Source organism: Streptacidiphilus sp. PAMC 29251 (assembly GCF_054208735.2).
Map to the genome: position 1 here is coordinate 7,417,377 of NZ_CM135725.2, position 115,343 is coordinate 7,532,719.

Genomic DNA, 115,343 nt, shown 5'->3' on the forward strand with positions numbered 1-115,343 from the left:
ACAACCCTGCTCGACCCCGTCACCGCGCCCGCACAGGAGCTGGCCGAGCTCTACACGTCCCGCTGGACCAGCGAGACGATCTTCAAGCACATCAAGATCGAACAGCGCGGCGGGCGCACCGCCACCCTGCGCTCGAACAGCCCCGCCATGGTCGAGCAGGAACTGTGGGCGATGCTCTGCGTCTACCAGGCAGTCCACGAGCTGGCCCTCGACTCCGCCGAGCAGGCCCACGTTCCCGCCGCGGAGATCAGCTTCAAGAACACCCTCGCCGCCGTCCGACGCACCGTCGGGACGGCTTTTCCCCCCTCGCCAGCTGGCCGCCAAGGCCCGTGACGTCCGCGCCGACCTCATCCGCCAGGCCGTCACACCCCGACCCGGACGCGCCGCACCCCGTGCCGCCAAGCGCAGCGGCACCGGATACCGCACCCTGAAACCCGACGAGCCCGCCACCACCCGCGTCACACACACCGTCAAGCTGCAGCTCTTCCCCCAGGCACACCGACCCGGCAACCCGGCAACCGTCGTCACCCTCTCCACCCACAACAACCTTGACGAACAATCACGAACACTCGAACACTTCACCGCCGCGGCCTAGCCAAGCGACGTTGGGGTGGTGCGTGTGTCCCCGTGTGAGGAGTTCCGGGCTTTGCGTCGCAGTGTGCCTGTCTCGAACCCCCAGCACGTAGAAGTGCTTGACTCTCGTCCGTATGTCTGACCGATGACGGCGAGTCCGCTGGTCCCAGTGCAGATGACTGAGCAGCGTAGGGCCCGCGCGAGCGCAATGGCTTGGCCGCCGGGGTAGCGGCTCCGGCCGGGACCGTAGGCGGTGAAGCTGAACCAATTAGGCGCGATGGGGTAGATCCCGTGAATCACTTCCACCTCAAGCTCCGCCACTGTCGCGGTGCATGACGTGCTCCATGGCGACCCGCCTGAGCCGGTGGTCGGCAGGTGCTGGGCCTGGAGTACGACCGCTCCCGAGTGGACCGCTCGGAGACTCGCGAGTCTTGTGCTGAAGCTGGCACAACGACCAGCATCAGCACCGCACCATGTACTGGCCACGGCGACCACTCGATCGGGTCGCCAATCGCTGATGAAGCGAAGGATGTTAGCCACGGCATGCGGGTGGCAGCTGGGATCGTGCAGATCGGCAACTATTACGACCCGCTCGCCAACGGATGGGGTTTGGTAGCTGGACCGGGCACTCAGGGCCCTGCTGAGGGCTGACACCGGCGGAGCCTCGCTGCCGATCAAAGTGGCATCGCCGCCAGCAAGCCAGTGATCTCAATCGTGCCGGCTGTCCGGGCAGAGGGGCGCGAGGAACGGCGCAGACGCCCCGCATCGTTCGCCGTGCGCGCCTGCGGCTCCGAGATGATGGTCGGTTCTCGGATGGCGTCCAGATCGCGGTGTGTGATGTGAGCTCCCGGAGCACAGCCAGTTGAGGTCACGGGGGTTGGTTTGGCGGTCGTGATTCCCTGACTTGGGCTCCGCTTCAACCGGACCCGGCGGGGAGCCTTGCACGCTGTCCGCCAGCCAGTTCCGGAGGCAATCCCACTCGCCAGTTCGCCGGGCCGCAACTGATCCAGCTCTTGGTGTGAAGCCGTTTTTTGTAGCGTCCGATTGGAAGGGGATTCAGTGAAGTTTGCTCGTTCGTCCATGTCGGCACCATAACCGCAGATCCCCAGGTCAGGAAACCCCCGGATCTCGCTGCGGATAAACGATGAGAAGCAATGAGAAACAATGGAAGATGAACCGTAGAAAAATCTCACCATCCGAGCACAGTGACGCTCTGAGCAGCACGTACGCAGCATCAGTGAAGCCAGCCAGACACCTCTTGCAGATATTCTGAGCATGGCCCGCTACGCGGATATAAGCTGCTCCCATGACACGATCGGGAGCGGTAGAAAAGGCGGCGCGAATAGCGTCGTCTTCGCGTCGTATCCCGGTTGATTCGGTCGGGCGGTGGTCGCGTTGATGACTATCCACAAGCTCACGTCGGGCACCGGTTACACCTACCTGACGCGGCAGGTCGCGGGCGGCGACGTGCAGCGTCAGCGGGGCCAGTCGGCCGCCGACTACTACACCGCCAAGGGCAACCCTCCGGGCATCTGGGTCGGCTCCGGCGCCCCGCTGCTGGACCTGGCCGGGCAGACCGTGACCGAGGAGCAGATGAAGCACCTCTACGGCTTGGGACAGCACCCGGACGCGTCGCGGATCATCGCCGCGTACCTGGAGGCGAACGTCACCGCCCACATGGACAAGGAGCAGCGGGAGAAGGTCGTTGTCGCCGCGGTGAAGTCCGCGACCCTGGGCCGGGCCTTCCCCGAGTACAAGGCCCTGGCCTCGTTCGAGTCCCGCGTCGCCGAGCGGCTGGAGGTGCTGGAGAAGCAGGCCAGGCGCACGCCGACCACCGCGGAGGTGGGCAAGGTCAAGCGGGAGGAGTCCGCGCGCCAGCGCGCGGCGGTGGCCGGCTTCGATGTGGTGTTCGCGCCGGTGAAGTCCGCCGCCCTGGTGTGGGCGCTGGACGAGCGGGATGAGGTCCGCGGGGCCGTGCGCCAGGCGCACGAAGCCGCCCGGGGCGCCGCGATGGAGCTGCTGGAGGAGCACGCCGCGTTCACCCGCACCGGTTCCACCGGGCAGGCCCAGATCGAGACGAAGGGCTTGATCGCCGCACAGTTCGACCACTTCGACAGCCGCGCCGGTGATCCGAATCTGCACACCCACGTCGCCGTCTCCAGCAAGGTGATGGGCGTGGACGGGAAGTGGCGGGCGCTGGACGCCCGCGCCCTGTACGCGACCACCGTGGCCGCCTCCGAGTTCTACAACACCCGCTTCGAGACCGAGCTGACCGCCCGCCTCGGCATCACCTTCGAGGCCCGCGAGACCACCGGCAAGAAGCAGCCGGTGCGCGAGATCACCGGCGTCCCCACCGAGTACATCACCCACTTCTCCTCGCGCCGCACCGAGATCGAAGCGCGCTACGAGCAACTGCTGCGCACCTACCGCGCCGACCACGGCCGCGACCCGTCCAAGGGCGTCGCACACAAGCTGGCGCGGCAGGCCAACCTGGATACCCGCGAGGGCAAGAAGGCCGCCCGTTCCCTGGCCGAGATGCGCGCCGACTGGACCCGCAGCCTGACCGAGGCCCATGGCGCTGGCTCCGTTCACCAGCTCATGGCCGCCGTTCCCAATCCCGCTCAGCCCGCCGAGGCCGCCACCGCCGAGGAGCACGACTTCGCCGCCCTCGCGGACCAGGTGATCGCCACGGTGGGGGAGGAGCGGGCGGTGTGGACGGTGTGGAACGTGCGCGCCCAGGCCGAACGCCTGGTGCGCGAACTCGCCCCCGCCGACCGCCAGCAGCACGACGCCTGGACGGCAGCGGTCATCGCCGCAGCGCTGGCTCCGCAACGCAGCGTGGTCGTCACCGCACCCGCCCTGATAACCGAGCCCGCCGAGCTCCAGCGCTCCGACGGCAGCAGTGTCTTCGAGCAGCACGCCGGACTTCGCTACACCTCCCAGACCGTGCTGGACGCCGAACGGCGCGTCGTCACCGCAGCCCTGACCCCCACCGCTGTCGGTCTGTCCGGACCCTTCGTCTCGGCCGCCATCGACGGCTTCGAGAGCCGCGGCAAGAACCTGGACGAGGGACAGCGCGCCCTGGTCGCCGGCTTCGCCACCGACCCCCGCATGGTCGTCCTGGGCCTTGGCCCCGGCGGCTCCGGCAAGACCACGGCCATGCAGGCGTACGTCCACGTCACCGCCCAGGCCGGGCAGCGCGTCATCCCGCTGGCTACATCCGCGGCAGCCGCCGCCGTGCTGGCCAAGGACCTCGGCCGCCCGGCGGAGAACCTGCACAAGTTCCTGTGGGAGTACACCCACGGCCCCGCCGCCAACGCCCTGCAGAACGGCGGCGCCGTTCCCCGCAGCCGCGCCTCGTTCGCCCTTCGCCCCGGTGACGTGGTGCTGGTGGACGAGGCCGGCATGGCGGGCACCTTCAACGTCGATGCCCTGGTGAAGTACGCCGCCGCCCGCGGCGCGGTGGTGCGGCTGCTGGGCGACTACCGCCAGCTGTCCTCGGTGGAGGCGGGCGGCATCCTGCGCCAGATCCACCATGAGGCCGGCGCCTACGAACTCACCACCCTGCACCGCTTCAACAACAAGGACGAGGCCGCCGCCACCCTCAAGCTGCGCGTCGGCGACGGGGCCGGTCTCGACTTCTACGAGCGAGGCGAGCGCATCGTCGGCGGGTCGCGGCAGGCGATGGTCGATGCTGCCTACCAGGGCTGGCGCACCGACATGCTGGCCGGGAAGACCACCCTGATCAGCACCGCCACCAACAGCGACGTCACCGCCCTGTCCGCCCGCGCCCGCGAGGACCGCGTGGCCGCCGACCAGGTCGAGACCGACGGCGTGCTCCTGGCCGACGGCAACCGGGCCGGACGAGGCGACTGGATCGTCACCCGCGACAACAACCGCAAGATCACCACGAACCGGGGCCGCGACTTCGTGAAGAACGGCGACGCCTGGGAGGTCGTCAAGCGCCACCAGGACGGCTCGCTCAAGGTCCGCCACCTCGAACACCGCGGTCGGCTGACGCTGCCCGCCGACTACGTCGCAGCGAACGTCCAGCTGCTCTACGCCTCCACCGTGATGCGCTCCCAGGGCGGCACTGTGGACACCGCCCACCCGCTGGTCACCGAGGACATGACCCGCGAGCAGCTGTACGTCCAGCTCTCCCGCGCCCGCGAGAAGACCACCGTCTACACCGTCACCCACGAACTGCTGCCGTTCGACACCGACGAGCAGATGGACGCCACCCGCCACGACCCCGACACCTTCGCCGCCCGCGAAGTCCTCGAACGCGTCCTGGCCCGCGAAGGCGCCCAGCACTCGGCCACCGACACCATCAAGGAGGCCCAGGAGGAAGCCGGTTCGCTGTCCACCCTGGTCCCGCGCTACGACTACGCCACCGACACCCTCACCCGCCAGCACTACGCCCAGCTCACCACCACCGTCCTGGGCCCCGACCTCGGCCAGGCCATCACCGCGGACCCCGCCTTCAGTGCGGTCGCCCGCGCACTTCGCACAGCCCAGGGTGACGGCTGGCAGGCCGAGCAACTGCTCGCCGCAGCCGCCCGCCAGGGCGACCTGACCACCGCCGACTCACCCGCCCAACTCCTCGCCTGGCGCATCAACCACCACACCGACGAGCACCACCAGGCCCCCGCCCACCTCCACCAACCCACCGCAGCCGACACCGCCCGCTACGCCGCACTCCTGGGCCTGAACAGCACCACCTTCAACCCCCAGACCGCGGCGACCACGCCGTTCGCGCTGCGCACCGTCGCGGCCTCCGGCACCACGCCCGCCGGCCACCCCTACATCTCCGCCACCGACCTGGACCGGTACGCCGCTGCCGCCGCAGACCGGGCCGGAACCACCGCAGCGACCGTCACCGGGCACCGCGACTGGCCGCAGCTCGCCGCCGTCCTGGTCGCCGCCCACCAGGCTGGCCACGACACCGACCTGCTGCTCGACACCGCCCACGCCCGCACCACCCGCAGCGACAACCCGCTACACGACCTCACCACCCAGACCAGCGAACTCGCCGTCCAACGCGGCATCCCCGCCAGCGAGCACCGCGTCCCGGCCGCCCTGCGCCACCAGGCCGCCGCCCACCACGCCCTGGCCGACGACCCCGCCGAACAAGTCCGCTCCGAAGCCGCCTGGCCCGCCCTCACCGCAGCGCTCCGCCGCGCCGAAACCGCTGGCCACCGCCCCGACCAACTGCTGCACCAGGCCGTCGAAGCCCGCCCCATCGACGGCGCGGACAGCGTCAGCCTGCTCCTGGCCTGGCGCATCAACCGCTACCTCGCCACCGCCCCCACCCCCGGCACCGATCAGCGCACGACCGACCGCCAGGCCGAGCAGTGGCGCACCCTGGCCTGGACCCTCAAGGCCGCCGAGATCATCGGCAGCGACCTCACCGACGCCTTCACCACCACCAGCGGCACGGGCCAGCTGGACCAGGTGCTCCTGCACGCCCGTGCCCTCCAGGAGGCCAGCGCTGCTGTGCGCCGGGACCTGCCCGGCTGGGTGGCCGCGCCGCAGCACAACGCTGCCATGGACCCGGCCCACCGCACCTACCTGGACGACCGCGCCCAGCTGATCGCCGACCGGATGACCGCCCTGGCCGAGCGCGTCACCACCACCCGCCCCGACTGGAGCCAGAACCTGGGCGACGCCCCCGCCGACCCGACCGCCCACGCCACCTGGACCCAGCACCTGGCCACCATCGCCGCCTACCGCGACCAGTACCAGGTCACCGACAACAACCCCGCCCAACCCGCCGGCCCCTACATCGAACAAGGCCGCTCCGGACACACCGCCTACTGGGCAGCCGCCGCCTCCGCCCTCGCCGCAGGCAACCTCGCCCGCACCGGCACCGTACCCAGCAGCACGACGCCGACGCCCGACGACACCGCCCGCGGCCAGCTCGCGGCGGACGTCTTCCAGACCCTCACACCCGAGCAGCAGCAGACCGTCATCAACGACATCGCCAACCGCACCGGCGCCACCTGGCTCCAGCACACCCCGGTCACCGACAACGCCGCCCTGCGCCACGTCACCGTCGTGGACCCCCTGACCACCGTGATGACCGAACACGGCCACCTCACCCCCGAAAGCCGCACTCCGACCACTGCGGCACCAGCCACCGCCACTGCACCCGACGTCGTCCCCGCGAAGGAACCCACCCTCGCCGAGCGTCGACGAGCCGGCCGCGCCGCCGAACGTCAGGCCCACCGCGAGCAGGTCCAGCAACGGGGCAAGACGGCTCGGACGCCAGCCACGAACCGCGGAACCATCCACCCGCCGACGACGGACCAACGACACGACGCACGCCCCACACCCGCGCAGCAACCTGCTGTCCAGCAGCCTCCGCAGCAACGCCCTGACCAGCAAGGTCCGCGCATCCGATAGCTCGAAGTACCGTTGGTAGGCAGAAGGTCTGTGCTAGAACTTCGCCCACAGCCATCCCAAGGGATGACTGGACGTACTCCGGAGTTCCGGCGGATTCCGGACGGTGGCCACCGTCGCTGGGCGGCCAACCACAAGGGGCATGGTCGGTTCAGCCAGCGGCTTGAGCGGCCTCCTGGTACCGGCCGTGCCCCTGATGTCACTGATGCCCAGAGGTTCGCCAGCCAAGGGACTTATCCACGGCCCCCTGCACTCTGTCTGCGACCGGAACTCCACCTGTAACTATGGACAGTGCGGCTGCTACCAGGAGGCTGATCCTGATGCTGGAGCCGACTTGCCCCACATTGAACGCGTCTATCAGGGGCAACGTGAAGGCAAAGAAGGCCAAGACGGCGGCAGGCCACAGGCGCTGCCAGAGCCGGAACCACCGGCGCGGAACCACGACATCCGGGGCGTGCTCGGTGAGCGCTGCCCAGTCTCCGCGTGACCAGGCGACAAGGGCTCCGCAGAGTGACGCTTCCACCGTCTGGAGCTGAGCCGCTGTCGCTCCCGAAGCGGTCTGCACGGGTTTCTTGTGTATCCGGATCACGGCAGCCAGTTGGGCCCCATTCCGGCTGGCCATTTCCCGTGCCCCTGCATCCGCGAGGGGCGACCGCACTGCGAGAGGCGGGTAGTACTCAGCCGTCCACGCCAGAGCTTCGAAGCGGCTGATGATTTCGCGAGCGCTTGCGTTGGTCCATTCTCCGCTCCGTCGTGCCCGCCCGAGACGGGCGGCGACAGAATGGAGTTCCAATATCAGCGTGTCCAACGCCTGCCGGGGCCGAGCTCGACGCAGGTGCCTGTAGCGCAGCCACTCCGCAGCATTCGCCAGTACGGCCGCAGCGAAGGCTACGTCGAGCGCATAGGCGATAACCAGATCGCCTTCGGTGGTTGGCGAGTGAGTCTGAGATGCATGGTTGGCGACAAAAATCAGCCCCATGACTGCGATGGGGACAAGGAACGCGTAGGCGCGTCCGATGAAGTGGGCAAACAGCTGCGGCCATCGAATGATCTTCAGTGCCGCCAACCTGCCGAAGTTGCGCGAAATGAGCAGCCCGGCCACTGCTGAGCCGATGCCGAGTGTCGACCAGATCAGCACGCTGCTGGCGGAGCCAGGACGCGGCGAAGTGACCAACAGAGGGGTGGCAGCGAGAGCGAAGAGGAGCCCGGCTACGGACATCTCTCCGGTATAGATGAAGGCTCGTTGGTGCACCGCTGCGCGCGTCCCGGCGCTCAGCATCGCCCGTGTGACGACGGCCCTCTCTGGGTCAGAGAGCTCTTGAAGCTGCTGGCTATCCATTCTGATCTTGCGGTGAATCGTCGCTATGTCATGCCTGATCTTGATCCGCATTCTCATCGTGCCTCCTGGAACTCTGGTCTGCGCAGCGATGTTCCCAGGTAGACCGCCGACGGATGCGGGGTTGTCCAGGCAGCCCGCTCCTGGCCATCGACAGCAGCAGAGAGGCCGGGACTGTGGTGGTGTCGAAGGTCTCGGTCCAGCCTCCGGCGGGCATCTGCGCGGGCGTCAGGAATCCTTCCTTCTTCCGTCGGCCTTCCGGACGAAGCGCATTGATCACGGCCTGTTCGACCTCGCGGGCCTCCCTGCCGGTGGCGAATGGCAGCTCACCGACGACCTTCCAGCTGTCGTTCTCGAAGCGAACCAAGCGGTCTTCCTGGGTGTGCTGGCCGGTGATGCCGATCTTCGACGCCCCGTAGAGCGTCTGGTCGAGGACGTACAGCCAGGCGGGGGCCTTCGGGTCGAGGCCGTAATTCGCACAGAACTCGCAGCATTCGCCCCGGGTGCGGACGTTGTTTAGAGTGGGGTTGACGAGCTGGCCGCATTCGCTGTGAAGGGAGGCCCAGGGCGAGGCGACATCCTTGAACGGCTCTACGGGCCTGAACGCGGCCGACGCCATGTCGGCCAATGCCTGCGCCGCACGCAGCTCGACTCCGGTCCCAGCCACGGTTTGGGCGACGCCGCCGCATCGCTTGCAGAACTGGCAGCCGTCATGACGGAGCCTGATGTTTCCGTACCGGGGTGCCACCAGGTGGCCAGCCGCGATGCACTCGGAAAGCCAGGCGTTGTTGGCGCCGGGGAAGTCGACGAGCGTCCGGAACCCGTGGTCACGCATCAGGACCACTGCCTTAACCGGATCGATGGGGGCGTTCGGTGCGCAGTGCTTGCAGGCCCCCTGGCCGCTAATGATGTTGTTCCGGTTCGGGTAGATGATCTCCTTGCACACGTTGCACTCGCATTCCCACGGCGCGCGGTCATTGCCGGGGTAGGAAACTCGGGGTGTGCAGTTGCCGTAGCGGATCATGTCGACTCGGGCCCGGTCGGGGGATATCGACGTTATGGGGAGCCACCCTTCAGGGGGATTAGGTCTCCGACATGCTCCCAACCACCACTGACAGGGCACGATCGACCGATGCCCCTACGGCACGTTTGCCAGGCTATGCGTCACCGCTGGACGGCGCGGTAGTCCGATCCGGCTGAGGGTCGAGTTCTTCCACCGCGGGCATCGGGAGGTTCGGTTGCCTGCGATGGACGAGTGGAAGTCGGCTGAGCCGGTGGTGCAGCTGCCGTTGGGCCTGGAACAGCCACCACCAGCGGGCCCAGCGTGGTCCATTGCGCAGTTCGGCGTACCGGACAACGGCGTCATCGGTGGTGGTGCGGACCCAGAGCGGGCGACCCACAATGATGCGCTGGGCGCCCTTCAGGTCGCCGGTGAGGCTCCAACGTGCCTCGGTGAGCACTACATCCGAGTAGACCTCGGCCATCAGCTCGCACGCTTCCGCACGCAGGATGGTACGACCTCGGGTCTCCGGTCGCCCTGGCCGCGAGTTGGGCAACCAGCCGTCTTCGAGGGCGATCCTCAGCACTTCGACGGACAGGGACTCGGGGTCATCCCACTGGGACGTGTTGACGAGGCCCTGCGTCTCCAGGAGTTCCTGTACAGCGTGGTACGCCGAGGAGTACCAACCTCCGGTGAAACTGTCGAGCGGCCCACTGCCGTGCAGGTTGTCCATGCTGCCGAAGAGGCACACGTCGATCCGCTGGCCGGCACGATTTGTGGTTTGGAGGTGGAAGAGCAACCCATCGTTCTTCGCGTAATGGATCATCTTCGAGAGGGTCACCCGGCCCATGGTCCAGACCCACTGAGCCTTTGGCGGCCGGGCCAGGGCTTCGGTCGCCTTCGAGCCCATAGCCTCTGTGATCCGCTTGGCTTCCTCCAGCCGGTTGCGGGTCTTCTGCTCGCCACTCGAAAATGCGCCTTGGACCTGGGCTGAAATCGGGAAGTGCATCACCGTCGCGCCGACAGTAGCTTGCCGCCGTGGGTATCCTCCCAGCTCTACGCCGTTGTCCTCTGCGAGCGACTGGACGGCGCGGTCGGACCAGTAGTAGAACCGGCCCGAGACTCTGGCGTTGCTCAAGGTGTTCCTGCCTTCCCAGGCCAAGGCTTGCCTGTTGTGCCCATCGTGGCAGCTGTGTGCTGGGCAAGCATGACGGATGATCGGCTCATGGCCGGCAGGCCGTATAGATTTCAAGCGCGGGTCGATCGGGCCGCCTGGGAAACTCTCCGTACCAAAAATGGGCGAGCCTGCTCGATCTACAACGGAGCGCTGTCCCGCAGCCGAACCGTTGGAGGTTGGTGATCGGCACCACACCGGATCATGCCGTGGACAAGTCTACCTGCGGCGGCGTGGACCAGGCGCTGCCCCTGCGGCCAGGGGCTTGAAGTGATGGGCGACGATGTTGATGGTGCCCCCTGCGCGTTCGACGTGGCCGTGCAGCAGGACAGCCGGGGCGTCGAGGAGGACTTGGTGGAAGCGGTCCCAGATCGCCGGTTGGATGATCATGTTGATGACACCGGTCTCGTCTTCGAGGACGCCGAATGCCACCCCCTTGGCGGTCGGGGGCCGCTGTATGTATTTGGCGAGGCCGCCGATGCGCCGATGTTCCACTACTTGTGGAAGCGCTAAATTCTCTAACTCTCGAAAACCAGCAACTCAGGTCAACATTGAATGGCCTGCCGGAAAATTTCCTCCCACTCCGTCCCAGAACCATCGCAAACTAAATCAGACATCACGAAATAGCGCGCGAAGCGTTGCCAGGGCCCGATTTAGCGTCAGATTTTGGTGCTCATGCCCCCGCACATGCCCACCGGATGCTCGCAACACCTCAATGGCCATCCGCCCTTTCCCCTGAGGAATTACGCAGACCGTGACAGCTTTAGCCGTAGGCGTTTCCCCGCCCTCGAAACAGCAGTCGTGTCCGCCGTGAGCCGGGATCTGTCGCCACGACCGGCGATGATGACGGCTAGAGGCAAGCTGGTTTGCAAATTCCTGGGCACTCTGCGGGCGCAGTGCTGGATTTGGCGAAAGCGCCCGATCCACAATTTGCCCAAGACTCTGAGAAATATGCGGGGCGATATCTCGGAGCTTATCAAACTGCCCGGCAATAATCCGATCTCGCCGCGATCTCTTATCTAGAGAAAGCGAACCAGTAGGATACCTTCCGGAAAGCAGATAAAAGAGCGTAGCTGAGAGGGAGTAGATATCCGATGCGATTGTGCATGTTCCCGATTGCAAGACTTCCGGAGCCACGGTAGCAAGCGTTCCGTCAGCCCCCGCGCAACCCTTCTCATCCATCTGAACAGCCATACCTAGATCGCCGAGCAGAACATCGTCGTGCGCATCCAGGTAAGCGTTTCCCGGCTTCACATCCCGGTGCAGCAAACCTTCCTCATGCATCCGCTGCAGTCCGTATGCCAGCTGCTGCCCCCAGCGCGCCGCTTGCGCGGCGTCGACTCCATGAGGCCGGCAAGCCTTCTCAAGATCATCGGCCATCACCGGGGTCGTGATGTATCGAATATCTGTTCCAGCTATGACGTCCGCGTTGTGAACGGGCAGGAGGTACTGGCTTTGCAGGCGCGCTAGCACGCGCGCCTCATCCCAGGTGGCCGACACGCCAGACTTAGGGAAGAACAACTTAATCGCAACCTCGCCGTTGAGGTGCTCATCCAGAACCCTGTGCACTTCACCAGCGTCGCCCTCCCCCAAGAGGCCGATGACCACGTATCGGTCGCTGATGCGGCTGCCAACTCTGCCGTCCACCAATCCTGACATGGCGCACACCCTATAGTGCTACGCATGGATGTACTTGGCGTCAGCGTGGGGTTCTCCGGTGCGGGCCGCCGCCCCGTGATCACCTGCGTCGTACTTAGTGGATCTTATGAAGATCCAATTTACGACGAAGGATGCGAGCTTAAGACGGCCGAAACGGACATGGTTGATCAGATCGACGACCTCGGCCGGAAGCTGAGTAGCAAACTCTCCGCCAGGACACTCAGCGATGTGGTCATCCGGATCGCCGACATGGCCCCAACGGGGAGCCGAGCCCTCGGGCCGCGCCACCGCCTGATGATCGAAGGCGCATTGGCGTATGTGTGTAAAACACACAAGATCCCGAAGATCATCTACCGCAGCGGCAAAGAGGTCGGCGAAGCACTCGGAATCAGCAAAGCCGATGCTCTGCAGCGCGGGAAAGATCTCGACTCCAAGCGCGCGGAGGCCACCTCCGCAGCCTTGTCGGCGCTTCCTAAGTCAAACCAGAACTCGTCGTAGAGCCCTGACGCTCTGGAGGGACGGGGCCGAGTACGTCCAACGCGTCCACCCCGCAATCAGAGGCGCGCGCCGCCACTGCAGTCAGTTGATGGAGCACGACTGCGTGAACATGCTGTGCTCCGGCCGTGCGAGCCACGCGGGCCGCCTGGGCAACTGACATCCCGCTCGCCAGGTTGATGTCCACAATCAGAACCTCAGCTTGTGCCCCTGCCGCCTGGGCGGTCAGGGCCACCAGCTGGTGGTACTCCGACAGCAACGCCCCAACCAGTCGCTCTGCCGCTGGACTGGCTGCCAGGATAGATCTGGCACCGTATTTCCGGGCGTAAGTCATGATCTGCTCAGCGGCAGCCCGCAACTCGCCTGGGTCGGCCAGGCGCTCGATGTTGTCTTGAGCGGTTTCCACCGCCTCTAGCAGGTTGCTCATGTCCCCCACTCTCGCCGAGCCTGGCGCGCCTATCAACCGCAGTCTTCATGGCTAACGAGCAATTGCCAACAGCGATGCGGATACCGTTACCTAAGTAGGCCCCATAGTGGTAAACGTCTCGCATGAGCCCGGGTCGAAGCCCTGGACAGTTGGCTCCTACGCAAGCACCGATCTGAGCAGCCACAGTCCACACTGCGTGCCAACTGTGGTCCTCACGGCCTCTCCTTGAGCATCAGCACCCCGGCGATCTAGTCGCAGCCAGAGTCGACAGCTGGCCCTGCCTTCCCTTGAGCCCGAATCCACCGATGAATGACCTGTCCGAGGCCTGGACATAACGACGCGGATGCCCTCTGACCTGGGACGATGGGACTTCCTACAGAACCAAGTCGCCAGAACGAGAGAACATCCGCGAGATGCAATCCTGCCATGCCGCCACAGCGGTTTCCGCCGTCTTCGACGAGCCGAACCTGATCGCCGATGCCGGGCTGCTGTCGCTGGTCCGGCTGGCCGAGCGGGCCGGCCTGCGGCAACTGGCCGCGTCCGCGCTCCGCATCGAGGGCGCCGACAACAGCGGCGGAGCCAACCCGGCCGCCAAAGTGATGTCGCTGATCAGCGCGATGTGCGCGGGCGCGGACAGCATCGACGACGCGGCGCGGCTGCGGCACGGCGCGATGGACCGCGCCTTCACCTCGGTCCGCGCGCCCTCCACCCTGGGCACCTTCCTGCGCTCCTTCACCCACGGCCACAACCGCCAGCTCCACCGCGTTCACCGCGACTTCCTGGCCCGACTGGCCCGCAGCACCCCACTGCTGCCCGGCGCCGACACACTGATGTTCATCGACATCGACCCCACCCACCGCCGCGTGTACGGCCACGCCAAGCAGGGCGCGCAGGTCGGCCGCCTCAAGGGCCAGCGCACCCTGCACCCGATCCTGGCCACCCTGTCCACCCCGATCGCCCGGCCCGTGATCGGCGCGGTCCGCCTGCGCCGCGGCAAGGCCGCCGACGTCCGCGGAGCCGAGAGCTTCGTGAGCGAGGCCCTGGCCATAGCGAAGGAGACCGGCGGCACCGGGATCCGCCTGGTCCGCGCGGACAGCAAGTTCTACACCGCCGACGTGGTCGCCGCCTGCCGCCGGGCCGGCGCCCGATTCTCCCTGACCACCGGCATGAACCCCTCCATCGCGGGCGCGATCTCCCGCATCCCGCAGGAGTCCTGGACGGCGATCCGCTACCCGGACGCCTTCGTCGACCCCGACACCGGCGAGATGGTCTCCGACGCCGAGGTCGCCGAGATCCCCTACACCGCCTTCACCGGCCGAAGGAAGTCCGAGCACGTCACCGCCCGGCTGATCGTGCGCCGGGTCCGCCGATTGAACGCCGAAGTGGCCCAGGGTCAGGGCGAGTTGTTCACCGCCTGGCGTTACCACCCCGTCTTCACCGACAGCTCCTTCGCGGTGCTGCAGGCGGAACTGCACCACCGGCAGCACGCCGTGGTGGAGCAGGTGATCGCGGACGGGAAGTCCGGGCCTCTGGCCCACCTGCCGTCCGGGAACTTCCAGGCCAACGCCGCGTGGCTGACCCTGTGGGCGATGTCGCACAACCTGCTGCGGGCCGCCGGTGCGCTGACCTCGGTCTTCCACGCCAAGGCCACCACAGCGACCCTGCGCGCCCACCTGGTCCACGTCCCGGCCCGGCTCGCGCGCACCGCGCGCACCAAATTGACGGTGCATCTGCCCGAGCACTGGCCCTGGCGCGACGCCTTCACCGCCCTGTTCGAGGCCGTCCACTCCCCACCGCCGCGCCCGGCGGCCTGACCGCCACAAGATCCCGCACCGCGACGGCCCGACGGCCACCGGCGACAGCGCCACCAACCGCTCCCGACCCCGCACAACCCCTCGGACAGGCCGCGACCCGCGCACGGCGGCTACCGCACACCCTCAACCTGTTGCCCCCAGCGGCCGACCGTCCACGGGCAGGAGAGCAACCCCGAAATGATCAGCCGGTGGATTCGGGTTGAGTGGTAAGCCGCACGCCAAACCACAACATGCACACTTGACAGGGAACACGCGGCCCTGCCTTCTCCAACGACAGGAACCGCTCGAAGAGCAACCCGCATGCCAAGGGCTCCACGGCGGTGATGCCCAGGACGTAGCAGACCACCGAACTCGCGGCGCTGCCCCGGCCCTGGCACCAGATGTTCTGCCGGGCCGCGAACCGGGTGATGTCGTGGACGATCAAGAAGTAGCCGCACATGTCCATGCGTTCGATCACGTTCAGCTCATGGCCGAGCTGAATCCAGGCCGGCCGAGCCTTCGGGTCACTGCGGTCCCCGTAGCGCTGGGTGCAGCCCTGTTCGGCGAGGTGATGAAGCCATGACGCCTCGCTGTGGTCCTCGGGTACGGGGAATCCCGGCAGTTCGGGGCGCAGGTCGTCCAGGTCGAGCACGCAGGAGCGCCCCGGGGCGGTGGTCGCCTCCAGGGTGCCGGGGTAGCGGGTGAGCAGGGCTGCCATCTCGGCACCGGAGCGCAGATGCGCGGTGGGGGCGGGCATCAATTGCTCTCATCCGCGCCGAGGTCGATGCGCATTGCCAGGTGGACCAGGTTCATTGCTTTGAGATAGTTCTGCATCCGCGGCGGCTCCCCGGCCGCAGAGTGCATGTTTCTACCGTCCATCACCAGGTCGCGAAGCTCCCGCGCCCATCTATCGAACTCGTTCGCCGGCGTCAGCACCGATTGAGGGGCCAACACCGCCAGCTCGTAACGCGCCGCGTAGCAGGCCGCGTAGGCGCCGAATGCCCGGTTCTTCCTGTCCTCATCGGTCAACCCCACGGCGAAGGACAGCATCCTCAGCTGCGTGCGCGTCTCAGCGTGGGCAGCGAGGTACCTCCCGTACACCTCGCGCTTGCTCTTCCGGCGCTCCACGCGATCCTCGCGATGTTCGCGTCGCCGTTCGACCAGGACGGCTGAGCTGAGGGCGATAGCAGCACCAAGGAGGGTCGCGAGGAGTGGTGTCCACGTCATGTGACGACGGTAGGGGGCACAGGGTGGAGTGACCAGATCGCGTCAACCTTTCGACGGCCAGCCACGCCATCCGCTCGGTGACCTTCGAGACGGAAGTTGAGTGCCGCATGTTTCCGTGGGGCCGGCTCACCCCGGATGTGGTGAGTCTGGGCTTGGACGGGTGCGCTGGGTCCGGCTCGCTCCCTGGTGCGATACTTGCCTGGCTGGGACCTGATTAGAGCCCCGGAGGGTCGAGGATGGGCCCCAGTCCGTAGCTCAGAAGTGCGACAGCATCTCGATGCTTCTCGGTGTCGCGCGTATGTTCTCGTCGCCATATGTACTGGGACGGCGCGAGTAGCGAACGGCGTTGCTGAAGCCGTCCCAGGCGTACGGATTCAGTACACATGAGGACGAGAAATGACGAGGACCAGCGAGAGCTACTGAGAGGCATTTTTGCAGGTCAGACGGCATGTCAGCTACGTTTGCGCAGGTCAGGACCCTGCCTGCTAAGTCCTCGTAAAGCGTAGGTCGTCGGTTCGAATCCAATGGGGCCCTCAGCATCATCCCGGGTGACCTCCAACTTCGGCCTTCCGGACACGCCGTTGATGATCGGCGACAGCGGGCGGGATTCTGAGCCGGTCACGGTGAGACCTGTGCTGGTGAGGTATCCCCGACGAGGGGTCACCTCCCGGAGGGCTTGGCAGCTCGGCCATCAGCAGAAAACCTGGTGGGCCGCGCCGCCCCGTCCGGCGATACTCGACCGTGTGTTCCTGACGATCAGTACTACCGGCACCCCTGACCGCCCCGCGACAGACCTGGGCTTCCTGATGCACAAGCATCCGGACAGGTCTCAGAGTTTCAACTTGTCGAACTACGGCCTCGCCCAGATCGCAGGAAATAGGGTCCTTGGTCAGGGTGCCGACAGCGTGGGTGAACTATTTATCCAGGCTAGGTCGAACTGCTGCAGGGCGATCGAGTACAGGAGCCCTGGAGCCCGGACGTACATACACGGAGAATTCCTGCCGTGAGCAGAGCTGCTGTAGAAGGTGAGATAGGCAACCCGATCCGTTGCAATCACGCGGCAGATGTTGGGTAGATTGAATTCACGAAGCTCGAAATTGCTTCGAGTGCGGGTAGCATGGGTGAGATAGTCCAGGTTCGCCTGGACCTGGTCCCTGAGCAGCTCCGGACTGTAGCCGGGGTCGAATCGATGGAGATCGTTCGAGCGCCGGTCGAGCCAGGAGTCACCCTGAGGGTGCGGGGCGGGCAGCAGCACTTGGACGGAATCCACGGACAACGCCCCCGACCACAGAGGGGAAAAGACCTCGCGGGTGAGCACGTTTCCGCGTCCCGCCAGGACCTTGATCCAGCGGGCCCGGCTGAGGTCGCGTGCGATCTCCTGTTCGGCGGACGATTGGCGACTGTACACGCGCTTGAGGCCCGTTCCTGTGCACCAGGAGCACACGGTTACTAGCCACCACAGTGGGCGCGAGCCACGCAGGAGGCCTAGGGTCAGTGCGATCACACTGGCTGCCAGAGAACTGAGTACCCCAAACAGAAAAGCTGTCATGCAAACCATCTCCCTGTACTGGGCCTATCTCGGTTGTTTGGCTCACGGTCAGCAGAGATAGGGGAGGAGCCGTCGCAGGATGTTTGCAGCATTTTGGGCAGCGCGTTCGTGGTGCCCGTGGCCCTTCTCCTCGTCGGCGTTGTCGGAGACGCCCCGGATGACGATCCAGCCCGGGTTTGCTTCGCCGTGGACGGAGTTCTCCTGCCAATACTGACTAAGCCCTCCGGCTTCCATATCCGGGTCATCAAAGTTGATGGGTCGTCAGCTTTCCGCGTGCCCTTCGGGTGGTTGCGCAGTGTGATCGCAGGCGTTGGCTCCGGCGGTTTCGGAAGCCGTAGGCCTTGCGGGCTTCGAGCTTGATCACGCGGTTGTTGCCTTCGGATGCGGCGTTCGTTATGCCGGTTTTGATGTAGTTCTCGATGCCGTGCCACCACTGGTCGACGGTTTGGAGGCCGACCGATTTCGAAGACAGTCTTTTATGCTGCTAGTGCTGCGCTTAGTGTGGACCCACTCTCGTATTCATAGGGAGATAGGTAGCCGAGCTCACGTTGAATCCTGTGTCGATTGTAGTAAGACTCGGTGTATTCAAATATTGCACTCCCGACCTGCTTTATTGTTGTCCACACGTGCAGGTGGATCAATTCCTTTTTCAGGGTTGCGTTGAACGACTCTGCTGCGGCGTTGTCGAAGCAGATCCCCGTCTTTCCTACCGAAGGCAGGATTCCGCTGTCAAGACATTGGTCGCGAAATTTACTACCGGTGTACTGACTGCCACGGTCTGTATGCATGACGACTTCACCCTGTGCCGGCTGGCGATTTCGGATCGCCATGTCTAGCGCCTGGATCACCATGTCTTCGCGCATGTGGTCAGCGACCGACCAGCCGATGAGCTTCCGCGAATACCCGTCGATGACTGTCGCCATATAGGCCCAGCCTTCTGCGGTGTGAATGTAAGTGATGTCACCGTACCATATCTGGTCTTTCTTTTCCGGGACGAAATTCCGCTCGACGAGGTCCACCAGGCCGCGCCTGTTCGCCGGATCCTGGACGGTGGTGGCCTTGTAGGGCCGTGGATGGATGCACGCCAGCCCAGCGGCCCTGGCCAGGCGTCGGACGCGCTTGGGTGACACGCGCTCGCCCTGGCGGGCCAGCTGCGCGTGTATCCGGTCGATCCCGTAGCGACCCCTGTTGACTTTGTCGATAGCGATGATGAGTCGGGTAAGTTCGACATCGCGTCGTGCGTGTGCGGACTCCTCACGGCGGATCCACGAGTAGAATCCGGTACGCGATACGTCCAGCATCTTGCACATGAAGTTGATGGGATATATGAAGCGGCGTGGCTTGCCGACCTGCTCGTCGTGGACTTGCAGGATGAAGGCGAACTTTATTGGTTCTGGCTCGCAAACCACGCCGCTGCTTTTTTTAGGAAGTCCCGCTCCATGCGGAGCTTCCGTACTTCGTCTTCGAGTTCCTTCATATGGACGCGCTCGTCGATGGTCAGCGGCTTGTCTTTGATGCTTCCGCTCCTCTTCGCGGCATTTACCCAGTTTCCTAGGGTTCCCTCGTTCAGACCGAGGTCCCGGGCAATCTCAGCCACGGGCCGGCCGGAGCTCACCACTAGCTCTACGGCCTCTGCCTTGTACTCCTGGGTGTACTTCTTCCGCTTTGAAACCATCGTGCACTTCCCACTTGACACTTGAGTGAACTACTTCCAGTGTCCACGAAAGTGGTCGGGGTTCAGTTTCGGCGAGGGTGACCAGTTCGACCAGGTAGGGGCGGTCGGCACAGAAGGCCTGGAAGCGGTAGCGGGCGGCGGAGACCGCGGAGCGGTCGGGAAGGACGTGGGCGTGCTTGGCGGTGAGCCGCAGCAGGTCGCGCAGGAGCTCCTTGGCACGCCAGCCGTCGAGGATCTGCTTGCCGTAGGTACCCATATCGGTCAACTCGTCGGCAAGCGTGGCCAGTTCTGTGGTGGTGAGGTCTTCCTTGTTGCGGCGCAGGAGCTTGCGGACGCTCCAGACGGGGTCGCCCTTGCGGGCGCGGCGGCCGTGGTGCCTCCAGGTGAGGCGGCGGCGCAGGTCGGCCAGGTGGCGCTGGGCGAGCTGGACGACGTGGAAGCAGTCCACGACGATTCGGGCGTGGGGCAGGGCGGTGCGCACGGCGGCGCGGAAGGTGGCGCACAGGTCGATGGCCACGTACCTGACCCGCTGTTTCCAGGTCTCGGGCTGGAGGGTGAGCCAGGCGGCGACGGAGGCGGCGTTGCGGCCCTCGACCTGCCCGAGCAGGCCCTGGCCGCCGACCGCGTCGACGAAGCCGATATGCCAGGCGTCGGCGACCAGTTCCCATGTGCCCGTTTCGGGGTTCTCCCGCCAGACCGGCTTGCCCCTGCGGGTCTCGTCGATGCCGACGGCCTCGGTCACGGGCGGCTGATCAGGCAGGACGAGCTCGGCGTACTGTTCGAAGGCAGCTTGGGCAGTGGGCCAGGAGATGCCCAGGTCACGGCCGGCCTGTACGACCGTGCGGCCGTCGTCGGCCACCACGCGTCCGGCCTCGCGCCGCAGCGCGCGGGTCAGCCGGGCCCCCGCTGGCACCTCGCGGACCTGCTCGGTGAACGAGCCGCGCGGGCACAGCGGTTCCGCGCAGAACCAACGGGACTTGTGCCAGTGCAGATCCACACGTCGTCCACCGTAAGGAAGTTGGCGGGGGCGGGTGAGACGTGGGCCCTTCCTCGTCGTGGAGAGCACTCCGCACTCCGGGCATGCCCGCGCACCCTCGTCCACCGTCGCCACGTGCACGACGAGAGCCGGCCCGACCTCCTCCACCTTGATCACCCCCAGCCCCTCCAGGCCCAGCAGCAGTGTCGCGTCCGTATCGGCACAGGTATCGTTGATGTTCGAGCCCGCAGGTGTTCGTGATCGGTTTCTCTAGACAAGAACCATGATCACCAATCCCTGCGGGCTCCTTGCATCCGGGGCACACCACACCCGGCATCGTCACCCAACGTGACAGTCAATTGGCTCAAGCCGCTGACGGCCCATCAAGTTTGAAGACCCCCATATCCACCGCCAAGACCTTTTCGTGGTAGTTAGTGAGGTAGCTTCGTATTTCGCTATCGCGATCGGCGATGACGGCTTCGCCCGAACCAATCACCCCCGGGTAGACCTCGAACCTCGTCGACGCATGGTCGGATGGCTGGCCGTTTATGCGTGCTGGAGTTCCGTGATCCGCGAAGAATGCATTCACCGCATGGACGATCGGTGCTGGAGCCTGACGATGTTCTCCGCGGCGACGAACATCCCCGAGAGGATTGATTTTTCGATTCTCGTAGTAAACGATGTCCGTGGAGACGATGACGTTGCCGATGCGGGCGTGTTCGTCGTGGATTCCGCCGCCTACGCCGACCAGGGCCCACAGCTGCGGTGCGTAGTGGCGCCTTAGGTTTTCCAGGGCAGCCATCGTGGACCGTTGCCCCTGGGACTGGCTCTGGGTGGCCACTATTCGGATGGTGGATTCCGGCGTGGTGTAGCTGCCCTGGTAGAAGTACAGCCCGCCAGGTTCCTTGTGGCGTTCCAGGTTCAACTCGCGGATGACGGCACGCAGTTCCTCGCTGAGGATGGTGACCACCCCGACGTCCCACGTAGTCCCCCGTTGGTTGCCGGCCTCGCTGTCGGCAAGGGTGCCGGAGGCCCGGGAGGGGGTATTCATGGAGACTTGGGCATGGTCTCCGACGGCGTTGCCGCTGAAGTTGTTGTTGTCACCACGGTTGCTGATGCCTCGGTTGGTGGTCACTTGTTTCCTCCGCTACTGGAATTGCCGGAGCTTGCGGGCTGGGTTGCAGGGGCGGAAACCTGAGCTGCGTCGCCCACCGCGTTGTGGCTGAAGTTGTTGTTGTCGCCGAAGTTGAAGATGCCACTGTTGATAATATTGAGCGCACGGTTAGTGAACTCGGATATATCCACATCCTTGGAGTAAAGGAAGTCGCTGGCGGCTCGAAGCAGCCTCTGCTCGATCGACTTCATTTGGCCCAAGATGTCGCTCTTCTGCAGTTGAATCTTTGACCAGTCTTGGCTCGATTCCTCCCGTATGCTGACTCGACTGCCGATCAGGATGTTGCGGATCGGCGCGGCGGTAAGGTCCCGGGGGAAGGCAGCGGCCTTGCCCAGGGCATAGAGGTAGCGGGCAGTCCGCCATGATTTCTGAACCTCCAGGGGTAATGCAGCAAGTTCGCGAATGGCCGCCCAAGCGACTGCCGTGGCCCCGTGGTGACCAAATTCCTCGGTACGCTGGAAGGACCGCGGCGTGTGGGCGAGGGCGCATGCCGCTGTGGAGAGGCTCAGCGTCCGCCCCTGCAAGCTGACATGTAAAAGCACCGTCGCCATATACTCCGACCCCTCTGTCGGCGTAGTGAATTCGAGGAAGTGGTGCTGCTTGGAGCCTGGCGTGTTGATGAGGGCACGCAGCTCGGCTTCGTCGAATGCTTGGGGGATCAGGGAATGGTCCGCCGCTACATCTGTTTCGGCCACGTAGACGCGGTCGCGGACCTGCACCGGGAGCCGGACATCCTGGCTGTCGGTATCAAGCAGTTGAACTGCCTCGCGCAGATAGTCGACTAGTTCGTGTGCCTGAAAAGGTGGTACGAGGTGCTCGCGCTCATGTAATAGCGCATCGTCGTCGCCGCCAGGCCTCAGCAATTGGATACTCATCGGCGGATTCCATTGGTAGACGAGTTCGCCTGCCCCGATGAAGGGTGACTCTTCCCCGAAGAGCGTGAAAACGGTGAGATCGTCCTGGTCCTCCTCCTCGTCGTCTCTGTGACGAGGGCGACGGTATACGGCGCAGGTATGTCGCTGCTGTATGTCCGCCACCCGTTGGCGGCCGGACAGGTGTGCGGGGCGAAGCGTCGGCGCACGGAGGATTCGGTTGAGTATCAACTGACGTGCGGCTCCGATGACAAGGCACATCAGCGTCATTCCAGCTGCTACGTCGGCGGCCGTCACGGCGTCACCCGGCTCCGCTAACGCGACGGTCAGGCCAGTCAGTACCAGGGACAGCGCGACGACCCGGACACGTTTGAAGGCGGGAGCCATCGCGGAGTTCCTGCGGGGGAGGAGCAGCCTGAAGAGGTAGCCCTGGCTCCGTATCGGCCCTAAACCGTGTCGTTTGGATTCCCGTTTCGATCTCGACCCCCGGTCGACGTCCCGTAACAGAATGGCGAAGCGGAGCAGCCTGAAGAGAGCTATCGCGCAGGTGATGAGGACGGTGGTGGGCAGGGCGCCGGCGAAGGCCGGCGTGACCATTGCCCCGACCAGCGTCACGCGGAGGAGTGCCGTCAGCGCCGCAGCCCGCCACGCATGGTGCATGACGGGGACGATGTCGAACCCGTAGGACGGGGCGACCCTTCGGTGCGGGGCGGTGCACACCTTGTCGATCACAAGGTCGCGGAAACGCTCATCCACGTACACGCCAGCGCATAAGTGGCGGGTGGCGTCAGTAGGTTCGTCGGTTGATTCCATGGCTGGTGGCGCCTGGGGAGTGATCATGCCCCGCCCCTGCCTCGTCGAGTTAAGGTCTATGAGACCATAAGCGTGTCACGCGTTTAAGTCAATATGACCTTTAGGGGATTCGGTGGATGACTGGCTGAAAGACTCCGATGAGGTAAAGCCATCGTGGATCACTGTGGACCTGGCGATCTTCACCGTCAGGGCAGATCAGTTGATGGTGCTCCTCGTCGAGCGCGGGCTGGAGCCCTTCCTTGGCCGGTCCGCCCTGCCTGGCGGGTATGTCCAAAAGGACGAAACCTTGCGGGAAGGGGCGTTGCGTGAGCTCTGGGAGGAGGCCGGGATCAACGGCCGGCAACTGCACCTGGAGCAGCTCGGCGCCTACGGAGATCCGGGCCGTGACCCGAGGGGAAGGGTGGTCACCATTGCCTATCTCGCGCTTGGGCCGGATATCCCAGTTCCTGTCGGTGGTACCGACGCTGCGCGTGCCTTCCTGACCCCTGTAGCGGAACTGACGGAGGTGGCAGAGGGGCTGGCTTTTGACCACGCGGTCATCCTTGCGGATGCCCTGGAGGAGATCCGCAGAAAGCTTGAGTACACCGCTGTCGCCACTGCCTTCTGCGGGGAGTCGTTCACCTTGAGCGAGCTGCGAAGGGTCTACGAAGTGATCTGGGGGCAACGGCTGGATCCGAGCAACTTTCGCCGAAAGGTGCTCGGTACCTCGGGGTTCGTGCAGTCCACGGGGGAACAGCGGCTGCCTCCTACCGGTCGTCCGGCTGTCCTCTATCGGCGGGGAAGCGCATGGTTGCTCAGTCCGCCCTTGTTGCGCGGTGTTGGGTAGGCCGCGCGGTCCGCGATCGAGTCACCTGACCCCGAATCCACCGGCTGATCATTTCGGGGTTGCTCTCCTGCCCGTGGACGGTCGGCCGCTGGGGGCAACAGGTTGAGGGTGTGCGGTAGCCGCCGTGCGCGGGTCGCGGCCTGTCCGAGGGGTTGTGCGGGGTCGGGAGCGGTTGGTGGCGCTGTCGCCGGTGGCCGTCGGGCCGTCGCGGTGCGGGATCTTGTGGCGGTCAGGCCGCCGGGCGCGGCGGTGGGGAGTGGACGGCCTCGAACAGGGCGGTGAAGGCGTCGCGCCAGGGCCAGTGCTCGGGCAGATGCACCGTCAATTTGGTGCGCGCGGTGCGCGCGAGCCGGGCCGGGACGTGGACCAGGTGGGCGCGCAGGGTCGCTGTGGTGGCCTTGGCGTGGAAGACCGAGGTCAGCGCACCGGCGGCCCGCAGCAGGTTGTGCGACATCGCCCACAGGGTCAGCCACGCGGCGTTGGCCTGGAAGTTCCCGGACGGCAGGTGGGCCAGAGGCCCGGACTTCCCGTCCGCGATCACCTGCTCCACCACGGCGTGCTGCCGGTGGTGCAGTTCCGCCTGCAGCACCGCGAAGGAGCTGTCGGTGAAGACGGGGTGGTAACGCCAGGCGGTGAACAACTCGCCCTGACCCTGGGCCACTTCGGCGTTCAATCGGCGGACCCGGCGCACGATCAGCCGGGCGGTGACGTGCTCGGACTTCCTTCGGCCGGTGAAGGCGGTGTAGGGGATCTCGGCGACCTCGGCGTCGGAGACCATCTCGCCGGTGTCGGGGTCGACGAAGGCGTCCGGGTAGCGGATCGCCGTCCAGGACTCCTGCGGGATGCGGGAGATCGCGCCCGCGATGGAGGGGTTCATGCCGGTGGTCAGGGAGAATCGGGCGCCGGCCCGGCGGCAGGCGGCGACCACGTCGGCGGTGTAGAACTTGCTGTCCGCGCGGACCAGGCGGATCCCGGTGCCGCCGGTCTCCTTCGCTATGGCCAGGGCCTCGCTCACGAAGCTCTCGGCTCCGCGGACGTCGGCGGCCTTGCCGCGGCGCAGGCGGACCGCGCCGATCACGGGCCGGGCGATCGGGGTGGACAGGGTGGCCAGGATCGGGTGCAGGGTGCGCTGGCCCTTGAGGCGGCCGACCTGCGCGCCCTGCTTGGCGTGGCCGTACACGCGGCGGTGGGTGGGGTCGATGTCGATGAACATCAGTGTGTCGGCGCCGGGCAGCAGTGGGGTGCTGCGGGCCAGTCGGGCCAGGAAGTCGCGGTGAACGCGGTGGAGCTGGCGGTTGTGGCCGTGGGTGAAGGAGCGCAGGAAGGTGCCCAGGGTGGAGGGCGCGCGGACCGAGGTGAAGGCGCGGTCCATCGCGCCGTGCCGCAGCCGCGCCGCGTCGTCGATGCTGTCCGCGCCCGCGCACATCGCGCTGATCAGCGACATCACTTTGGCGGCCGGGTTGGCTCCGCCGCTGTTGTCGGCGCCCTCGATGCGGAGCGCGGACGCGGCCAGTTGCCGCAGGCCGGCCCGCTCGGCCAGCCGGACCAGCGACAGCAGCCCGGCATCGGCGATCAGGTTCGGCTCGTCGAAGACGGCGGAAACCGCTGTGGCGGCATGGCAGGATTGCATCTCGCGGATGTTCTCTCGTTCTGGCGACTTGGTTCTGTAGGAAGTCCCATCGTCCCAGGTCAGAGGGCATCCGCGTCGTTATGTCCAGGCCTCGGACAGGTCATTCATCGGTGGATTCGGGCTGACAGCTCGGCCATCAGCAGAAAACCTGGTGGGCCGCGCCGCCCCGTCCGGCGATACTCGTCCGTGTGTTCCTGACGATCAGTACCACCGGCACCCCCGACCGCCCCGCGACAGATCTGGGCTTCCTGCTGCACAAGCATCCAGGCAGGTCCCAGAGTTTCAACTTGTCGAACTATGGGCTCGCCCACGTGTTCTACCCCGTGGCGACCGAGGAGCAGTGCACCGCTGCCCTGCTGCTGGAGATCGACCCCGTCGCGCTGGTCCGGCGCGGCCGCGGCAAGGGCCGGGGAGGGTCGCCCGACTTCGCCCTGGCGCAGTACGTCAACGACCGGCCCTACGCGGCGTCCTCGCTGCTCGCGGTCGCGTTGAGCACCGTCTTCAAGAGCGCCATGAGGGGTCGCTGCGACCAGCGCCCGGAGTTGGCGGCGACGGCGCTGCCGCTGGTGATCACCGTCCCGGCGCTGCCCGCGAAGGCCGGCCAGGACGGCGGTCCGGACCTGGTCCGGCGGCTGTTCGAGCCGCTGGGCTGGCAGGTCGAGGCCAAGCCGGTCCCGCTGGACCCGCAGTTCCCGGAGTGGGGCGACTCCCGCTACGTCAGCCTCACCCTGACCGGGACGCTGCGGCTGGCCGACGCGCTCAGCCAGCTCTACATCCTGCTGCCGGTGCTGGACGACGCCAAGCACTACTGGGTCTCACCCGACGAGGTCGACAAACTCCTGCGGGCCGGAGAAGGCTGGCTCGGCGCGCACCCGGAACTGGCGCTGATCACCCGGCGCTACCTGGCCCGGCGCTGGTCGCTGGCCCGCAGCGCGCTGGAGCAGTTGGAGCTGGCCCGGCTCGCCGAGGCCGACGACCGCGAGGTGGAGGAGATCGACAACGCCGTCCCCGAGGTGGAGACGGAGGAGGAGGCCGCGGAGGAGAAGCCGACCCCGCTCGCGGTCCAGCGCCGCACCGCGATCGTCGAGGCGCTGCGCGCCGCCGGGGCGACCCGGGTGGTGGACCTGGGCTGCGGCGAGGGCAGCCTGGTCGGCGCGCTGCTCAAGGAGTCGCGGATCACCGAGGTCCTCGGCGTGGACGTGTCCTCGCGGGCGCTGGGCATCGCCGCCCGGCGGCTGCACCTGGACCGGATGTCCGAGCGCCAGGCCCAGCGGGTGCGGCTGGTCCAGGGCGCGCTCACCTACACCGACGCCCGGCTCACCGGCTATGACGCGGCGGTGCTCTCCGAGGTGATCGAGCACGTCGACCTGCCCCGGCTGCCCGCCCTGGAGTACGCCGTGTTCGGCTCGGCCCGCCCCGGCACGGTCGTGGTGACCACGCCCAACGTGGAGTACAACGTCCGCTGGGAGTCCCTCCCGGCCGGGCACGTCCGGCACGCGGACCACCGCTTCGAATGGGACCGGACCCAGTTCCGGGCCTGGGCCGAGCAGGTCGCCGACAGCTACGGCTACACCGTCCGCTTCGCGCCGGTCGGCCCGGACGACCCCGAGGTGGGCCCGCCCACCCAGCTCGCCGGCTTCACCCGGCAGACCGCCGCCTCGGGCGACGCCGGCACCCGTACCCACGCACCGGAATCCGTGCAGGAATCCGCGCAGGAAGCAGCCTCCCGATGAGCGACGACACCGAGACCCCGAGCCGTAAGCTCCCCGTCCCCGACCTCTCCCTGGTCGTCCTGGTCGGGACCACCGGCTCCGGCAAGTCCAGCTTCGCCGCGCGGCACTTCCTGCCGACCCAGGTGGTCTCCTCCGACGCCTGCCGCGGCCTGGTCTCCGACGACACCAACGACCAGGCGGCCACCCCCGACGCCTTCGACGTGCTGCACTACATCGCCGGCAAGCGGCTCGCGGCCGGCCGGATCACCGTGGTGGACGCCACCAACGTCCAGCCCGAGGCCCGGCGGCACCTGGTCAACCTGGCCCGTGAGTACGACGTGCTGCCGGTCGCCATCGTGCTGGACGTCCCGCCGCAGGTCTGCGCGGAGCGCAACGCGCTGCGTCCGGACCGCGCCGGGTTCAGCCCGCATGTGATCCAGCGGCAGCAGCGCGAGCTGCGACGCTCGATGAAGTTCCTGGAGCGCGAGGGCTTCCGCAAGGTGCATGTGCTGCGCGGAGCGGCCGAGGTCGAGGCCGCCGAGATCGTCTATGAGAAGCGCTACAACGACCTGCGGCACCTCACCGGCCCCTTCGACGTCATCGGCGACATCCACGGCTGCCGCTCCGAGCTGGTGACCCTGCTCGGCCGGCTCGGCTACACGGTCACCCGCGACGCGGACGGCCGCGCCGTCGACGCCGCGCACCCGGACGGGCGGACCGCCGTCTTCGTCGGCGACCTGGTCGACCGCGGCCCGGACACCCCGGGCGTGCTGCGGCTGGTGATGGGCATGGTCGCGGCCGGGAACGCGCTGTGCGTCCCCGGCAACCACGAGAACAAGCTCGGCCGGGCGCTGGCCGGACGCAAGGTGACGGTCAGTCACGGCCTGCAGGAGTCGCTGGACCAGCTCGCCGCCGAGCCGCCTGCTTTCACCACCGAGGTCCGCGCCTTCATCGACGGCCTGGTCAGCCACTACCTGCTGGACGAGGGCCGGCTGGTGGTCTGCCACGCCGGGCTGCCCGAGAAGTACCACGGCCGCACCTCCGGCCGGGTCCGCTCGCACGCCCTCTACGGCGACACCACCGGCGAGACCGACGAGTACGGCCTGCCCGTCCGCTACCCCTGGGCCGAGGAGTACCGGGGCCGCGCCCTGGTGGTCTACGGGCACACCCCTACCCCGACCGCGAGCTTCGTCAACAACACCATCTGCCTGGACACCGGCTGCGTCTTCGGCGGGACCATGACCGCGCTGCGCTACCCGGAGCGCGAGCTGGTCCAGGCCGAGGCCGAGCAGGTCTGGTACGAGCCGGTCCGCCCGCTGATCACCGACGCCCCGGGCGCCCGCGAGGGCCGCCCGCTGGCGCTCTCCGACGTCCAGGGCCGCCGGATCGTGGAGACCGTCAACCACGGCCGGGTCGCCGTCAAGGAGGAGAACGCCGCCGCCGCGCTGGAGGTGATGAGCCGCTTCGCGCTGGACCCGCGGCTGCTGGCCTATCTGCCGCCGACCATGGCCCCGGTGTCGACCTCGCGCCGGGACGGCTGCCTTGAGCACCCGGCGGAGGCCTTCGCCGGCTTCCTCGCGGACGGGGTGCGCCAGGTGGTCTGCGAGGAGAAGCACATGGGCTCGCGCGCCGTGGTGCTGCTCGGCCGCGACCCGGACGGCAACGCCCTGGAGAAGCGCTTCGGCGTCTCCACCGGCGGTGCGATCTGGACCCGTACCGGCCGTTCCTTCCTCGACGACGAGGCACGGACCGACGGAATCCTGGACCGGCTGCGCTCCGCCGCGGTCACCGCCGGGCTCTTCGACGAGCTGGAGAGCGACTGGCTGCTGCTGGACGCCGAACTGCTGCCCTGGTCGCTGAAGGCGCTCGGGTTGCTCAAGCGCCAGTACGCCGCGGTCGGCGCGGCGGCCGGGGCGGCGCTGCCCGCCGCCCTCGCCGCGCTGGAGGCCGCCCGGAACCGCGAGGTCGACGTCGCCGACCTGGCCGCCCGGCAGACCGCCCGGCACGCCGACGCCGCCGCCTTCACCGACGCCTACCGGCGCTACTGCTGGCCGGTGGACGGCCTGGACGGGATCCGGCTGGCCCCGTTCCAGATCCTCGCCGCCGAGGGCGCCAACCTCGCGGTCCGTCCGCACGACCAGCACCTGGCCTGGATCGACGCGCTGGTCGCCGCCGACGGCTCCGGCCTGCTCAGGGCGACCGGCCGACGGCTGGTGGACACCGCCGACGAGGAGTCCGTGGCCGTCGCCATCGCCTGGTGGGAGGAGCTGACCGCGGCCGGCGGCGAGGGCATGGTGGTCAAGCCGCTGGCCTCGCTGGTGCGCCCGGAGGGCGGGCGGCTGGTCCAGCCGGGGGTGAAGGTCCGCGGCCGGGAGTACCTGCGGATCATCTACGGCCCGGACTACACCCTGCCGGCCAACCTGGACCGGCTGCGCTCGCGCACCCTGGGCCACAAGCGCTCGCTCGCCCTGCGCGAGTACGCCCTCGGCCTGGAGGCCCTGGACCGGCTCGCCGCGGGGGAGCCGCTGTGGCGGGTGCACGAGGCGGTGTTCGCCGTCCTCGCCCTGGAGTCCGAGCCGGTCGATCCCCGACTCTAGGACGGCAGTGCATAATCATGCCCCCTTTCGTATATAGTTGCCGCATCCACGCCCGCCACTGTCAATCCAGGAGCCCGACATGGCCTTCAATCTGCGGCACCGGCACTTCCTCAAGGAGGTCGACTTCACTCCGCAGGAGTTCCGTTTCCTGCTCGGCCTGTCGGCGCAGCTGAAGGCAGCCAAGTACGCGGGCACGGAGCAGCAGCGGCTCCGGGGCAAGCACATCGCCCTGGTGTTCGAGAAGGGCTCCACCCGGACCCGCTGCGCCTTCGAGGTGGCCGCCGCCGACCAGGGCGCGCACACCACCTACCTCGACCCCAGCGGCTCGCACCTGGGGACCAAGGAGTCGGTCAAGGACACCGCGCGGGTGCTCGGGCGGATGTTCGACGGCATCCAGTACCGGGGCTACGGCCAGGCGATCGTGGAGGAGTTGGCCGCCCACGCGGGCGTCCCGGTCTGGAACGGGCTGACCGACGAGTGGCATCCGACCCAGATGCTCGCGGACATCCTCACCGTCCAGGAGCACAGCACCAAGCAGCTGCCCGAGGTCGCCCTCGCGTACCTCGGCGACGCCCGCAGCAACACAGGCAACTCGCTGCTGGTGACCGGTGCGCTGCTGGGTCTGGACATCCGCATCGTCGCCCCGAAGCAGCTCTGGCCGACCGCCGGGGTCCAGGCCCAGGCGCAGGCGCTGGCGGCCCGGACCGGGGCCAGGATCACCCTCACCGAGGACGTCGCCGAGGGCGTCGCCGGCGCGGACTTCCTCTACACCGACGTCTGGGTGTCCTTGGGCGAGCCCAAGGAGGCGTGGGCCGAGCGGATCGAGCTGCTCGCCCCCTACCAGGTCTCCATGGACACGGTCCGGGCCACCGGCAACCCGGCCGTGAAGTTCCTGCACTGCCTGCCGGCCTTCCACGACCTCGACACCGAGGTCGCCAGGCAGGTGCACGCCAGTACTGGGCTGAGCGAGCTGGAGGTCACCGACGAGCTGTTCGAGTCCGAGCACTCCGTGGTCTTCGACCAGGCCGAGAACCGGCTGCACACCATCAAGGCGATCCTGGTGGCCACCCTGGGCGATTGATGGGTACAGTCTCCGCCGAGAGTTGGTCTAGACCTACTGCGCGGGGGCGGCAATGGCACGACGGGCGATCCGGGAACTGGCGCTGGGGGCACTGCTGCTGGCGGCAGTGACCGCATGCGGGGGCGGCGGCGGGAACGGCGGCGGCAGCACAGCGGCAGAGCCGTCGGCGTCCCCGGTGCCGATCACGGTCACCAGCACCGCCTTCCAGCAGGGCGGCAGCATCCCGGACGAGTACACCTGCGCGGGCGACGGCACCGCCCCGGCCCTGGCCTGGTCCGGGGTGCCCGCCGACGCGGGCTGGCTGGCGCTGGTGGTCAACGACCCCTCGGCGCCCGGCGGCACCTACCACCACTGGTACGTGGTGCAGATCCCGGTCGCGACCACGGGCGTCGCCGAGGGCGGCACCCCGCAGGGGCGGACCGTCGTCGGCTGGAAGCCCCCGTGCCCGCCCTCGGGCAGCACCGACACCTATGAGTTCACCGTCTACGCGCTGCCCAAGGGCTACCAGCCGACCAAGGTGGGGACGGTCCCGTCCTACGACCTGGACGGCCTGGAGGCGCACGCGGTGGGCAAGGGGATGCTCAGCGCGACCGCCACCGGCAAGGTCTGACCCCGAGGTCTGACCCCGAGGTCTGACCGGCCGTGACGACCGTCCGCAGCCGGTCAACCGCGGGGTCAGAGCTCCGGGAAGTCGCCGGCCGCGCCGTCGGTCAGCTCACGCAGGATGTCGAGGTGCCCGGCGTGCCGGGCGACCTCCTCGACCATGTGGATCAGCACCCAGCGCATCGACACGGTCCGGCCGCCCGACACCCCGGTGGTCTCCAGGTCGGTGGCCTCGATGACCAGGTCGGCGGCGGCCCGGGCGCGGGCGTAGAAGGCGAGGATGTCCGCGGTGCTCTCGTCCGGCTCCACCCGCCATTCGACCTCGGGGTCGGCGTCGAACCTCTCCTCCAGGTCGACCACCTTGGGCTCGGTCTCCCGGCCGAAGGGCTGGCAGAACCAGCCGTACTCGACCGCGGCCATGTGCTTCAGGAGCCCCAGCATGGTCGTTCCCGAGGGCACCAGGGGCTTGCGCAGCTGCGCGTCGTCCAGGCCCTCCAGCTTCCACACCAGGATGTCCCGGTGCCGGTCGAGCGCGGTGTACAGGCTTTCCTTTTCTCCACCCGTGAGTGGCACGCTACGAATCATGATCGGAACCTAGCAGGGGCCCCGCCGCGGAGCCATGGCCGTGGTCACGGCCGTGGTCATGGCCGTGGTCATGGCCGTGGGAGCCCTGCCGGGCCTGGATCCGGTCGGTGGCCTTGACCCGCAGCCGACGGGTGAGCGCCGAGGCCCCGGCGGCGAGGAAGACGAAGTTGTAGAGGACCTGCACCAGCACCACCAGCCGCGCCTCCTGCCCGGACGGGGAGATGTCGCCGTAGCCGATGGTCGCCATGGTGACCACGGTGAAGTAAAGGGCGTCGGTACGCGTGCGCAGCCCGCTGAACTGCCCCTGCTGCCGGGACAGCGCCAGGTACGCGGCAGCGAAGATCACCAGCGAGAGGCAGATCAGCAGCACGATGCTCACGGCCGGACGCCCCCGGTCGGACTCCGCCAGCACAAGCTGGATCTGCCGTAGCAGCAGCCCGCCGAGCAGCGCCAGCGCGCAGATGAAGACCATCCAGCTCAGAATCGGATGTGCGGGCCCGAACGCGTCCATCGGCAGGGTGAAGTAGCCGGCCACCAGCGCGACGAACCCGGCGGCCGCCAGTACCCAGCCCCACCATGCACGGCCGGAAAACCCGGGTAGGGGAATCCTGGGCAGGGGAGTTCTCATGGCCCCAGCCTGGTCCCGGCCCGCGCCCGCGCCCCGAACCGACTCGCCCGGCTCCGCCGTTCGGGTCGGCGTCGCCCCGGGGAGAGGGATGCACTATGGTTATCTCGACATCAAGATATCCTCGCTCCGATCAAGATATCCTCACTCAGGGAGACAGTCGTGTCCGCCAACAGCTTCGACGCCCGCAGCTCGCTGCAGGTGGGCGACGAGTCGTACGAGATCTTCAAGCTGGACAAGGTCGAGGGCGCCGAGCGCCTTCCCTACAGCCTGAAGGTGCTCCTGGAGAACCTGCTCCGCACGGAGGACGGCGCGAACATCACCGCCGACCACATCCGCGCGCTGGGGAACTGGGATGCCACCGCGCAGCCCAACCAGGAGATCCAGTTCACGCCCGCCCGCGTGATCATGCAGGACTTCACCGGCGTCCCCTGCGTCGTCGACCTGGCGACCATGCGTGAGGCCGTCAAGGAGCTCGGCGGCGACCCGGCGAAGATCAACCCGCTGGCCCCGGCCGAGCTGGTCATCGACCACTCGGTCATCGCCGACAAGTTCGGCACCAAGGACTCGTTCACCCAGAACGTCGAGATCGAGTACGGCCGCAACAAGGAGCGCTACCAGTTCCTGCGCTGGGGCCAGACCGCCTTCGACGAGTTCAAGGTCGTCCCGCCGGGCACCGGCATCGTGCACCAGGTCAACATCGAGCACCTGGCCCGTACGGTGATGGTCCGCAACGGCCAGGCCTACCCCGACACCTGCGTCGGCACCGACTCGCACACCACCATGGTCAACGGCCTGGGCGTGCTGGGCTGGGGCGTCGGCGGCATCGAGGCCGAGGCCGCGATGCTGGGCCAGCCGGTCTCCATGCTGATCCCGCGCGTGGTCGGCTTCAAGCTCAACGGCGCGCTCCCGGCCGGCGCCACCGCCACCGACCTGGTGCTCACCATCACCGAGATGCTGCGCAAGCACGGCGTGGTCGGCAAGTTCGTCGAGTTCTACGGCCAGGGCGTCACCTCGATCCCGCTGGCCAACCGCGCCACCATCGGCAACATGTCGCCGGAGTTCGGCTCCACCTGCGCCATCTTCCCGATCGACGCCGAGACCATCGCGTACCTCAAGCTCACCGGCCGCAGCGAGCAGCAGCTCGCCCTGGTCGAGGCCTACGCCAAGGCCCAGGGCCTGTGGCACGACCCGTCGGTCGAGCCGGTCTTCTCCGAGTACATCGAGCTGGACCTGTCCACGGTCGTCCCGTCCATCGCCGGGCCGAAGCGTCCGCAGGACCGGGTGATCCTGGCCGAGGCGGCCGAGCGCTTCAAGGTCGCCGTGCGCGACTACATCAGCGACGACGACGAGGCCGGCAAGGAGTCCTTCCCGGCCTCCGACGTCCCGGCCGGCGGCAACGGCATCCACAAGCCGACGCTGGTCAACGCGCCCGACGGGTCGACCTACGAGATCGACAACGGCGCGGTCGTGATCGCCTCGATCACCTCCTGCACCAACACCTCCAACCCCTCGGTGATGCTGGGCGCCGCCCTGCTCGCCAAGAAGGCGGTGGAGAAGGGCCTCACCGTCAAGCCGTGGGTCAAGACCACGCTGGCCCCCGGGTCCAAGGTCGTCATGGACTACTACGAGAAGGCCGGCCTCACTCCGTACATGGAGAAGCTGGGCTTCAACCTGGTCGGCTACGGCTGCGTCACCTGCATCGGCAACTCGGGCCCGCTGCCCGAGGAGGTCTCCAAGGCCGTCAACGACGCCGACCTCGCGGTCGTCTCGGTGCTCTCCGGCAACCGCAACTTCGAGGGCCGGATCAACCCCGACGTCAAGATGAACTACCTGGCCTCGCCGCCGCTGGTGGTGGCCTACGCCATCGCCGGCAACATGAACGTCGACATCACCCGCGAGGCGCTGGGCACCGACGCCGAGGGCAAGCCGGTCTACCTGGCCGACATCTGGCCGACCGAGAAGGAGATCGCCGACGTCGTGGCCTCCTCGATCGACCAGCACATGTTCACCAAGGACTACGCGGACGTCTTCGCCGGCGACGAGCGCTGGCAGTCGCTGTCCATCCCCACCGGCAACACCTTCGAGTGGGACAGCGAGTCCACCTACGTCCGGAAGCCCCCGTACTTCGAGGGCATGGCGCACGAGCCGAGCCCGGTCGTGGACATCGCCGACGCGCGGGTGCTGGCCAAGCTGGGCGACTCGGTCACCACCGACCACATCTCCCCGGCCGGCAACATCAAGCCGGGCACCCCGGCCGCGCAGTACCTCACCGAGCACGGCGTGGACAAGCGCGACTTCAACTCCTACGGCTCGCGCCGCGGCAACCACGAGGTGATGATCCGCGGCACCTTCGCCAACATCCGGCTGCGCAACCAGATCGCGCCGGGCACCGAGGGCGGCTACACCCGCGACTTCAGCCAGGCCGACGCGCCGGTGTCGTTCATCTACGACGCCGCGCAGAACTACCAGGCCGCCGGCACCGCGCTGGTGATCCTGGCGGGCAAGGAGTACGGCTCGGGCTCGTCCCGCGACTGGGCCGCCAAGGGCACCGCGCTGCTGGGCGTCAAGGCCGTCGTCGCCGAGTCGTACGAGCGGATCCACCGCTCCAACCTGATCGGCATGGGCGTGCTCCCGCTGCAGTACCCGGAGGGCGCCACCGCCGACTCGCTGGGCCTGACCGGCGAGGAGACCTTCTCGGTCACCGGCGTCACCGCGCTGAACGACGGCGGCATCCCGGAGACCGTGAAGGTCAAGGCGGGCGACATCGAGTTCGACGCCAAGGTGCGGATCGACACCCCCGGTGAGGCGGACTACTACCGCAACGGCGGGATCCTGCAGTACGTGCTGCGCTCGCTGATCGCCAAGTAGCAGACAGCGAGCAGACGCAAACAGCTGTGCCCCCGCAGTGCGGGGGCACAGCTGTTTCTCATTCACCTCTTGTGCTGAGTGGCGCAATTGGCCTATACCTATTCTTCACTTGGTCCAGACCAATTCTTTGCGCTGCTTTCCCCTGAGAGGGTTGCTCATGCGTCTGTCCGTTTCCGGCCGTAAGGCCACCGGGCTGCTTTCCGTCCTCGCGCTCGCCACCGGCACGGTCCTCGCCGCCGGTCCCAGTGCCTCCGCCCACGGCATCACCGCCCCTGCCACCAAGCCCCTGGTCGGCCAGCGGGTCGGCTTCTTCACCCAGTGGTCGATCTACAGCGGCTTCTCCGCCAAGAAGGTCGACACCAGCGGCCAGGCCGCCAAGCTCACCACCCTCAACTACGCCTTCGGCAATGTCGGCGCGGACGGCACCTGCTTCGAGGCCAACGCGGCCGGCCAGGGTGACGCCTGGGCCGACTACCAGCGCCCGGTCGGCGCCGACGAGGCCGTCAACGGCGTCGCCGACACCTGGGACCAGCCGCTGAAGGGCAACTTCAACCAGCTCCGCGAGCTGAAGGCCAAATACCCGCAGCTGCACCCGATCATCACCCTGGGCGGCTGGAGCTGGTCGACCTACTTCTCCAGTGCCGCGGCCACCCCTGCCTCCCGGCAGAAGCTGGTCTCCTCCTGCATCGACCAGTTCATCAAGGGCGACCTGCCGGTGCTGGACGGCCAGAACGGCGGCCAGGGCGCCGCGGCCGGGATCTTCGACGGCATCGACATCGACTGGGAGTACCCGGGCGGCGGCGGTGCCGACGGCAACCAGGTCAGCCCCCAGGACGGCCACAACTACACGCTGCTGCTGCAGGAGTTCCGCAAGCAGCTGGACGCCCTCGGCGCACAGACCGGCAAGCACTACCTGCTCACCGCCGACACCTCGGCCGGCCGGCCGAAGGTCGCCCAACTCGAACTGGCCAAGGCCGCCAAGTCGGTGGACTGGTTCAACCTGATGGCCTACGACTTCCACGGCAGCTGGGAGGCCACCGGGCCGACCAATGACGCGGCCAACCTGCACGGCGACCCCAGGGACCCGTCCAAGGCGGCCGACCTGAACTACAACATCGACGGCGTCCTCGCCAACTACCTGCTGCACGGGGTCCCGGCGAAGAAGATCGTCCTCGGCACGCCGTTCTACGGCTACGGCTGGAGCGGGGTCGGCGCCAAGAACTACGGCCTCTACCAGCCCGCCACCGGCACCCTCGGCACCATCCCGTACAACACCCTGGTGAACGCGCCCGGCACGCTGCACTTCGACTGGGTCACCGGCGCCAGCACCAAGTACGACGCCGCCAGCCAGTCCTTCTACACCTACGACACCCCGCAGGTGCTGCAGGAGAAGGCGGCCTACACCCGGCTGCTCGGCCTGGGCGGCGTGATGGCCTGGTCGCTGGACAACGACACCGCCACCGGCGACGAGCTGGCCGCCCTCGACAAGGGCCTCAACTCCGGCTTCTGAACCGGCCCGTAGCACCCGTAGCACCCGTAGCACCCTTAGCACCCGTAGCACCTGTAGCAACGGACCGACGCACCGAACCGACGCCCGCCGCGCCCCTCGCGGCGGGCGTCGGCCATGATGGCCGTATGATCACCGGTCTCGGCGGGGCACTCGAAGAAAACACCTACCCCGGACGCGGGGTGCTGTGGTGCAGGACCGGGGACGGCGTCCTCCGCGGCGGCTACTTCCTGACCGGCCGCAGCCCGGCCTCGCAGGCCCGGGAGCTGCGCCGCGGGCCCGGCGGGGAACTGGTGGTCGCGCCGACCGGGCACGGCGAGCACGACAGCCTGCGGCACTACACCGCGGTACGGGAGGCCGCCGGCCGCCTGGTGTTCGGCAACGGCGAGCAGGTCGACACCGTGGCAGGCAGACTGACGCAGGGTCAGCCGCCGCAGCAGGCGCTGGACGGCCTCGACTACGAGCCGGACCCTCCTATTTTCACCCCGCGGCTCACCGTGGTCGTGGACGGCGCCCAGGCCTGGTTCGGCGCCGCCAGACGCAGCCCCTCCGGACGGACCGCAACCGACCGGATGACGCTGCGGGTAGGCGAGTTGGGGCCGGGGGAGGGGGTGCTGGCGACCACCTACCGTTCGGACGGTTCGGCGGTCGCGACCGGGGCGCCCTGGGTCGAGTTCCGGACCTCGGCCGGCGCCGACGAGGATCTGCTGGAGCAGCTGTGGGCCGCGGTGACGCCGCGGTTCCGGGTCGCCGCCGCCGTGTTCACGCAGGGTCGGCTGCCCGGCGCCGCGGTCCGCCAGGCGGGCGCCGTGCTCCGTCAGGCGGGTGCGGCGAGGTAGCCGCGGATCAGCCGCTTGCACTCGGTGATGAGGACCGGGTCGCCGTCCGGGTCGTTGCGGAAGGCGAGCCGGAGGATGGCGTCCGCGCACTCCAGGGCGATCCGCAGGGCCAGCCGGGGCTGCGGCCCGGGGGAGTCGCCGAGCAGGTCGGCGGCGAAGATCCAGAGCCGTTCGGCGACGGCGGTGTTGTTGTCGAGCACGGCGTCCAGCATGTGGTTGCTGTCCGCCTCCTCCCAGCCGACCGCGCCGAAGTCGACCACGCCGAAGCCGGGGGTGGCCCGGTGCATCAGTACGTACTCGTCGACCGCGAGGTCGACCATGGCGCCGACGTCGGGCGGTCGCTCCGCCTCGACCCGGCGGGCGAGCCGCTCGGTGAAGTTCTCGAGGTTGCGTTGGGCGAGTGCGCCGAGCAGCCCCTCCATGCCCGGGAAGAACTGGTAGAGCGTGCCGATCGGGACCTGGGCGCGGCGGGCGACCTCCTTGGTGGTGAGGCCGGTGTAGCCGACCTCGTCCAGGAGCTCCCCGCAGGAGTCGAGGATCCGCTCGAAACGTTCCAGACTGCGGCGCTGGACCGGGCGACGGCGTACTGCGGTGTGCATGGGCCTACTCTGCCGGATCGCGCGTTGCCTTGGCGAGCAGCCAACGCGAGCGCAGCTCGCGTTGTCAGAGGGTGACCGCCGACCGGAGCGGCCCGTCTCCGGTCAAGCCGAGCTGTCCGATTCGTCCTTGTCTGAGGCATAGGTTTCGCAACAATCAGCCTTCAGTCTTGACGGGACTAGGGCCTATTGGTTGAGCTTAGGCTTCACAAGTTGTACTGAGCTTGGCCGCAACGACGCGGCGGAGCCCTGGTGGACGGTCGGGTTGCCAGGGCTCGGGAGGGTGGAACATGTCCGCGGACACGCCAGGATCACAGTCCTCGTTGCATCGAGCCAATCTGGAGCGGGTGCTTCGTGCGGTCCGAATGGCGGGGTCGCTCACCCAGGCGGAGATCGCCAGGACCACCGGCCTCTCGGCCGCGACGGTGTCGAACATCGTGCGCGAGCTGAAGGAGGTCGGCACGGTCGTGGTCACGCCGACCTCCTCCGGGGGCCGCCGGGCCCGCAGCGTCTCGCTCAGCGCCGACGCCGGCATCGTGGTGGGCGTGGACTTCGGGCACTCCCACCTCCGGGTGGCGGTGGGCAACCTGGCCCACCGGGTGCTGGCCGAGGAGAGCGAGCCGATAGACACCGACGCCTCGGCGGACCAGGGCTTCGGCCGGGCCGAGACGCTGGTCGCCCGACTGCTGGAGCAGACCGGTTTCCGCACCGACAAGGTGATCGGCGTCGGCCTCGGCGTGCCGGGTCCGATCGACGGGGAGACCGGCGCGCTCGGCTCCACCGCGATCCTGCCCGGCTGGACCGGCATCGCCCCCGGTAGGGAGCTCTCCAGCAGGCTGGGGATGCCCGTCTACGTGGACAACGACGCCAACCTCGGCGCCCTCGGCGAACTGGTCTGGGGGGCCGGCCGCGGGCTGTCCGACCTGGCCTACATCAAGGTCGCCAGCGGCGTCGGCGCCGGCCTGGTGATCTCCGGGCAGATCTACCGCGGCCCCGGCGGCACGGCCGGCGAGATCGGCCACATCACCCTGGACGAGTCGGGCCCGGTCTGCCGCTGCGGCAACCGCGGCTGCCTGGAGACCTTCGTCGGCTCGCGCCATGTGCTGAACCTGCTGGCGAGCAGCCACGGCACCGATCTGACCCTGTCCAGGGTGGTCCAGCTGGCCCAGCGCGGCGACCTCGGCTGCCGGCGCGTGCTGGCCGACGTGGGGCGGCAGATCGGCACCGGCGTGGCGAACCTCTGCAACCTGCTCAACCCGCGCCGAGTGATCCTCGGCGGCGATCTGGCCGAGGCCGGGGACCTGGTTCTGGACCCGATCCGGGAGTCCGTGGCCCGCTACGCCATCCCCAGTGCCGCGCGGCAGTTGTCGGTGGTTCCGGGCACCCTGGGCGGCCGCGCGGAGGTGCTTGGAGCCTTGGCGCTGGTGATGTCTGAAATGGGTGACTCTGGGGCATTGTCGAGCACTGAGGGTAGGGATTCCGGACGTTCGGTTGCAGTCGTGCCTTCAGGAAGATAACGAAAAGGTTCGGATTCGGGGTGTTGAGGATTTACTTATTGACGTCAGCCTCACCTGCGATGTTGACTCCGTGACACCTCGGTCGCAAAGTGGCGACCGCGTCAGGGAGGCACCCCCAAGATGAACACTTCTCTTCGCCGTACCGTGGTCGCGACCGCTGCGATCTCGATGGCTCTCGGTATGGCTGCTTGCGGCAAGGCCGGCAGCAGCAGCTCTTCTTCCTCGGCCTCGGCCTCGGCCTCGGGCGGCTCGCAGGTCATCGGTCTGCTGCTGCCGGAGACCACCACCACCCGGTACGAGCAGTTCGACAAGCCGCTGATCGAGAAGAAGATCCAGGCGCTGGCGCCCAACGCGGTTGTGAAGTACTACAACGCCAACGGCCAGGCCGCGACCCAGACCCAGCAGGTCGACACCGCGATCAACCAGGGCGCCAAGGTCCTGATCATCGACGCGGTCGACTCCGCCCAGATCAAGGCCGCGGTCCAGAAGGCCAAGGACAAGGGCATCAAGGTCGTCGCCTACGACCGTCTCGCCAGCGGCCCGGTCTCGGCCTACGTGTCCTTCGACAACGAGGCTGTCGGCAAGCTCCAGGGCCAGGGCCTGCTCGACGCCCTCGGCTCCAAGGCCACCCCGACCTCGAAGATCGTCGAGATCGACGGCGACTCGGCCGACCCGAACGCCGCGGACTTCAAGAAGGGCTTCACCGAGGCCATCGCCGGCAAGCTCACCGTCGGCTACGACGCCTCGGGCCTGTGGAAGCCCGACGTCGCGGCGCAGAAGGCGACCGCCGGTATCGCCGCGGTCGGCGCCAAGAACATCGTCGGCTTCTACTCGGCGAACGACGGCATGGCCGTCGGTATCATCTCCTCGATGAAGACCGCGGGCCTGGAGAAGCTGCCGATCGGCGGCCAGGACGCTCAGCTGGACGCCGTGCAGCGGATCATCCAGGGCACCCAGGCCTACACCATCTACAAGGCGTACGCCCCCGAGGCCGACGCGGCCGGCACCCTTGCGGTGGACCTGCTGAACGGGACCGACATCTCCTCCGTCGCGACCGCCACCAAGACCAACGCCTCGGGTGACAGCGTTCCGTCGCAGCTGCTGACGCCGGTCCTGATCACCAAGGCCAACGTCGAGTCCACGATCGTCGCGGACAAGTTCTACACCGTCTCGCAGATCTGCACCACGGACTTCGCCGCCGCCTGCACCGCGGCCGGCATCAAGTAGTCCTCGCAGCGGTCCGGCCCACCAGCCGGGCCGCTTCGGTCTGCCCCGCGCGGGGTATCTGTTCCGGAACACAGCCGGAGGGATTCCCGCGCGGGGCGCGGCGCGGGACCATGACTGCTGATCGGCCGTCGGTCCCCGCCCTGGTAGGGAAGTCACCTGTGCCGTCCCACACGGCTGCAGCAGCATCTTTGTCTTTACCCGCACGAGTCTGCGCCCGGGACGGCGCGGCAACCCACCCGAGGCACCGGGTGGTTAAGGAGTTGGTTTACGTGACAAGCGCACCCGTACTGGCGTTGCGCGGGGTCTCCAAGCGGTTCGGCGCCGTCCAGGCGCTGACCGATGTCGAGCTCGAGGTCCACGCCGGCGAGGTGGTCGCCCTGGTCGGCGACAACGGCGCGGGAAAGTCGACCCTGGTCAAGACGATCGCAGGGGTCCACCCCATCGATGACGGCGTCATCGAGTGGGAGGGCCGACCGGTCAGCATCGACCGCCCGCAGGACGCCCAGCAGCTCGGAATCGCGACCGTCTACCAGGACCTGGCGCTCTGCGACAACCTGGACGTCGTCGCCAACCTCTTCCTCGGAAACGAGCTGAAGCACCGCGGGACCCTGGACGAGGTCAGCATGGAGCAGAAGGCGCGGGAGCTGCTCAGCACCCTCTCCATCCGCATCCCCAGCGTCCGCATCCCGGTCGCCAGCCTCTCCGGCGGGCAGCGCCAGGTGGTGGCCATCGCCCGCTCCCTGATCGGCGACCCCAAGGTCGTCATCCTCGACGAGCCCACCGCGGCCCTCGGCGTCGAGCAGACCGCCCAGGTCCTGGACCTGGTCGAGCGGCTCCGCGAGCGCGGCCTCGCCGTCATCCTGATCAGCCACAACATGGCCGACGTGCGCGCCGTCGCGGACACCGTCGCGGTGCTGCGCCTCGGCAGCAACAACGGGACGTTCACGGTCCAGCAGAGCACCCAGGAAACCATCATCGCCGCGATCACCGGTGCCACCGAGAACGCGGTGACCCGACGCCAGGCACGTACGGCGGAGGCCACCCAGTGAGCAAGCACAGCATCGACACTCCCGCGCCCGCAGTGACCCCCGCCATCGACCCGCGCCTGCTGGTCCGCGAAGAGGGCTTCAAGGGCTACATCAGCGAGTTCAAGCGCAAGGTGCGCGGTGGTGAGCTCGGCTCGCTGCCGGTCGTCATCGGCCTGATCATCATCTGGGTCGCCTTCAGCATCAACGACGGCACCTACCTCAAGGCGACCACCGCTACCTACATCGCGTACTACGCGGTCGGCATCGGCCTGCTGTCCATCGGTCTGGTCTTCGTGCTGCTGCTCGGCGAGATCGACCTGTCGGTCGGCTCACTCAGCGGACTGTCCGCCGCGGTCTTCGCGGTGCTGGCGGTCAATCATGGGATCAACCCATGGGTCGCTGTCCTGGTCACCCTGCTGACTGGCGCCGTGATCGGCGCGCTGCAGGGCACTGTCTTCGCCAAGCTAGGCGTCCCGGCCTTCGTGGTCACCCTGGCCGGCTTCCTGGCCTGGCAGGGCGTGATGCTGTGGCTGCTCGGCACCACCGGCACCATCAACCTGCCCGACACCGGCCTGAACCACTACCTCCAGGGCGACGCGTTCTTCCTCGACGGGGACCTCGTGGGCGCGTACATCCTGGCGGCGCTGGGCGTGGCCTCCATGCTGGTCGGCAACCTGATCGAGCAGGGCCGCCGCCGCAAGGCCGGCGTCCCGTTCCGCCCCACCAGTGAGATCGGCCTGCGGGTCGGCCTGCTGGCGATCGGCGCCTTCGGCGTCGCGTACATCCTGAACCAGGACCGCGGCCTGCCGGACGCGACGGTGCTGTTCCTGGCGCTGCTGATCATCACCGACTTCGTGCTCCGCCGTACCTCCTACGGTCGGAAGATCTTCGCGGTCGGCGGCAACATCGAGGCCAGCCGTCGTGCCGGTATCAACGTCGCCGCGATCCGGATCTCGGTCTTCGCGATCTCCGGCGCCTTCGCCGCGCTCGCCGGTATGGCGATCGCCGGTACCACCAACGCGGCCGGTCAGGGCGGCGCCGACCCCAACAACCTGATGATGGCCATCGCGGCCGCGGTCATCGGTGGCACCAGCCTCTTCGGTGGCCGGGGCCGGGTCTGGTCCGCCCTGCTCGGTGTGATGGTGATCGAGTCCATCAACTACGGGCTCAACCTGCTGGGCATGACCCAGGACGCGAACTACATGATCACCGGTGCGGTGCTGCTGGCCGCCGTGATCGTCGACTCGCTGTCGCGCCGTACCCAGAAGTCCGCCGGCCGCGCCTGACCAGGTGCCCGGCACACCCCGCACGCTGCCCGGCACCGGACCTCAGGTGCCGGGCAGCGGCATGTTCGCCGCCGCCCCGCCGCGGCCTGCTGACCCGTTCGGCGGAGCGGCCACTAGACTCAGCTCTCCTGGCTCGAAGACGGAGTCAACTACGAAGGAGGAACGGGTGGCCCTGCTGACCCGCATCCGGGGACCCCGCGACCTGGACCCGCTCACCCCCGGCCAGCTCACCGTGCTGGCCGAGGAGATCAGGGAATTCCTGGTCGGGGAGGTGTCCAAGACGGGCGGCCACCTCGGTCCCAACCTCGGCGTGGTCGAGCTGACCCTCGCCCTGCACCGGGTGTTCGACTCCCCGAAGGACCGGATCCTCTTCGACACCGGCCACCAGAGCTACGTCCACAAGCTGCTCACCGGCCGTCAGGACTTCTCGCAGCTGCGGGTCAGGGGCGGCCTGTCCGGCTACCCGTCCCGGGCCGAGTCCGACCACGACGTGATCGAGAACTCGCACGCCTCCACCGTCCTCGGCTACGCCGACGGCCTGGCCAAGGCCAATGAGCTGCAGGGCCGCGACGGCCGCCATGTGGTCGCGGTGATCGGCGACGGCGCGCTCACCGGCGGCATGGCCTGGGAGGCGCTGAACAACATCGCCGAGGCCCAGGACCGCCCGCTGATCATCGTGGTCAACGACAACGAGCGCTCCTACTCGCCCACCATCGGCGGCATGGCGAACCACCTGGCCACCCTGCGCACCACCCAGGGCTACGAGCGCTTCCTGTCCTGGGGCAAGGCCTCGCTGCAGCGCACCCCCGTGGTCGGCCAGCAGATCTTCGAGACCCTGCACGGCGCCAAGAAGGGCCTCAAGGACTTCATCGCCCCGCAGGGCATGTTCGAGGACCTCGGCCTCAAGTACATCGGCCCGATCGACGGCCACGACGAGCAGGCCCTGGAGTCCGCGCTGAAGCGGGCCAAGGGCTTCGGCGGACCGGTCATCGTGCACTGCCTGACCCAGAAGGGGCGCGGCTACCGCGCCGCCGAGCAGAACGAGGAGGACCGCTTCCACGCCGTGGGAGTGATCCACCCCGACACCGGCCTCCCCGTGCTGCCTGCTGGTGGTTTGGCCGCCGGCCAGGACTGGACCTCGGTCTTCGGCCAGGAGATGGTCGCCCTCGGCCGCGAGCGCCGCGACCTGGTGGCGATCACCGCCGCGATGCTGCACCCGGTCGGCCTGGCGCCCTTCGCCAAGGAGTTCCCCGAGCGCACCTTCGACGTCGGCATCGCCGAGCAGCACGCCGCGGTCAGCGCGGCCGGGCTGGCCACCGGCGGGCTGCACCCGGTGGTCGCGGTCTACGCGACCTTCCTGAACCGGGCCTTCGACCAGGTGCTGATGGACGTGGCCCTGCACAAGTGCGGGGTCACCTTCGTGCTGGACCGGGCCGGGGTCACCGGCACCGACGGGGCCAGCCACAACGGCATGTGGGACATGTCGATCCTGCAGGTCGTGCCCGGGCTGCGGCTGGCCGCCCCGCGCGACGCGGACCAGCTCCGGGCCCAGCTGCGCGAGGCCGTCGCGGTCGAGGACGCCCCCACCGTGGTCCGCTACTCCAAGGGCACGGTCGGCCCCGCCATCCCCGCCGTCGGGCGGATCGGCGGCATGGACGTGCTCCGCGACAGCGGCGAGGCGGTCGGCCCGTACCGCGCGGACGTGCTGCTGGTGGCCGTCGGCGCGATGGCCGCGACCTGCCTGGAGGCGGCCGAGCTGCTCGCCGCCCAGGGCGTCAGCAGCACCGTGGTGGACCCGCGCTGGGTCAAGCCGGTCGACTCCGCGCTGCCCGGACTGGCCGCCGAGCACCGGGTGGTGGTCACGGTCGAGGACAACGGCCGGGTCGGCGGCGTCGGCGCCACCATCGCCCAGGCGCTGCGCGACGCCGGGGTGGACGTTCCGCTCCGGGACTTCGGCATTCCGCAGGAATTCCTGGACCACGCCAGCCGCAATCAGATCCTCGAGCAGATCGGCCTGACCTCGCCCGCGATCGCCGAACGGGTCGCCGCACTGGTCGCCAAGCTGGGCGCCGCCGGGTAACCCGCCTGCGTGGGATCGGAGTCACCGGGTAGCGTGACCCCTGTGTCCACCGAGCCGTCAGACCGTCGCAGGGAGCCGCTGATCCGTATGGGCAGCGGCTCCGCCGCCCTGCCTCTGGCCCAGCCGACCCTGGGCGAACTGGCGGCGCGGGCCCGTGAGCGGCTGCGTACCGGCTACTGGGCCCGGCTGGTCCCGCTGCTCGGCACCCTGGCGGTGCTCACCCATCTGCCCTCGTTCGCCCGTACCGTCTGGAGCCCCGACGAGGGCTACCTGGCGACCCAGGCCCGGATGCTGGCCGGCGGCGGCGTGCTCTACGACACCGTCGTGGACCGCAAGCCGCCGCTGCTGCCCTGGCTCTACGAGGGCGCGTTCTGGCTGTTCGGCTCGGCCTCGCTGTGGCCGCTGCGGGTGCTCGCCATCGGCGCGCACCTGGGCACCGCGGTGCTGCTCGCCGCCATCGCCCGACAGCGCTGGGGCAACCGGGCCGGCGGCGCGGCCGGGGTGCTCTACCTGCTGGTCTCGGTCGGCCTCTCGCCCGAGGACACCCAGGCCGCCACCTTCGAGGTGTTCATGCTGCCGGCCACGGCGGCCGCCTTCTGGTTCGCCCAGAACCGGCGCTGGGCCCAGGCCGGCGCGGCCACCGCCGTCGCCGCCCTGACCAAGCAGACCGGCGGCGCGGTGCTGCTCGCCGTGCTCTGGATGCTCCGTCGGGACGCCCGCAGGGACGGCAGCGGGGCCCGCGGCTCGCTGCCCGCGCTGGCCTTCGGCTTCGGACTGCCGGTCCTGGTGATCGCGCTGTCCACCGGGGTGAAGAACTTCCTGTTCTGGGTGGTCACCGGCAGCAGCGACTACGCCTCGCTGGACGGCTCCTGGCTGACCATGCTGGAACGGGCCTTCGGCAACGCCGCGATCCTGGCCGCCGCCGCGCTCGGCCTGCTGGTCCCGCTGGCCCGCCGCTGGCGCCGGGTCCGCGAGGACGCCGACCTCTGGATCTGGCTCGGGGCCTCCGGCCTCGGCGTGATCACCGGATTCCACTTCTTCGGCCACTACTACCTGCAGCTGATCCCGCCGCTGGTGCTGCTCGGCGTCGGCGCGGTGGCCAGGGGGAGCGCCAACTGGCGGCCGGTGCTGCTCTACACCGCGCTGGCCGGCACGGTCTTCGTAGGGCTCGGCTTCGCCTGGCCGCACCAGCCGCTGCAGCACTCCGTCTCGGTGGCCACCGACGTCTCCGAGGAGACCGCGCCGCAGGACACGGTGCTGGTCTGGGGCATGAACCCGGAGGTCTACTGGCTCTCCGGCCGCACCCCGGCCACCCGCTATCTGACCGCCGGGCTGCTGACCAACTTCGCCGGCGGCCGGGAGGGGGCCGCCGTGGGCGTCAAGCAGGGCGTCCCCGACTCCTGGAAGGTCTTCTCGGCGGAGATGGCCAAGCGGCTGCCCACGGTCATCGTGGACGAGTCGGGCAACGCCCCCTACGCGCCCCGGTTCATCCAGCCGATGCGGGCCCTGCTGGCGGCCCACTACATCAGGATCGGCAGCGACGGCACCGCCGTCTTCTACCGCCTGCGGCAGCACACTTAGGCCCTGCTGGACCCCGGTAAGAGCCCCGGGTCCGCAGCTCTTGCTGGAACGTGGCATTCTGTCGCGGGCACAGCTGCAGGATTCCTGAGGAGAACACGAGTGAAGCGCTCCGTCGGCAAGAAGACCAAGAACGCCGCCCCAGGGGCGGACGACGCCGCCGTGAAGGCACCCGCTCGGGCCTCCTCCTCCCGGCGCTGGATCGGCGCCGCGGCGATGGTGGCCGTGGTCTTCGCCGCGGCCGGCGCGGTCGGCGCGGTGGTCAGGGACCACGCCCACAGCAAGCTGACCCCGCCGACCTCGGGCGCCGGACCGAGCCAGCTCGCGGTGCCGGTCACCGGCCACACCCCGGTCACCCTGACCGTGTACGAGGACATGCGCGACCCGGCCACGGCCGCCTTCGAGCAGACCTACCAGGGCGTGCTGTCCCAGCTGCTCGCCTCCGGCACCGTCAAGGTGCTGTACCGCGAGGTGGCCGACGTGGACGCCGCCAAGGGCGGCACCGGCTCGCTCAACGCCGCCAACGCGCTGGGCTGCGCCCAGGACGCCGGGCACTTCAGCGCCTACCGCACCGTGCTGCTGGCGAACCAGCCCACCGGGGACACCGACGCCTTCGCCGACAAGTCGCAGCTGATCGCCCTGGCCAAGCAGGTCAAGAAGCTGGACACGGACGTGTTCCGCAACTGCGTCGACAGCGGCTCGCACAATGTCTGGGTCAGGGACTCGACCAGCGACTTCGACGCGGCCGGCCTGGGCCGCGTCCCGGTGCTGACGATGCAGGTCAGCGGCAGTGACAACGGCAGCGGCGAGGACGCGGCGCAGACCCTGGTCGGCGGCTCGGTGCAGACCGCCCCGGACAAGCTGCTCTCGCTGGTGATCGCCGCGGCCAGGACCGCCCCCCTCCCGTCCGCGTCCGCCACCCCGTCCCCGTCCGCGAGCTGACCGGGCGGCCGGGATGACTGAGCCGCAGGGACGGCCGCAACCGTCCGGGGTGTGGGCCACAGCGGTCGGCGTGGCCCGGGTCCGGGCGCTGGAGACCGCGCGGGAGCACCCGCTGTTCCGGGATCCGCTGGCGCTGGCCTTCGCCACCGCGGGCGGGCTCGGGCCCGAGTCGCCCCTGCCGCAGCGCGGGGACGAGGCCGCCCGGCGGCGCTGGCTCGGGGTGGCCTTCTCGATCACCATCAGGACGAAGTTCCTGGACGACCTGCTGGACGCGGCCGCCGGGGCCGGCGTCCGGCAGGTCGTCCTGCTCGGCGCCGGCATGGACAGCCGGGCCTTCCGGATGGACTGGCCCGAGGGCACCCGGCTGTTCGAGGTCGACACCGCCGAACCGCTGGGCTTCAAGGCCTCGGTGCTGCGCAGCGAGCGGGCCGTCCCGCGCTGCGAGCGGATCACCGTGCCGGTGGACCTGCGCGAGGACTGGCCGGGCGCGCTGGCCGGGGCCGGGCACGACCGTACGCGGCCCACCGTGTGGATCGCCGAGGGCCTGCTGATCTACCTGCCGGAGGAGGCCGTGGAGCGGCTGCTGGGCCTGATCGGCGAGCAGTCGGCTCCCGGCAGCCGGCTGGGTCTCACCCTGGGCTCCCCGGGCGTGCTGAAGCGCTTCGCCGCGGACGCGGGAGCGGGCACGGCGGCGTCGATGTGGCAGTCCGAGATGCCGGCCGACCCGGTCAGCTGGCTGGCCGGCCACGGCTGGGACGCCGAGACCTACACCCTCCGCGACCGCGCCGCCGCCTACGGCCGCCCGGTCACCACCCCGCCCAGCCACCACGAGGGCCCCGGCGGCCTGGTCCACGCCATCAGGCCCTAGCCAGGCACACGCAAGGGGCGCGGGGAACGGCGCGACCAGCCGTGCACCGAGGTGCACCGTCGATCGCGCCGTTCCCCGCGCCCCTCAGAAAAACTACGCCGGAACGCTGGCGACGCCAGGAGCCAGGAACGGCTTGCCGTTCACCCGCTCGGAGACCCCGCTGCGGTCCAGGTAGGGCGTGATCCCGCCCAGGTGGAACGGCCAGCCCGCGCCGGTGATCAGGCACAGGTCGATGTCCTGCGCCTCGCCCACCACGCCCTCGTCCAGCATCAGCGCGATCTCCTGCGCCACCGCCGTCAGCGCCCGGTCCAGCACCTGCTCGGGCGTCAGCACGGTGTCACCGACCTGCAGCAGCGCGGCGACCTCGGGGTCGATCTCCTGCTGACCCGTCGCCCAGCTGTAGAAGCCGCGCTTGCCGGCCTTGACCACCCGGGCCAGGTTCTCGGACACCGAGAACCGCTCCGGGAAGGCCGCGTGCAGCGTCTCCGACACATGCAGCGCGATGGCCGGGCCGACCAGCTCGATCAGCACGATCGGCGACATCGGCAGCCCCAGCGGCTCCACGCCCTTCTCGACCACGTCGATCGGCGTGCCCTCGTCGATGACCTGCTGGATCTCGCCCATGAAGCGGGTCAGGATCCGGTTGACCACGAACGCCGGGGCGTCCTTGACCAGCACACCGGTCTTCTTCAGCTGCTTGGCCACACCGAACGCGGTGGCCAGCGAGGCGTCGTCGGTGCGCTCGCCCCGGACGATCTCCAGCAGCGGCAGCACCGCCACCGGGTTGAAGAAGTGGAAGCCGACGACCCGCTCCGGGTGCTCCAGCTTGGCGGCCATCTCGGTGACCGACAGCGAGGAGGTGTTGGTGGCGAGGATGCAGGTCGGCGAGACCACGGCCTCGACGTCCGCGAACACCTGCTGCTTGACGCCCAGCTCCTCGAACACCGCCTCGATCACGAAGTCCGCGTCGCCGAACGCCGCGGCCTTGTCCAGCGAACCGGTGACCAGGCCCTTGAAGCGGTTGGCGGTGTCCTGGTTGATGCGGCCCTTGCCGAGCAGCTTGTCGATCTCCTCGTGGACGTAGCCCACGCCCTTGTCCACCCGCGCCTGGTCGATGTCGGTGAGCACCACCGGCACCTTCAGCTGACGCACGAACAGCAGCGCCAGCTGCGAGGCCATCAGGCCCGCGCCGACCACGCCGACCTTGGTCACCGGACGGGCCAGCGACTTGTCCGGCGCGCCGAACGGGCGCTTGCCGCGCTTCTGCACCAGGTTGAAGGCGTAGATGCCGCTGCGCAGCTCGCCGCCCATGATCAGGTCGGCCAGCGCCGCGTCCTCGGCGTCGAAGCCCGCCTGGTAGTCGCCGTCCTTGGCCGCGGCGATGATGTCCAGCGCCCGGTACGGGGCCGGAGCGGCGCCGTGCACCTTGGAGTCGGCAATGGCACGCCCGTGCGCCACAGCGGCGTCCCAGGCCTCGCCACGGTCGATCTCGGGGCGCTCGACCACGGTCTCGCCCTTGAGCACGGTGGCGGCCCAGAGCAGCGACTGCTCCAGGAAGTCGGCCGGGGCGAACACCGCGTCGGCGATGCCCAGGTCGAACACCTGCTTGCCCTTGAGCTGGCGGTTCTGGCTCAGCGAGTTCTCGATGATCACCGAGATCGCCTTGGCCGGGCCGATCAGGTTCGGCAGGATGGTGCAGCCGCCCCAGCCGGGGACCAGGCCGAGGAAGCACTCCGGCAGCGAGAACGCCGGGACGCCGGTGCTGACCGTGCGGTAGTCGCAGTGCAGCCCGATCTCGACGCCGCCGCCCATCGCCGCACCGTTGTAGAAGGTGAAGGTGGGGACGGTCAGCGCGGCGATCCGCTTGAAGACGTCGTGGCCGCCCTTGCCGATGGCCAGCGCGTCGCTGTGCTCCTTGAGCACCTCGACGCCCTTGAGGTCGGCGCCGACCGCGAAGATGAACGGCTTGCCGGTGATGCCGACGGCGGCGATGGAGCCCGCCGCGGCCTCGGCCTCGACCTGGTCCAGCGCCTCGCTCAGCTTGGCCAGCGAGCCGGGGCCGAAGGTGGTCGGCTTGGTGTGGTCGAAGCCGTTGTCCAGCGTGATCAGCGCGAAGCGGCCCGCGCCCAGCGGCAGGTCCAGGTGCCGGACATGGGCGCTGGTGACGACCTCGTCCGGGAACAGCTCGTGCGCGCGCTTCAGCAGCGCGGTGGTGTCGGTCACTTCTGCCCCTCGAAGTTCGGGTTCTCCCAGATGACCGTCGCGCCCATGCCCATACCGATGCACATGGAGGTGAGGCCGTAACGGACGTCGGGGCGCTCCTCGAAGCGCCGCGCCAGCTGGGTCATCAGCCGGACACCGGAGGAGGCCAGCGGGTGGCCGTAGGCGATCGCGCCGCCGTACGGGTTGACCCGCTCGTCGTCGTCCTTCAGACCGAAGTGGTCCAGCATCGAGAGCACCTGGATGGCGAAGGCCTCGTTGATCTCGAACGCGCCGATGTCGGCGATCGTCAGACCGGCCTTGGCCAGCGCCTTCTCGGTCGCCGGGACCGGGCCGATGCCCATCACCTCGGGCTCGACGCCGACGTAGGCGTAGGAGACCATGCGCATCTTGACCGGCAGGCCCAGCTCGCGGGCCACGTCCTCGGCGGCGAGCAGCGAGGCCGTCGCGCCGTCGTTCAGACCGGCCGCGTTGCCCGCGGTGATCCGGCCGTGCGGGCGGAACGGGGTCTTCAGACCGGCCAGCGACTCCAGCGTGGTGCCCGGGCGCATCGGCTCGTCGACCGTGGCCAGGCCCCAGCCGGTCTCCCCGGCCGCCTCGTTGGTGCGGCGCACCGCGACCGGCACCAGGTCGGGCTGGATCTGGTTGTTGGCGTACGCCTTCGCGGCCTTCTCCTGGCTGCGCACGGCGTAGGCGTCGCAGCGCTCCTTGGTGAGGTGCGGGAAGCGGTCGTGCAGGTTCTCCGCCGTCATGCCCATGAAGAGCGCCGACTCGTCGACGACCTTCTCGGACAGGAAGCGCGGGTTGGGGTCGACGCCCTCGCCCATGGGGTGGCGGCCCATGTGCTCGACGCCGCCGGCGATGGCGATGTCGTAGGCGCCGAAGGCGATTCCGCCGGCGACCGAGGTGGCGGCGGTCATCGCGCCGGCGCACATGCGGTCGATGGAGTAGCCGGGGACCGACTTGGGCAGGCCCGCGAGCAGTGCGGCGGTACGGCCGAGGGTCAGGCCCTGGTCGCCGATCTGCGTGGTGGCGGCGATGGCCACCTCGTCCACGCGGGCCGGGTCCAGGCTCGGGTTGCGGCGCAGCAGCTCGCGGATGGCCTTGATCACCAGATCGTCGGCGCGGGTCTCCGCGTAGATGCCCTTCGGTCCGGCCTTGCCGAACGGGGTGCGGACGCCGTCGACGAAGACGACGTCCCTCGCGGTACGAGGCACGGTGGCTCTCCTCCCAAGTCCCCAAGTGGGGGCCCAAATGACGTGGCGGCCCAGCTGGACCGGTGCGGGCAGCCGCGGGCGACCTGCGTCGGCGGCGACACCGAAGCTGATGCTACCCGCTAGTAACTAGGTTGCCCATACCGGACCCGCCCAGGGCCCCAGGAGTGGCCGGAGTCACCCTGGGACACCACGCTCGGGAGTCGTGCCGGGATCAGTTGCCCGGTGCCGCCGTGCGGTTCACCGCCGCGGTGGTACGGGCCTCGGCGAAGGCGCGGGAGAGCACCGGGGCGGTCAGCTCCACCTGCCAGCCGCGGGCGCCGTGGCCGCGCAGCGCGGCGGCGACCGCGTCCGGGCCGCCGTCGCCGGGCGGGGTCCAGGAGACCCGGCGCACCAGGTCGGGGGAGAGCAGGTTCTCCTGCGGCAGGTTCAACGACTCGGCCAGCGTGCCGACCGCGGCGCGGGCGGCCGACAGCCGGGCCGCGGCCAGCGGGTCCTTCTCGGCCCAGGAGCGGGGCGGCGGCGGGCCCTCGTGCGGGGCGGACGGGGGCGGCAGTTGAGCTTCGGGGATGGCACGGGCCACCTCCAGCGCGGCGAACCACTGCTCCAGCGCCCGGCGGTGCACCCGCGGACCGAAGCCCGGCAGGGCCTGCAGCGCCTGCAGGTTCACCGGCATGGCCAGGGCGGCGGCGACGATCGCGGCGTCGGAGAGGATCCGGCCGGGAGAGGTGTCCCGCTCGCGGGCCACCCGGTCCCTGGTCTGCCACAGTTCCTTGATCGCGGCGAGCTGACGCCGCCGGCGCACCTTGTGCACCCCGGAGGTGCGGCGCCAGGGGTCGACCCGGGGCGGCGGCGGGCCCGCGGCCACGATCGCGGCGAACTCCTCCTTGGCCCACTCCAGCTTGCCCTGGTCGGCCAGCTCCTGCTCCAGCGCGTCCCGCAGGTCCACCAGCACCTCGACGTCCAGCGCCGCGTAGCGCAGCCAGGGCTCGGGCAGCGGGCGGGTGGACCAGTCGACGGCGGAGTGGCCCTTCTCCAGGGTGAAGCCCAGCACGCCCTCGACCATCGGGCCCAGGCCCACCCGCGGGAAGCCGGCGATCCGCCCGGCCAGCTCGGTGTCGAACAGCGAGGTCGGCCGCATGCCCAGCTCGGCCAGGCAGGGCAGGTCCTGGGTGGCCGCGTGCAGCACCCACTCGGTGTCGGCGAGCACCGCGCCCAGCGAGGAGAGGTCGGGGCAGCCGACCGGGTCGATCAGGGTGCTGCCCGCGCCCTCGCGGCGCAGCTGCACCAGGTAGGCGCGCTGGCCGTAGCGGTAGCCGGAGGCGCGCTCGGCGTCGATCGCGACCGGGCCGGTTCCGGCCGCGAAACGGGCCACGATCTCGGCGAGGGCCGCGGCGTCCGCCACGACCGGGGGGATGCCCTCCCGGGGCTCCAGCAGCGGGACCGGACCGACAGCCTCCTGTGCATCAGCTGTCCCAGGGGTCCCACCTGCGAAGGGAGGAGCGGCGAGAGCTGCGGTGGCTTCTTGGCTGCCGGTGTTGGTTTCTGGGGCGTCGGTCACGCGCCAAGCCTACGCCCGTGCGCCCCCGCGACCGCCCGTGCGCGAGCCTGTGAGCATGGCTGCGCCCCACTGGTCCGAGGAGGAGGAACGTTCCCTCGGACAGGTGGGGCGCAGGGCGTACTAGTGGATGATTCCGGTGCGCAGGGCGACCGCGACCATCCCGGCCCGGTCGCCGGTGCCCAGCTTGCGGGCGATCCGGGCGAGGTGGCTCTTGACGGTCAGCGCGGACAGGCCCATCGCGACGCCGATGGCCTTGTTGGACTGGCCCTCGGCGACCAGTCGCAGCACCTCGACCTCACGTCCCGACAGCTCGCGGTAGGCGGGCGGCGGGGGAGTGCCCGGGGTGCCGGGAACCGCGCCGGGCACGGTGCCCGGAGCGCCGGCCATACCGGGACGGCGCAGGTGGCCGGGCAGCTGCCGGCCGTTCATGCCCGGCGCGCCGGCCATGCCGGGACGCTGCGGCAGACCGGTGTTGACCCGGGTGCCGGTGACGACATAGCCCTTGACGCCGCTGGCCAGGGCGCTGCGGACGGCGCCGATGTCGTCGGCCGCGGAGAGCGCCAGGCCGTTCGGCCAGCCCGCGGCGCGGGTCTCGGCCAGGATCGCGAGGCCGGAGCCGTCCGGGAGGTGGACGTCGGCCACGCAGATGTCGCGGGGGGTGCCGACCCGGGGACGGGCCTCGGCGAGGGAGGAAGCCTCGATCACGTCGCGAACGCCCAGTGCCCACAGTTGGCGGGTGACGGTGCTGCGTACCCGGGGGTCTGCAACGACAACCATCGCGGTGGGCTTGGTCGGACGATAGGCGACCAGGTTTGCGGGGTGCTCCAGAAGAACAGACACCAGGCCTCCTGAGGGGATGGCGCGGGGACCCGGACGGGTGCTGATGGGGTGGGGTCCTCGTGTGGAAAGGGTCACAGACTGCTTCGGCATGAAACGTGCCCGGCTTTAGCGAAAGATCACGATTGAGTGAGTCTCAAATCGGGCACAACGCGCATTTTGACCAGCTGGACTGAGCGTAAGTCACCCTAAAGTGATCAAAAGCGGTCGACACGCCGAACGCTTGACCGAAATGTCCAAAAGTGGGGTAAGCGGTTGATCGCACCGGCCATGAGGGCGGCCGTCACCGAGGGTTGTCACCGCGAGGCAGGTCAGACCGGGCGCCGCCGGGTGGGCATCGGCACCACGCTGCTGGACCGCACCGCCGCGGGCTCCGGCGCGCCCGGGGCCGGGGGCAGCCCGGCACACAGGCAGAGCAGCTCGCACCAGGCCCGCAGATGCTCCGCGAAACCCGCGCCCGCTCCGGCCGAGTCGGCCGCCAGCGGGGTCCAGGAGGCCCGGATCTCGATCTCGGTCGAGGTCCCGCGCTCCGACAGGGCGCCGAAGTAGTGCGAGGAGGCACGGGAGACGGTGCCGCTCGGCTCGGTGTAGCGCGCGCCCTGCTGCTCCAGGCCGTCCATCAGCCAGGACCAGCCGACCTCGGCCAGCAGCGGGTCGTCGGCCATCTCCGGTTCCAGCTCGGCGCGGCCCAGCGAGACCAGCCGGAACTCGCCGTTCCAGGCCTCGTGCCCGCCCGGTTCGTGCAGCAGTACCAGCCGTCCGTCCGCCAGCTCCTCGCCGTCGACCTCGACGGTCGCCGTCAGCGCGAAGGCGTACGGGGCCAGTTTCCGGGGTGCCGGGGTGTCGCCGATCACGATCTCCGGACGCAGCCGGGCACCGCGCAGCGCCTCGACAGCCTCCCGGAAGGCCGGGGGAACGCCGGGCGCTCCGTCCTCGCTCACTGGGTCCCTGCTGACGGCTGCCATGTCGGAAGACTAGGACGCGGGCACCTTCCGGTGGCGGAGGCACCACGGGCGCGGCGTGGGCGGGGTTGTCCGCATGCGAGGATTTGCAGCGTGAGCGAGAGCGCGAGTGTCACCGTGACCGAGAACGACAGCCGAATCGCCCCGCGGAACGGAGCCCTCCACGACTCCGCCTTCCTGCGGGCCTGCCGGGGGGAGGCGGTGCCGCACACCCCGGTGTGGTTCATGCGCCAGGCCGGGCGTTCGCTGCCCGAGTACCTCAAGATCCGCGAGGGCATCGCGATGCTGGACTCCTGCATGATGCCGGAGCTGGTGAAGGAGATCACCCTGCAGCCGGTGCGCCGGCACCAGGTGGACGCGGCCATCTACTTCAGCGACATCATGGTGCCGCTCAAGGCCATCGGCGTGGACCTGGACATCAAGCCGGGCATCGGCCCGGTGGTGGCCAACCCGATCCGCGACCGGGCCGGGCTGGCCCAGCTGCGCGCGCTGGAGCCGGACGACGTCTCCTATGTCACCGAGGCCATCGGCCTGCTGGTGGCCGAACTGGGCGCGACCCCGCTGATCGGCTTCGCCGGGGCCCCGTACACGCTGGCCAGCTACCTGGTCGAGGGCGGCCCCTCGAAGAACCACGAGAACACCAAGGCGCTGATGTACGGCGACCCCGAGCTGTGGCAGGAGCTGCTGGACCTGCTCTCCGACATCACCGCCGGGTTCCTCAAGGTGCAGATCGAGGCCGGGGTCTCGGCGGTGCAGCTGTTCGACTCCTGGGTCGGCGCGCTGGCCCCCAACGACTACCGCCGCTATGTGATGCCGTCCAGCGCCAAGGTCTTCGACGCGGTCGCCGGCTACGGCGTGCCCCGGATCCACTTCGGCGTCGGCACCGGCGAACTGCTCGGCCTGATGGGCGACGCGGGCGCGGACGTGGTCGGCGTCGACTGGCGGGTCCCGCTGGACGAGGCCGCCCGCCGGGTCGCCCCCGGCAAGGCGCTGCAGGGCAACCTGGACCCGACCCTGCTGTTCGCCCCGGAGGCGGCGGTCCGGGTCAAGGCCGACGAGGTGCTGGAAGCGGCGAAGGCGAGCGGGCGCGGCCACATCTTCAACCTGGGCCACGGGGTGCTGCCGAGCACCGACCCGGACGCGCTGAGCAAGCTGGTCGCGTATGTGCACGAGCGCAGCGCGGTCTGACCCGACGCACGCGGTCTGACCCGACGCCCGCGTGTGGAGGCGCCGCCGCCCGGCTGGTCCGGGCGGCGGCGCCTCTTCTCTGTCGTCAGCTTTGTGTCGTCGCTGTCAGTCGTCCAGGTCCGGCTCCTCGTGCGCGGGCCGGCTCGTGGGCACGGTCCGCCGCCGGAGCAGCAGCCGTGCCAGCCAGGCCAGGGCGGCCAGCGGCAGCAGGAACGGCAGCGCCGCCGCCAGGGCGATCAGCACCGCCCGTACCGTCGCGTAGAGGGCGTGCCAGCCGCCCTTCAGTGCGCCGAACACCGACACACCGCCGTGCTTGGCCTTGACCACCGGCGCCGGGCTCGCCTTCGAGTACAGCTGCACCGTGACCGTGGACATCGAGGTCTGCGACTGCAGCGAGGAGAGCTGCGACTCCAGCGACTCGAGGTCGGCCTCACGCTGGGTCAGATCCGCTTCGAGCGCGGTCACGTCGGCGATGCTGTTGGCCCGGTTCATCAGGTCCCGCACCCGGGCGACGCTGGCCTGCTGGGTCTTCACCCGGCTGGTGATGTCGACCACCTGCTGGGTGACGTCCTGCGCCTGGCGCTGGTGCGCCAGCACCGTGCCGAGCTTCAGCAGCTGCTGGTAGACCGCGTCGTAGGAGCCGACCGGGATCCGCAGCACCAGCTGCGCCGATTCGCCCTCGGCGTCCGCCGGTTGCGGCAGCGGCTGGGCCTGGGACTGGACGGAGTCGGATCCGGTGTCCGCGGTGCCGCCCGCGACGGTGCCCTGGTCGGCGTACGGCTGCGGCAGCTCGCCGTCGCTACCGGTCACCTCGGAGTCGATGAATCCACCGGCCGAGCTCACCAGCTGCTCGGCCCTGGCGACGGCGGCGTCCACACCGTCCGCGCCGCTCGCGCCCCTGGTCCGCAGCTGGATCTCGCCGGTGTAGATGATCGACCGGCCGGCCGGTGCGGTCGGCACCACCTTGCTGCCGCCCTTGCCCGAGGCGTCGGAACTGTTCCCGGGGTTGCTCCCGCTGTCGGCACTCGCCGCCCCCTGACCCGCACCGGCGACGCCCTTGGCCGCCCCGTCGGCCGCCTGCGGGGCGGCCGGCCCGCGCGCGGCACTGGAGCCGGCGCTCTTCTCGCCCGCGGCGCCGCAGCCGCCCAGGGCCAACCCGCCCGCCAGCACCACGGCCGCCACCGCCGCGCCCGTCCGCTTCCGTACGCCCGCTCTACCTGTCGGACCGCCCATCGTGACCCCTCCCACCGTGCGACCCACCCCTCGCGAGCCGTTCTGCCGGTTGGACTCCCCGGCCCGGAAGCGGGTTCCGGACGCAGCGTCACATCAGGGTCTCGATCAGGAGTCGGAACGGCGCTGTGGGAGAGTGAAAGGCATGCACAGCAGCGCTCATGACACCCCCGCGCGCGCCCAGGTGATCGTCATCGGCGGCGGGATCGCCGGCCTCGCCGCCGCCGCCCGGCTCAGCGGCGCGGACGGCAGCACCCCCCGCGCGACGGTCACCCTGCTGGAGGCCGGGGACCGCTTCGGCGGCAAACTCCGCAGCGGCGAGCTTGAAGGCATTCCGGTCGACCTGGGCGCGGAGTCCATGCTCGCCCGCCGCCCGGAGGCGGTGGCGCTGGCCCGCGCGGTCGGCCTGGACCAGGCCCTGCAGCCGCCGGCCACCGCCAGGGCCTCGATCTGGACCAGGGGCGAACTGCGCCCGATGCCGACCGGGCACCTGATGGGCGTCCCCGGCGACCTGGACGCCCTCGCCGCCTCCGGCGTAGTCTCGGCCGAGGGCCTGGCCAGGATCGCCGAGGACCTCACCACCCCTTCTTCTTCAGACGGCATGGGTGACGACGTGGCGGTCGGCGCCTACATCGGCCGGCGGCTCGGCCGCGAGGTGGTCGAACGGCTGGTCGAGCCGCTGCTCGGCGGGGTCTACGCCGGGCACGCGGACCAGCTCTCGCTGCGCGCCGCCGTCCCGCAGCTGCTGCCGCTGGCCCGCCGCGGCGGCTCGCTGATCGAGGGGTGCGCGCGCTCCAGGCCGCGGCCCCGGCCAACCCGGCCCCCGTGTTCCAGGGCATCGACGGCGGCATCGGACGACTGCCGCTCGCCGTCGCCGACGCCTGCCGCGCCGCCGGGGCCGACCTGCGGCTCGGCACCGAGGTACGCGCGCTGCGCCGGACCCCCGGCGGCTGGAGCGTCCGGATCGACTCCGCCGGGTCGGCCGACTCGGTCGAGCTGACCGCCGACGCGGTGGTGCTCGCCGTGCCCGCCCCGGTCGCCGCCCGGCTGCTCGCCGCCGAGGCCCCGGCCGCCGCCGCCGAGCTCGCCGCCGTGGAGTACGCCGGGATGGCCCTGGTCACCCTCGCCTTCCGGCGCTCCGAGCTGGGGCAACTGCACGGCAGCGGCTTCCTGGTGCCGCCGGTGGACGGCCGCGCCATCAAGGCCTCCACCTTCTCCAGCAACAAGTGGGGCTGGCTCGCCGCAGCCGCCCCGGACAGCTTCGTGCTGCGCACCTCGGTCGGCCGGCACCACGAGGAGCAGGACCTCGACCTGGACGACGCCGAGCTGGTCGCCCGCTCGCTCCGCGACCTGCGCGCGGCGGCCGGCCTCGGCGCCGTCCCCTACGCGAGCACGGTCACCCGCTGGCGCGCCGGGCTGCCGCAGTACCCGGTGGGCCACCTGGACCGGGTGGCCCGGATCGAGAAGCTGACCGCCGAGCTGCCGGGCCTGGCCCTGTGCGGGGCGGCCTACCAGGGCGTCGGGATCCCGGCCTGCGTCGCGAGCGGCTGGAGGGCGGCGGACCTGGTGCAGGGAGCACTCACCGCGGAGGGGAGAATGTCGGCATGACCGAGAGCACTGAGAGCACCGAGACCACATCTGTGAAGAAGGCACGCGACCTCAACAAGGTCATCCGGTACACCCTCTGGTCGGTGTTCCGGCTCAAGGACGTGCTTCCGGACGACCGCGGCGTCCACGCCGCCGAGGTCGAGGAGCTGTTCGCGCAGCTCGCCGAGAAGGACGTCACCGTCCGCGGCACCTATGACGTCTCCGGGCTGCGCGCCGACGCCGATCTGATGATCTGGTGGCACGCCGAGAACAGCGACGACCTGCAGGAGGCGTACAACCGCTTCCGCCGCACCCGGCTCGGCCGCGCCCTGGAGCCGGTCTGGTCGAACATGGCGCTGCACCGCCCGGCCGAGTTCAACAAGTCGCACATCCCGGCGTTCCTCGCCGACGAGACCCCGCGCGACTACATCTGCGTCTACCCCTTCGTCCGCTCCTACGAGTGGTACCTGCTGGAGGACGCCGAGCGCCGCCGCCTGCTGATGGAGCACGGGATGCTGGCCCGCGGCTACCCGGATGTGCGGGCCAACACGGTCGCCTCGTTCGCGCTGGGCGACTACGAGTGGCTGCTGGCGTTCGAGGGCGACGAGCTCTACCGGATCGTGGACCTGATGCGCGACCTGCGCGCCTCCGAGACCCGGCTGCACGTCCGCGAGGAGGTGCCCTTCTTCACCGGGCGCCGCAAGCCGATCGCCGACCTGCTGGCCGGCCTGGCCTGACCCTGCTCGGGCCTCAGACGGCGTGCTGCTGCCCGTGGCTGTCGCTGCTCCGGCGACGCTGATGCGGTACCGGAGCAGCGGCACCCGCGTCCTGCTCCGGGTCCTGCTCCGCGTCCGCCGGGGCCGCCGCATGGCTCGCGTTCACCGCGAGCGACACCACCGCGCCGACCCCGAACAGCGCCAGCGGCCACAGCAGCGGCGGGTACGGGCCGGTCTGCGTCCCCTGGATGCTGTCGTCGGCCCAGTCGATCGTCGCCATCCCGCCGAGCAGCAGATTCAGCAGCAGCGCCGACGCCATCAGCCGGTTCGCACCCCGCCGGCGCCGCAGCGCCTCGGCGTACCGGGCCGCTGCGGCCTGCGGCCAGGGCCGCGTTCTGGCGGCGCACCACACCTGGTTCAGCGCGGCCAGTCCCACCGCCGCGCCGGACACGGCGAACTCGGCGAATTCCAGATCGAGGCTCATCACGCACCTCCAGAAAGCGAGAGGAGCCGGGTCCCCCGCACCCGGCTCCATGACCCTGAGCATGGCTCGCCTTCCCACACCGGGGAAGAGGCGGCCGCGATTCTCAGAGCTAGATTTGAGCTTCGCCGGGGTCCGCCGTGCGACTTGCCCCCAAGGGTCCTATTCGCCCCCGGGGTCGCTCCGGGCACCGCAGAAGCACCTGTGTTTTGCTGGCCCGGTGCACCGTTCCCCGCGCAGCAGCGCCACCGCCCCGGCCGGCGCCGGCGCTTGGGCCGACAGTGAAGCCGCCGTCATCGGTTCGGGCCCCAACGGCCTGGCCGCAGCCGTCACCCTGGCCCGCGCCGGGCTCCGGGTCACCGTGTACGAGGCGGCCGACAGCTACGGCGGCGGACTGCGCTCGGTACCGCTGTTCGAGCCGGACGTGGTCCACGACATCTGCGCGGCCGGTCATCCGATGGCCGCCGCCTCGCCCTTCATGCGCGCCTTCGACCTGGCCTCACACGGCGTCAGACTGCTCACCCCGGAACTCTCCTACGCCCACCCGCTCGCGGGCGGCAGCGCGGCGCTCGCCTGGCGCGACCTGGCGGCCACCGCGGCCGGCCTCGGCCCGGACGGCCCTGCCTGGACCCGGCTGATGTCGCCGCTGCTGGAGCACAGCCGCGAGCTGGTCGAGCTGCTGCTCTCCGATCTGCGCCACCCGCCGCGTGGCCCGGCCGTCCCGCTGCTGCTCGCCCCCAGGGTGCTGCGGCACGGCACTCCGCTGGCTCGGCTCCAGTTCCGCGGCGAGCAGGCCCCGGCCCTGCTCGCCGGGGTCGCCGCCCATGTCTTCGGCCGGCTGCCGAGCCTGCCCGGCGCGGCCGTCGCCCTGCTGCTCGGCCACCTCGCCCACAGCAGCGGCTGGCCGGTGCCCGAGGGCGGCAGCGCGAGCATCGCCCGCGCCCTGGCCGAGGACCTGCTGGCCCATGGCGGCACGATCCACACCGGCGTCCGGATCCAGCGCCTGGCCGAGGTCCGTCCCGCCCGGATCGTCCTGGCCGACCTCGGCCCGCGCGAGTTCCTCCGGATCGCCGGACCCGACCTGCCCCCGCGCTACGCCCGCGCCCTGGCCGCGCTGCGCTACGGCCCCGGCGCCGCCAAGACCGACTTCCTGCTCTCCGAACGGGTCCCCTGGACCCACCCCGAGCTGCACCGCGCCGGGACGCTCCACCTCGGCGGCACCCGCGCCGAGATCTTCGCCCAGGAGACCCGCAACGCCAGGGGCGTCCGGTCCGACCGCCCCTTCGTCCTGGTGATGGACCCGGTCGCCGCCGACCCGGGCCGCGGGCGCCCAGGGGCGTACCCGCTGTGGGCCTACGCCCATGTCCCGCACGGCAGTCCGGAGGACGCCGCCGAGGCGATCACCGCCAGGATCGAGGAGCACGCCCCCGGCTTCCGCGACACCGTCCTGGCCCGGCGCTCGCTCACCGCCCCGCAGTTGGAGCTGTACAACCCCAACTACACCGGCGGCGACATCGGCGCGGGCGCGATGACCCTGCGTCAGTCCGCACTCCGTCCGGCCCCCCGCTGGAACCCCTACCGCACCCCGCTCCGCGGCACCTACCTCTGCTCCGCCGCCACCCCGCCGGGCCCGGGCGTCCACGGCATGCCCGGCTACCTCGCCGCCCGCACGGCCCTGCGCGACGAACTCGGCATCCGCATCCCCCGCGTGCCGGCGCGGCGGCCGGAGGCACAGGTGCTGTGAATTCTGACGTCGCGTTACGCGGGTTGATAGCTGCGGGTACGGTACATGCCAATGCTCATCGTCGTCATCCCAGCCTGGCAAGGGCTGGACGGCACCTCCTGAGCCATGCACCAACTCACCGCGGTCCACATCGGACTCGCATCGACCTCGAACGCCAGCTCGCAGAATCCCGCGACTGGCGCAGGGCCGGGACGCTCCACCTCGGCGGCACCCGCGCCGGGCTTCCGCGACACCGTCCTGGCCCTCCGTCAGTCCGCACTCCGCCCGGCTTCCCCCGCGTACCGTCGCGTTTTCGAAGCGGATCGATTTGAATTTGCGCCGATCCTCCTTTTGATTCGGCTTTGCGTGGCTGTATGTCTGAATGGGCACACGTGAATCGCACAGGATTATGAAGGATGATCCGAATCCCTGGTGGAGGCCCGTCGCCTGGGATACATTCCACCCAAGGATCAGCGGCGAAGAGAGGCTTGCAGAGATGACGATCGGTAAGAAGACGGTTGTACTCATGGCATCCACAGTCCTGGCCACCGCGGGCATCATGGTGACGAATGTGTCGTCGGCGAGTGCCACGACCTACAATCCCGCCGACTACCGGGCGGCGTCCGAGCTGGTCTCCGGCAACTTCTACGACATCATCGTCTATACCAATGTCAACGAAACCACCGTGGCCGGCGAGGTCACCTTCAGCAAGAACCCGCTGGACGGATATCCCGGGGATGCCATTCGCGCGTACGACGCGCTGGCCGACGGATACGGCATAGAAGCCACGCTCAATGTCGGCGAGCGCTTTGCCACGACCAGCGGGCACAGTTCTCCGTATTACAGCCCGTGGGCGACCGGAAATCTTCCCGAGGGGACTTCGTACCAGCTCAGCGTGCAGGTGATCAAGGGTGGTCTCACCTATTTCGCCGACACCATTCCCGTGGTTTCCTGAAGAATCGTGCGACGAAGTCGCAGCGGGCCTTCGGCGGCTCCTGCCGCCGAAGGCCCGTCGCTGTCCAGCCCTCCGTCTAGCTCTCCGCCGGGCGGAGCTTCAGCGAGATGCTGTTGATGCAGTAGCGCTGGTCGGTCGGGGTGCCGTAGCCCTCGCCCTCGAAGACGTGGCCGAGGTGGGAGCCGCACTTGGCGCAGCGGACCTCCACCCGGCGCATGCCCATCGTGCTGTCCTCGATGTACTGCACCCGGTCCTCGGCCAGCGGCGAGAAGTAGGACGGCCAGCCGCAGTGGCTGTCGAACTTGGTCTCGGAGCTGAACAGCTCGTTGCCGCAGGCGCGACAGGAGTACACGCCCTCGGTCTTGGTGTCGGTGTACTCACCGACGCCGGCGCGCTCGGTGCCGGCCTTGCGCAGGACGGCGTACTCCTCCGGGGTGAGCTGTGCGCGCCACTCGGCGTCGGTCTTCTCGATCTCGTAGGACGACATGGCGTGGCCTGCCTTTCAGGCGAGGGCGAGACGGGCAAGGATCTCGGGGCCGAGGAAGGTGACGTCTCCGGCGCCCATGGTGAGAACAAGGTCACCCTCCTTGGCGATTCCCGCGACCAGGTCCGGGACGTCCGCCAGTGAGTGCGCCGGGGTGGCGTCCGCCCCGTGGGCCCGGGCGGCGTCGATGACCAGGGCGCTGGTGATCCCGGGCACCGGATCCTCGCGGGCCGGGTAGATGTCCAGGACGATGACCGCGTCCGCGTGCGACAGCGCCTCGCCCATCTCCGCGCCGAGCTGCTGGGTGCGGCTGAACAGGTGCGGCTGGAACACCACCAGCACCCGGCCGTCGCCCGACGCCGCGTTGATCGCCTCCAGGTCGGCGGCGATCTCGGTGGGGTGGTGCGCATAGGAGTCGATCACCTGGACGCCGCGGGCCTCGCCCTTGAGCTGGAGCCGGCGCCGGACGCCCTGGTAGCTGCTGAGCGCGGACGCCAGCTCGGCGGCGGGCACGCCCAGGGCGATGCCCGCGGCGAGCGCGGCGACGGCGTTGTGGGCGTAGTGGCGTCCCGGCACGGAGACCGTGAAGGCCAGCTCCGCGCCCTCGTGCAGGACCCGGACCTCGCTGGTCATCCCGCGTGCGGCGATGGAGAGGATCCGCAGGTCGGCGGCCTCGGACTCGCCGACCCTGACGAACCGCAGGCCGTCCCGCCCACCGACCCGCCTGGCGAGCTCCGCGGCCCCCGCGTGGTCCACGTCCAGGACCAGCGTGCCGCCGGGCACGATCCGGGCCACGAACGCCTCGAAGGACTCGTAGATCTCTTCCAGCGAGCCGTAGTTGGCGTGGTGGTCCAGCTCCACGTTGAGGACGATCGCGACCTCGGGGGAGTACTTCTGGAAGCTGCGGTCGCTCTCGTCCGCCTCGGCCACGAAGATCTCGCCGCTGCCGTGATGGGCGTTGCTGCCAGGCTCGTTGAGGTCGCCGCCGATGGCGAAGGACGGGTCCAGGCCCAGCGCGGTGAGGCTGACCGCGAGCATGCTGGTGGTGGTGGTCTTGCCATGGGTCCCGGCGACGGCCAGGCCGCGGTGGCCGCTCATCAGCGCCGCCAGCGCGTCGGCGCGGTGGATCACCGGCAGGCCCCGCTGCTGCGCCGCGACCAGCTCCGGGTTGTCGGCGCGGATGGCGCTGGAGACCACGATGCAGCTCGCCCCGGCCGGGACGTGCTCGGCGGCGTGGCCGACGAAGACCTCGGCGCCGAGCTGCTTGAGCGCGAGCACCACCGTGGACTCCTTGGCGTCGCTGCCGGAGACCTTGGCCCCGCGCACCGCGAGGATCTTGGCGAGGCCGGACATGCCCGCGCCGCCGATCCCGATGAAGTGCGGTGCGGCCAGACCCCGAAGGTATTCGTGTTCGGCGCTGCCCGCCGGTGCGCTCGCCGGGTCGCTCGGGGCCGCGCTCTTCGGGTGGGGGACGTCACTGGTGCTCTCCGGTGGTCAGGGCGTTGCGGGCGGGGGGCGGTCTGCCACGATTCTGCCAGTACCGGCCGCCCGGCTCAGTCCTGCTGGGCGAAGAGCTGCAGCACGGGCACGCCGACCTTGTGCCTGGCCTGCGAGGCCCAGTCGCGATGGAACAGCCCTTCGATCCAGTGCGGCGCGGCGAGCACGATGACCTCGTCCGCCTCGACGTTCTCCACCAGCGCCTTGAGGTCCTCCAGCGGGTTCTCGTCGACGACCCGGCCGGCGGCGGTCGCGCCGGCGGCCCGGAGCGCCTGCAGGGGTGTGGTCGAGGCCCGCTGCGGCCGAGCTCACCGCGTCCTCGCCCTGCGGTTCGTCGCGCTCGTGCGCGGCCCGGTCCAGGTAGCCGAAGGCCACGTCGTCGACCGCGCGCAGGAACTCGTCCTGCTTGCCCCGAGGCTGCATCAAGACATGGAAGGCGACCTGCTCATCGCCGTGGAGCGTGGTGATGAGCTCGATGTCGGCATCCGAGAGAGCCTTCTCGATCAACAGTACGGTCGTGAACACGCGCGTCCCTTCTCGTTCCGGTTCCCCCGGCACACTGGTTGTCCATCCTGCCCGCTGACGAGGGAATACACCTGCTACCCGGATGATCTGCTTCCGTTAGCCGGCGGGGTTCACGCTACGGGCGTAGCGAGCGAAGAGGAAACCTTTCTCCTCCAGCAGCGAGATGAGGTCCATCCGCTCCGCCAGTGCGGCGGGGCCGTTGGTGATCCTAGGGGTGTCGCCGAAGGCGAGCAGCGGCGCCAGCGCGAGGCAGAGCTCGTCCAGGGCCCCCGCCGCCGCCAACTGGCCCAGCAGCCGCGGTCCGCCCTCGGTCAGCAGCCTGGTCCAGCCGCGCTCGGTGAGCGCCGCGACCATCGCCGCCGGATCCACCCGCTCGTCCCCGGCGACCACCACGTCGGCGACCTGCCGGGTCGCCTTCAGCGCGTCGGCCGGGGCGCTCGCGCAGGTGATCACCAGCGTCGGCAGCAGCGGCTCGGTGAACAGCGGGGAGCCGAGGTCCAGGTCCAGACTGCCGGTCACCACCGCGATGGCCGGCGCCGGGGCCTGGCCTTTCGTGGCCCGCGCCGCCGCGAACCCGGGCCTCGCCTTCGCCGGGCGGTAGCCCTCGGCGCGTACGGTCTGCGCGCCGACCAGCACCACGTCGGCGAGGGCGCGCAGCACCCCGAAGATCCGCTTGTCGGCCTCGGAGGACAGCCCGTCGGACAGTCCGTCGAGACGGGAGGCGCCGTCCAGGCTGGCGACCATGTTGGCGCGCAGCCAGGGCCGCCCCTGGTCGACGCTCTCGGGGTAGGCGTAGGCCTCGGCCAGGCCCTCCAGCGTGGTGAGGTCTGTCACATCGGGTGTCGTGGGCAGCAGTCGACGCATAGTCGGGAGTCTTCCACGCCGCGCCGGACCGTACGCTTGGGAGCTGTGCCTGCTGCCGCTGACCTGCCCACCGTCCGCTCCGAGACCCAACCGGTCTCCGAGACCCAGCCCGTCGCCCAGCCGGACGGCCGGCCCGTCGCGCTGACCTCGCGCCGCCCGGTGGTGCCCGCCGACCGGATGGTCGCCGAGATGGTGCCCCCGCCGCGGTTCCAGGGCGCGCGCTTCAGCACCTACGACCCGGACCCGGCCCAGCCCAGCCAGGCCGAGGCGGTCCGGGTGCTGGAGGGGTTCGCGGCGACCCTGGGCGCGCCGGAGCCGAAGAAGCGCTGGTTCGGACGCCCCGCCCCGGCCCCGGCCGGCCCCGCGGGGGTCTACCTGGACGGCGGCTACGGCGTCGGCAAGACCCACCTGCTGGCCTCGCTCTGGCACGCCGCACCCGGCCCCAAGGCGTTCGGCACCTTCGTCGAGCTGACCAACCTGGTCGGCGCGCTCGGCTTCCAGCAGGCGGTCGCGGCGCTGTCCGGGCACCAACTGCTCTGCATCGACGAGTTCGAACTGGACGACCCGGGCGACACGGTCCTGGTCTCCACCCTGCTCACCCGCCTCGCCGAGGCCGGGGTGAGGCTCGCCGCGACCTCCAACACCCTGCCCGGCAAGCTCGGCGAGGGGCGCTTCGCCGCCGCCGACTTCCTGCGCGAGATCCAGGGCCTGTCCGCGCGCTTCCGCAGCGTCCGGATCGACGGCCAGGACTACCGCCACCGCGGCCTGCCGGAGGCCCCGGCGCCCTACTCGGACGCCCAGGTCGGGGCCGCGGCCGCGCGGCTCGGCGGCGGCGCCTCGCTGGACGGCTTCGAGGAGCTGCTGGCGCACCTCGCCGAGGTCCACCCCAGCCGGTACGGGGCGCTGCTGGACGGGGTCGGCGCGGTCTGCCTGACCGGGGTGGTCCCGGTCCAGGACCAGGGCACCGCGCTGCGCCTGGTGGTGCTGGCGGACCGGATGTACGACCGGGAGCTGCCGGTGGTGGCCTCCGGACTGCCGTTCGACCAGATATTCGGCGAGGAGATGCTGAACGGCGGCTACCGCAAGAAGTACCTGCGGGCGGTGTCCCGGCTGGTCGCGCTGGCCCGCGACAGCGCGAAGGTGGTCTGACCCCAGGCCCGCCAAGGCCCGGCGGCGCCCCCGCCGAAGCCCGGCAGCGGCCCGGAGACGGGAACGGCCCGGGATTGTCAGTGCCAGGTCGTACGGTTGGTTGCGTGAGACCCATCACCGATCTTGAGCGATCCGTGGCGCCCTTCGAGGTCGTCAGTCCCTACCAGCCCAGCGGCGACCAGCCCACCGCCATCGCCGACCTGGAAAAGCGTATCCGCGCAGGCGAGAAGGACATCGTCCTGCTCGGCGCGACCGGTACCGGCAAGTCCGCCACCACCGCGTGGATGATCGAGAAACTCCAGCGGCCCACCCTGGTGATGGCGCCGAACAAGACCCTGGCCGCGCAGCTCGCCAATGAGTTCCGCGAGCTGTTCCCCAACAACGCCGTCGAGTACTTCGTCTCGTACTACGACTACTACCAGCCCGAGGCGTACATCGCCCAGACGGACACCTACATCGAGAAGGACTCCTCGGTCAACGAGGAAGTGGAACGGCTCCGCCACTCCGCCACCAACTCCCTGCTGACCAGGCGCGACGTCATCGTCGTCGCCTCGGTGTCCTGCATCTACGGCCTCGGCACCCCGCAGGAGTACGTCGACCGGATGGTCCGGCTCAAGGTCGGCGAGGAGGTCGACCGGGACGCCCTGCTGCGTCGCTTCGTCGACATCCAGTACACCCGCAACGACGTCGCCTTCACCCGCGGCACCTTCCGGGTCCGCGGCGACACCATCGAGATCTTCCCGGTCTACGAGGAGCTCGCGGTCCGGATCGAGATGTTCGGCGACGAGATCGAGGCGCTCACCACGCTGCACCCGCTCACCGGCGAGGTGATCACCGAGGACCAGGAGCTCTACGTCTTCCCGGCCTCGCACTACATCGCCGGCCCGGAGCGGATGGAACGCGCCATCAACGGGATCGAGGAGGAGCTGGAGCAGACCCTCGCCACCATGGACAAGCAGGGCAAGCTGCTGGAGGCCCAGCGGCTGCGGATGCGCACCACCTACGACATCGAGATGATGCGGCAGATCGGCAGCTGCGCCGGCATCGAGAACTACTCCCGGCACATCGACGGCCGCGACTCCGGCAGCGCGCCCAACACCCTCATGGACTACTTCCCCGAAGACTTCCTGATGGTGATCGACGAGTCCCATGTCACCGTCCCGCAGATCGGTGCGATGTACGAGGGGGACGCCTCCCGCAAGCGCGCCCTGGTCGACAACGGCTTCCGGCTGCCCTCGGCGATGGACAACCGCCCACTGAAGTGGGAGGAGTTCCTGGAGCGGGTCGGCCAGACGGTCTACCTCTCGGCCACTCCGGGCAAGTTCGAGCTGTCCCGGGGCAACGGCCAGGTCGACCAGATCATCCGGCCGACCGGCCTGATCGACCCGGAGGTCGTGATCAAGCCGACCGAGGGCCAGATCGACGACCTGATCCACGAGATCCGGCTGCGCACCGAGAAGGACGAGCGGGTCCTGGTCACCACCCTGACCAAGAAGATGTCCGAGGACCTCACCGACTACATGCTCGACCTGGACATCCGGGTCAGGTACCTGCACAGCGACATCGACACGCTGCGCCGGGTCGAGCTGCTGCGCGAGCTGCGGGCCGGCGAGTACGACGTGCTGGTCGGCATCAACCTGCTGCGCGAGGGCCTGGACCTGCCCGAGGTCTCCCTGGTCGCCATCCTGGACGCCGACAAGGAGGGCTTCCTGCGCTCCGGCACCTCGCTGATCCAGACCATCGGCCGCGCCGCCCGCAACGTCTCCGGGCAGGTCCACATGTACGCGGACCGGATCACCCCGGCGATGGAGAAGGCCATCGACGAGACCAACCGCCGCCGCGCGATCCAGGTGGCGTACAACACCGAGCACGGCATCGACCCGCAGCCGCTGCGCAAGAAGATCGGCGACATCCTCGACTCGATCGCCCGCGAGGACCTCGACACCGGCGAGCTGCTGAGCACCGGCTACCGCCAGCCCGGCGCCAAGGGCAGTCCGCTGGGTAAGGGCGGCCGCGGGTCCAAGGCCCCGGTCCCGGCGCTGGGCGCGGTGGGCAAGCGGGGCGCCGCCGACGCCAAGGGCCTGCCGGCCGCCGAGCTGGCCGGCCTGATCGCGGAACTGACGGAGCGTATGCACCTGGCCGCGACCGAATTGCAGTTCGAGGTGGCCGCGCGGTTGCGCGACGAGGTCAATGAACTGAAGAAGGAGCTGCGGCAGATGCGCGAGGCGGGAATGGCGTGACGGTGTCGCCCGCTGCAGTGAGGGAATGCGTAAGGTTTGCTGCGGGACGACCGAACGAGAATTGAACGTCAGGAACGGGGAGGGTGCCCACCATGTCGGTGAGTCTGAACAAGGGTCAGAGCGTCAGCCTGAAGAAGTCCGGCGGCGGTGAGCTGACGGTCGTGCGGATGGGCCTCGGCTGGCAGGCCGCTCCCCGCAAGGGCCTGTTCGGCCGCCGGGCCCGGTCGATCGACCTGGACGCCTCGGCGGTGATGTTCGACGACCAGCAGCTGGTCGACGTCGTCTTCTTCCAGCACCTGGTCAGCAATGACGGCTCGGTGCGGCACACCGGTGACAACCTCACCGGCGGCGCCGGCGGGGAGGACGACGAGTCGATCCTGGTGGACCTCTCCCGGGTGCCGGAGAACGTCAAGCAGATCGTCTTCACCGTGAACTCCTACACCGGGCAGACCTTCCAGGAGGTCGAGAACGCCCACTGCCGGCTGGTGGACGAGTCCAACGGCCAGGAGCTGGCCCGGTACAGCCTCAGCGGCGGCGGCGCGCACACCGGCCAGGTGATGGCCAAGGTCCAGCGGGACGCCGCCGGCGGCTGGCAGATGTCGGCCATCGGCGCCCCGGCCCGCGGGCGCACCTTCCAGGACATGCTCCCGGCCATCGCGCCCTACCTCTGACCAGTCCTCCCGATCGGTACTTTACCTCCATTTTACCGTCCCTTTTGGATACTGGGATTCGGAGGGGAGTACTCCCTAGAACGGCATCTCCGTCAGCACGGCAGTGAATCTGGTCACTGCCCGGGGATGTCGGCCCGCGCGCCGCCCCCCGGCGCCCCGCGGGCGGAGGAGACCTCCGGCAGGCCTGTCGACCGCCGGAGGTAGCTCATGGACGTATCCGTAGCCATGTGGGTCAGCACCATCGGGGTGCTGATCGCACTCATCGCCGCCGACTTCTTCATCGGAGGAAGAAAGCCGCACGACGTCTCGCTCAGGGAGGCGGGGGCCTGGACCGTGGTCTGGGTCCTGCTCGCCGTCGCCTTCGGCGGCTTCCTCTGGTGGCACTCGGGGTCCGCCCCGGCCGGGCAGTTCTTCGCCGGGTACATCACCGAGAAGTCGCTCAGCGTGGACAACCTCTTCGTCTTCGTGCTGATCATGGCGAAGTTCGCGGTGCCCAGCATCTACCAGCAGCGGGTGCTGATGGTGGGCGTGCTGATCGCCCTGGTGCTGCGCGCGGTCTTCATCGCCGCCGGCGCCGCGATCATCGCCAGCTTCTCCTGGGTCTTCTTCCTCTTCGGCGCCTTCCTGATCTGGACCGCCTGGAAGCTGATCAAGGAGGCCAGGTCGGACGACGAGGAGGAGGAGTTCGAGGAGAACCGGCTGCTCAAGTCGGTCGAGAAGCGGTTCCCCGCGACCGACGGCTACCGCGGCACCAAGCTCCTCGTGGTGGAGAACGGCAAGCGGCTGATCACCCCGATGCTGGTGGTGATGCTGGCGATCGGCACCACCGACGTGCTCTTCGCGATGGACTCCATCCCGGCGATCTTCGGCCTGACCCAGGACCCGTACATCGTCTTCACCGCCAACGCCTTCGCGCTGATGGGCCTGCGCCAGCTGTACTTCCTGATCGGCGGACTGCTGAAGAAGCTGGTCCACCTCTCCTACGGGCTCTCGGTGATCCTCGGCTTCATCGGCGTGAAACTGCTGCTGCACGCCCTGCACGAGGCCGGCGCGCACTGGGCGCCGGAGATCGGCATCCCCTTCTCGCTCGGCTTCATCGTGGTCGTCCTCGCGATCACCACGGTGACCAGCCTGATCGCCTCCCGCCGGGCCGAGCAGGCCGAGCCGTCGGAGCAGCCGGAGCCGGGGCAGGCCGAGCCGGAGCCGCTGGAGCTCCAGGACCGCTGAGCGAAGCTGCGCAACCACCCCGCCCGCGCCGCGGCTCCGCGCTACGCTCACAGACGTGGCAGAGCAGAGGCGCGCAGGTGGGGCCGGGTTGCTGGAACGCGAGGCCGAACTCGGCGCCGCGCGAAGGGCCCTGGACAGCCTCGCCGCGGGCGGCTTCCCGGCCGAGCCCGGTGAGCGGCTGCTGGTCTACACCGGCGCGGCCGGTCTCGGCAAGACCAGCCTGCTGGCCGCCGTCCGCCGGGCCGCCACCGACCGCGGCCTGCTGGCCCTCGCCGCCCGCGGTGGCGAGCAGGAGCAACTGTCCGCCTTCCACCTGGTCCGGACGCTGCTGCGGCCGCTGCTGGCCCAGGTCGACGAGGAGCAGCAACGCGAGCTGCTCGGCGGCTGGAACGACATCGTCGGCCCGGCGCTCGGCCTGACCACCGGGGCCACCGACGGGGCCGCCCCGGACCCGCAGGGCGTCCGCGACGGCCTCGACTGGATCGTCACCAACCTCGCCTTCCAGCGCGGCCCGCTGGTCCTGGTCGTGGACGACGCGCACTGGGCCGACGCCGAGTCACTGAGCTGGCTGGCGTCCTTCGCGGGCCGGCTCGACGAGCTCCCGGTGCTGCTGGTCGTCGCCTACCGGCCCGACGAGCTGCCGCAGATCCCCGCCGCCTTCCGCACCATCGCGGACAGCAACGGCACCAAGTCGCTCGGGCTGACCGCGCTCACCCCGGACGCGGTCGCGGCGCTGATCCGCCAACTGTTCGGCGCCCCCGCCGTCCCGGTGGACGACGCCTTCTGCCGCGAGGTCTGGGCGGTCACCGGCGGCAACCCGTTCGAGACGGTCGAGCTGCTGGCCAAGGCCCAGGAGCGGGAGATCACCCCGGTCGAGGCGTCCTGCCCGCTGCTGCGCGGGCTCGCCGCCGCGACCCAGGGCAGCGGCCTGGTGGCCAGGCTGGAGCGGCTCGGCCACTCGTCGGTACGGCTGGCCTGGGCGGTCTCGGTGCTCGGCATCCACACCCCGCTGGAGCTGGCCGCCGCGGTCGCCTCGCTCTCGCCGTCCGAGGCCGCCGACGCCGCCGACCGGCTGCGCGAGGGACGGATCCTGACTGGGTATCAGATCCTGGAGTTCATCCACCCGCTGGTCGCCACCTCGGTCTACCGGGGCATCCCCGAGGAACTGCGCACCGGGATGCACGGCGAGGCCGGCTGGGCAGTCCTCGCCGCCGGCGGCAGCCCGACCCTGGCGGCCCGGCACTGGCTGGAGATCCCGCCCCGGAGCGACAGCTCGGTGGTCGAGCAACTGCGCTCCGCCGCGCGCCTGTTCATGCAGGCGGGCGCGCCCGAGACGGCGCAGCGCTGCCTGGCCAGGGCGCTCAGGGAACCCCCGTCCCCGGCGCAGCGGGCCGAGCTGCTGTTCGAGCTGGGCTGCTCGACCCTGCTCTACGACCCGGCCTCGACGGTCGGCCACCTGCGGGCGGCGCTGGAGCAGCCGGTGCTGTCGGAGCGGCTGCGCGAGGGCATCACGGTCCGGCTGGCGCAGTCGCTGGCGCACAGCAACAACCTGCTCGAAGCCGCCGCGACCACCGGGGGAGCGGCCGATGCGGCCGACTCCGAGCAGGCACGGCTGCGGCTGCTGGTGTGGAACTTCATGTGGTGCGCCTTCGACGCCGCCGAGCAGGGCTCCGGCGACCGCTCGCAGCGGCTGGCCGACCTGGCGCTGCTGCTGGAGCGCGAGGAGCAGCGGATCGGCATCGCCGAACGCTATGTGTTCGGGCTGCGCGCCTGGGACGCCGTGGTCCGCGGCGAACCGGTGGCCACCGCCGTGCACTACGCCGACCTGGCCCAGCAGCAGGACGGGCTCAGCTGGACCGACCAGGAGTGGGCCTTCGAGGTGCCGACCCTGGCCTCGCTGGTGTACATGTTCGCCGACCTGCCGGAGCAGGCCGAACGGTTCTTCGCCAAGGGCATCGCCGAGTACGAGGGCGCCGGCTGGCGCGGCGCCCACCTCGCCTTCGGCCACACCATCCTGGCCTACATCCGCTACCGCACCGGCAACCTCGCCGAGGCCGAGCGCAGCGCCCGCGAGGGCCTGGCCACCGCCAACCGCGTCGCCGAGGGCATCCCGGTGCACTGGTACGCGGTCGGCACGCTGATCGCGATCCTGCTGGCCCGGGGCGGGTTGGACGAGGCGCGCGAGCTGGCCGCGCGCTACCACTTCCAGGCCCCCTACTCGGCGGCGGTGGTCTTCCCCGACTCGCAGACCGTCCGCGGCGGACTGCTGCTCGACCTGGGCGACCTGGACGGCGCGGTGACCGAGCTGACCGGGGCCGGCGCCCGGCTGGACGGCCGGGAGATGGGCAACCCCGGCTGGTGCGGCTGGCAGCGGACCCTGGCCTCGGCCCATGCCTCGCTCGGCCACCTCGATCAGGCCCGAGCGCTCGCCGAGGACGCCCTCGCCCGCGCCGAACGCTTCGGCACCGCCTCGGCCATCGGCATGGAGCTGCGCTCCTGCGCCGCGCTCGCCGAGGGCGACCGCCGACTCGACCTGCTGGCCCGCTCACTGGCCCAGTTCGAACGCTGCAGCGCCCCCTACGAGCACACACGCGCGGCCGTCGACCTCGGCCTGGCCCTGCGCGCGGCGGGCCGTCCCAAGGAGGCTGTCGAACAGCTGCGCGGCGCCGTCGACCTGGCCGACTCCTGCGCCGCCGACCAGCTGGCCGCCCAGGCCCGCGCGGCCCTGACGGAGCTGCTCGCGGCCGGCCACGGGGGCTAGGTACTGCCCGGCGATTGACGCCCAGTAGGCGGAGCCTCCAGCAGCGCGGCCAGGGCGGCGGCCGGGTCCTGGTCGGCGGGGCCGGCCGGCCACCAGACTCCCTGCTCGCGGCGGTAGGGGTACCAGCGCCCGTCCCGGCCCAGCCGCAGCTGCGCGTCCCGTCCCACCGCGGTGAGCCGGTTCCGGGCGGCGCGCAGCGGCGGCGGCCGCTGCCCCTCCCAGGCGGCGGCCATGGCCGCCTTCGCCCGGGCGATCACCGCCGGATCCGGCGTCCACTCCGCGTCGAGTACGTCCAGCCCGGCCGCGCCGCCGTGCCGCCAGGCCCGGACGGCGCGGGCCAGCTCCGGCGGGGTCGTGCCGAGGGCCAGCAGGACCCGCTGGAACAGCTCGGTATCGGACGACCGGACCGCGGCCAATCGGATCGCGTCCTGACGGGCCGTCAGCGGCGCCGGCGGCAGCCGCTCGGCATGGTCCGCCGAGAGCGCGTCCGCGAGCAGCCGCACGGCGCGGACGGAGGCGTCGGCGGCCAACTGCTCCAACGCGCCGGGGTCGAGGCCGGGAGCCGGCTCGGCGCCGCCGCGCAGCACCGGCACCGGACCTGGCCGGTCCACCGGCTCGGGCGGTGCCGGCAGCGGCGGAAGTCCGGCCCGTCCGGCGAACACCGCACGGGCCGGGACACCCCGGGCGGCAGCGGCCGGGCCCTGGTCCGGATCCCGGCCGGTCCCAAGGCCCTCGGCGGCGGCGCGCGCGGTGTTGCGGCGCTGCAGCTCCTCCATCAACTCCCGCTCGCCCCGGCCGCGGACCAGCAGCAGCACAAAGGGATCCTCGTCCAGCAGCCGTCCGACCTGGTAGTACACCGCCGCGGCATGCTTGCAGGGGTACCCCCAGTCGGGGCAGGTGCAGCTGGGTTCCAGCTGCTGCCGGGACGGGAACAGCGGCACCCCGGCCCGCTCGGCGTCCTCGGCCAGCTCCGGCGGCATCTCCCGGTCCAGCAGCGCCGCGATCCGCCCCGCCTGGTCGGCGGCCAGGTCCAGCAGCCGGTCCCACTCCACCGCGCTGAACTGCGGCACGGTCACGGCGGTCTGGTACGGCGTCCGGCGGCTGCCCTGGACCCGGGCCTGGATCCGGCCCGGTGAGACGGTGATCTCCCCGACGTAGCCGCCGCGGGCGTAGCTCCGGCCGCGGGAGAGCCGACCGTCCGTGCCGTACCCGTCCTCCAGCGCCGCGACCCAGGCGTTGCCCCACCAGGACACCGCGAACGCGCCCCGGCTGCCGGGGCCGGAACGCGGCGGCAGCGGCGGAAAGGTCCGGCGCAGGCCGTTCGCCGCAGTCGCCTTTCCGGCGGCGGCCCGGCCGGCTGTGCTCCTGGCGGCTGTGCTCCTGCCGACGGCGGCCATCAGGCACCTCGCTGCAGGGTCACAAGCTCGGCCAGCTCCGCGTTGCTCAGCTCGGTGAACGAGGCCTCACCGCCGGTCAGCACCGCGTCCGCGAGATCCCGCTTGCGCCGCAGCATCTCGGCGATGCGGTCCTCCACCGTGCCCTCGGTGATCAGCTTGTGCACCTGCACCGGACGGGTCTGCCCGATCCGGTAGGCACGGTCGGTGGCCTGGTCCTCCACCGCCGGGTTCCACCAGCGGTCGAAATGGATCACATGCTCGGCCCGGGTCAGATTGAGCCCGGTGCCCGCGGCCTTCAGCGACAGCAGGAACACCGGGGTCCCGCCGTCCTGGAAGGCCGCGACCATCTCCTCGCGCCGCTTCACCGGCGTTCCGCCGTGCAGAAACAGGCTGCCGACGCCGCGCTCCGCCAGATGACGCTCGATCAGCCGGGCCATCGCCACGTACTGGGTGAAGACCAGCACCGACGCGCCCTCGGCGAGGATGGTGTCCAGCAGCTCGTCCAGCAGTTCCAGTTTTCCGGAACGGCCGTCCAGCCGGGTGCCCGCGCTCTCCTTGAGGTACTGCGCCGGGTGGTTGCAGATCTGCTTGAGACCGGTCAGGAGTTTGACGATCAGTCCGCGCCGGGCGATCCCGTCCGCCGCCTCGATGGCGGTCATGGTCTCGCGGACCACCGCCTCGTAGAGCGCGACCTGCTCCTTGGTGAGCGAGACGGTGTTGTCGGTCTCGGTCTTCGGCGGCAGCTCGGGCGCGATGCCCGGATCGCTCTTGCGGCGGCGCAGCAGAAAGGGCCTGATCAGGGCGGACAGGCGCTCGGCCGTGGCCAGGTCCGCGTCGCCCTCCACCGGTCGGGCATAGCGGTCGCGGAACGCCGGGAGGGTGCCGAGAAGGCCGGGGGTGGTCCAGTCCAGCAGCGCCCACAGCTCGGAGAGATTGTTCTCGACCGGAGTGCCGGACAGCGCCACCCGGCTCCCCGAGGGAATGGTGCGCAGCGCCTTCGCGGTCGCCGAGAACGGGTTCTTGACGTGCTGCGCCTCGTCCGCGACCAGCAGACCCCAGGCCGTGGACCCGGCCAGGCGCTTGGCGTCGCGGCGCATGGTGCCGTAAGTGGTCAGCACGAAGGCGTCGGGCTCCAACCCGGACAGGTCCCGCGCGGCGCCGTGGTAGCGGTGCACCGGAGTGCCCGGGGCGAAGCGCTCGATCTCACGCTGCCAGTTGCCGAGCAGCGACGCGGGACAGACGACCAGGGTCGGCCCGGCCGGGTCCTGCTGGCCCTGCTTCTGGTGGATCTGCTTCTGGTGGTGGTGCAGATGCAGCGCGATCACCGTGATCGTCTTGCCGAGGCCCATGTCGTCGGCCAGGCAGACCCCGAGGCCGAGCCCGGTCATCCGGTCCAGCCAGGACAACCCGCGCAGCTGATAGTCGCGCAGGGTCGCGGCCAGTGCCTCGGGCTGGCGCACCGGCTCCTGGCCGGCCCCGCCCTCCGGGTCGGCCAGCCGTTCGCGCAGAGCCGCCAGCCAGCCGGTGGGCGCGACCGGGACCAGCTCGCCGTCGATCTCGGCGCTGCCGGTGAGCGCGGCGGCCAGCGCCGCCAACGGCTGGACGGCCGGACCGGCCCGGTTCCGGGCGCGGCGGATCAACGCCGGATCCACCAGCACCCACTGGTCCCGCAGCCGGATGACCGGTCGCTGCGCCTCGGCCAGCCGCTCCAACTCCGCCTCGGTCAGCTCCCGGTCACCGACGCTCAGCTGCCAGCGGAAGTTCAGCAGCGCGGCTGCCGACAGCAGACTCGGGGCCGCCGATCCCACCCGCTCGGCGGGTTCGACGACGGCGGTGGCCGTCAGCTCGCGGGCCAGCTCCTTGGGCCAGTGCACGGCCACGCCCACGGCGGCCAACTGCTCGGCGGCATCGGTGAGCAGCGCCTCGACCTCGTCGTCGGCGAGCTGCAGCTGATCGGGGACAGGGCCGGCCAGCAACCGGGTCAGGGCCGGCCACACCCGCGCGGCCCGGCGCAGGGTGAGCAGGGTGTCGATCCTGGTCCGCGCCCCGAACTCGGCCGGAGCACTGCCCGACCACAGCGCGCCCGCGTCGGCGAACAGGGTCGGGTCCGCCAGGCTGTGCACCTGGACGACGGCCCGGAACGGGCTCTCCGTCCAGCTGTCGTCGTCCCATTCCTCCGCTTCCGCTTCTTGGGCCTCCTCCGACGGGAACTCCAGTCCCGGGAGTTCGACCCGCAGCGACACCCGGACGCCGGCGTCCACGCCGGTGGCGAGCTCGGTGGCCCAACCTCGCTGCTCCGGCAGCTGCTGCGGCTCGACGGCGGCGAAGGCCCGCTGCCCGGTGGCGGCCACCGCACCGGGAGAGCGCGGCAGGCAGTCGGCGACGGCGTCAAGAAAGGCGCGGACCAGCACGTCCGCGTCCGGCAGGTGCAGCGGGGTCAGCTCGGCCAGCGGGACGGCCCGCGCCTCCGGCGGCATCGCCGCGGCCAGCTCGCGCAGCCGGGTGACGTCGCCCACGTCCAACGGCCCGACCCGCCAGGCGTCGTGGTCGGCCGGGCTCAGCCCCGGTAGCAGCCTGCCCCGGGCGACCAGCTGCAGCCCGAACAGCGCGACCCCGCCCCAGAAGGCGACCGAGTCGTCTGCGACATCGCCCCCGTTTCCGCTGCCGTAGCTGCTGCCGCTCCGGATCTGCGCGCGGGCCCGGGTGAGCAGCGGCAGCGCCTCGGCGATGGTGAGCAGCTCGGCCGGGACGGTACGCCGTCGCGCTCCGGAACCATGGGCCCTGGCCACGGTCAGCTGCTCGGCGGTGCCCACCCCCAGGCCCGGCTCGGCGCCGTCCGTGCGCCAGAACGCCACCCGGCTTTCCCGGGGCGGATCCGCCGGGAGAAAGACGGCGGCGGATTCAGCCGCCCTGGCGACGGTCGTCCCGGTGAGCGGTGGGGTCGGCTGATTCTCTGCGGTGCGATAGACCGTGGCCACCTTGCGCCTGCTCTGCTTCCTGCTTCTGGGTGCGTCCGCCGTCGAAGAATTCAGCCTAGTGGTACTGGCAGGGGCGGCGTGGCACGCTGGGGCCCATGAACGAGACGAGGCGGGGCCAGCAGTACAGCGTTCCCACCGGTAGGCCGTTCCTGCTCGGTGAGCTGCGCACCAAACTGGCGGCCATCGAAGGCTCGGTCCGTGCCCTCTATGCGGATGCCCACCCCGCCGAGCTGGAGACGGTGGCCGACGAGACCTATCTCCTCTTCACCATCGCCCGCAATCTCGCACCCGCGAAGACCTACACCGGCTGCGACCGCCACCCCAACGGTGCGATCGACCCCGAGCCGCCCCAGGGCTGGACCCGCTGCCTGCTCTGCAACGAGGCCCGGCGGCGCGGCACCGCCGCGAGCGGCGTTCCCGGGCCGGCGCGGACCAGCAGCCTCGGCTACCCGGTCCCGGAGGGCCCTTACACCTTCGAGCTGCTCAAGCAGCTTCTCCGCAGGACGACCGAAGTGGCCTACGGCCTCTCCCTGCGGTCCGCCGACGCCGAGTTCATGGAGTTGGCCGACACGGTCCACCAGTCCTTCATCGTGGCCCGCGAACTCTCCCGCCCCCGCAACACCTCGGGCTGCGACATCCACCCGGGCGCACCCACCGACCCGACCGCGGACAACGCCTGCCTGTTCTGCACCGCAGACCGGCGCCGGCGCCTCAACCAGCGGGACGGCGTCCCGGTCATGATCGACCGCGTTCCGCGCCGGGGCGGTGCCCCAAGGCGCAAGCTGCCGTAGTGACCTTGGTTTGCGACGGCATCACGGGTGCCGTAGTGTTCTCCGAGTTGCCCTGCGGACACGCGGGATGCGACAAATCCCCTGATCAGACAGCGTGGCTCTGTTTTGCTATGCCGTTTATCAGGAAAGCGGCGGAATTGGCTTGCATCGAGAAATTCCGCTAGAGTTTCACTCGTCGGAACGGGCCGGAAACGGTCTGCTAAGATAAAAACGAAGTACGAACGAAGCGCCCGGAGAGACCGGTGAGACGGTCTTGAAGGAAGTGTCCGTTCCTTGAGAACTCAACAGCGTGCCAAAAGTCAACGCCAAGTTTCATTTGGCAAGATAATGCAGTAAACACTAGCGAGGACGCAGTGCACGGGGTCGGCTATTCCGCTGATCGTCGTGCCGCTCTTTCGCGGGTGCTATCAGGATTACCTGATGACATTCACGGAGAGTTTGATCCTGGCTCAGGACGAACGCTGGCGGCGTGCTTAACACATGCAAGTCGAACGGTGAGGCCCTTCGGGGTGGATCAGTGGCGAACGGGTGAGTAACACGTGGGCAATCTGCCCTGCATTCTGGGACAAGCCTTGGAAACGAGGTCTAATACCGGATACGACGCATCTCCGCATGGGGTGTGCGTGGAAAGCTCCGGCGATGCAGGATGAGCCCGCGGCCTATCAGCTTGTTGGTGGGGTAATGGCCTACCAAGGCGACGACGGGTAGCCGGCCTGAGAGGGCGACCGGCCACACTGGGACTGAGACACGGCCCAGACTCCTACGGGAGGCAGCAGTGGGGAATATTGCACAATGGGCGAAAGCCTGATGCAGCGACGCCGCGTGAGGGATGACGGCCTTCGGGTTGTAAACCTCTTTCAGCAGGGAAGAAGCGCAAGTGACGGTACCTGCAGAAGAAGCACCGGCTAACTACGTGCCAGCAGCCGCGGTAATACGTAGGGTGCGAGCGTTGTCCGGATTTATTGGGCGTAAAGAGCTCGTAGGCGGCTTGTCGCGTCGGATGTGAAAGCCCGGGGCTTAACTCCGGGTCTGCATTCGATACGGGCAGGCTAGAGTGTGGTAGGGGAGATCGGAATTCCTGGTGTAGCGGTGAAATGCGCAGATATCAGGAGGAACACCGGTGGCGAAGGCGGATCTCTGGGCCATTACTGACGCTGAGGAGCGAAAGCGTGGGGAGCGAACAGGATTAGATACCCTGGTAGTCCACGCCGTAAACGTTGGGAACTAGGTGTGGGTCACATTCCACGTGGTCCGCGCCGCAGCTAACGCATTAAGTTCCCCGCCTGGGGAGTACGGCCGCAAGGCTAAAACTCAAAGGAATTGACGGGGGCCCGCACAAGCAGCGGAGCATGTGGCTTAATTCGACGCAACGCGAAGAACCTTACCAAGGCTTGACATATACCGGAAACGTGCAGAGATGTACGCCCCCTTGTGGTCGGTATACAGGTGGTGCATGGTTGTCGTCAGCTCGTGTCGTGAGATGTTGGGTTAAGTCCCGCAACGAGCGCAACCCTCGTTCTGTGTTGCCAGCATGCCTTTCGGGGTGATGGGGACTCACAGGAGACTGCCGGGGTCAACTCGGAGGAAGGTGGGGACGACGTCAAATCATCATGCCCCTTATGTCTTGGGCTGCACACGTGCTACAATGGCCGGTACAATGAGCTGCGATACCGCGAGGTGGAGCGAATCTCAAAAAGCCGGTCTCAGTTCGGATTGGGGTCTGCAACTCGACCCCATGAAGTCGGAGTTGCTAGTAATCGCAGATCAGCATTGCTGCGGTGAATACGTTCCCGGGCCTTGTACACACCGCCCGTCACGTCACGAAAGTCGGTAACACCCGAAGCCGGTGGCCTAACCCGTAAGGGAAGGAGCTGTCGAAGGTGGGACCAGCGATTGGGACGAAGTCGTAACAAGGTAGCCGTACCGGAAGGTGCGGCTGGATCACCTCCTTTCTAAGGAGCACAGTGCCACTGCGTCAGCATCTGTCTGACGGTGGCCAGCTCATGGGTGGAACGTTGACTATTCGGCACGATCGTTTGGGACGAGCAAGTACTGCACCTCGGTGCGTGGAACGTTGAGTCTTCGAGCGGTCGGGTCGGGCGCGCTGTTGGGTCCTGAGGGAACGGAAGTCCCCTCTGAACGCCGGCCCCATGCTTGTACTGGTGGGTGGTTGGTCGTTGCTTGAGAACTGCACAGTGGACGCGAGCATCTGTGGCCAAGTTTTTAAGGGCGCACGGTGGATGCCTTGGCACTAGGAACCGATGAAGGACGTGGGAGGCCACGATAGGCCCCGGGGAGCTGTCAACCGAGCTTTGATCCGGGGGTGTCCGAATGGGGAAACCCGGCAGTCGTCATGGGCTGTCACCCGCCGCTGAACACATAGGCGGTGTGGAGGGAACGCGGGGAAGTGAAACATCTCAGTACCCGCAGGAAGAGAAAACAACCGTGATTCCGAGAGTAGTGGCGAGCGAAATCGGATGAGGCTAAACCAGTCACGTGTGATACCCGGCAGGGGTTGCGTGGTTGGGGTCGTGGGACAGTTCTTGTTTGGTCTGCCGGCCGAGCGGAGAGTCAGAAACCGTATGGGTAGTCGAAGGACATGCGAAAGGTCCGGCGTAGAGGGTAAGACCCCCGTAGACGAAACCTGTACGGCTCTCTTGGATTGTTCCCAAGTAGCACGGAGCCCGAGAAATTCCGTGTGAATCTGGCGGGACCACCCGCTAAGCCTAAATATTCCCTAGTGACCGATAGCGGACAGTACCGTGAGGGAATGGTGAAAAGTACCGCGGGAGCGGAGTGAAATAGTACCTGAAACCGTGTGCCTACAAGCCGTGGGAGCGTCGTCAGGAGGGCTTGCCCTTACTGATCGTGACTGCGTGCCTTTTGAAGAATGAGCCTGCGAGTTTGCGGTGTGTTGCGAGGTTAACCCGTGTGGGGTAGCCGTAGCGAAAGCGAGTCCGAATAGGGCGACATAGTAGCGCGCCCAAGACCCGAAGCGGAGTGATCTAGCCATGGGCAGGTTGAAGCGCGGGTAAGACCGTGTGGAGGACCGAACCCACCAGGGTTGAAAACCTGGGGGATGACCTGTGGTTAGGGGTGAAAGGCCAATCAAACTCCGTGATAGCTGGTTCTCCCCGAAATGCATTTAGGTGCAGCGTCGCGTGTTTCTTGCCGGAGGTAGAGCACTGGATAGGCGATGGGCCCCACCGGGTTACTGACCTTAGCCAAACTCCGAATGCCGGTAAGTGAGAGCGCGGCAGTGAGACTGTGGGGGATAAGCTCCATGGTCGAGAGGGAAACAGCCCAGAACACCGGCTAAGGCCCCTAAGCGTGTGCTAAGTGGGAAAGGATGTGGAGTCGCAGAGACAACCAGGAGGTTGGCTTAGAAGCAGCCACCCTTTAAAGAGTGCGTAATAGCTCACTGGTCAAGTGATTCCGCGCCGACAATGTAGCGGGGCTCAAGTACACCGCCGAAGCCGTGTCATTGCAACGTGTAGCCCCAACGGGTGTTGTGATGGGTAGGGGAGCGTCGTGTGCCGGGTGAAGCGGCGGCGGAAGCCAGTCGTGGACGGTTCACGAGTGAGAATGCAGGCATGAGTAGCGATACAAGAGTGGGAAACTCTTGCGCCGATTGACCAAGGGTTCCTGGGTCAAGCTGATCTGCCCAGGGTAAGTCGGGACCTAAGGCGAGGCCGACAGGCGTAGTCGATGGACAACGGGTTGATATTCCCGTACCCGCTTTGAAGCGCCAACGTCGAACCTCTGAATGCTAAAGCCGCGAAGCCGCCCTGAAGTCTTCGGATGGATGGGAGTGGTGGAGCCGCTGACCCAACAGGGTAGTAGGTGAGCGATGGGGTGACGCAGGAAGGTAGTCCAGCCCGGGCGGTGGTTGTCCCGGGGTAAGGGTGTAGGACGTGTGATAGGCAAATCCGTCGCACATATAGTCTGAGACCTGATGCCGAGCCGATTGTGGTGAAGTGGATGATCCTATGCTGTCGAGAAAAGCCTCTAGCGAGTTTCATGGCGGCCCGTACCCCAAACCGACTCAGGTGGTCAGGTAGAGAATACCGAGGCGTTCGGGTGAACTATGGTTAAGGAACTCGGCAAAATGCCCCCGTAACTTCGGGAGAAGGGGGGCCGGAACTGGTGATGACACTTGCTGTCTGAGCTGGGGCCGGCCGCAGAGACCAGCGAGAAGCGACTGTTTACTAAAAACACAGGTCCGTGCGAAGCCGTAAGGCGATGTATACGGACTGACGCCTGCCCGGTGCTGGAACGTTAAGGGGACCGGTTAGCTCTGTTTCGACGGGGCGAGGCTGAGAACTTAAGCGCCAGTAAACGGCGGTGGTAACTATAACCATCCTAAGGTAGCGAAATTCCTTGTCGGGTAAGTTCCGACCTGCACGAATGGCGTAACGACTTCTCGACTGTCTCAACCATAGGCCCGGTGAAATTGCATTACGAGTAAAGATGCTCGTTTCGCGCAGCAGGACGGAAAGACCCCGGGACCTTTACTATAGCTTGATATTGGTGTTCGGTTCGGCTTGTGTAGGATAGGTGGGAGACTTTGAAGCCGTGACGCCAGTTACGGTGGAGTCGTCGTTGAAATACCACTCTGGTCGTGCTGGATGTCTAACCTGGGTCCGTGATCCGGATCAGGGACAGTGTCTGGTGGGTAGTTTAACTGGGGCGGTTGCCTCCTAAAATGTAACGGAGGCGCCCAAAGGTTCCCTCAGCCTGGTTGGCAATCAGGTGTTGAGTGTAAGTGCACAAGGGAGCTTGACTGTGAGACCGACGGGTCGAGCAGGTGCGAAAGCAGGGACTAGTGATCCGGCGGTGGCTTGTGGAAGCGCCGTCGCTCAACGGATAAAAGGTACCCCGGGGATAACAGGCTGATCTTCCCCAAGAGTCCATATCGACGGGATGGTTTGGCACCTCGATGTCGGCTCGTCGCATCCTGGGGCTGGAGTAGGTCCCAAGGGTTGGGCTGTTCGCCCATTAAAGCGGTACGCGAGCTGGGTTTAGAACGTCGTGAGACAGTTCGGTCCCTATCCGCTGCGCGCGCAGGAGTCTTGAGAAGGGCTGTCCCTAGTACGAGAGGACCGGGACGGACGAACCTCTGGTGTGCCAGTTGTCCTGCCAAGGGCATGGCTGGTTGGCTACGTTCGGAAAGGATAACCGCTGAAAGCATCTAAGCGGGAAGCCTGCTTCGAGATGAGGACTCCCACCACCATCGAGTGGGTAAGGCTCCCAGTAGACGACTGGGTTGATAGGCCGGATGTGGAAGCCCTGTAAGGGGTGGAGCTGACCGGTACTAATAGGCCGAGGGCTTGACCATAGTTGCTACGCGTCCACTGTGCAGTTCTGAAGTCACGACCCATTGCTCCGCAAGGGCAATCGAGTGTCAACTTCATAGTGTTTCGGTGGTCATAGCGTGAGGGAAACGCCCGGTAACATCCCGAACCCGGAAGCTAAGCCTCATAGCGCCGATGGTACTGCAGGGGGGACCCTGTGGGAGAGTAGGACGCCGCCGAACAACCATTACAGTAAAGCCCCCTGACCACCGGTCAGGGGGCTTTACTGCGTTCCGGAGTCGCCGGGTCGCGTCTTTTCGCTTAGCGTCTAAGTGACGAAACGTGACGAAAGGGGCAGACGATGGTGGTCCTGGAGATCCTGGGGTTCTCGCTGGCCGTGATGGCGATCTGCGCCGGCCTGCTGCTGTTCCTGATGGGCGGCCCCCGCTACCGGAACCAGCAAGCCGGAACCAGTAGCCAGTAGCAAGTAGCTCCAAGCAGTAAGTAGCTCCAACGCAGTGACGCCCCGTACCGGGTGAACCGGTACGGGGCGTCACCGACGCGCGGCGATCGTCAGATCGTGCGGATGTTCTCGGCCTGCGGGCCCTTCTGGCCCTGCGTGACGTCGAACTCGACCTTCTGGCCCTCAAGGAGCTCACGGAAGCCCTGCGCGTTGATGTTCGAGTAGTGCGCGAAGACGTCGGCGCCGCCGCCGTCCTGCTCGATGAAGCCGAAACCCTTTTCGGCGTTGAACCACTTCACGGTACCGGTAGCCATATTGATCTCCTTCTGTCAGGGGCTGGTGCCAGGATCCACACGGTGTGAACCCTGTGTCGCCGGAATGATCACCCTGGTCACGAAGGGACCTGCGAAAGCACGAACGCCCGTGATCGCGATCACGGGCGGCCAAAACTTAGGGAACCACGCACTGCAACTGATCTAGAGAATACAGGGTGGGGCCCGGGTCCCGTCAACAGATCCCAGGCCTCCTGTGTCGCACCTGTGACCTGCGATCCCTCGTGTCACATGGCCGATCCCGCGGGCATCGTGTACGGTTTTGCCCTGTAGTAGTCGTGGTTCTCGACGTTTGTACGCCCGTGATCCCGATCGCGGGCATTTTTGCTGTCCTCGATCTCCTCATGGGCCCGGGTGTACGGATCGGTGACTCGGAGTCCGCACGGTGCGGCTCCTACACGACTACAGAGGAGAACGAGAGACATGGCCACCGGAACCGTCAAGTGGTTCAACGCTGAAAAGGGCTTCGGCTTCATCGAGCAGGACGGCGGCGGCGCCGACGTCTTCGCCCACTACTCCAACATCAACGCCCAGGGCTTCCGCGAGCTCCTCGAGGGCCAGAAGGTCGAGTTCGACGTCACGCAGGGCCAGAAGGGCCCGCAGGCCGAGAACATCCGCCCGCTCTAAGGTCCACAGCCTGATCAGCGTCGCGTCGTGAGCGCCCCCGCACCGGTTTCCTACGGTGCGGGGGCGCTTTCACGTTCCCTAGGTGAGTTCCGAGGCCACGGAGCAGGGGTCGACGGCGTTGCCGGCATGGGCGATGTAGTGCGAGGCCAGTGACTGCAGCATGCCGCGCAGCTGCCCCTGTTCGGCGGGGCTGAGCGGGGCGAGCACCATCGACTCGGCCTGCTGGATGGCCTGCTGGGCCGAGGCCAGTTGCTCGACGCCGGCCGGGGTGGCCCGGATCAGTCGGCTGCGGCGGTCCGTGGGATCGGCGATCCGCTCCACCAGGCCGGCCTTCGCCAGGTCGTCGACCAGGTAGACCATCACGGTCCGGTCGACGCCGAGTTGGCGTGCGAGTTCCGCCTGGTTGCGGGCGCTGCAGTGCGCGGCGCCGGAGAGCGCCTGGAAGCCGCGGTGGCCGTGCGGGATGCCCGCCACAGCCCGACCCATGGCCTCACCGTAGGCGCGGAAGCACTGCGCCAGCAGCCACCCCAGGCTGTCCTGGAGGCCGGGTGGCAGGGGTGCGGGCTCGGTGGTGGTCACGGGCTCAGCCTAGCCGAGTCCTCCTGCTTGACAAATAGTCTGCGTGGAAGACAGTCTGTTTGGCATACAAGCTGTGACGCCACCTATCGACCTTCGAGGTTCTCCATGGCCCACCTTCTGCACATCGACTCGTCCGCACTGACCTCCGGTTCGGTTTCCAAGGAGATCGCCACCACCTTCCGCAAGTCCTGGGAGCAGGCGCACCCGGACGGTACGGTCACCTACCGCGATCTCGGCATCGACCCGGTGCCCGCGCTGGTGGAGGCCGGCATCACGGCCGGCTTCACCCCCGTGGACTCCCGGACGCCGGAGCAGGTCGCGGCTTTCGCGGCACGGTCCGTCCTGGTCGAGGAGGTCCTCGCGGCCGACGCCTACCTGCTGAGCGTGCCCATGTACAACTGGGGCGTGCCCGCCACCTTCAAGGCGTGGCTGGACCAGATCCTGGTGGTGGGGCGCACGGCCGACCTCTCCGACAACCCGCCGCTGAGCGGCCGTCCGGCGACCGTCGTGCTCAGCTACGGCGGCGGCTACGACCAGGGCACGCCGCGGGCGGGCTGGGACTTCGTCCAGCCGTACCTGGAGACGGTGCTGGTCAAGGCGATGGGTCTGGACCTCACCGTGATCAAGGCGCAGCTCACGCTCGCCGAGCGGAACCCGGCGATGGCGGAGCTGATCCCCGCCTCGCACCAGCAGCGCGAGGCGGCCCACGCGGCGGCCGACCAGCACGCCCGCAAGGTCGCGGCGGCACTGGGCGTCTGAAAGCAGCAGGCGTCTGAAGGCAGCAGGCGCCTGAAGGCAGCAGGCGCCTGAAGGCAGCGCCCCGAGCACGACGAAGGCCCCGCCGACGGGGGAGACGGCGGGGCCTTCGATTTCAGAGTACAACCACGTGGGGGATGTCGGGAACGCCCGCGGCGGATGGGACGCATGGGCTGGTGGGTCTCGACGGCCGGTTGTGCACATGCCATGCTGGTGGGGCATCCACCCTGTGCGCGGTGGATGCCCCGCGTGGTCCCCGCCGGCGAGGCATCCACCTGCTCGGGGTGGCGCGTCAGACGCCGCCGCTGAAGGTCCAGCGGGTCTGGCCGTAGCGGCCCTTGGCGAAGCCGAACCCTTTGGCGGGGGCGACCTCGTAGACCCAGGCCGTGCCGCCGCCGCCCGCGCCGAAGAACGCGCCGTCGCGGACCTGGAAGGCCCACTCCTTGCCGTACTTCGCCAGATAGGCGGCGGCGACCCGGTGCAGCTTGGCGTCGTCGTCCAGCACCCGCACCGCGCGGCCCTCCAGCACCAGGTCCAGGCCGCTGCCCAGGGTGTTGCTCCCGGTGGTCAGCACGCACCGCGGGTTCTGGGAGAGGTTGCCGACCTTGCGTTCGCCGGGACCGCTGCAGAAGTACAGCGCGCCCTCCAGCCACACCGCGATCAGCGGTGTGACATGGGGGAACCCGTCCGGGCGCACCGTGGACAGCCAGAACAGCTCGGCCTCGGTGAGCATCCGTTCGGCCTGCGCCCACGGGGTCGGCGCGGCCTCGGGCTCGCTGAAGCGGCTGTCGAGTTCGGTCAGCGGCTCACCAGCGGCGGCGGCGGCGGACTCTGGGGCGGTGAGGGGCATCGTCGGTCATCTCCGGGTTCGCGGGCGCAGGGCGGGTATGGCCCTCGGAGGGTAGACGGGTCGGCGCCGCGGAACTCATCGCTCGCTCGGGCCTCCTCGGCCACGCAGCCGCCAGGCCCATCCCAGCAGGGCCAGACCGGCCAGGATCGCCACCGCTCCCAACAGGGCGTACTGGCCGTGTCCTGACATCATCGAACCGCGCATCGCGCCGGTGCCCTGGGCGACCCAAAGGCCGCCGATGGCGACCAGGACGACACCGATCACTCCACGGACCCACATGGCCAACTCCGCTCCGCGCATGGCCGATCGTCCGAAGCGGGCGACCGATCCAGGGGTAGGTACGTGCGTGATCCGCTTTTGGTTCACCCCGCACAAGCATCTCAACCTGGACGCCAGTCGGCCCTCCGCGTTAGTGGGGGGTCGCGGGGGGCCGAGGCTTACGGCGGGGGTGCGCCGTACATCGCGCCTGCCCGATCGCGGCCGCGGCATGCCCGGTGCGGCACAGCTTTTTGGCACAGCTTTTTTGGGCCCGGCGTCACATCGCTGCGGCCGAGGGCGGGTTGAGGGCCTCAGCTGGGCGTGCCGAGCATGGGGCCGAGCCCGGTCACGTCCAGCAGCAGCTCCAGTCGGGGGCCGATCTGGATCAGGTAGAGCCGTACGTCCCGGGTCGCCGCCAGCTTCTGGGCGCTGAGCAGGGCGCTGAGGCCGCTGGAGTCGCAGAACGACACCAGGGCGACGTCGATCTCGATGCACCGGGTCGCCGGATCGAGCAGCAGGCTCCGGACGGCCGGGCCGAGAACGGCGGCTGTGGTCAGGTCGAGATCGCCTGCGAGCAGGATCTGTGCGGTGGATCCGGAGTCGAGAACGACTGCGGTCACGGCCGAGATGTCGCCCATGGAGTCCCCTGTCTCCCAAGTGCGCGGGGCATCAAGGTAGTTGAAGCTGGGAGCATCTGCACACAGCTTCTCCATGATTCTTTTTGAGTACAACTGGGCGAACCTGTCACAACCTGTTTCGCCAGGGCCGGGTCACCAGCCCCGGGAGCGCCATTCGGCGAGCTGCGGGCGCTCGGCGCCCAGCGTGGTGTCGTCGCCGTGGCCCGGGTAGACCCAGGTCTCGTCCGGGAGCACGGCGAAGAGCTTGGCCTCCACGCCGTTGAGCAGGCTGCTGAACGCCTCGGCGTCGCCGTTGGTGTTGCCGACCCCGCCGGGGAAGAGGCAGTCGCCGGTGAAGAGGTGGGGGTGTCCCTGCGGGTCGTTGTAGATCAGCACGATCGCGCCGGGGGTGTGCCCGACCAGGTGCCGCACGGTCAGCTCGACCTCGCCGACCCGCAGCGTGTCGCCGTCGTCCAGCAGCAGGTCGGAGGCGACGTCGATGCCCTCCGCGTCCAGGCGTCCGGACGCGGTACGGGCGCCGGTCGCCGCGACGACGTCGGCCAGGGCCTGCCAGTGGTCCTGGTGGCGGTGGGTGGTGACCACGGTGTCGAGGCTGCTGCCGACGGTCTCCAGCAGGGCCGGCGCGTCGGCGGCGGCGTCGATCAGCAGCTGCTGGTCGGTGGCCCGGCAGCGCAGCAGGTAGGCGTTGTTGTTGAACGGCCCGACGGCGACCTTGGTGATCACCAGGTGGGGCAACTCCCGTACGTCCGGCGTTCCGCCGACCTTGACTGCTCCGTGGTACGACATGGGCTCAGCCTATCCGCCCGCCGCCGCTGCGCCGGGCCCGGCTCAGGGCCGGGTTCTGCAGGACCGGTTCAGCGCAGGACCGGGTTCAGCTCAGCGGCGGCAGCGCCGGGAGCGCGGAGAGCGGGACGCCAAGCGCCGCGCCGTCCGAGCGGCCGGAGAGCCAGGCGACCAGCGCCGCGGCCGGGGCGGCCAGCTCCAGCTCCGGGCTGGTCCCGCTGCCCAGGACGTAGCCGGAGCCGGTGTCGCTGTCCTGGAGCAGCAGCAGGGGCAGGTCCGCCGAGCCCCGGTAGCGGGTGGTGAGGGCGGCCAGCTGCTCGGCGACGAAGGCGGCCGGCCAGTGCGCCGGGGTGTAGTCGAGCCCCAGGTCGACATGGTGGTACTCGACCTCGGCGACGCGCTTCAGCGGGACGCCCGAGGCCGGGAACGGGCCGGTGCGGTGCGGGACCTCGACGGACCAGGCGGCGTCCGGCATGGCCTCGGTCGCGGCGGCGAAGCGCAGCCCCGAGGCGCGGAGGTCGGCGAGGTGCTCGGCCAGGGTGTGCTTGGCGCCGTCCTGGATCCCGCGCTCGCGGGACTCCGGGCTCGGATACATCGCGATGGGCTGGCTGGTCCGGGCGCCCCGGAGCAGATTGCCGAGGGCGTCGGCGTTGCGGCAGATGTGGGCGAGGACGTGGCCGCGGGTCCACCCGGGCAGCGCGGAGGGCTCGAAGACCTGCTCGGGGCGCATCTGCTCCACGCTGCGCAGCAGGGCGGCGGCGGAGTCGGCGGCGGCTTCGATGCTCTGGGTGGGGGCGGTCATCTGGGGTCTCCTCCTGCGGGCGACGCGTGTGCCGCGTGCCTTCTCATCGTTCTCATCGTTTCACCCGGCAAGGGGCGCGGTTGACGCTACCGTCGATTCATCCCATCGGGTGATGCTTCCCGATTGCCTCAGAAATCGAACACGTGATCCCATGTCATCAGTGGCGCAGGGACCGTCCGGGCCGAGAGCCTACGATGGAACCCGACGGGCATCCTGTCCCCGCGCCGCCCCCTTACGCCGGGCGGCTCCGGATCGCCCCATCCAGGAACCGCCCGGCTCACCGCTTCGTCCCCGGAAGGCGCAATAGCGTGGCAGACCGCCTCATTGTCCGCGGTGCTCGCGAGCACAACCTCAAGAACGTCTCGCTCGACCTGCCTCGCGACTCCCTCATCGTCTTCACCGGCCTGTCCGGCTCCGGCAAGTCCTCGCTGGCCTTCGACACCATCTTCGCCGAGGGCCAGCGCCGCTACGTCGAGTCGCTGTCCTCCTACGCCCGGCAGTTCCTGGGCCAGATGGACAAGCCCGACGTCGACTTCATCGAGGGCCTGTCGCCGGCCGTCTCCATCGACCAGAAGTCCACCTCGCGCAACCCCCGCTCGACCGTCGGCACGATCACCGAGGTCTACGACTACCTCCGGTTGCTGTTCGCGCGGATCGGGCACCCGCACTGCCCGGAGTGCGGCCGGCCGATCGCCCGGCAGTCGCCGCAGCAGATCGTCGACAAGGTCCTCGAACTGCCCGAGGGGACGCGGTTCCAGCTGCTCAGCCCGCTGGTCCGGGCCCGCAAGGGCGAGTTCGTCGACCTCTTCGCCGATCTCCAGACCAAGGGCTACTCCCGGGCCAGGGTGGACGGCGCGACGATCCAGCTGACCGAGCCGCCGACGCTCAAGAAGCAGGAGAAGCACACCATCGAGGTGGTCATCGACCGCCTCACCGCGAAGAAGAGCGCCCAGCGCCGGCTCACCGACTCGGTGGAGACCGCCCTCAAGCTCTCCGGCGGCACCGTCGTCCTGGACTTCGTGGATCTGCCCGAGGACGACCCCGAGCGTGAGCGGATGTACTCCGAGCACCTCTACTGCACCTTCGACGACATCTCCTACGAGGAGATGGAGCCGCGCTCCTTCTCCTTCAACTCGCCGTTCGGCGCCTGCCCCGAGTGCACCGGCCTCGGCAGTCGGATGGAGGTCGACCCCGAACTGATCATCCCCGACGAGGAGAAGTCCCTCGACGAGGGCGCGATCCACCCCTGGTCGCTCGGCCACACCCGCGAGTACCACCAGCGGATGATCGGCGCGCTGGCCAAGGACCTGGGCTTCCGTACCGACATCCCCTGGGCGGGGCTGCCGCAGCGCGCCAAGAAGGCGCTGCTGTACGGGCACAACTCCCAGGTCGAGGTGAAGTTCCGGAACCGCTTCGGCCGCGAGCGCTCCTATGTCACCGGCTTCGAGGGCGCGGTGCCCTTCATCCAGCGCAGGCACTCCGAGTCGGAGACCGACAGCAGCCGGGAGCGCTTCGAGGGCTATATGCGGGAGATCGACTGCCCCGCCTGCCACGGCACCCGGCTGAAGCCGGTGGTGCTCGCGGTGACCATGGCCGGGAAGTCCATCGCCGAGGTCGCCGGCATGTCGATCATCGACTGCGCCGAGTTCCTGGGCGCGATGGAGCTCTCCGACCGGGAGAAGACCATCGCCGAGCGGGTGCTCAAGGAGGTCAACGAGCGGCTGAAGTTCCTGGTGGACGTCGGCCTGGACTACCTCTCGCTGAACCGCGCGGCCGGGACCCTGTCCGGCGGCGAGGCGCAGCGGATCCGGCTCGCCACCCAGATCGGCTCCGGCCTGGTCGGCGTGCTCTACGTGCTGGACGAGCCCTCGATCGGGCTGCACCAGCGCGACAACCACCGGCTGATCGAGACCCTGGTCCGGCTCCGCGACCTGGGCAACACCCTGATCGTGGTGGAGCACGACGAGGACACCATCAGGGCCGCCGACTGGGTGGTCGACATCGGTCCCGGCGCGGGCGAGCACGGCGGCCATGTGGTGCACTCCGGCTCCCGCGAGGGGCTGCTGGCCAACAAGGAGTCGCTGACCGGCGCGTACCTCTCCGGGCGGCGCAGCATCCCCACCCCCGAGGTGCGCCGGCCGATCGACCCCAAGCGGCAGATCACCGTGCACGGCGCCCGCGAGCACAATCTGCAGGACGTGGACGTGAGCTTCCCGCTGGGGACGTTCACCGCGATCACAGGGGTGTCGGGCTCCGGCAAGTCGACGCTGGTCAACGACATCCTCTACACCCATCTCGCCCGCGAGCTCAACGGCGCGCGCAGCGTCCCCGGACGGCACACCCGGGTCACCGGCGTCGACCAGGTCGACAAGGTGGTCCATGTCGACCAGTCGCCGATCGGCCGTACCCCGCGCTCCAACCCGGCCACGTACACCGGTGTCTTCGACCATGTCCGACGGCTGTTCGCGGAGACCACCGAGGCGAAGGTGCGCGGCTACCTGCCGGGCCGCTTCTCCTTCAACGTCAAGGGCGGCCGCTGCGAGAACTGCGCCGGCGACGGCACCATCAAGATCGAGATGAACTTCCTGCCGGACGTCTACGTCCCCTGCGAGGTGTGTCACGGGGCCCGCTACAACCGGGAGACCCTGGACGTCCACTTCAAGGGCAAGTCCATCGCCGAGGTGCTGGACATGCCGATCGAGGAGGGGCTGGCGTTCTTCGAGGCGGTCCCGCCGATCGCCCGGCATCTGCGCACCCTCACCGACGTCGGCCTGGGGTACGTCCGGCTCGGCCAGTCCGCGCCGACCCTCTCCGGCGGTGAGGCGCAGCGGGTGAAGCTGGCCTCCGAGCTGCAGAAGCGCTCCACCGGTCGCACGGTCTACGTGCTGGACGAGCCGACCACGGGGCTGCACTTCGAGGACATCAGCAAGCTGATCAAGGTGCTGACCGGCCTGGTGGACAAGGGCAACACGGTCATCGTGATCGAGCACAACCTCGATGTGATCAAGACCGCCGACTGGGTCGTGGACATGGGCCCGGAGGGCGGCAACGGCGGCGGTCTGGTGGTGGCCGAGGGCACCCCGGAGCAGATCGCCGCGGTGGGGGAGAGCCACACCGGGAAGTTCCTGCGTGACATCCTGGGCGACCGGGTCTTCGCGGAGGAATCGGCGGCCGGCGGTAAGAAGGTCCCGGCCAAGAAGACCGCCGCCAAGAAGACCGCCGCCAAGAAGGCGGTCGCCACGAAGGCCGGCGCCACGAAGGCCGCGGCGAAAAAGGCGCCCGCGGCCAAGAAGGCCGCGCCGCGCGCGAAGTGACCAGCTCAGCCCTGTGACGGAGTACCGGAGAACCATGTCCCAGCTCGAAGTGACCGACCCCATCGCCGACACTGCCGCAGACGCCACCTCAGGCCCCGCCGCCGAGGCCGCCCCCTGCTGCGGGCTGTCCCGGCGCGGAGTGCTCCGCGGCGCGGCGGCGGTGGGGGCGGTCGGCGCCGCCGGGGTCGCCCTGGCGGCCTGCTCCTCCTCGTCCGGCACCCCGGCCGCGACCGGGCCGACCGACGTCGGTCCGGTCGGCGACGTCCCGGTCGGCGGCGGCAAGGTCTTCAAGGACCAGAAGGTCGTGGTGACCCAGCCCGCCGCCGGCCAGTACAAGGCCTTCAGCGCGGTCTGCACGCACGCCGGCTGCCTGGTCGACGCGGTGAAGGACGGCACCATCCAGTGCCCCTGCCACGGCAGCGAGTTCAAGATCGCCGACGGCTCGGTCGCCAACGGACCGGCCACCTCGCCGCTGCCCGCGCACACCGTCGCGGTCCAGGGCGGCAAACTGGTGGTGACTGTGTGAACCATCCGGACGTCATCGTTCTGTGCAGGTTGGACAACCGGGAATGTCACAGCCAGTCGGTACGGTGACTACATGGCCGATCCGTCCAGCTACCGACCGTCGCCCGGGCAGATCCCTGCCTCCCCGGGCGTCTACAAGTTCCGCGACGCCAACTCCCGGGTGATCTACGTCGGCAAGGCGAAGAGCCTGCGCCCGCGGCTGTCCTCCTACTTCCAGGATCTGGCCAATCTGCACCCCCGTACCCGGCAGATGGTCACCACCGCGGCCTCGGTCGAGTGGACCGTGGTCGGCACCGAGGTCGAGGCGCTGCAGCTGGAGTACAGCTGGATCAAGGAGTTCGACCCGCGGTTCAACGTCAAGTACCGGGACGACAAGAGCTACCCCTCGCTGGCGGTGACGCTGAACGAGGAGTTCCCCCGGGTCCAGGTGATGCGCGGCCCGAAGAAGCGCGGGGTGCGCTACTTCGGGCCGTACGGGCACGCCTGGGCGATCCGGGAGACGGTCGACCTGATGCTCCGGGTGTTCCCGGTCAGGACCTGCTCCACCGGGGTGTTCAAGCGCGCCGAACAGGTCGGCCGGCCCTGCCTGCTCGGCTACATCGGCAAGTGCTCGGCGCCCTGCGTCGGCCGGGTCACCCCCGAGCAGCACCGCGAACTCGCTGAGGACTTCTGCGACTTCATGGCCGGCCGGACCGGCAGCTACCTCCGCCGTCTCGAACAGGAGATGAAGGAGGCCGCCGCCGAGATGGAGTACGAGCGGGCCGGGCGGCTGCGCGACGACATAGAGGCGCTGAAGCGCGCCATGGAGAAGAACGCCGTGGTGCTCGCCGACGGCACCGACGCCGATCTGCTGGCCGTCGCCGAGGACGAGTTGGAGGCCGCGGTGCAGATCTTCCACGTCCGCGGCGGCCGGGTCCGCGGCCAGCGCGGCTGGGTCACCGACAAAGTCGAGAACGTCGACACGGCCGGCCTGGTCGAGCACGCCCTGCTCCAGCTCTACGGCGAGGAGACCGGCGAGGCCGTCCCGCGCGAGGTGCTGGTGCCGGCCCTGCCGGATCCGCTGGAGCCGGTCTCGGTCTGGCTCGGCGAGCGCCGGGGCAGCGCGGTGGACCTGCGGATCCCGCAGCGCGGCGACAAGCGCGAGCTGATGGTCACCGTGCAGCGCAACGCGGTCCAGGCGCTGGCGCTGCACAAGACCAAGCGCGCCGCCGACCTCACCACCCGCAGCGTCGCCCTGCAGGAGATCGCCGACGCGCTCGGCCTGGACACCGCTCCACTGCGGATCGAGTGCTACGACATCTCGCACCTCCAGGGTCAGGACGTGGTCGCGTCCATGGTGGTGTTCGAGGACGGTCTCGCCCGCAAGAGCGAGTACCGGCGCTTCGCGATCAAGGGCTTCGAGGGCCAGGACGACGTCCGCTCGATGCACGAGGTGATCACCCGCCGCTTCAAGCACACCGAGAAGGCCGCCGACCGGGACGAGGAGACGGGCAGGCCGCGCCGCTTCGCCTATCCGCCGCAGCTGATCGTGGTGGACGGCGGCGAGCCGCAGGTGGCCGCCGCGCAGCGGGCGCTGATGGAGCTGGGCGTCAACGACGTCGCCCTGTGCGGGCTGGCCAAGCGGCTGGAGGAGGTCTGGCTGCCCGGCGAGGACGACCCGGTGGTGCTGCCCCGCAGCAGCGAGGGCCTGTACCTGCTGCAGCGGGTCCGCGACGAGGCGCACCGCTTCGCCATCACCTACCAGCGGCAGAAGCGCGCCAAGCGGCTCACCGCGGGCTCGCTGGACAGCGTTCCCGGCCTCGGCGAGACCCGCCGGGTGGCGCTGCTCAAGCACTTCGGCTCGCTGAAGCGGCTGAAGGCGGCGACAGTGGACGAGATCTGCGAGGTTCCCGGCGTCGGACGGCGCACCGCGGAGGCCGTCCTCGCGGCGTTGGCCTCCCGTACACCCGCTGCTCCCGCGGTGAACACCGCGACGGGGGAGATCGTGGAGGACAGTGGGGAGAGCAGCGGTCCGGTCACTCGTCCGGGTGAACCAGGGAAGCCGCAGCCACAGCCAGGCGTTGTCAGTACAGAATGACCAAGCAGGGGAGAAGCACGTGAGTATGCCCGGCGGTGAGACCGTACCCGAGCTGGTGATCATCTCCGGGATGTCCGGAGCCGGCCGCAGTACGGCCGCGAAGTGCCTTGAAGACCTCGGCTGGTTCGTCGTGGACAACCTGCCGCCGTCGCTGATACCGACCATGGTCGACCTCGGCGCCCGCTCGCAGGGCGCGGTGGCGCGGATAGGCGCTGTCGTGGACGTCCGCGGGCGCAGTTTCTTCGATGACCTGCTCACGTCGCTGGAGGACCTGGAGAAGCGCGGCGTGCGGTTGCGCGTGGTGTATCTCGAGGCCTCCGACGACGCGCTGGTGCGCCGGTTCGAGAGCGTCCGCCGTCCGCACCCGCTGCAGGGCGACGGGCGGATCGTGGACGGCATCGCCCAGGAGCGGACCCTGCTGCGCGACCTGCGCGGCGAGGCCGACCTGGTGATCGACACCTCCAGCCTCAATGTCCACGAGCTGCGCGCCAAGCTGGACGCCCAGTTCTCCGACGACCTGGAACCGCAGCTCAGGGCCACGGTGATGTCCTTCGGTTTCAAGTACGGCCTGCCGGTGGACGCCGACCTGGTGGTGGACTGCCGCTTCCTGCCCAACCCGCACTGGGTCCCCGAACTGCGACCGCGCACCGGCACCGACGACGAGGTGGCCCGCTATGTCTTCGACCAGCCGGGGGCCAAGGAGTTCCTGGACCAGTACGCCGAGACGCTGCGCATCGTCACTGACGGCTACCGCCGGGAGGGCAAGCGCTACATGACACTTGCCGTAGGCTGCACCGGAGGCAAACACCGCAGCGTTGCGATGTCGGAGCGGCTGGCCAAGCGCCTGGTGGCCGACGGACTCGAGACGGTGCTGGTGCATCGGGACATGGGGCGCGAGTAACTGACCTGCGAGTTACCGCCCAGGGGCAAAAAGGGGCACGGGTGGCGTCGCACATCGTTGCTGGACGGCAGGTCCGACGTCGTCGCGGCGCTCCGCGGATCACCGCGCTGGGCGGCGGCCACGGTCTTGCCGCCTCGCTGCAGGCGCTGCGCAGACTCACCGGGGAGCTCACCGCCGTGGTCACCGTCGCCGACGACGGCGGCTCCAGCGGGCGGCTGCGCGCCGAGTTGGGCGTGCTGCCCCCGGGGGATCTGCGCAAGGCGCTGGCCGCGCTGTGCGGCGACGACGAGTGGGGCCGCACCTGGTCCGAGGTGATCCAGCACCGCTTCCAGAGCGACGGCGAGCTGCACGGCCACGCCGTGGGCAATCTGCTGATCGTGGCGCTGTGGGAGAAGCTCGGCGACCCGGTGGAGGCGCTGGCCTACGTCGGGCGGCTGCTGGGCGCGCACGGCCGGGTGCTGCCGATGTCCTCGGTGCCGCTGGACATCGAGGCGGTGGTGCGCGGCCTCGATCCGGCGTACCCGGACCGGCGCGACACCGTGCGCGGCCAGGCGAAGGTGGCGATCACCCCGGGCGAGGTGGAGTCGGTGCGGCTGCTGCCGCAGGACCCGCCCGCGGTGCCCGAGGCGGTGGCCGCGGTGCTGGAGGCGGACTGGGTGGTGCTCGGCCCGGGATCCTGGTTCACCAGCGTGCTCCCGCACCTGCTGGTCCCCGATCTGCGGGCGGCGCTGGTGCAGACCCGTTCCCGCAAAGTGCTGGCGCTTAACCTGGTGGGACAGCCGGGGGAGACCGAGGGCTTCTCCCCGCAGCGGCACTTGGAGGTGCTCGGGGCCCACGCCCCGGAGCTCTCCGTGGACTTCGTCCTCGCCGAGGAGACGACCGTGGCCGATCCGGAGGCGCTGCGCAGCGCCGCCAAACGTCTGGGCGCCGAACTGGTGCTCGACAACGTCGCGGCTGCGGACGGCAGTCCGCGACACGACCCGGAGCTTCTGGCCGCAGCGTACGACCGGATCTTCAGAACGCATGGAAGGATCGCGCCATGGCGATGACGGCAGCGGTGAAGGACGAGATCAGCCGGCTACCTGTCACCCGGGCATGCTGCCGCAAGGCGGAGGTGTCGGCGATCCTCAGGTTCGCGGGCGGTCTGCACATTGTGAGCGGACGCATCGTGATCGAGGCGGAGCTGGACACCGGAGTCGCGGCAAGGCGACTGCGCAAGGACCTCCTGGAGATCTTCGGACACTCCTCGGAGCTGGTGGTGATGGCCCCCGGCGGTCTGCGGCGCGGAAGCCGGTACGTGGTGCGCGTGGTGAAGGACGGCGACCTGCTGGCCCGGCAGACGGGCCTGGTGGACGGGCGAGGACGGCCCATCCGGGGGCTGCCCCCGGCGGTGGTGTCCGGGGCGACCTGCGACGCGGAGGCGGCCTGGCGCGGCGCCTTCCTGGCGCACGGCTCGCTCACCGAGCCGGGCAGGTCCTCCTCGCTGGAGATCACCTGCCCCGGTTCGGAGGCGGCGCTGGCCCTGGTCGGCGCGGCCCGGCGGCTCGGCATCCCGGCGAAGGCCCGCGAGGTGCGCGGCGTGGACCGGGTGGTGATCAGGGACGGCGACGCGATCGGCGCCCTGCTGACCCGGCTCGGCGCGCACGAGTCGGTGCTGGCCTGGGAGGAGCGGCGGATGCGCCGCGAGGTCCGGGCGACCGCCAACCGCCTCGCCAACTTCGACGACGCCAACCTGCGCCGCTCGGCGCGGGCCGCCGTCGCGGCCGGCGCCCGGGTGCAGCGGGCGCTGGAGATCCTCGGCGAGGAGGTCCCCGAGCACCTGGCGGCGGCCGGACGGCTGCGGATGGAGCACAAGCAGGCCTCGCTGGAGGAGCTGGGCTCGCTGGCCGACCCGCCGCTGACCAAGGACGCGGTGGCCGGACGGATCCGGCGGCTGCTGGCGATGGCCGACAAGCGGGCGTCGGAGCTGGGACTGCCCAGCACCGAGCAGGGATTGTCCGAGGCGGACTCCTACGCGGCCGAGGAGATGGCTGTCAGCTGACAGGGGAATTCCTCTGAAATGCCGGTGAAATCCGGTTGAAACCTACGCGAATGCCGTCCCCGGACCGTCGGACCAGGGGCGGCATTCGGCTGTGCCGCACTCGTACGGACTGTCGGATGTGCTGTCCGCCACCCCCGCGGGGTAGGGTTTTAAGCGGTCGGGGACATCCCATTCCAGCTCGTCGGCGTACAGCGTCGACGTACCAGCGAGGAGATCGGTTCGTGACGATCCGGGTAGGCATCAACGGGTTCGGCCGCATTGGTCGTAACTTCTTCCGTGCGGTTAAGTCCCAGGGCGCGGACATCGAGATCGTGGGTGTCAACGACCTCACCGACACCAAGACCCTGGCGCACCTGCTCAAGTACGACTCGATCCTGGGCGTGCTCCAGGCCGAGGTGTCCCACACCGCCGACAGCATCACCGTGGACGGCAAGACCTTCAAGGTCACCGCCGAGCGCGACCCGGCCGCCCTCGGTTGGGCCGCCCTGGGCGCCGACATCGTGATCGAGTCCACCGGCTTCTTCACCAAGGCCGCCGACGCCAGGAAGCACATCACGGCCGGCGCCAAGAAGGTCCTGATCTCGGCGCCCGCGTCGGACGAGGACCTCACCGTCGTCATCGGCGTGAACGACGACAAGCTCGACGTCAGCAAGCAGGACATCATCTCCAACGCGTCCTGCACCACCAACTGCGTGGCGCCGCTGGCGAAGGTCCTGCTGGACAACTTCGGCATCGTCCAGGGCTTCATGACCACGGTGCACGCGTTCACCAACGACCAGGTCACGCTGGACTTCCCGCACAAGGACCTGCGTCGGGCCCGGGCCGCGTCGCTCAGCATCATCCCGACCTCGACGGGTGCCGCCAAGGCCACCGCGCTGGTCATCCCGGCGCTCAAGGGCAAGCTGGACGGCACCTCGCTGCGCGTCCCGGTCCCCACCGGCTCCATCACCGACCTGGTCGTCACCCTGGAGCGCGAGGTGACCGTCGAAGAGGTCAACGCCGCCTTCCAGAAGGCCGCCAACGGCGAGCTCAAGGGCATCCTCGAGTACACCGAGGACCCGATCGTGTCCTCGGACATCGTCGGCAACCAGGCGTCGTGCATCTTCGACTCGCTGATGACCATGGTCCAGGGCAAGCAGGTCAAGGTCTTCGGCTGGTACGACAACGAGTGGGGCTACTCCAACCGCCTCGTCAACCTGACCACCCTCGTCGGTGGCCAGCTCTGACCAGCGGTTCGGTAGCAGCGTGAAGTCAGGGCCCGGACCATGCCGTCCGGGCCCTGACTTCCGTGTCCGTTGACACCCCCGACAGGAGAGTCCTGACCGTGCAGACCATCGACGACCTCGACGTCGCCGGCAAGCGGGTATTCGTCCGCGCCGACCTCAATGTGCCGCTGTCCGGCACCGACATCACCGACGACGGCCGGATCCGCGCCGTCGCCCCGACCCTCGCCAAGCTGGTCGCCGCCGGCGCCAAGGTGATCGTCGCCTCCCACCTGGGCCGTCCCAAGGGCGCGCCCGACCCCCAGTTCAGCCTGGCCCCGGTCGCGGTGCGACTGGGGGAGATCCTCGGGCAGGACGTGGCCTTCGCCACCGACACCGTCGGCGACAGCGCCGCCGCGGTCGTGGCCGGCCTCAAGGACGGCCAGGTCGCGCTGCTGGAGAACCTGCGCTTCAACGCCGGCGAGACCAGCAAGGACGACGCCGAGCGCGGCGCCTTCGCGGACCAGCTGGCCGCCCTCGCCGACGTCTACGTGGGCGACGGCTTCGGCGCGGTGCACCGCAAGCACGCCTCGGTGTTCGACCTCCCGGCCCGGCTGCCGCACGCGGTCGGCCTGCTGATCGCGACCGAGGTGGGGGTGCTCAAGCGGCTCACCGAGCAGGTCGAGCGCCCCTATGTGGTGGTGCTCGGCGGCTCCAAGGTCTCCGACAAGCTCGGCGTGATCGACAACCTGCTGGGCAAGGCCGACCGGATCCTCATCGGCGGCGGCATGGCCTTCACCTTCCTCAAGGCGCAGGGCCACGACGTCGGCGCCAGCCTGCTGCAGGAGGACCAGATCCCGGTCGTCCTGGAGTACCTGGAGCGGGCCGAGAAGAGCGGCGTGGAGTTCGTCCTGCCGGTCGACGTCGCGGTCGCCGGCTCCTTCCCCGACCTGAAGACCAAGGCCCCGGCGGCGGACTTCGAGGTCGTCCCCGCCGACGCGATCCCGGCCGGAAAGCTCGGCCTGGACCTGGGCCCGGAGACCGGCAAGCTGTTCGCCGCGAAGCTGGCCGACGCCAAGACCGTGTTCTGGAACGGCCCGATGGGCGTCTTCGAGCACCCTGACTTCGCCGCGGGCACCCGTGCCGTCGCCGAGGCGCTGGCCGAGGGCGACGCCTTCTCGGTGGTCGGCGGCGGCGACTCCGCCGCGGCCGTCCGCATCCTGGGCTTCGACGAGAAGAAGTTCGGGCACATCTCGACGGGTGGCGGCGCCAGCCTCGAGTACCTGGAGGGCAAGACCCTCCCCGGCCTGGCCGCACTGGAGAACTGAGCGACATGACTGCTGCACGCACCCCGCTGATGGCGGGCAACTGGAAGATGAACCTCAACCACCTCGAGGCCATCGCCCACACCCAGAAGCTGTCCTTCGGGCTGACCGACAAGGACTACGCGGCCGTCGAGGTCGCGATCCTGCCGCCGTTCACCGACCTGCGCTCGGTGCAGACCCTGGTCGACGGCGACAAGATGAAGATCAAGTACGGCGCCCAGGACATCTCCGCCCAGGACTCCGGCGCCTACACCGGTGAGATCTCCGGCCCGATGCTCTCCAAGCTGAAGTGCACCTATGTGGCCATCGGCCACTCGGAGCGGCGCCAGTACCACGGCGAGAACGAGCCGGTCGTCAACGCCAAGGTCAAGGCCGCGTTCCGGAACGGCATCGTGCCGATCCTCTGCGTCGGCGAGGGCCTGGACATCCGCAAGGCCGGCGACCAGGTCGCCTACACCCTGGCCCAGCTGGACGGCGCCCTCGAAGGCGTCGAGGCCAAGGACGCCGAGCGGATCGTCGTGGCCTACGAGCCGGTGTGGGCCATCGGCACCGGCGAGGTGGCCACCCCCGAGGACGCCCAGGAGGTCTGCGGAGCGATCCGGGTCCGGCTGGCCGAGCTCTACGACCAGGAGCTGGCCGACAAGGTCCGGGTCCTCTACGGCGGTTCGGTGAAGTCCTCGAACGCGGCCGGGATCATGGCCAAGCCGGACGTGGACGGCGCCCTGATCGGCGGCGCCGCCCTGGACGCCGAGGAGTTCGTGAAGATCGTGCGCTACCGGGACCAGGCGGTAGGCTGACGTCGGTCTAGAGTGGGCGGGGCCGGGAGCGCGGACACTGTTCGCAGCCCCGGCCCTGCTGCATACTTTCCATACTGTCAGTGGCTTATCGGCACAGACTTCGGTTATCAGAGATTGGTCCCGCCGTGATCTTCAGCTTTTCGATCGCGCTGATCTTCTTCAGCGTGATGATGGTTGCTCTCGTCCTGCTGCACAAGGGCAAGGGTGGCGGCCTCTCCGACATGTTCGGCGGTGGCATGTCCTCCACCGGTGGTGGTTCCGCCGTCGCGGAGCGCAACCTCGACCGCATCACCATCTTCGTGGGCGTCGCCTGGTTCGTCTGCATCATCATCCTGTCGCTGCTGCTCAAGACCAAGAACGGCGGCTGAACAGGCAGTATCTCTGCCTCGTGCGCTTTGCTGACGGAGTGTCGTCCGGCCGCCTATCATGAGTGACAGTCGTCACCGGTGGCTGTGTCGGACGATACTTATGCGGTCCGTACACTGGGACGACTCCGTCGGAATTGGGGCGTGACGGGAGACTGTGGTGCCCGGGCCCCGGGGGCGCGGATTCATCCCAGGTGACTATCGCTCGCACCAGCACGCAGGGAGTCATACCGTGGCAAGTGGCAACGCCATTCGTGGCAGCAGGGTCGGCGCAGGCCCTATGGGGGAAGCCGAGCGCGGCGAGTCCGCTCCTCGCCTCCGTATCTCCTTCTGGTGTGCGAACGGGCATGAGACCCGCCCGTCCTTCGCGTCCGACGCGCAGATCCCGGAGACCTGGGACTGCCCGCGCTGCGGCTTCCCGGCCGGGCAGGACGAGAACAACCCGCCGGCCCCGCCCCGCACCGAGCCCTACAAGACCCACCTCGCCTACGTCCGCGAACGCCGCAGCGACGCGGACGGCGAGGCGATCCTCGCCGAGGCGCTGGCCAAGCTGCGCGGCGAGATCTGAGCCAGCACCTGGCGGCGGCAGCCGGACGGGGTGCCCCAGGCCGAACGCAGTACCCGGGCCCGGCGGATCCACAGGGACAGGTCGAACTCGTCGGTGTAGCCGATGGCGCCGTGCAGCTGCAGGGCCGCCCGGGCGGCGGCGTAGCCGGCCTCGCCGCAGGCGGCCTTGGCGGCAGGCAGATCGCCGCCCCCGGTTCCCCCGTCCCGCAGCGCCAGCGCGGCGGCGTAGAGCAGCGGCTCGGCGAACTCCAACTGCAGCAGTACGTCGGCGAGCCGGTGCTTCACCGCCTGGAAGCCGCCGACCGGGGTGCCGAACTGGACCCGGCTGCCGACGTACTCCACAGTGGCGGCCAGCAGTCGGCGGCCCGTGCCGAGGGCGAGCGCGGCGGTGCACAGGGTGGCCACCCGGGCCGCCCGCTCGGCGGACTCGGTGACCCGAGGGCCTGCTGCCAGCGGGGTGCCGTCGCGCGGCTGGGAGAGGCGGCGGGCCGGGTCGAGGGACGGCAGCAGCGGGCCGGTGGCCTCGGCGGCGTAGAGCGTCTCGCCGTCCACTCGAAGCACCCCGTCGGCCAGGTCGGTGTCGGCGGCGTACGGGCCGTTCGCCGGTAGGGCGAGGGTGAGCAGGGCCTCGCCGCGGGCGACCTGGGCCAGCCGGCGGCCTGACTCGTCGGCCGCGCCGGTGTCGTTCAGCAGGACGCAGCAGGCGAAGGTCTCGGCGAGCGGTCCCGGTACCGCGTGGCGGCCCAACTCGACGCAGGCGAGCGCCAGTTCGACCGGCATCAGGTCGGTGCCGCCGAAGCGCTCGGGGATCGCCAGGGCGAACACGTCGCTGGCCGCCAGCCGGCGCCACAGCGCCCGTACCGGTTCCGGGTCGTTCGCGGCGCGGGCCCTGATCGCGGCGGGGACCTCGGAGGCGGTGAGCAGCGCGTCCAGGCCGGCACTGAAGTCGCGCTGCTCGGTGCTGGGCAGGAACCTCATCGGCGCCGTCCTCGGGGCAGGCCGAGCAGGCGCTCGGCGACGATGTCGCGCTGGATCTCGTTGGTGCCGCCGTAGATGGGTCCGGCCAGAGAGAAGACGTAGCCCTCGGACCAGTCGGCAGTGTCGTCGAGCAGCTCGCCGTCGGGGCCGAGCAGGTCCAGGGCGGTTTCATGGAGGGCGATGTCCAGCTCGGACCAGTAGATCTTGTTGAGGCTGGACTCCGCGCCGAGGCTCTGCCCCTCCGCGATCCGGGCCGCGGCGGCGAAGGCGAAGAGCTGGTAGGCGCGGGCGCGGATCAGCACGTCCGCGACCCGCTCGGCCATGGCCGTTTCGGCGGGGTCGCCGAGCTGCTGCCACAGCGCCACCAGCCGGTCGGCGGCGGCCAGAAAGCGGCCGGGGCTGCGCAGGGTCAGCCCGCGCTCATTGCCGGCCGTGCTCATCGCCGCCCGCCAGCCCTGCCCGGCCTGGCCGATCACGTCCTGGTCCGGGACGAAGACGGCGTCCAGGAAGATCTCCGCGAAGGCCGGCTTGCCGTCCAGGCGGCCGATCGGACGGACCGTCACCCCCGGTGCGTCCAGCGGGAACATCAGATAGCTGAGGCCCCGGTGCGGCGCCCCCGACTGCTCGACCGGGGTGGACCGGAACAGGCCGAAGGCGCGGTCGGCGAAGGCGGCCCGGGAGGACCAGGTCTTCGCCCCGTCCAGCAGCCAACCCCCTTCGGTGCGGCGGGCGGTGGAGCGCAGGGCGGCCAGATCGCTGCCGGCGCCGGGCTCGGACCAGGCCTGGGCCCAGACGCAGCCGGCGTCGGCCATCGGCGGCAGGATCCGGGCCCGCTGCTCCGGGCTGCCGTGCTCGAAGAGGGTGGGGGCCAGCAGGTTGATGCCGTTCTGGGTGACCCGTCCGGGCGCGCCGGCGGCGTAGTACTCCTCCTCGAAGACCAGCCACTGGATCAGACTGGCGCCCCGGCCGCCGTACTGCTCGGGCCAGGAGACCACGGCCCAGCGGTCGGCCTGCAGCTCCTGCTCCCAGCGGCGGTGGGCGGCGAACCCGGCCTCGGTCTCCAGTGAGGGGAGCCGCTGCGCGGGCACGTGCGCGGCCAGCCAGGCCCGGGCCTCGGCGCGGAACTCCTGGTCCTCCTTGCTGAACTGAAGGTCCATCAGCCCTGACCCGATCGGGAGGCGGCTTGGGCGGCGGCGGCCTTCATGGCGGCGGCGTCCATGCCGCCCAGCGAGTCCTTGGCGGTCTCGGCGTTGTGGGCGTGGGCGAGGTGGTGCAGGCCGAACACCGAGTCCAGGCCGCTGTGCAGGCCCTGCAGGTCCTCCGCCTGGTTGACCGCGCGCTTGGTCAGGGCCAGGCCCATGGTGGGCATCTCGGCGATCCGGGCGGCCAGCGCCATCGTCGCCTGGTGCAGCTCGGCGCGGGGGACGATCCGGTTCACCATGGCCAGGTCGTAGGCGCGTTGGGCGGTCATCCGGTCGCCGGTGTAGAGGAACTCCTTGGCGATCCGCGGCGGCAGCACCCAGGGGTGGGCGAAGTACTCGACCCCGGGGATGCCCATCCGCACCACCGGATCGGCGAAGAAGGCGTCCTCGCTGGCGACGATCAGATCGCAGACCCATGCCAGCATCAGCCCGCCGGCCACGCAGGCGCCGTGCACCGAGGCGATCACCGGCTTGGGCAGCTCGCGCCAGCGGCGGCACATGCCGAGGTAGACCTCGGACTCACGGGCGTAGCGGCTCTCCGCGCCCTGCCGCTCGGAGTGGTCCCACCAGAGCGAGGCCTTGCGGTCGAAGGGCAGATGGGCGTCGCGTCCGGGGGTGCCGATGTCGTGCCCTGCGGAGAAGTGCGGGCCGGCCCCGCGCAGCACCACGACCTTGACCTCCGGGTCGTCGGCGGCCCGGTAGAAGGCGCGGTCGAGGGCGTAGGTCATGGCGGAGTTCTGGGCGTTGCGGTAGTCCGGGCGGTTCATGGTGACCAGGGCGACCGGTCCCTGACGTTCGTACAGGACGACCTCGGGCGCGTCTGCGGGCTCTTCGGGCACGACTCCGGGCACGTCGGCGGGCGCGGCGGGCTCTTCGGGCACAGGACTGCTCCTTCCCTAACAAGTGTTTGGTAGGTTAACGTGCGAGCAGTCGGCCGTCGAGAGAGGTGACCCGCCGTGTACCCAGCTCCCGCCTACCTCCCCGGGCACGCCCTGCTCGCCGGACGCAGCGCCGTGATCACCGCCGCCGCCGGGGCCGGGATCGGCGGCGCGACCGCCCGCCGCTTCCTGGAGGAGGGCGCGGACATCGTCCTCGGGGACGCCCACGCACGGCGGCTGAAGCAGACGGTCGAGGCGCTCGGGGAGGAGTTCGGCGAGGCCCGGGTGGCCGGACTGCCCTGCGACGTCACCGCGGAGCAGCAGGTCGCCGAGCTGCTCGACCTGGCCGAGGCCAGGCACGGACGGCTCGACATCCTGGTCAACAACGCCGGCCTCGGCGGCACCGCGCCGCTGCTGGAGATGACCGACGAGCAGTGGGACCGGGTGCTGGACGTGACCCTGACCGGGACGATGCGCTGCACCAGGGCGGCGCTGCGCCGGTTCCGGGCCTCCGGCGCGGGCGGAGTGATCGTCAACAATGCCTCGGTGGTGGGCTGGCGGGCCCAGGCCGGGCAGGCCCACTACGCCGCGGCCAAGGCCGGGGTGATGGCGCTGACCCGGTGCGCCGGGATCGAGGCGGCGGAGTTCGGGGTGCGGGTGAACGCGGTCTCACCGAGCCTGGCGATGCATCCGCACCTGGCCAAGGTCACCACACCGGAGCTGCTGGAGCAGCTGACGGCGGGGGAGGCGTTCGGACGCTACGCCGAGCCGTGGGAGGTGGCGAATGTGATCGTCTTCCTGGCGAGCGGATACTCGTCCTACATGACGGGCGAGGTCGTCTCCGTCAGCAGTCAGCACCCCTGAACAGGAGCATGTCGATGACCCCCCAGCCCAGGACCGCCGCCGCCACCCGGCGCGGTGAGCTGCTGGCCACCGCCGCCCAGGTGTTCGCCCGGCAGGGCTACGACGCCACCACGGTCCGGGAGATCGCCGACACCGCCGGGATCCTGGCCGGCAGCCTGTACTACCACTTCGACTCCAAGGAGTCGATGCTGGACGAGATCCTCTCCGGCTTCCTGACCGAGCTCTGGACCGGCTACGACGCGGTGCTGGCGAGCGGCCTCGGGCCCCGGGAGACGCTGGAGGCACTCGTGGTCGAGTCCTTCCGGGAGATCGACCGGCACCGTGACGCGGTGGCCATCTACCAGCGCGAACGGCATCTGGCGGACCAGCCGAGGTTCGCCTATATGACGGACTCGATGCAGCGCTTCGAGTCCGCCTGGCTGGGGACGCTGGAGCGCGGGGTGGCCGAGGGGGAGTTCCGCGCCGACCTCGACCTGCGGCTGGCGTACCGCTTCGTGCGCGACACCGTCTGGGTCGCCGCGTCCTGGTACCGGCCCGGCGGCAGGTACGACGCGGCGACCATCGCCCGGCAGTACCTCAGCATGCTGCTCGACGGCATCAACCAACGCTGAACAGACGAACGCTGACGAGACCGACGCCGATCTGAAGGAGAGAGTTCGCCATGCCCGAGGCCTACATCATCGAAGCCGTCCGCACCCCGGTCGGCCGCCGCAACGGCGGCCTCGCCTCCGCCCATCCCGCCGACCTGGGCGCGCATGTGCTCAAGGCGCTGGTCCAGCGGTCCGGGATCGACCCGGCCCTGGTCGAGGACGTGGTCTTCGGCTGCCTGGACACGGTCGGCCCGCAGGCCGGGGACATCGCCAGGACCAGCTGGCTGGCCGCCGGGCTGCCCGAGGAGGTGCCGGGGGTCACCATCGACCGGCAGTGCGGGTCCTCGCAGCAGGCGGTGCACTTCGCCGCGCAGGCGGTGATGTCGGGCACCAGCGACCTGGTGGTCGCGGGCGGGACCCAGAGCATGTCGCAGATCCCGATCGCCTACGCCGCGCGCGAGGCCGCGCTCCCGCTGGGGCTCACCGAGGGCCCGTACGCCGGTTCGATCGGCTGGCGCGAGCGCTATGGCGACCAGCCGGTGAACCAGTTCTACGGAGCCGAGCTGATCGCCGAGAAGTGGGGCATCTCCCGCGAGGACATGGAGCGGTTCGCCCTCGGCTCGCACCAGCGGGCGGCGCAGGCGATCGACGAGGGGCGCTTCACCCGCGAGATCGCGCCGTACGGGGAGGTCGTCCACGACGAGGGCCCGCGCCGGGACACCACCCTGGAGAAGATGGCCGGGCTCAAGGCGCTGACCGAGGGCGGACGGCTCACCGCCGCCGTCTCCTCACAGGTCTCCGACGGTGCGTCAGCGATGCTGATCGCCTCGGAGCGGGCGGTGGCGGAGTACGGCCTCACCCCGCGCGCCCGGGTGCACCACCTCTCGGTGCGCGGCGAGGACCCGATCCGGATGCTCTCGGCGCCGATCCCGGCCACCGCCTACGCCCTGAAGAAGGCCGGGATGACCATCGAGGACATGGACCTGGTGGAGATCAACGAGGCCTTCGCCCCGGTCGTGCTGGCCTGGCTCAAGGAGACCGGGGCCGACCCGGCCCGGGTCAATGTCAACGGCGGCGCGATCGCCCTCGGCCACCCGCTCGGCGCGACCGGCGTCCGGCTGATGACCACGCTGCTGCACGAACTGGAGCGCACCGGCGGCCGCTACGGGCTGCAGACCATGTGCGAGGGCGGCGGCCAGGCCAATGTGACCATCATCGAGCGGCTCTAGGTTTTCGGCAGCCGGTCAGTCTAAGTCGGCTTGTCGGGCACGGGGCAGGCGGTCGAGGACCTGCTCCGCCTCGGTCATGATCCGGTCGATCAGCTCCTGGACCGAGGGCAGGTCCTCGATCAGGCCCGCCACCTGGCCCGAGGCCATCACCCCCAGGTCGGTGCGGCCGTCCACCATGGCGGCCTTGAGCAGCATCGGGGTGTTGGCGGCCAGCAGCAGCTGGCTCCAACTGAGGTCCTGGCCGTGCTTCATGGCGAGCCCGTCGCTGACCATGGCGTGCCAACTGAGGCCGGAGTCGGCGCGGAAGGCGGCGGCGTGGCGCAGCGCGCGGAGCAGGGCGCGGGTGCGTCCCGAGCGTTCCAGGGCGTCCACCAGCTCGCTGCGCAGCATCCGGTGCGGCAGGCCGTCGACGCTGGTGGTGACGGTGATGTCGGTGACCCCGGCGGCCAGGTAGCGGGCCTTCACCTGATCCGGCACGGTGCTGTCAGAGGTGAGCAGGAAGCGGGTGCCCATGGCGATGCCCGCCGCGCCGTAGGCGAGGGCGGCGACCAGGCCGCGCCCGTCCCGGAAGCCGCCGGCCGCGATCACCGGGATCCCCACCGCGTCCACCACCTGCGGCAGCAGCACGGTGGTGGCCACCTGGCCGGTGTGCCCGCCGCCCTCGCCGCCCTGGACCAGGACCGCGTCCGCGCCCCAGGCGGCCACCTTCTCGGCGTGCCGGCGGGCGCCGATGCTGGGGATGACCACGACCCCGGCGTCCTTGAGCCGGGCGATCAGCTCGCGGGAGGGGGCGAGGGCGAAGGAGGCGACCCGGACCCCCTCCTTGACGATGATGTCCGCGCGCTCGGCGGCGTCGCCCGCGTCGGCGCGCAGGTTGACGCCGAACGGGGCGTCGGTGCGCTCCTTCACCTCCCTTACGGCGGCCAGCAGTTGGGTCGGGGTCATGGTCGCCGAGGCGAGGATGCCGAGGCCGCCGGCCCGGGCGGTGGCGGTGACCAGGCGGGGCCCGGCGACCCAGCCCATCCCGGTCTGCACGATCGGGTGCCGGATCCCGACCAGGCGGGTGAGCGGGGTGTCCAGGTTCATACCCGGACCTCGCGGTCGCGGGCGGCGCGGGGGTCGAGGACTTCGCGGATCAGCCGTAGCTCCTCGGCGGAGGGGTCGCGGGTGGCCGGGACCTCGTCCGGGACCGAGAGTGCGAAGCCGGTGGCGGCGAGCACCTGATCGACCGTCACCCCGGGGTGTACCGAGGCCAGCCGGATCGCCCGGTCGGGGCCGCCGAAGTCCAGTACGGCGAGGTCGGTGACGATCCGGCGGAGGTCGTGGAAGCGTCCGGCGGCGCCGTGCAGCCGGTGCTGGCCGACCCCGCAGACCACGTCCACCTGCTCGACGAAGACCCGGGTGCTGTGCCGGGGGACCCAGTAGCTGGTGGGGTTGTTGGCGGTGTTGCCGGGGGCTCCGCGCATCCCCAGCAGCTGGCGGGTGGGGTGGGACCAGTCGCCGATGGCAGAGATGTTCTGGTTGCCGTGCCGGTCGAGCTGGCTGGCGCCCATCATCACATGCCGGTGGCCCCGGGCGACCAGCTCCAGATGCCGCCGGAACGGCAGCCAGCCCTCGATCGCGGCCGGGGCCGCGCCCAGCGCCGGGACGTCGGCGGCGAGCATCGCCTCACCGTCGGTGACCAGCAGCTCCGGCTCGAAGGTCAGCTTGGCAAGACGGGCGCCGAGGGTCGGGACGGTGCCCATGGCGGCGGCCAGCACCTCGCCGTCGCCGCGCCAGGCCTCGGCGCAGGCGATGACGCAGTACTCGGCCCTGGTGGGTGTGCTGATGGGCCTCATTGGCCGGCCTCCGATCGGAACGCCGTCACCGCGGCCTGGTAGGCGGATTCGTCCCCGGCGAGGAAGCGCTCCTGGAACGCCGCCCAGGCGGCCGGGTCGGCGGCGGCCTGGACGTAGGCGCGCTGGAACCGCTCGTCGCGGTCATAGTCGGGGGCGCAGGAGGTGAAGTGCGCGCCGTTGGGCGTCTCCACCACGCCGGTGACCTCGTGACGGGGGATCAGCAGCGAGCTGGGGCCGCCCTCCTTCTGCAGGTCGGCGGTGTCGACCAGTTGCTCGCAGCTGAGGTAGACGGCGTCGGCCGCGGCGGCGAAGAGGTCGTCCAGGTAGGGGTCGGGGCCGAGGAACTGCCCGTTGCCCGACCGGTCGGCGCGGTTGAGGTGCAGCAGGGCGGCGTCCATCCGCAGCGCCGGCATCGCCACCAGTTCCTCGCCGTCGTCGTAGGGGGAGGTGACCGTGCGCAGCCCGGGGTTGATCCGCAGCACGTCCGAGCCGAGCCCGGCCCGGATCGGCAGGAACGGCAGCCGCTGGGCGGCGGCGCTGAGGCCCTGTAGCAGCATGCCCTCGTCGTACTCGGTCAGCCTTTCGAGAGCAGTGCTCTCGCGTGCGGCGCTTCCGAGAGCACTGCTCTCGTGCCCACCGCTTCCGGGAGCACCGCTTCCGGGAGCACCGCTTCCGGGAGCACCGCTTCCGAGAGCACTGCTCTCGCGTGCGGCGCGGAACAGGGGTTCCAGCGGGACCGAGTCCAGCGTGACAAAGGCCGTCACCAGGTGCCGGATCCGGCCCGCCGCCACCAGCAGGCCGACATCGGGGCCGCCGAAGCTGACCACGGTCAGATCGGTCAGGTCGGACCGCAGGATCGCCCGGACCAGGGCCATCGGCTTGCGCCGCGAACCCCACCCGCCGATGCCCAGGGTCATCCCGCTGCGCAGTTGGGAGGCCACCTCGTCCGGGCTCATCCGTTTGTCCATCACGTCTCCTTCGCTGCGGTGAACGCCTCGCCTGCTGCCGTGAACGCCTCGCGGTGCTTGTCGGAGACCCCGGCCAGGTTGGCCTCGAAGGTGAAGCCCTGCTCGAAGCGGTAGCTGCGGCGGACGTCGACCGGGTCGATCCCGTTGAGGGCCTCCTTGGCCAGCCGCAGCAGATAGCCGTCCTTGGCGGCGATCTCGCGGGCCAACTCCATTGCTGCCTCGCGCAGTTCGGCCCGGGGAACCACCCGCCAGACCGAGCCGTGCCGGTGCAGCTCCTGCGCGGTGACGCTGCGGCCGGTGTAGAACATCGGACGCATCAGATGCGCGGGCACCAGTCGGGAAAGGTGGGTGGCCGCGCCCAGCGCGCCCCGGTCCAGCTCGGGCAGCCCGAAGCTGGCGTCGGCGGCGGCGACGATGGCGTCGGCGTTGCCGACCAGGCCGATCCCACCGCCCAGGCAGAAGCCCTGCACCGCGGCGATCACCGGCACCTGGCACTCGTACACCGCCGCGAACGCCTCCGCGCAGCCCCGGTTGGCGCCGATCAGAGCCCCAGGGCCGGGGTCGCGCTGGATCTCCTTGATGTCGACGCCGGCGTTGAACCCGCGTCCGGGCGCCTCCAGCACGACCACGCGGACGGCGGGATCCTGCCCGGCCGCGCGCAGGGCCCGGGCGAGCTCGTACCAGCCCGCCACGGGCAGGGCGTTGACCGGCGGATAGGCGACGGTGACGACAGCGACGCCGGCTTCGCCGCTGTCTCGGGGGAGCGAGGTGGAGACACCCATGGGATTCTCGGCTACCTTTCCACCAAACGTTAGTTAGGTGCGACGGTAGCAGCGGAACCAGGATGAGGGGAGGGTCATATGACGGACCATCAAGAACTCGCGGGCCGGGTCGCCGTGGTCACCGGAGGCACCAGGGGGGTCGGCGCCGGCATCGTCCGCGCCCTGCTGGCGGCCGGGGCCGAGGTGGTCGCGGCGGCCCGGCGGCCACCGGCGGCGGCGCTGGAAACCGCAGGCCGCAAGGCCGATTTCCGGCCGCTGGACGTCCGCGACCCGGACGCCGGCGCGGTCCTGCTGGCGCAGGTGGCCGCCGACCACGGGCGGCTCGACCTGCTGGTCAACAACGCCGGCGGCACGCCGTACCTGCCGCTCGCCGAGGGCGACGGTGAGCGGCATCGCCGGGTGCTGGAACTCAACCTGATCGCCCCGCTGCTGCTCTCGCGTGCTGCCTATCAGGTGATGCACCGTCAGCCGGAGGGCGGCGGCATCGTCATGATCGGCAGCGTCAGCGGGCAGCGGCCCTCGCCCGGCAGCGCCGCCTACGGCGCGGCCAAGGCCGGCCTGGACCACCTCGCCCGCAGCCTCGCGGTGGAGTGGGCACCGACGGTACGGGTGAACACCCTGGTCCTCGGCATGGTCCGCACCGAGGCTTCGCAACTGCACTACGGCGACGAGGAGGGGATCGCCGCCGTCGCCCGCACGGTGCCGCTGGGGCGGCTGGCCCGGCCGGAGGAGGTCGGCGAGGCCTGCGTCTTCCTGGCGTCGCCCCGGGCCGCGTACATCAGCGGGGCGTCGCTGCTGCTGCACGGGGGCGGCGAGCGGCCCGCGTTCCTTGACGCCGCCACCGCCAACCACTGAGCGGCTGACCCGCTGACCGGTCGAGTCAATGACCCGATGAATCGCTGACCCGCTGACCCGCTGAGGAGTGTGCCCGATGTCTGGACTGGCCCATGGCCGCACCGTTGTTGTGACCGGAGCTGGGCGCGGGCTGGGTCGCGCCCATGCCCTCGCCTTCGCCGCCGAGGGCGCCAACCTCGTCGTCAACGACCTCGGCGTCGGCCTGGACGGCGCGCCCGGTGCGGACAACCCGGCGCTGGACGTGGTCGCCGAGATCCTCGCC

Annotated in this window: 94 protein-coding genes, 3 rRNA genes and 3 pseudogenes (2 of these 100 cut by a window edge); 55 read left to right on the plus strand and 45 right to left on the minus strand. The window is 69.5% G+C overall.

Annotated elements, in window-relative coordinates:
* Positions 1–333, plus strand: the end of a protein-coding gene (locus ACXKR8_RS35195) for an IS4 family transposase (protein WP_458267222.1). Its footprint begins 882 nt before the window's first position; 333 of the gene's 1,215 nt are visible here — the last part of the coding sequence; the start codon falls outside the window, past its left edge; the stop codon is at positions 331–333.
* 1,638 nt (positions 334–1,971) lie between these two features.
* On the plus strand, positions 1,972–6,978 hold the full coding sequence (gene mobF, locus ACXKR8_RS35200; RefSeq protein WP_458268603.1) for a MobF family relaxase: 5,007 nt from the start codon (positions 1,972–1,974) through the stop codon (positions 6,976–6,978).
* A 196-nt stretch (positions 6,979–7,174) separates the two neighbouring features.
* Here mobF and ACXKR8_RS35205 read toward each other — a convergent pair whose 3' ends face one another.
* From ACXKR8_RS35205 to ACXKR8_RS35215, 3 genes are all read right to left on the minus strand, one after another.
* Positions 7,175–8,365: a hypothetical protein gene (locus ACXKR8_RS35205; RefSeq protein ID WP_458268604.1), complete on the minus strand. Its 1,191-nt coding sequence runs from the start codon at positions 8,363–8,365 to the stop codon at positions 7,175–7,177.
* Complete coding sequence (locus tag ACXKR8_RS35210; RefSeq protein WP_458268605.1) at positions 8,343–9,335, minus strand: hypothetical protein; 993 nt, start codon at positions 9,333–9,335, stop codon at positions 8,343–8,345. Before ACXKR8_RS35210 ends, ACXKR8_RS35205 begins: the two co-directional genes overlap by 23 nt.
* Positions 9,336–9,468: 133 nt before the next feature.
* Positions 9,469–10,449 carry a hypothetical protein gene (locus ACXKR8_RS35215; protein WP_458268606.1) on the minus strand — a complete coding sequence of 327 codons (981 nt, stop codon included), beginning with the start codon at positions 10,447–10,449 and terminating at the stop codon, positions 9,469–9,471.
* A 309-nt stretch (positions 10,450–10,758) separates the two neighbouring features.
* On the opposite strand from ACXKR8_RS35215, the gene ACXKR8_RS35220 reads away from it, so the two are divergent.
* Positions 10,759–10,998, plus strand: coding sequence for a hypothetical protein (locus tag ACXKR8_RS35220; RefSeq protein WP_458268607.1), 240 nt, complete (start codon positions 10,759–10,761; stop codon positions 10,996–10,998).
* A gap of 96 nt (positions 10,999–11,094) precedes the next feature.
* Here ACXKR8_RS35220 and ACXKR8_RS35225 read toward each other — a convergent pair whose 3' ends face one another.
* Positions 11,095–12,144 (minus strand): serine/threonine-protein kinase, encoded by a 1,050-nt coding sequence (locus ACXKR8_RS35225; RefSeq protein ID WP_458268608.1) that lies wholly within the window; start codon positions 12,142–12,144, stop codon positions 11,095–11,097.
* A 24-nt stretch (positions 12,145–12,168) separates the two neighbouring features.
* Here ACXKR8_RS35225 and ACXKR8_RS35230 point away from each other — a divergent pair, with 24 nt between their 5' ends.
* Entirely contained in the window at positions 12,169–12,642 is a 474-nt protein-coding gene (locus ACXKR8_RS35230) for a hypothetical protein (protein WP_458268609.1), read from the plus strand.
* Here ACXKR8_RS35230 and ACXKR8_RS35235 read toward each other — a convergent pair.
* Positions 12,617–13,066 (minus strand): phosphoribosyltransferase, encoded by a 450-nt coding sequence (locus ACXKR8_RS35235; protein ID WP_458268610.1) that lies wholly within the window; start codon positions 13,064–13,066, stop codon positions 12,617–12,619. The two genes, ACXKR8_RS35230 and ACXKR8_RS35235, sit on opposite strands and share 26 nt — an antisense overlap.
* Positions 13,067–13,479: 413 nt before the next feature.
* Between ACXKR8_RS35235 and ACXKR8_RS35240 the strand changes: the two genes are divergently transcribed.
* Positions 13,480–14,880 carry an IS1380 family transposase gene (locus tag ACXKR8_RS35240; protein WP_458266600.1) on the plus strand — a complete coding sequence of 467 codons (1,401 nt, stop codon included), beginning with the start codon at positions 13,480–13,482 and terminating at the stop codon, positions 14,878–14,880.
* A gap of 181 nt (positions 14,881–15,061) precedes the next feature.
* Here the strand turns inward: ACXKR8_RS35240 and ACXKR8_RS35245 are convergent, their stop codons facing one another.
* Both ACXKR8_RS35245 and ACXKR8_RS35250 read right to left on the minus strand, forming a co-directional pair.
* Positions 15,062–15,616 (minus strand): hypothetical protein, encoded by a 555-nt coding sequence (locus ACXKR8_RS35245; protein WP_458268611.1) that lies wholly within the window; start codon positions 15,614–15,616, stop codon positions 15,062–15,064.
* On the minus strand, positions 15,616–16,086 hold the full coding sequence (locus ACXKR8_RS35250; protein WP_458268612.1) for a hypothetical protein: 471 nt from the start codon (positions 16,084–16,086) through the stop codon (positions 15,616–15,618). The genes ACXKR8_RS35245 and ACXKR8_RS35250 overlap by 1 nt, the downstream gene beginning before the upstream one ends.
* 743 nt (positions 16,087–16,829) lie before the next feature.
* Here ACXKR8_RS35250 and ACXKR8_RS35255 point away from each other — a divergent pair.
* Positions 16,830–16,955 (plus strand): annotated as a pseudogene (locus tag ACXKR8_RS35255) (hypothetical protein); the annotation flags it as partial.
* Positions 16,956–16,975: 20 nt separating this feature from the next.
* Here the strand turns inward: ACXKR8_RS35255 and ACXKR8_RS35260 are convergent.
* The 7 genes from ACXKR8_RS35260 to ACXKR8_RS35290 all read right to left on the minus strand — a co-directional run bounded on the left by ACXKR8_RS35260 (position 16,976) and on the right by ACXKR8_RS35290 (position 23,172).
* Positions 16,976–17,494, minus strand: a complete 519-nt coding sequence (locus tag ACXKR8_RS35260; RefSeq protein WP_458275292.1) for a hypothetical protein — start codon at positions 17,492–17,494, stop codon at positions 16,976–16,978.
* Positions 17,495–17,879: 385 nt separating this feature from the next.
* The gene (locus tag ACXKR8_RS35265; protein WP_458275168.1) at positions 17,880–18,107 is read right to left on the minus strand and encodes a transposase; all 228 of its coding nucleotides are present in this window, start codon (positions 18,105–18,107) and stop codon (positions 17,880–17,882) included.
* 4 nt (positions 18,108–18,111) lie between these two features.
* The gene (locus ACXKR8_RS35270) at positions 18,112–19,044 is read right to left on the minus strand and encodes an IS3 family transposase (RefSeq protein ID WP_458266876.1); all 933 of its coding nucleotides are present in this window, start codon (positions 19,042–19,044) and stop codon (positions 18,112–18,114) included.
* Positions 19,020–19,310 carry a transposase gene (locus tag ACXKR8_RS35275; RefSeq protein WP_458266877.1) on the minus strand — a complete coding sequence of 97 codons (291 nt, stop codon included), beginning with the start codon at positions 19,308–19,310 and terminating at the stop codon, positions 19,020–19,022. Before ACXKR8_RS35275 ends, ACXKR8_RS35270 begins: the two co-directional genes overlap by 25 nt.
* A complete protein-coding gene (locus tag ACXKR8_RS35280) occupies positions 19,225–20,463 on the minus strand; it encodes an ISL3 family transposase (RefSeq protein WP_458268613.1) in 1,239 nt (412 codons plus the stop codon). The genes ACXKR8_RS35275 and ACXKR8_RS35280 overlap by 86 nt, the downstream gene beginning before the upstream one ends.
* 187 nt (positions 20,464–20,650) lie before the next feature.
* A complete protein-coding gene (locus tag ACXKR8_RS35285) occupies positions 20,651–21,421 on the minus strand; it encodes a 5'-methylthioadenosine/S-adenosylhomocysteine nucleosidase family protein (RefSeq protein ID WP_458268614.1) in 771 nt (256 codons plus the stop codon).
* Complete coding sequence (locus tag ACXKR8_RS35290; RefSeq protein WP_458268615.1) at positions 21,418–23,172, minus strand: hypothetical protein; 1,755 nt, start codon at positions 23,170–23,172, stop codon at positions 21,418–21,420. Before ACXKR8_RS35290 ends, ACXKR8_RS35285 begins: the two co-directional genes overlap by 4 nt.
* Positions 23,173–23,257: 85 nt before the next feature.
* Between ACXKR8_RS35290 and ACXKR8_RS35295 the strand changes: the two genes are divergently transcribed.
* Positions 23,258–23,971, plus strand: coding sequence for an NUDIX hydrolase (locus ACXKR8_RS35295; protein ID WP_458268616.1), 714 nt, complete (start codon positions 23,258–23,260; stop codon positions 23,969–23,971).
* Between the two features lie 229 nt (positions 23,972–24,200).
* Here ACXKR8_RS35295 and ACXKR8_RS35300 read toward each other — a convergent pair whose 3' ends face one another.
* On the minus strand, positions 24,201–25,601 hold the full coding sequence (locus ACXKR8_RS35300) for an IS1380 family transposase (protein ID WP_458266600.1): 1,401 nt from the start codon (positions 25,599–25,601) through the stop codon (positions 24,201–24,203).
* A gap of 188 nt (positions 25,602–25,789) precedes the next feature.
* On the opposite strand from ACXKR8_RS35300, the gene ACXKR8_RS35305 reads away from it, so the two are divergent.
* From ACXKR8_RS35305 to ACXKR8_RS35320, 4 genes are all read left to right on the plus strand, one after another.
* Positions 25,790–27,334 carry a 3' terminal RNA ribose 2'-O-methyltransferase Hen1 gene (locus tag ACXKR8_RS35305; protein WP_458268617.1) on the plus strand — a complete coding sequence of 515 codons (1,545 nt, stop codon included), beginning with the start codon at positions 25,790–25,792 and terminating at the stop codon, positions 27,332–27,334.
* On the plus strand, positions 27,331–29,910 hold the full coding sequence (locus ACXKR8_RS35310; RefSeq protein ID WP_458268618.1) for a polynucleotide kinase-phosphatase: 2,580 nt from the start codon (positions 27,331–27,333) through the stop codon (positions 29,908–29,910). The genes ACXKR8_RS35305 and ACXKR8_RS35310 overlap by 4 nt, the downstream gene beginning before the upstream one ends.
* A gap of 79 nt (positions 29,911–29,989) precedes the next feature.
* A complete protein-coding gene (gene argF / locus ACXKR8_RS35315; RefSeq protein WP_458268619.1) occupies positions 29,990–30,991 on the plus strand; it encodes an ornithine carbamoyltransferase in 1,002 nt (333 codons plus the stop codon).
* A 52-nt stretch (positions 30,992–31,043) separates the two neighbouring features.
* Entirely contained in the window at positions 31,044–31,601 is a 558-nt protein-coding gene (locus ACXKR8_RS35320) for a YbhB/YbcL family Raf kinase inhibitor-like protein (protein ID WP_458268620.1), read from the plus strand.
* Between the two features lie 65 nt (positions 31,602–31,666).
* On the opposite strand, the gene ACXKR8_RS35325 is transcribed toward ACXKR8_RS35320, so the two are convergent.
* Together ACXKR8_RS35325 and ACXKR8_RS35330 are read right to left on the minus strand one after the other, a co-directional pair.
* Positions 31,667–32,179 (minus strand): DinB family protein, encoded by a 513-nt coding sequence (locus ACXKR8_RS35325; protein WP_458268621.1) that lies wholly within the window; start codon positions 32,177–32,179, stop codon positions 31,667–31,669.
* Positions 32,169–32,807, minus strand: coding sequence for a potassium channel family protein (locus tag ACXKR8_RS35330; RefSeq protein WP_458268622.1), 639 nt, complete (start codon positions 32,805–32,807; stop codon positions 32,169–32,171). Before ACXKR8_RS35330 ends, ACXKR8_RS35325 begins: the two co-directional genes overlap by 11 nt.
* A gap of 159 nt (positions 32,808–32,966) precedes the next feature.
* Here ACXKR8_RS35330 and acnA point away from each other — a divergent pair, with 159 nt between their 5' ends.
* From acnA to ACXKR8_RS35345, 3 genes are all read left to right on the plus strand, one after another.
* Complete coding sequence (gene acnA, locus ACXKR8_RS35335; protein WP_458268623.1) at positions 32,967–35,675, plus strand: aconitate hydratase AcnA; 2,709 nt, start codon at positions 32,967–32,969, stop codon at positions 35,673–35,675.
* Positions 35,676–35,832: 157 nt separating this feature from the next.
* Positions 35,833–37,185, plus strand: coding sequence for a glycoside hydrolase family 18 protein (locus ACXKR8_RS35340; protein WP_458268624.1), 1,353 nt, complete (start codon positions 35,833–35,835; stop codon positions 37,183–37,185).
* A gap of 125 nt (positions 37,186–37,310) precedes the next feature.
* Positions 37,311–38,021, plus strand: coding sequence for an IMP cyclohydrolase (locus ACXKR8_RS35345; RefSeq protein WP_458268625.1), 711 nt, complete (start codon positions 37,311–37,313; stop codon positions 38,019–38,021).
* Here ACXKR8_RS35345 and ACXKR8_RS35350 read toward each other — a convergent pair.
* Positions 38,000–38,620, minus strand: coding sequence for a TetR/AcrR family transcriptional regulator (locus ACXKR8_RS35350; RefSeq protein WP_458268626.1), 621 nt, complete (start codon positions 38,618–38,620; stop codon positions 38,000–38,002). The genes ACXKR8_RS35345 and ACXKR8_RS35350 overlap by 22 nt on opposite strands.
* 287 nt (positions 38,621–38,907) lie before the next feature.
* Between ACXKR8_RS35350 and ACXKR8_RS35355 the strand changes: the two genes are divergently transcribed.
* The 8 genes from ACXKR8_RS35355 (at position 38,908) to ACXKR8_RS35390 (ending at position 49,143) form a co-directional block, all read left to right on the plus strand.
* Positions 38,908–40,134: an ROK family transcriptional regulator gene (locus ACXKR8_RS35355; protein ID WP_380519212.1), complete on the plus strand. Its 1,227-nt coding sequence runs from the start codon at positions 38,908–38,910 to the stop codon at positions 40,132–40,134.
* Positions 40,135–40,254: 120 nt separating this feature from the next.
* Positions 40,255–41,361, plus strand: coding sequence for a substrate-binding domain-containing protein (locus ACXKR8_RS35360; protein WP_458268627.1), 1,107 nt, complete (start codon positions 40,255–40,257; stop codon positions 41,359–41,361).
* A 269-nt stretch (positions 41,362–41,630) separates the two neighbouring features.
* The gene (locus tag ACXKR8_RS35365; protein ID WP_458268628.1) at positions 41,631–42,410 is read left to right on the plus strand and encodes an ATP-binding cassette domain-containing protein; all 780 of its coding nucleotides are present in this window, start codon (positions 41,631–41,633) and stop codon (positions 42,408–42,410) included.
* Positions 42,407–43,675 (plus strand): sugar ABC transporter permease, encoded by a 1,269-nt coding sequence (locus tag ACXKR8_RS35370; RefSeq protein ID WP_458268629.1) that lies wholly within the window; start codon positions 42,407–42,409, stop codon positions 43,673–43,675. The genes ACXKR8_RS35365 and ACXKR8_RS35370 overlap by 4 nt, the downstream gene beginning before the upstream one ends.
* Before the next feature lie 166 nt (positions 43,676–43,841).
* Positions 43,842–45,755, plus strand: coding sequence for a 1-deoxy-D-xylulose-5-phosphate synthase (dxs, locus tag ACXKR8_RS35375; RefSeq protein ID WP_458268630.1), 1,914 nt, complete (start codon positions 43,842–43,844; stop codon positions 45,753–45,755).
* Positions 45,756–45,797: 42 nt separating this feature from the next.
* Positions 45,798–47,336, plus strand: a complete 1,539-nt coding sequence (locus ACXKR8_RS35380) for an ArnT family glycosyltransferase (protein ID WP_458268631.1) — start codon at positions 45,798–45,800, stop codon at positions 47,334–47,336.
* A gap of 99 nt (positions 47,337–47,435) precedes the next feature.
* Positions 47,436–48,275 (plus strand): DsbA family protein, encoded by an 840-nt coding sequence (locus ACXKR8_RS35385; protein ID WP_458268632.1) that lies wholly within the window; start codon positions 47,436–47,438, stop codon positions 48,273–48,275.
* A gap of 13 nt (positions 48,276–48,288) precedes the next feature.
* The gene (locus ACXKR8_RS35390) at positions 48,289–49,143 is read left to right on the plus strand and encodes a class I SAM-dependent methyltransferase (protein WP_458268633.1); all 855 of its coding nucleotides are present in this window, start codon (positions 48,289–48,291) and stop codon (positions 49,141–49,143) included.
* Positions 49,144–49,236: 93 nt separating this feature from the next.
* On the opposite strand, the gene ACXKR8_RS35395 is transcribed toward ACXKR8_RS35390, so the two are convergent.
* The 5 genes from ACXKR8_RS35395 to ACXKR8_RS35415 all read right to left on the minus strand — a co-directional run bounded on the left by ACXKR8_RS35395 (position 49,237) and on the right by ACXKR8_RS35415 (position 55,940).
* A complete protein-coding gene (locus ACXKR8_RS35395; RefSeq protein WP_458268634.1) occupies positions 49,237–51,366 on the minus strand; it encodes a 3-hydroxyacyl-CoA dehydrogenase NAD-binding domain-containing protein in 2,130 nt (709 codons plus the stop codon).
* Complete coding sequence (locus tag ACXKR8_RS35400) at positions 51,363–52,580, minus strand: thiolase family protein (protein WP_458268635.1); 1,218 nt, start codon at positions 52,578–52,580, stop codon at positions 51,363–51,365. The genes ACXKR8_RS35395 and ACXKR8_RS35400 overlap by 4 nt, the downstream gene beginning before the upstream one ends.
* Before the next feature lie 211 nt (positions 52,581–52,791).
* Positions 52,792–54,138, minus strand: a complete 1,347-nt coding sequence (locus ACXKR8_RS35405; protein WP_458268636.1) for a ribonuclease D — start codon at positions 54,136–54,138, stop codon at positions 52,792–52,794.
* A gap of 120 nt (positions 54,139–54,258) precedes the next feature.
* The gene (locus ACXKR8_RS35410; RefSeq protein WP_458268637.1) at positions 54,259–54,978 is read right to left on the minus strand and encodes a LuxR C-terminal-related transcriptional regulator; all 720 of its coding nucleotides are present in this window, start codon (positions 54,976–54,978) and stop codon (positions 54,259–54,261) included.
* Between the two features lie 308 nt (positions 54,979–55,286).
* Complete coding sequence (locus tag ACXKR8_RS35415) at positions 55,287–55,940, minus strand: DUF3000 domain-containing protein (RefSeq protein ID WP_458268638.1); 654 nt, start codon at positions 55,938–55,940, stop codon at positions 55,287–55,289.
* A 114-nt stretch (positions 55,941–56,054) separates the two neighbouring features.
* On the opposite strand from ACXKR8_RS35415, the gene hemE reads away from it, so the two are divergent.
* On the plus strand, positions 56,055–57,125 hold the full coding sequence (hemE, locus tag ACXKR8_RS35420; protein ID WP_458275169.1) for a uroporphyrinogen decarboxylase: 1,071 nt from the start codon (positions 56,055–56,057) through the stop codon (positions 57,123–57,125).
* 105 nt (positions 57,126–57,230) lie between these two features.
* Here hemE and ACXKR8_RS35425 read toward each other — a convergent pair whose 3' ends face one another.
* The gene (locus ACXKR8_RS35425) at positions 57,231–58,358 is read right to left on the minus strand and encodes a DUF4349 domain-containing protein (protein ID WP_458268639.1); all 1,128 of its coding nucleotides are present in this window, start codon (positions 58,356–58,358) and stop codon (positions 57,231–57,233) included.
* 142 nt (positions 58,359–58,500) lie between these two features.
* Between ACXKR8_RS35425 and hemG the strand changes: the two are divergent.
* Both hemG and hemQ read left to right on the plus strand, forming a co-directional pair.
* Positions 58,501–59,963 (plus strand): annotated as a pseudogene (gene hemG / locus ACXKR8_RS35430) (protoporphyrinogen oxidase).
* Positions 59,960–60,679: a hydrogen peroxide-dependent heme synthase gene (hemQ, locus tag ACXKR8_RS35435; protein ID WP_458268641.1), complete on the plus strand. Its 720-nt coding sequence runs from the start codon at positions 59,960–59,962 to the stop codon at positions 60,677–60,679. The pseudogene hemG and the gene hemQ overlap by 4 nt, the downstream one beginning before the upstream one ends.
* 13 nt (positions 60,680–60,692) lie before the next feature.
* Here the strand turns inward: hemQ and ACXKR8_RS35440 are convergent, their stop codons facing one another.
* Positions 60,693–61,142, minus strand: coding sequence for a hypothetical protein (locus ACXKR8_RS35440; RefSeq protein WP_458268642.1), 450 nt, complete (start codon positions 61,140–61,142; stop codon positions 60,693–60,695).
* Between the two features lie 217 nt (positions 61,143–61,359).
* Here ACXKR8_RS35440 and ACXKR8_RS35445 point away from each other — a divergent pair, with 217 nt between their 5' ends.
* Positions 61,360–62,883 (plus strand): phytoene desaturase family protein, encoded by a 1,524-nt coding sequence (locus ACXKR8_RS35445; RefSeq protein WP_458268643.1) that lies wholly within the window; start codon positions 61,360–61,362, stop codon positions 62,881–62,883.
* A 475-nt stretch (positions 62,884–63,358) separates the two neighbouring features.
* Complete coding sequence (locus ACXKR8_RS35450) at positions 63,359–63,817, plus strand: hypothetical protein (RefSeq protein ID WP_458268644.1); 459 nt, start codon at positions 63,359–63,361, stop codon at positions 63,815–63,817.
* Between the two features lie 76 nt (positions 63,818–63,893).
* Here ACXKR8_RS35450 and msrB read toward each other — a convergent pair whose 3' ends face one another.
* From msrB to ACXKR8_RS35470, 4 genes and pseudogenes are all read right to left on the minus strand, one after another.
* The gene (gene msrB / locus ACXKR8_RS35455; protein WP_458268645.1) at positions 63,894–64,304 is read right to left on the minus strand and encodes a peptide-methionine (R)-S-oxide reductase MsrB; all 411 of its coding nucleotides are present in this window, start codon (positions 64,302–64,304) and stop codon (positions 63,894–63,896) included.
* Positions 64,305–64,319: 15 nt separating this feature from the next.
* Positions 64,320–65,693, minus strand: coding sequence for a UDP-N-acetylmuramate--L-alanine ligase (gene murC / locus ACXKR8_RS35460; protein ID WP_458275170.1), 1,374 nt, complete (start codon positions 65,691–65,693; stop codon positions 64,320–64,322).
* Positions 65,694–65,854: 161 nt separating this feature from the next.
* A pseudogene (locus ACXKR8_RS35465) lies at positions 65,855–66,323 on the minus strand (indole-3-glycerol phosphate synthase).
* A gap of 96 nt (positions 66,324–66,419) precedes the next feature.
* Positions 66,420–67,187, minus strand: coding sequence for a pyrimidine reductase family protein (locus tag ACXKR8_RS35470; RefSeq protein ID WP_458268647.1), 768 nt, complete (start codon positions 67,185–67,187; stop codon positions 66,420–66,422).
* A 177-nt stretch (positions 67,188–67,364) separates the two neighbouring features.
* Between ACXKR8_RS35470 and zapE the strand changes: the two genes are divergently transcribed.
* The 5 genes from zapE (at position 67,365) to ACXKR8_RS35495 (ending at position 75,235) form a co-directional block, all read left to right on the plus strand.
* A complete protein-coding gene (gene zapE / locus ACXKR8_RS35475; protein ID WP_458275171.1) occupies positions 67,365–68,336 on the plus strand; it encodes a cell division protein ZapE in 972 nt (323 codons plus the stop codon).
* Between the two features lie 104 nt (positions 68,337–68,440).
* Positions 68,441–70,576 carry an excinuclease ABC subunit UvrB gene (gene uvrB, locus ACXKR8_RS35480; RefSeq protein ID WP_458268648.1) on the plus strand — a complete coding sequence of 712 codons (2,136 nt, stop codon included), beginning with the start codon at positions 68,441–68,443 and terminating at the stop codon, positions 70,574–70,576.
* 92 nt (positions 70,577–70,668) lie between these two features.
* Positions 70,669–71,247, plus strand: a complete 579-nt coding sequence (locus ACXKR8_RS35485; RefSeq protein ID WP_458268649.1) for a TerD family protein — start codon at positions 70,669–70,671, stop codon at positions 71,245–71,247.
* A 207-nt stretch (positions 71,248–71,454) separates the two neighbouring features.
* A complete protein-coding gene (locus tag ACXKR8_RS35490) occupies positions 71,455–72,474 on the plus strand; it encodes a TerC family protein (RefSeq protein ID WP_458268650.1) in 1,020 nt (339 codons plus the stop codon).
* A gap of 55 nt (positions 72,475–72,529) precedes the next feature.
* Positions 72,530–75,235 (plus strand): ATP-binding protein, encoded by a 2,706-nt coding sequence (locus tag ACXKR8_RS35495; protein WP_458268651.1) that lies wholly within the window; start codon positions 72,530–72,532, stop codon positions 75,233–75,235.
* On the opposite strand, the gene ACXKR8_RS35500 is transcribed toward ACXKR8_RS35495, so the two are convergent.
* Both ACXKR8_RS35500 and ACXKR8_RS35505 read right to left on the minus strand, forming a co-directional pair.
* Complete coding sequence (locus tag ACXKR8_RS35500; RefSeq protein ID WP_458268652.1) at positions 75,232–76,632, minus strand: SWIM zinc finger family protein; 1,401 nt, start codon at positions 76,630–76,632, stop codon at positions 75,232–75,234. The genes ACXKR8_RS35495 and ACXKR8_RS35500 overlap by 4 nt on opposite strands.
* Entirely contained in the window at positions 76,632–79,610 is a 2,979-nt protein-coding gene (locus ACXKR8_RS35505; protein ID WP_458268653.1) for a DEAD/DEAH box helicase, read from the minus strand. Before ACXKR8_RS35505 ends, ACXKR8_RS35500 begins: the two co-directional genes overlap by 1 nt.
* A gap of 95 nt (positions 79,611–79,705) precedes the next feature.
* On the opposite strand from ACXKR8_RS35505, the gene ACXKR8_RS35510 reads away from it, so the two are divergent.
* The 5 genes from ACXKR8_RS35510 (at position 79,706) to ACXKR8_RS35530 (ending at position 86,179) form a co-directional block, all read left to right on the plus strand.
* Positions 79,706–80,401: a hypothetical protein gene (locus ACXKR8_RS35510; RefSeq protein ID WP_458268654.1), complete on the plus strand. Its 696-nt coding sequence runs from the start codon at positions 79,706–79,708 to the stop codon at positions 80,399–80,401.
* Positions 80,402–80,827: 426 nt separating this feature from the next.
* Positions 80,828–82,353 (plus strand): 16S ribosomal RNA (locus ACXKR8_RS35515).
* A 261-nt stretch (positions 82,354–82,614) separates the two neighbouring features.
* Positions 82,615–85,739, plus strand: a 23S ribosomal RNA gene (locus ACXKR8_RS35520).
* A gap of 81 nt (positions 85,740–85,820) precedes the next feature.
* Positions 85,821–85,937 (plus strand): 5S ribosomal RNA (gene rrf / locus ACXKR8_RS35525).
* Together the 16S, 23S and 5S rRNA genes form the textbook arrangement of a ribosomal RNA operon.
* 119 nt (positions 85,938–86,056) lie before the next feature.
* Complete coding sequence (locus ACXKR8_RS35530; RefSeq protein ID WP_458268655.1) at positions 86,057–86,179, plus strand: hypothetical protein; 123 nt, start codon at positions 86,057–86,059, stop codon at positions 86,177–86,179.
* Positions 86,180–86,268: 89 nt separating this feature from the next.
* Here the strand turns inward: ACXKR8_RS35530 and ACXKR8_RS35535 are convergent, their stop codons facing one another.
* Positions 86,269–86,472: a cold-shock protein gene (locus ACXKR8_RS35535; RefSeq protein WP_030258797.1), complete on the minus strand. Its 204-nt coding sequence runs from the start codon at positions 86,470–86,472 to the stop codon at positions 86,269–86,271.
* 441 nt (positions 86,473–86,913) lie between these two features.
* Between ACXKR8_RS35535 and ACXKR8_RS35540 the strand changes: the two genes are divergently transcribed.
* Positions 86,914–87,117, plus strand: coding sequence for a cold-shock protein (locus tag ACXKR8_RS35540; RefSeq protein ID WP_034090357.1), 204 nt, complete (start codon positions 86,914–86,916; stop codon positions 87,115–87,117).
* A 78-nt stretch (positions 87,118–87,195) separates the two neighbouring features.
* On the opposite strand, the gene ACXKR8_RS35545 is transcribed toward ACXKR8_RS35540, so the two are convergent.
* Positions 87,196–87,696 (minus strand): MarR family winged helix-turn-helix transcriptional regulator, encoded by a 501-nt coding sequence (locus ACXKR8_RS35545; RefSeq protein ID WP_458268656.1) that lies wholly within the window; start codon positions 87,694–87,696, stop codon positions 87,196–87,198.
* A gap of 105 nt (positions 87,697–87,801) precedes the next feature.
* Here ACXKR8_RS35545 and ACXKR8_RS35550 point away from each other — a divergent pair, with 105 nt between their 5' ends.
* Positions 87,802–88,455 carry an FMN-dependent NADH-azoreductase gene (locus tag ACXKR8_RS35550; protein ID WP_458268657.1) on the plus strand — a complete coding sequence of 218 codons (654 nt, stop codon included), beginning with the start codon at positions 87,802–87,804 and terminating at the stop codon, positions 88,453–88,455.
* A gap of 289 nt (positions 88,456–88,744) precedes the next feature.
* On the opposite strand, the gene ACXKR8_RS35555 is transcribed toward ACXKR8_RS35550, so the two are convergent.
* The 5 genes from ACXKR8_RS35555 to ACXKR8_RS35575 form a co-directional block, all read right to left on the minus strand.
* Positions 88,745–89,302, minus strand: coding sequence for a pyridoxamine 5'-phosphate oxidase family protein (locus tag ACXKR8_RS35555; RefSeq protein ID WP_458268658.1), 558 nt, complete (start codon positions 89,300–89,302; stop codon positions 88,745–88,747).
* 75 nt (positions 89,303–89,377) lie between these two features.
* Positions 89,378–89,581 (minus strand): hypothetical protein, encoded by a 204-nt coding sequence (locus ACXKR8_RS35560; protein ID WP_458268659.1) that lies wholly within the window; start codon positions 89,579–89,581, stop codon positions 89,378–89,380.
* 290 nt (positions 89,582–89,871) lie between these two features.
* Positions 89,872–90,198: an STAS domain-containing protein gene (locus tag ACXKR8_RS35565; RefSeq protein ID WP_458268660.1), complete on the minus strand. Its 327-nt coding sequence runs from the start codon at positions 90,196–90,198 to the stop codon at positions 89,872–89,874.
* Between the two features lie 132 nt (positions 90,199–90,330).
* Entirely contained in the window at positions 90,331–90,984 is a 654-nt protein-coding gene (locus ACXKR8_RS35570) for an MBL fold metallo-hydrolase (protein WP_458268661.1), read from the minus strand.
* Between the two features lie 85 nt (positions 90,985–91,069).
* Entirely contained in the window at positions 91,070–91,783 is a 714-nt protein-coding gene (locus ACXKR8_RS35575; RefSeq protein WP_458268662.1) for a maleylpyruvate isomerase family mycothiol-dependent enzyme, read from the minus strand.
* A gap of 308 nt (positions 91,784–92,091) precedes the next feature.
* On the opposite strand from ACXKR8_RS35575, the gene uvrA reads away from it, so the two are divergent.
* From uvrA to ACXKR8_RS35630, 11 genes are all read left to right on the plus strand, one after another.
* Entirely contained in the window at positions 92,092–95,097 is a 3,006-nt protein-coding gene (gene uvrA, locus ACXKR8_RS35580) for an excinuclease ABC subunit UvrA (protein ID WP_458268663.1), read from the plus strand.
* 34 nt (positions 95,098–95,131) lie between these two features.
* Positions 95,132–95,623: a Rieske (2Fe-2S) protein gene (locus ACXKR8_RS35585; protein WP_458268664.1), complete on the plus strand. Its 492-nt coding sequence runs from the start codon at positions 95,132–95,134 to the stop codon at positions 95,621–95,623.
* A 72-nt stretch (positions 95,624–95,695) separates the two neighbouring features.
* The gene (gene uvrC / locus ACXKR8_RS35590; protein ID WP_458268665.1) at positions 95,696–97,699 is read left to right on the plus strand and encodes an excinuclease ABC subunit UvrC; all 2,004 of its coding nucleotides are present in this window, start codon (positions 95,696–95,698) and stop codon (positions 97,697–97,699) included.
* A gap of 25 nt (positions 97,700–97,724) precedes the next feature.
* On the plus strand, positions 97,725–98,600 hold the full coding sequence (rapZ, locus tag ACXKR8_RS35595; RefSeq protein WP_458275172.1) for an RNase adapter RapZ: 876 nt from the start codon (positions 97,725–97,727) through the stop codon (positions 98,598–98,600).
* A gap of 41 nt (positions 98,601–98,641) precedes the next feature.
* Positions 98,642–99,649 (plus strand): gluconeogenesis factor YvcK family protein, encoded by a 1,008-nt coding sequence (locus ACXKR8_RS35600; protein WP_458268666.1) that lies wholly within the window; start codon positions 98,642–98,644, stop codon positions 99,647–99,649.
* Complete coding sequence (gene whiA / locus ACXKR8_RS35605) at positions 99,640–100,641, plus strand: DNA-binding protein WhiA (RefSeq protein WP_458268667.1); 1,002 nt, start codon at positions 99,640–99,642, stop codon at positions 100,639–100,641. Before ACXKR8_RS35600 ends, whiA begins: the two co-directional genes overlap by 10 nt.
* Positions 100,642–100,862: 221 nt before the next feature.
* The gene (gene gap / locus ACXKR8_RS35610) at positions 100,863–101,867 is read left to right on the plus strand and encodes a type I glyceraldehyde-3-phosphate dehydrogenase (RefSeq protein ID WP_458268668.1); all 1,005 of its coding nucleotides are present in this window, start codon (positions 100,863–100,865) and stop codon (positions 101,865–101,867) included.
* 98 nt (positions 101,868–101,965) lie between these two features.
* Positions 101,966–103,171, plus strand: coding sequence for a phosphoglycerate kinase (locus ACXKR8_RS35615; protein WP_458268669.1), 1,206 nt, complete (start codon positions 101,966–101,968; stop codon positions 103,169–103,171).
* Positions 103,172–103,176: 5 nt separating this feature from the next.
* The gene (gene tpiA, locus ACXKR8_RS35620; protein WP_458268670.1) at positions 103,177–103,965 is read left to right on the plus strand and encodes a triose-phosphate isomerase; all 789 of its coding nucleotides are present in this window, start codon (positions 103,177–103,179) and stop codon (positions 103,963–103,965) included.
* Between the two features lie 125 nt (positions 103,966–104,090).
* Positions 104,091–104,333, plus strand: coding sequence for a preprotein translocase subunit SecG (gene secG, locus ACXKR8_RS35625; protein ID WP_458268671.1), 243 nt, complete (start codon positions 104,091–104,093; stop codon positions 104,331–104,333).
* Between the two features lie 277 nt (positions 104,334–104,610).
* Positions 104,611–104,898 (plus strand): RNA polymerase-binding protein RbpA, encoded by a 288-nt coding sequence (locus tag ACXKR8_RS35630; RefSeq protein ID WP_458268672.1) that lies wholly within the window; start codon positions 104,611–104,613, stop codon positions 104,896–104,898.
* Here ACXKR8_RS35630 and ACXKR8_RS35635 read toward each other — a convergent pair.
* The 3 genes from ACXKR8_RS35635 to ACXKR8_RS35645 are packed head-to-tail and all read right to left on the minus strand — an operon-like array spanning position 104,817 to position 107,916.
* Positions 104,817–105,875, minus strand: coding sequence for an acyl-CoA dehydrogenase family protein (locus ACXKR8_RS35635; RefSeq protein ID WP_458268673.1), 1,059 nt, complete (start codon positions 105,873–105,875; stop codon positions 104,817–104,819). The two genes, ACXKR8_RS35630 and ACXKR8_RS35635, sit on opposite strands and share 82 nt — an antisense overlap.
* A complete protein-coding gene (locus tag ACXKR8_RS35640; protein WP_458268674.1) occupies positions 105,872–107,032 on the minus strand; it encodes an acyl-CoA dehydrogenase family protein in 1,161 nt (386 codons plus the stop codon). The genes ACXKR8_RS35635 and ACXKR8_RS35640 overlap by 4 nt, the downstream gene beginning before the upstream one ends.
* The gene (locus ACXKR8_RS35645) at positions 107,032–107,916 is read right to left on the minus strand and encodes an enoyl-CoA hydratase (RefSeq protein ID WP_458275173.1); all 885 of its coding nucleotides are present in this window, start codon (positions 107,914–107,916) and stop codon (positions 107,032–107,034) included. Before ACXKR8_RS35645 ends, ACXKR8_RS35640 begins: the two co-directional genes overlap by 1 nt.
* A gap of 117 nt (positions 107,917–108,033) precedes the next feature.
* On the opposite strand from ACXKR8_RS35645, the gene ACXKR8_RS35650 reads away from it, so the two are divergent.
* The 3 genes from ACXKR8_RS35650 to ACXKR8_RS35660 are packed head-to-tail and all read left to right on the plus strand — an operon-like array spanning position 108,034 to position 110,638.
* A complete protein-coding gene (locus ACXKR8_RS35650; RefSeq protein ID WP_458268675.1) occupies positions 108,034–108,819 on the plus strand; it encodes an SDR family oxidoreductase in 786 nt (261 codons plus the stop codon).
* A 14-nt stretch (positions 108,820–108,833) separates the two neighbouring features.
* The gene (locus ACXKR8_RS35655) at positions 108,834–109,430 is read left to right on the plus strand and encodes a TetR/AcrR family transcriptional regulator (protein ID WP_458268676.1); all 597 of its coding nucleotides are present in this window, start codon (positions 108,834–108,836) and stop codon (positions 109,428–109,430) included.
* Positions 109,431–109,480: 50 nt separating this feature from the next.
* Entirely contained in the window at positions 109,481–110,638 is a 1,158-nt protein-coding gene (locus ACXKR8_RS35660) for an acetyl-CoA C-acetyltransferase (RefSeq protein ID WP_458268677.1), read from the plus strand.
* Between the two features lie 15 nt (positions 110,639–110,653).
* Here ACXKR8_RS35660 and ACXKR8_RS35665 read toward each other — a convergent pair whose 3' ends face one another.
* Genes ACXKR8_RS35665 through ACXKR8_RS35680 form a run of 4 tightly spaced genes read right to left on the minus strand, consistent with a single transcriptional unit; the run spans position 110,654 to position 114,226 of the window.
* Positions 110,654–111,718, minus strand: coding sequence for an NAD(P)H-dependent flavin oxidoreductase (locus ACXKR8_RS35665; RefSeq protein WP_458275174.1), 1,065 nt, complete (start codon positions 111,716–111,718; stop codon positions 110,654–110,656).
* A gap of 2 nt (positions 111,719–111,720) precedes the next feature.
* Positions 111,721–112,476, minus strand: a complete 756-nt coding sequence (locus ACXKR8_RS35670) for a CoA-transferase subunit beta (protein WP_458268678.1) — start codon at positions 112,474–112,476, stop codon at positions 111,721–111,723.
* Positions 112,473–113,447 (minus strand): CoA transferase subunit A, encoded by a 975-nt coding sequence (locus ACXKR8_RS35675; protein ID WP_458268679.1) that lies wholly within the window; start codon positions 113,445–113,447, stop codon positions 112,473–112,475. Before ACXKR8_RS35675 ends, ACXKR8_RS35670 begins: the two co-directional genes overlap by 4 nt.
* Positions 113,444–114,226 (minus strand): enoyl-CoA hydratase family protein, encoded by a 783-nt coding sequence (locus tag ACXKR8_RS35680; RefSeq protein ID WP_458268680.1) that lies wholly within the window; start codon positions 114,224–114,226, stop codon positions 113,444–113,446. The genes ACXKR8_RS35675 and ACXKR8_RS35680 overlap by 4 nt, the downstream gene beginning before the upstream one ends.
* A gap of 78 nt (positions 114,227–114,304) precedes the next feature.
* On the opposite strand from ACXKR8_RS35680, the gene ACXKR8_RS35685 reads away from it, so the two are divergent.
* On the plus strand, positions 114,305–115,081 hold the full coding sequence (locus ACXKR8_RS35685; RefSeq protein WP_458268681.1) for an SDR family oxidoreductase: 777 nt from the start codon (positions 114,305–114,307) through the stop codon (positions 115,079–115,081).
* Between the two features lie 76 nt (positions 115,082–115,157).
* Positions 115,158–115,343, plus strand: partial view of an SDR family oxidoreductase gene (locus ACXKR8_RS35690; protein WP_458268682.1) — the 5' portion only. 696 nt of this gene lie beyond the right edge of the window; only the first 186 of its 882 coding nucleotides appear in the window; its start codon is at positions 115,158–115,160; its stop codon lies off the right edge, out of view.

Coding starts and splice junctions, on each gene's coding strand:
- ACXKR8_RS35290 (WP_458268615.1), bottom strand. CDS start 23,172: ATGATCACTCCCCAGGCGCCACCAGCCATGGAATCAACCGACGAACCT.
- uvrC (WP_458268665.1), top strand. CDS start 95,696: ATGGCCGATCCGTCCAGCTACCGACCGTCGCCCGGGCAGATCCCTGCC.
- ACXKR8_RS35490 (WP_458268650.1), top strand. CDS start 71,455: ATGGACGTATCCGTAGCCATGTGGGTCAGCACCATCGGGGTGCTGATC.
- ACXKR8_RS35245 (WP_458268611.1), bottom strand. CDS start 15,616: ATGCCCGCCCCCACCGCGCATCTGCGCTCCGGTGCCGAGATGGCAGCC.
- ACXKR8_RS35550 (WP_458268657.1), top strand. CDS start 87,802: ATGGCCCACCTTCTGCACATCGACTCGTCCGCACTGACCTCCGGTTCG.
- ACXKR8_RS35345 (WP_458268625.1), top strand. CDS start 37,311: ATGATCACCGGTCTCGGCGGGGCACTCGAAGAAAACACCTACCCCGGA.
- ACXKR8_RS35360 (WP_458268627.1), top strand. CDS start 40,255: ATGAACACTTCTCTTCGCCGTACCGTGGTCGCGACCGCTGCGATCTCG.
- ACXKR8_RS35640 (WP_458268674.1), bottom strand. CDS start 107,032: ATGGACCTTCAGTTCAGCAAGGAGGACCAGGAGTTCCGCGCCGAGGCC.
- ACXKR8_RS35500 (WP_458268652.1), bottom strand. CDS start 76,632: ATGGCCGCCGTCGGCAGGAGCACAGCCGCCAGGAGCACAGCCGGCCGG.
- ACXKR8_RS35220 (WP_458268607.1), top strand. CDS start 10,759: ATGGGCGACGATGTTGATGGTGCCCCCTGCGCGTTCGACGTGGCCGTG.
- ACXKR8_RS35560 (WP_458268659.1), bottom strand. CDS start 89,581: ATGTGGGTCCGTGGAGTGATCGGTGTCGTCCTGGTCGCCATCGGCGGC.
- ACXKR8_RS35670 (WP_458268678.1), bottom strand. CDS start 112,476: ATGAGGCCCATCAGCACACCCACCAGGGCCGAGTACTGCGTCATCGCC.
- ACXKR8_RS35225 (WP_458268608.1), bottom strand. CDS start 12,144: ATGTCAGGATTGGTGGACGGCAGAGTTGGCAGCCGCATCAGCGACCGA.
- ACXKR8_RS35565 (WP_458268660.1), bottom strand. CDS start 90,198: ATGGGCGACATCTCGGCCGTGACCGCAGTCGTTCTCGACTCCGGATCC.
- ACXKR8_RS35630 (WP_458268672.1), top strand. CDS start 104,611: ATGGGGGAAGCCGAGCGCGGCGAGTCCGCTCCTCGCCTCCGTATCTCC.
- ACXKR8_RS35235 (WP_458268610.1), bottom strand. CDS start 13,066: ATGAGCAACCTGCTAGAGGCGGTGGAAACCGCTCAAGACAACATCGAG.
- ACXKR8_RS35210 (WP_458268605.1), bottom strand. CDS start 9,335: ATGATCCGCTACGGCAACTGCACACCCCGAGTTTCCTACCCCGGCAAT.
- ACXKR8_RS35330 (WP_458268622.1), bottom strand. CDS start 32,807: ATGAGAACTCCCCTGCCCAGGATTCCCCTACCCGGGTTTTCCGGCCGT.
- ACXKR8_RS35275 (WP_458266877.1), bottom strand. CDS start 19,310: ATGGTTTCAAAGCGGAAGAAGTACACCCAGGAGTACAAGGCAGAGGCC.
- ACXKR8_RS35240 (WP_458266600.1), top strand. CDS start 13,480: ATGCAATCCTGCCATGCCGCCACAGCGGTTTCCGCCGTCTTCGACGAG.
- ACXKR8_RS35485 (WP_458268649.1), top strand. CDS start 70,669: ATGTCGGTGAGTCTGAACAAGGGTCAGAGCGTCAGCCTGAAGAAGTCC.
- ACXKR8_RS35535 (WP_030258797.1), bottom strand. CDS start 86,472: ATGGCTACCGGTACCGTGAAGTGGTTCAACGCCGAAAAGGGTTTCGGC.
- ACXKR8_RS35540 (WP_034090357.1), top strand. CDS start 86,914: ATGGCCACCGGAACCGTCAAGTGGTTCAACGCTGAAAAGGGCTTCGGC.
- ACXKR8_RS35660 (WP_458268677.1), top strand. CDS start 109,481: ATGCCCGAGGCCTACATCATCGAAGCCGTCCGCACCCCGGTCGGCCGC.
- ACXKR8_RS35340 (WP_458268624.1), top strand. CDS start 35,833: ATGCGTCTGTCCGTTTCCGGCCGTAAGGCCACCGGGCTGCTTTCCGTC.
- ACXKR8_RS35510 (WP_458268654.1), top strand. CDS start 79,706: ATGAACGAGACGAGGCGGGGCCAGCAGTACAGCGTTCCCACCGGTAGG.
- ACXKR8_RS35350 (WP_458268626.1), bottom strand. CDS start 38,620: ATGCACACCGCAGTACGCCGTCGCCCGGTCCAGCGCCGCAGTCTGGAA.
- ACXKR8_RS35355 (WP_380519212.1), top strand. CDS start 38,908: ATGTCCGCGGACACGCCAGGATCACAGTCCTCGTTGCATCGAGCCAAT.
- ACXKR8_RS35325 (WP_458268621.1), bottom strand. CDS start 32,179: ATGATTCGTAGCGTGCCACTCACGGGTGGAGAAAAGGAAAGCCTGTAC.
- ACXKR8_RS35230 (WP_458268609.1), top strand. CDS start 12,169: ATGGATGTACTTGGCGTCAGCGTGGGGTTCTCCGGTGCGGGCCGCCGC.
- mobF (WP_458268603.1), top strand. CDS start 1,972: ATGACTATCCACAAGCTCACGTCGGGCACCGGTTACACCTACCTGACG.
- tpiA (WP_458268670.1), top strand. CDS start 103,177: ATGACTGCTGCACGCACCCCGCTGATGGCGGGCAACTGGAAGATGAAC.
- rapZ (WP_458275172.1), top strand. CDS start 97,725: ATGCCCGGCGGTGAGACCGTACCCGAGCTGGTGATCATCTCCGGGATG.
- ACXKR8_RS35680 (WP_458268680.1), bottom strand. CDS start 114,226: ATGGGTGTCTCCACCTCGCTCCCCCGAGACAGCGGCGAAGCCGGCGTC.
- hemQ (WP_458268641.1), top strand. CDS start 59,960: ATGACCGAGAGCACTGAGAGCACCGAGACCACATCTGTGAAGAAGGCA.
- ACXKR8_RS35440 (WP_458268642.1), bottom strand. CDS start 61,142: ATGAGCCTCGATCTGGAATTCGCCGAGTTCGCCGTGTCCGGCGCGGCG.
- ACXKR8_RS35320 (WP_458268620.1), top strand. CDS start 31,044: ATGGCACGACGGGCGATCCGGGAACTGGCGCTGGGGGCACTGCTGCTG.
- ACXKR8_RS35570 (WP_458268661.1), bottom strand. CDS start 90,984: ATGTCGTACCACGGAGCAGTCAAGGTCGGCGGAACGCCGGACGTACGG.
- ACXKR8_RS35575 (WP_458268662.1), bottom strand. CDS start 91,783: ATGACCGCCCCCACCCAGAGCATCGAAGCCGCCGCCGACTCCGCCGCC.
- ACXKR8_RS35250 (WP_458268612.1), bottom strand. CDS start 16,086: ATGACGTGGACACCACTCCTCGCGACCCTCCTTGGTGCTGCTATCGCC.
- ACXKR8_RS35530 (WP_458268655.1), top strand. CDS start 86,057: ATGGTGGTCCTGGAGATCCTGGGGTTCTCGCTGGCCGTGATGGCGATC.
- ACXKR8_RS35450 (WP_458268644.1), top strand. CDS start 63,359: ATGACGATCGGTAAGAAGACGGTTGTACTCATGGCATCCACAGTCCTG.
- whiA (WP_458268667.1), top strand. CDS start 99,640: ATGGCGATGACGGCAGCGGTGAAGGACGAGATCAGCCGGCTACCTGTC.
- ACXKR8_RS35425 (WP_458268639.1), bottom strand. CDS start 58,358: ATGGGCGGTCCGACAGGTAGAGCGGGCGTACGGAAGCGGACGGGCGCG.
- argF (WP_458268619.1), top strand. CDS start 29,990: ATGGCCTTCAATCTGCGGCACCGGCACTTCCTCAAGGAGGTCGACTTC.
- ACXKR8_RS35310 (WP_458268618.1), top strand. CDS start 27,331: ATGAGCGACGACACCGAGACCCCGAGCCGTAAGCTCCCCGTCCCCGAC.
- ACXKR8_RS35205 (WP_458268604.1), bottom strand. CDS start 8,365: ATGCGGATCAAGATCAGGCATGACATAGCGACGATTCACCGCAAGATC.
- ACXKR8_RS35415 (WP_458268638.1), bottom strand. CDS start 55,940: ATGGCAGCCGTCAGCAGGGACCCAGTGAGCGAGGACGGAGCGCCCGGC.
- ACXKR8_RS35555 (WP_458268658.1), bottom strand. CDS start 89,302: ATGCCCCTCACCGCCCCAGAGTCCGCCGCCGCCGCCGCTGGTGAGCCG.
- msrB (WP_458268645.1), bottom strand. CDS start 64,304: ATGTCGTCCTACGAGATCGAGAAGACCGACGCCGAGTGGCGCGCACAG.
- ACXKR8_RS35635 (WP_458268673.1), bottom strand. CDS start 105,875: ATGAGGTTCCTGCCCAGCACCGAGCAGCGCGACTTCAGTGCCGGCCTG.
- ACXKR8_RS35470 (WP_458268647.1), bottom strand. CDS start 67,187: ATGCGTCGACTGCTGCCCACGACACCCGATGTGACAGACCTCACCACG.
- ACXKR8_RS35300 (WP_458266600.1), bottom strand. CDS start 25,601: ATGCAATCCTGCCATGCCGCCACAGCGGTTTCCGCCGTCTTCGACGAG.
- ACXKR8_RS35390 (WP_458268633.1), top strand. CDS start 48,289: ATGACTGAGCCGCAGGGACGGCCGCAACCGTCCGGGGTGTGGGCCACA.
- ACXKR8_RS35685 (WP_458268681.1), top strand. CDS start 114,305: ATGACGGACCATCAAGAACTCGCGGGCCGGGTCGCCGTGGTCACCGGA.
- zapE (WP_458275171.1), top strand. CDS start 67,365: ATGGTCGCCGAGATGGTGCCCCCGCCGCGGTTCCAGGGCGCGCGCTTC.
- ACXKR8_RS35585 (WP_458268664.1), top strand. CDS start 95,132: ATGTCCCAGCTCGAAGTGACCGACCCCATCGCCGACACTGCCGCAGAC.
- ACXKR8_RS35655 (WP_458268676.1), top strand. CDS start 108,834: ATGACCCCCCAGCCCAGGACCGCCGCCGCCACCCGGCGCGGTGAGCTG.